Origin of the sequence: Haloarcula sp. Atlit-47R, assembly GCF_003665985.1 — an archaeon.
GTDB classification, from domain to species: domain Archaea; phylum Halobacteriota; class Halobacteria; order Halobacteriales; family Haloarculaceae; genus Haloarcula; species Haloarcula taiwanensis.
In genome coordinates this window covers 52,627-161,888 of sequence record NZ_QPLQ01000004.1, presented here as the reverse complement: position 1 = coordinate 161,888, position 109,262 = coordinate 52,627, and the positions used below count along the sequence as shown (strand labels likewise).

Here is a 109,262-nt window from a genome sequence, read left to right as displayed (position 1 = left end):
TCGTAGTCGTGCCGAATCGCGTACTGATAGCCCGTCCTGACGGCCCCACCGACACCGGTGTTGAACACATGCGTGACGACGTGTGCACCGTGCTTCCGGGCGACGGCTGCGGTGTCGTCAGACGAGCCGTCGTCGACGACGACGACCTCGTCGACGTGCTGGCTGGTCCCGTCAATCACCGACCCGATGGTGCTCGACTCGTTGTACGCGGGGATGACGGCGACTGTTCGCACTGGTGGAAACGCCGCTAGCAGCGAACTTAGAATTGTCGTTCTCTGGAATTGTCTCAGTCCTCCCTGTCGCCCTTCTTTGACCGCTCAGGGCACGGTATACAGACCTCCCAGGGTCACAGCCGACTGCAGGCCGAACGGCCGGACTGGTTCCGGCTCACACACGCGGTGCGGAATGCCCACTCTCAATCTTCGTTCCCCGAGGGGAGCCGTACTCGACATCAGTCATGATGAATAGGGCAAGAATGAAAACACACCGCGCGGTACGTACTGGCATGAGTGTCGAGCAGGAGCAGACGGAACGGACCATCAGGTGTCTGGTGGCGAAAGTCGGACTCGACGGTCACGACCGGGGCGCACACGTCATCGCGCGGGCGCTCCGAGACGCCGGCTTCGAAGTGATATACTCGGGACTCCACCGAGCACCCGACGAAGTCGTGCAGGCCGCCGTGCAGGAGGACGTGGATGTCGTCGGCATCTCCATCCTCTCGGGGGCGCACAACACGCTCGTTCCAAAGATTCTCGACGGACTGAAGGAGTACGATGCGTTCGACGACCGCCTCATTCTCGTCGGCGGCATCGTTCCGGACGACGATCAGGAAGAACTCCGCGGGCAGGGCGTCGACGAGATATTCGGTCCGGGCGCGTCGATGGAGGAGATGATCGACTACATCCACCAGAACGCGCCCGAGCGATGAGCGACCTCGTCGCTGACCTGCTTGCGGGCAAGCACAGCGCTCTCGCCAGGGTCATCACGAAGATAGAGAACCGCTCGCCGGGGTATCGGGAGATAATTTCCGACCTCCACCAGCACACCGGGACAGCCGACGTGGTCGGCGTCACCGGCAGTCCCGGCGCGGGCAAGTCCACGCTGGTCGACAAGGTCGCAGCGATCTACCGCGAGCGGGGCCAGACTGTCGGTGTCATCGCTATCGACCCGTCCTCGCCGTTTTCCGGCGGCGCAGTACTCGGCGACCGGATACGAATGGCCTCGAACGCCGGCGACATGGACATGTTCTTCCGGTCGATGTCCGCTCGCGGCTCGCTGGGCGGGCTGTCGACGGCGACGACCGACGCCGTGACTGCGCTGGACGCCTTCGGCAAGGACAAGATCATCGTCGAGACGGTCGGTGCAGGCCAAAACGAGGTCGACATCGTCCGCACGGCCGACACCGTCGCCGTGCTCGTGCCGCCGGGGAGCGGCGATGACGTGCAGATGCTCAAGGCCGGGATCCTCGAAATCGGTGACGTGTTCGTCGTCAACAAGGCTGACCTCGACGGAGCCGACCGGACTGTCCAGCAGCTCCGGGAGATGCTTCAGGGACAGAGCGGACGACCGAACTCCGGCCATCACGGCGCGACTGAACTCGCAGCCGACGACGCCGAGGCAGACGCCGAGGAGAGCGACACGGGGACGTGGGACCCCCCAATCGTGGAGACGGTGGCTAACCGGGGCGAGGGCGTCGAGGACTTCCTGAACGCGCTGGCCGACCACGGGGACTATCTGGACCGAACCGGCCGACGAGAGGGGCAGGCACGGGAGCGATTCGCCGCCGAGATCCGAACCCTGCTCCGGGAGGACGCAAACGAACTACTGGTCGATGAACTCGACCGCCGCGGCGGTATCGAACAGTACGTCGACGCTGTCATCGAGCGCCACACCGACCCGTACACCGTCGTCGACGAGGTTCTCGCGCCGCTCCGGGAGTGTCTCGACGAGCCTCGCGACGAGAACTGAGTTCGGGACTGTCGCGTCCGCGGCTACGGTTGCCCGCGACGATAGCGACAGTCATCTGACGCTCGTCCAGCATGTATAACATACTCGGGGCTCCAAGTCATCAATATGAAACTCCGCAAGGCGCTCGGTGCGGTCGTCGGAGCGGTCGGTGCGACAGCCGCTGCCAACCGCGTGCTGCAGTCGCAGGCCGGTGCGTTCGAACCGATGCTCGAGGGGGAACAGGGGACGTACCGCTGGCGCGGGTTCGATATCGCGTACACTGAGGCTGGCGACCCGTCGGACCCGGACCTCGTGCTGTTTCACGGCATCAACGCCGCTGCCAGCAGTCACGAGTTCCACACGGTGTTCGACACGCTGGCGGAGGAGTACCACGTCATCGCGCCTGACCTACCGGGTTTTGGGCACACAGACCGCCCGCCGCTGCTGTACTCGGCCTCGCTGTACACAGCCTTCGTCCGCGATTTCATCGAGGACAACACCACCGACGCGACCGTCGTCGCGTCGTCTCTGACAGGGGCATACGCCGCCAGCGCGGCACAGGAGGTTGAGGTGAAGGAACTTGTCCTCATCTGCCCGACAGACACTTCGATGGGGAACCGCACCGTCTGGCTCCGATCGCTGTTGCGCGCGCCCGTCGTCGGCGAGGCAATCTACAACCTCACCGTCTCGAAGCCCTCCATCCGCCACTTCCACGCTGACCACGGGTACTACGATATGGACAACCTCACCGACGCAGTGGTTGACTACGAGTGGCAGAGCGGCCACCAGCCCGGTGCGCGGTTCGCGCCGGCGTCGTTCGTCTCCGGCTTCCTCGACCCGGAGGACGACCTCGGCGAAGTACTGGCAAGCCTCGACGTGCCCGTGACGCTGGTCTGGGGTGAGGATGCCGACATCACACCGCTGTCGAAGGGTCGTGACCTGGCCGAACAGGCGGACGCGATGCTCGTCGTGTTCGGTGATTCGCTGCTCTTGCCCCACGTCGAACACCCCGGTGAGTTCGTCGACGTGGTCCGCGACAGAGTGACGTCGGTAACGGTCGAGAACTGAGTTAGCGCGGCCGGAACACGACGGCTCTCTCGCCGGTCGTCACGCGCTCGCCGACATCGATGCCGACCACGTCGCCGATAGCGACGTCGTCAGGGTCCACGCCGCGGACGAGTCCCGTAACCGAAACCGGGCCGAAGTCGGCGATGGCGGTGACGTAGGGCGCGTCGTCCTCGAACTGTGGCGTCGGGACGGTAATCGTCGTGTGGCTCGCGATTTCGCCGGATTCTGGCAGATCGACCGCCGAGAGTTCCTGGTCGTGACAGCGCGGGCACACCCGCCGTGGCGGCAGCCAGCCGTGGCCGTTCGAACATTCGAGGTAGTACCCGTCACCAGATTCGATGCTGTCGAGCCACGCGTCGTACTCGCCATCCTGTGCGGATTCAGTCATTCTTGTACCTCCATGACGTGGACAGTCGTAGACGCGACCGTACCGCCCGCGTTGTGTGCGACACCGACGGTGCTGTCCGGGACGGCGTCGGCCCGCGGATGCGACCCGTCGAGAAGCCAGGCAACGGTCGCCAGTTGGGCGACGCCGGTCGCGCCGACCGGGTGACCCTTGGCTTTCAGCCCGCCCGAGAGATTTATCGGGCGGTCGCCATCGCGGGTCGTCTCCCCGTTGCGCGCCGCGGCGATGCCCTCACCGCGCTCGTAGAAGCCAAGCGATTCGATTGCGAACACTTCAGCGATGGTGAAACAGTCGTGGACCTCGGCGAAATCGACATCGTCGGGACCGACGCCGGCGTCGCCGTACGCCTCTTCGGCGGCCTTGTCGGCGGCGGGCGTCTGTGCCAGATGTGGACGGTCCTGTAGCGCGAGATTGTCGCCGCCCTGCCCGGTCCCGGTGATGGCGACCGGGGCGTCCAAGTTGTGTTCCTCGGCGTAGGCCTCCGTCGTCAGGACGGCAGCCGCGGCCCCGTCAGTAATCGGACAGGAGTCGTACAGGCCGAGCGGGTCCGCAATCGTCGGGGCCTCCAGCGCGTCCTCGATCGTGATTTCCTGCTGAATCTGTGCGTGTTCGTTGACCAGGGCGTGTTCGTGGTTCTTGACGGCGACGTGAGCGAGATCCTCGTGGGAGCCGCCGTACTGGTCGAAGTACGACCGGGCCATCAGCGCGTACGCCCCGGGGAAGGTCATCCCGGCACGGACCTCGTAGAGGTCGTCGGCGGCGATGGCGAGCGCGTCTGTCGCCGCTGCCGTCCCGATGTTGGTCATCCGTTCCGCGCCGCCGACGACGACGACCTCCGCCTCGCCGTTCCGGATCGTCTTGACGGCTTCACGAACGGCTGTCCCGGCGGATGCACAGGCCGCTTCCACGCGGGTCGCCGGAACGTCCAGCCCGATGGCCTCGGCCATCAGCGGGCCCTGGTGGCCCTGGTGTTCCGCGAGTTCGCCCATGAAGTTGCCGTAATAGAGCGCTTCAGCGTCCTCCGGGTCGATTCCAGCCTGCGAGAGCGCTTCGAGTCCGGCCTCGGCGAACAGGTCTCGGCCGGTCCGTTCGGGGTGTTTCCCGAACTGTGTTACGCTAGCCCCGGCAATACGTGGGTCTGACATTATCACCCAGTGCGCGCTGACGGCTTAAATGCCTACTGCTCGGATGCTTAATTAGCGCATATTCACCTGCTTAAACGCCTGCAAACGGGATATGCGTTCTCAGCCAGAAGTACTTCTCACAACGGAATTGTAGCCCACAAGGGAACTACGTCGAATCAGTTCACAATTTCGGCGATACGCTGTGGCTCTCCTGACAGCGCTGGTTCCGGCTCGACCATCTGCAACACCTCGTGGTCGGTGACGTTCGGATACGACTTCTGGATAGCATCCTCGATGAGGGCCTTTTCGAGGCGGAACTCCGTCCCCTCGTAAACGACATCCACGCCCTGTTCGTCAAACGACAGTACAGTCATACCACGAATTACGCACGGCACGAATAAAAGGATAGTCTCTCGTGTGGCCACGTCGATTCGGAGACCGCGCAGCGAACACGTGCTCGGAACAGCTGAGCAGGACCGCTACGAGTCGCCGTCGCTCCCAACTCGGATGACCTGTAGCAGAGAGTACACCGGGACGCCGCGGATGTCGCCGACACCGCGCTTGTCAGCCAGCACGACGCAGGCCACAGGGTTGCCGCCCTGTTCATGGATTGCATCGATTGTCTCTCCCATCGTCTTGCCACTCGTGATAGTGTCGTCAACGACGTAGCAGTCGCGGTCCCGGATCTGCGCGAAGTTCCGGGAGAACGAACCGTCACTGGTCTCGCTCTCGTCGTCGTCCCACTGGTGTTTGGTCGGGGCGTACGTCCCGAGGTCTGTTTCCAGTTCCCGCGCAACAGTCGTCGCGAGCGGCGCGCCGGCCTTCTCGATGCCGATAGTAAGGTCTACGTCGTCGCCTTTCTTCGAGAGCAGGTCCGCCATCGCTGCGCCCGCGTGATACAGCCGGTTGCTGTCACGCCCGACAGCGGACCAGTCGACGTGGATGTCGTGGGGACCGCCGTCGTCGCTCGTGTCCGGTTCCGTGCCGGTGCCGCTGCGTTCGACAAGCCAACTTGCCGTCTCCCGTGAGACGTTGAGCTCGTCAGCAATCTCGCCCTTAGAGAGGCCACGCTGTGCCAAGTCGGACGCGCTGTCGACGAGGTCGTCGATGTTCTTCATATCATCATCTCCGTGTGCGAGGATTTAATAGGCAGTGTTCTTCGGCCACCGAAATATATTTACAACAGCAGTTGTAGTATTCTACTGGCTGGGTACATTCCCCCTGCAGTCCGGAACTATGTGAGGCCGCTGTTTGGTCACATCGTTCCCACCACCCCCAACCCGGCCGACGGTAACTGTCTGCCACGCAGCATGGTTGTCCACGGGACCGCACGCACCAGCGGTCAGGCGGGACCTCCCCCCGTCCGTTGTCTACTGGCTCTGCGCTCCGAGCCCGGAGTGCGTCCTGCATGCCGACTAGCCAGTAGATCCCCAGCTTTGAGTGACTGGTTTCAGGTATCGCTCAGTTCAAACGTGTAGAGTCGCTGCTCGCAGGTCGGACAGACCAGCGTCTCATCGGGGTCCTGACGCGGTCCAAGATGGCCGCCACAGCACGACACTGACGATGACTCGACTAGTTCGGAGTCACAGACCGGGCACCTGTCGAGGAACATCCGGAACGCCTCCGCGCCAGCGACTCTGAGCCGCTCGTCGTCGAGACGCTCGCCGAGGACCTCGTAAGCTGCGAGTTCGGCGACGACGACTGGACGAGGAAGGAGCTGCGCGTGGTCCGTGCCGAGTGCGAGCCACTCCGCGTCGTCGACGTACGGTTCAGCAGCGTCAACTCCCGGTAGCGACGCCTGCAGCGCCGCGGCGAGGGCGTCAAGTGAGTCGTCGGCCAGCTCGTCCATCCGCTCGTGCCACGCCGCGTCTACAGCCGTCGTGAGAAACAGTTGTTCACCCTCGGCTTCGATGACGCCGGCTGCCGAAAGCTCCCGGAAGACGGTTTCGCCGTCCATCTCGACGTCGTCGGCCAGCGACTCGTTTTCCCGTCGGGTCACGTCTTCTTGGGATGTGTCCCCCTGTGCTGGCTCCGCGTGGAACCACTTGTCCGGAACCGGTGATGCCGCCACCAGCCGCGGGGCAAATTCGGGCGTGTACGGGACCAGATACCCTCGGAAATAGACGATCGCGACGCCGACAACAGCGACCAGTAGGCTCGACCGCGGACGGTCACGCCCGCGCAGAAGCATGGCAAGCGCTCCAACGAAGCCAAGATTCAGTACCGTACACGGCCAGCACCTGTTTGCCCCGGTGTAGGACTCGTCTCTGAAGGTTTCGAGTGCGTCCATCGGAGTAGGACTGTTCTGTGGGGATTTCCGGCTCATGTTTTGACAACGATATGCAGTCCCAAAATTCTTTAACAACAGCTGTGGTATGAACTGTCATGAACGATTCCTCGGTGACATACACCACGCTCGGGTCGACAGGGCTCGACGTGTCCGAACTCTGTCTCGGAACGATGAACTTCGGAAGCGCCGAGCCCTGGATGCTAAATGACGAGGACGAGAGCCGCCGAATACTCGAACGAGCGCTGGATCTGGGTATCAACTTCTTCGATACAGCCAACGCGTATTCGAACGGCGAGAGCGAGCGGATACTCGGCGATGCTGTCGACTCCGCCCGACGCGACGAACTGGTCTTGGCCTCGAAGGTGTACTTCGACATGCACGACGGGCCGAACGGCAGCGGGCTTTCGAAGAAACACATCATCGACCAGTGTCACGCCACGCTGGACCGCCTCGGCGTCGACTATCTCGACCTCTACCAGATCCATCGGTGGGACGACGACACGCCAATCGAGGAGACATTGGACGCGCTGACGTACCTCGTCGACGAGGGGCTGGTCCGCTATATCGGCGCCAGTACGATGGCCAACTGGAAGTTCCAGAAGGCGCTGTACACCGCGGACATCGAAGGGTACGAGCGGTTCGTCTCGATGCAGCCGGAGTACAACGCCGTCGACCGCCACGAGGAGGCGAACCTCCTGCCGGTGTGTGAGATGGAGGGTGTCGGCGTCATCCCGTGGTCGCCCCTGGCCGGCGGCTTCCTCGCCGGGAAGTACGAGCGCGGCGACGACCTCGCCGAGGGACGGGCGAGCACGGACGAGTACACGGCAAACCGGTTCAGCGACGAAAACTGGGCGGTCCTCGACGAGGTGCGGGCGATTGCCGACGCGAAGGGCGCGACACCGGCACAGGTCAGCCTGGCGTGGCTCTGCCAGCAGGATGTCGTCGACGCGCCGATAATCGGCCCGCGGACGATGGACCAGCTTGAGGAGAACGTCGGAGCGCTCGACGTCGACCTGACCGACGAGGAGTGTGCCCGAATCGAGGCCCCAAAACAACCGCAGTGGCCCGTCGAGGGCAAGGACTAATCAGTGACCTCGATGGATAACCATGCACGTTAACTGCGTACTCAGTTTCCCTGTATACACATGGACGACAGCGAACTAACCGATGTCCTCGAAGATGCCGGTCTCTCTCCGTACCAGGCGGAGGCCTACGTGGCGTTGCTGGGGCTGGGGACCGCATCGGCGACGGACATCGCCGATTCCTGTGACGTTCCGGACCCGCGGATATACGACGTGCTCAGGGATCTTGAGTCGAAGGGGTATATCGAGACGTTCCAGCAGGATAGCCTGACTGCTCGGGCGCGAAATCCCGACGTAGTGCTTGAGGACCTGCGGTCACGGTCGAGCAAGTACCTCGACGCGGCCGAGACCATCGAGGAACGCTGGAACCAGCCCGAGATATCCGAGCACGAGGTCAGTATCGTCAAGCGGTTCGAAACGGTCGTCAGCCGGGCCCGGGAGCTCATCGAAGCGGCGGAAAACCAGATTCAGGTCGGCGTGAACCCCGAGCAGTTCTACGCGGTCCGGGAAGAACTCATCGCCGCCCACGACCGCGGCGTGAACATCAAACTCAGCATCTGTACGAGTCCTGACGAGGAAGTCCCGCCGCTTTCCGACATCGAAGGGACCTGTACGGAGGCCCGGAACCGCGAGATTCCGGCCCCGTTTTTCGTGCTTGTCGACCGGACCTGGACGTGTTTTGCGCCTCACCACGACTCGGTCAACGAGTACGGTGTGCTCGTCAAGGACCGAACTCACACCTACGTCTTCCACTGGTTTTTCCTGACCTGTCTGTGGGAGATCTGGGACACACTGTACACCGAGCGGACGCCGGAAACCCCGACGACGTACGTCGACCTCCGACACGCTGTCCGCGACATCGAACCGCTGTTGAATGAGGACGCGATTATCGAGGCTACCGTCGAGGGGTACGACACGGAAACGAAGGAGTCGGTCGATCTGACCGGGCGCATCACCGCCGTCGACTACACCGGCAGTAGTATCGGACGGACGGATCCGGTCCCGCTTGCACAGATGGCCGGCCGAATCAGCGCGACGCTGGCCACCGATAGCGGAACGTACGAAGTCGGCGGCTGGGGGGCCGTCATCGAGGAAATCGAAGCGACCGAGATTACAATTACGGACGTCACGTACGAGTGACACAGGCGCCGTTTTTCGGGATTAGTAAACTTTCGTTCAGTTTGCGCGTTTGAGGGCCTCCGTGTAGCAAACGGCTGTTTGACTTATCCGTGCATATATATACTGAAAGATTTATACAATGGCTACTAGTCAAAAATATATCACGTCCACTGGGCTGAGGCCGACAGTTAACAACACCTGTGGTTAATTATGGACAACCTTTAAGGTGCGTCCGGGATAGCTCAGAATAGATATGTCGGACAATGGCACAAGCGGCGAGCGGAACTCAACAGGCGTCTCCCGGCGACGGTTCGTCCGTGCCGCCGGAGCAGCAGGTGTTGTCGGTGGACTAGCAGGCTGTGCTGACTTCGTCGGTGGTGGCGACGGTGGCGGCGGTGGCGGCGGTGACGGCGGATCGACCGGTGACGGAAGCGGCGGGGAGGCGACGACCGTGCAGTGGGGCTTCGACCCGGTGGCCGTCCAGAACAACGGCCCCGCAATCAAGCAGGCTCTCCACGACAACGGCCTGCCGGACTCCATCGAGATCGAATTCGTCCCCCGTGACCAGGACACCGGTGCGGCTCGGGCGAACTACAACCGACTGCTCTCGGCCGGCGAGACGAACCCGGACATGTTCCTGATGGACAACGGCTGGACGAACATCTTCATCCAGCGGGGACAGCTCCAGAACCTCTCCGAAACGCTGCCGGAGGAACTCCTCTCGGATGTCTCGGACAACTACTTCTCGGCGTTTACCGACACGGCTCGGAACCCGAGCAACGGGAACCTGTACGGCGTCCCGGTGTTCCCGGACTTCCCGACGATGCAGTACCGCAAGGACCTCGTTGAGGAAGCCGGCTACAGCCCCGAGAGCAACAACTGGGCGACCGAGCCGATGACCTGGGAGGAGTGGTCGAACATCGCGGCGGACACCTACGACAACGCCGACGTCGACTTCGGTTTCACCACGCAGTGGGACATCTACGAGGGGACCTCCTGCTGTACGTTCAACGAGGTTATGTCCTCGTGGGGCGGCGCGTACTTCGGCGGCCGCGACAACCTCTTTGGCCCCATCGGCGACCGGCCGATCACGGTCAACAACGAAGAGGTCATCAACTCGCTCAACATGATGCGGAAGTTCGTCCACGGCGAGGACTTCGGCGGCCAGTTCGAGGGGTACGGCGGCGGCTTCACCCCGACCGAAATCCTCGGCTGGAAGGAGGAAGACGCTCGCGCGCCGTTCGTCAACGGCAACGCCGTCTTCCACCGGAACTGGCCCTACTCGCTGGCACTCGGCGGGCGTGACCCAGAGGAAACAGAGGATCCGGCGCTCGGCGAAAACCTCGGTGCGATGCCGATTCCGTACGCCGTGCCCGAAAGCGAGGCGGCACAGCCCGGCACGGGTGGCTCCACGGCTGCGCTCGGTGGCTGGCACATGACGGTCAACCCCAACAGTGAGAACACAGACGCCGTGACGCAGGTCATTCGCGCCGCGATGCAGCCGGACTTCCAGCTCACGCTACTGTCCGTTCAGGGATGGCTGCCGCCGCGGCCCGAACTGTTCAACTCCAGCGAGGCCCAGAACGTGCCCGTCGTTGGCCGGTACATGGACACCCTGCAGGTCGCCGGTAACAACACGATGCCGCGCCCGGTGACGGCTGTCTGGAGCGACCAGTCCAGCAAGATCGCACAGCAAGCGAACCGCGCAGTCGGTCAGGAAGCCTCCTCGGCCGACGCGATGGCGACGCTTGAGTCCGCGCTGGAAGAGACCGAGCAAACCTGAAGCCACAGGCAAGCGTTACAAAACCATCCCTGTGATTATTTACCATGACACATTCAAACGACGGACGGAGGTAACCAAATGAGTACAGAAACCGGCCGTGAATCCAGACGCTCGGGGGCACTCGTCAGCATGATGCGGTGGATGGAGAACCTCAGCGACACGCAGTACGCGTATCTGCTGTTGATTCCCGTGTTCGTACTCTTGGGTGTCGTCGCGCTGTACCCGCTGTTGCGGACCTTCGAGCTGTCGCTGTTCGCGCTCTCGGCGGACTTTTCGAGCACTACCTTCGTCGGCGCTGGGAACTACATCGAGCTGTTCACCGGCGAGAAAAACCGGTTCCTGCCGGGCGGAACGACGTTCCTGCCCGAAGGACTTGGCATGAGTGCGTTGTTGAACAGCGCACTGGTCGTCACAATAATCTTTGCCGTCGTGAGCGTGCTCTTCGAGACGCTCATCGGTCTCGGGCAGGCGCTCATCCTTGACCAGGACTTCTACGGCCGGCGGTGGATTCGGGCGGCGATCATCATCCCGTGGGCCGTCCCAATCGTCATTCAGGGGATGATCTTCTTCCTGATGTTCAACTCGAACGTCGGGTTCCTGACGCCACCGCTTGCTGACCTCGGCCTGCTCGCGCCGACGAACACGCTCAACGACACGCCGAGTGCGACGTTTATCATCATCGTCGCCGACATCTGGAAGACGTCGGCGTTCATGGCCCTGCTCATTCTGGCTGGGCTGCAGAGCATCGACCGGGGCCTGTACGACGTGGCGAGGGTCGCCGGGGCGACGAAGTGGCAGCAGTTCAAGCTCATCACGTTCCCGCTCATCCTGCCGACTATCGGCGTTGCCGTGCTGTTCCGGTCGGTACAGGCGATGCGGGTGTACGGCATCATCGACACGGTGTCGAGCTGTACCGTCGTGCCATCGCTGTCGTGTATGGTCGTCGCGACGTTTACCACCCGCGAGGGGACATCCGCGGCCATCGCGTTCGTGACGGCCGCCATCATCGGGACGGTCGTGATGGGACTCATCGTCTGGCAAGGGGAGGACGCGATCTAACATGGCGACGCCAACTGACACCCAAGAGCAGTCGAGCGACGGGCCGCTACAGCGGTGGACACAGAGCGCCATCAAGAACCCGGACAAGGTGTACCGGGCGCTGTTCTACGCGGCGATGGTGTTTTTCCTGGTGACGACGCTGTTCCCCTTCTACTGGCTCGTCGTGTTGGCGGTGACCCCCGAGGGGAACTTACTCGCCGGGAGCTTCCTCCCCACGGTGAACCTCTTTGGCGTCAGCGGGACGTTCCCGCTGCCGGTCCCTAAGGGGTTCAATCCGGGTGCGTTCGTCACCGTCTTCGAGCAGGTTCCCTTCCACCTGTACATGCTGAACAGCTTCGCGCTGGCGGTCACGACGACGGTCATCGTGCTGTTCGTGGCGAGCCTCGCAGGCTACGTGTTCGGCCGTCTCCGATTCCCCGGCCGCGCACTGCTGATGCTCGGTATCCTGGCGATCAGCTACTTCCCGCCGGCTGCGTTCGTCATACCGCTGTTCCAGGCGTTTGCCGGCAACGCGCCGATTACGGTACCGTTCACGTCCATCCCGCTGTTTACCCCACCGCGGCTGCTGAACACGCCGGGGTCGATGGTACTGCCGTTCAGCGCGCTGTTTATGCCGCTGTCCATCTTCATCCTGACGACGTTCTACGGCCAGATTCCGGACGGGCTGGAGGACGCCGCGCGGGTCGAAGGAACGACGCGACTGGGCGCGCTGTTCCGCGTCATCATGCCGCTGTCCGCGCCGGGCGTGGCGACTGCGGCCGTGCTGACGTTCATCGCCGTCTACAACGAGTACTTCTTCAGCTCTATCATGGCGACCTCGCCGGAGGCGGCCAAATGGTCGCCTATCGTCGGCGGGATTCTCAGCTACCAGACCCAGTACACGACCCAGTTCAACCTCATGGCGGCCGCGAGCATCGTCGGGGTTCTCCCCGTCGTCATCCTCGTGATCGTCGCACAGGAACGCATCGTCAGCGGACTGACCTCAGGCGCACTCAAGGAGTAACACAATGGCACGAGTACAACTCGAACACGTGACGAAACGCTACGACGACCAGGGTGACGTGGTCACCGCGGTCGACGACATGAACCTCGATATCGCCCACGGCGAGTTCATCTGTTTTGTCGGCCCATCCGGCTGTGGGAAGTCGACCACGATGGAGACCATCGCCGGGCTCACCATCCCAACCGAGGGTGAGATATACATCGGCGACCGTGAAGTGACGAACCTGCCACCGAAGGACCGCGGCATCGCGATGGTGTTCCAGAACATCGCGCTGTTCCCGCACATGGACGTGTACGACAACATTTCCTTCGGGCTGCGGTTACGGGATTACCCACAGGACGAGATTGACCGTCGGGTCGAGCGGGCCGCGGATATCGTCCAGCTAGAGGGGATGCTCAACCGGATGCCCGAGGAGATGTCCGGCGGACAGCGTCAGCGCGTCGCTATCGCCCGCGCCATCGTGCGCGAGCCCGACGTGTTCCTGATGGACGAGCCGCTGGCAAACCTCGACGCGAAGCTCAAGGTCCACATGCGGACGGAACTCCAGCGCCTGCACAAGGAGCTGGACACGACCATCATCTACGTGACCCACGATCAGGAGGAGGCGATGACGCTGTCCGACCGTATCGCCGTCCTCGATTCGGGGCAGCTCCAGCAGATCGACCCGCCACTGACCTGTTACAACGAGCCGGACAACCTCTTTGTCGCCGGGTTCATCGGCTCGCCGTCGATGAACTTCGTCGAGGGGACGGTCACGGAGGACGCCCTGGAGACGCCGAACTTCTCGCTTGCGTTCAACCCATCGTCCATCGAAGGTGTCGGAGTTGGTGACGACGTGACGCTGGGTATCCGCCCAGAGGACATCTATCCGGGCGACCTCAAGTCGGAGGTCCCTGACCCATCGGGAATGATTACCGCGAGGACCGACATTCTCGAACCCATGGGCGACGAGATATTCGCCTACCTGCTGCTGGGCGACGGCGAAACGTCGATGTCGCAGGAACTGGCGACGAACGACCAGCTACTGATGAGCATCGACCCCGACTCTGATCTCGAAGAAGACGATGAGATCGGGGTCGTCATCGACCGACGGAACGTCCACCTGTTCGACTCGGCCACCGGCGAGGCGATTGTCCACGACCTCATTCCGTACGAGGCCGAAAGCACTGCATCAAGTAGCGAAGTAGAATCAGACGACTGATATGAGCAGCCACCTCGCGATGCTGTACTGGAGCGGGATGCTCGTGCTGTTTTTTTTCTGGGCCTACGGTATCGTGTCGTTCGTCCTCGACCTGAAGAACAAAATCGTCCCCGGCATCATCCAGTATCGGCGCGGCCGGCGGCGAGAGAAGGCCAAGCAGAAACAGGAGGAGGAACGCGAAGAGCGTGAACAGCAGTTGTATTAATCCGCTTCCGGCCGCACTCTTCGAGAATCATGACTGAGACCGTTCGCATAGGCATCATCGGACTGGGGAACATCGCGGATATCCACTGTACGAACCTCCGTCAGCTCGACCAACCGGTCTCGATAACGGCGGGCGTCGACGTCGATGCCGATGCGCGCCGCCGGTTCGCCGAGACGTACGACGCGGCAGTGTACGAGGAGGCGTCGGCGATGTTCGGGTCCGTCGATGCCGCGCTGGTGACGACGCCGAACAGATACCACGAGCAGTACGTCGTAGCGGCGCTTGAGGCGGGCTTGGACGTGCTCGTCGAGAAACCACTTGCACACACGCTCGAAAGCGCCGAGCGGATCGCCGCGGCCGCCAAAGCGGCAGACGGGTTCTGTATGGTCGGCTTCCACAACCGCTTTGCCGACCCGGTTCAGACGCTCGTGGGCTACCGCGACGCGGGCGACATAGGCGATGTGTCTCATATCGAGGCGAACTACATCAGGCGTCGCGGCGTCCCAGGACGAGGGTCATGGTTCACGCGCAACGACGTGGCCGGCGGCGGCTCACTCATCGACATTGGAGCCCACGCTATCGACCTGTCGCTGCACGTTGCCGGTCATCCAGCCGTCGTGGAAGTGTCGGGTGACACCCGCGCCCAGTTCGGCGTCGACGAGGAGTACGCGTACGTCGAGATGTGGGGCGCGGACCACGGTGCAGCCGAGTTCAGCGTGGACGATTCCGCGAGTGCGTTCATCCGCTGTGATGACGGCACGACGATATCCCTGGAGGTGGCGTGGGCGGCGAACCGGCCGGACAGTCAGGAGTACTACGTCCGCGGAACTGACGCGGGCGCAAAACTCGACCTCGCGGACCAGTCGCTGACACTGTTTGAGACGGCCGACACCGGCCGGATGCACCATCGGACGACCGATGTCGAGACACAGCGGTCGGACCCACAGCGAACGGAGCAGGAACGGTTCGTCTCTGCGGTTCGGAACGGGTCGCCACCGTCGGTAAACACCGTCGAGCAGGCGCTGCGAGTCCAGCGCGTGATGGACGGAATCTACCGCTCCAGCGAAACTGGCGCGGCTGTCAGCGTCAGCGAGACAGAGACCTGAAGAAAGACTTAATCCCCAGTGTTCTCACTCTCTGCCTGGCATGAAAGTGATTGGTGTTACGCGGGACGACGACGGCCCACAGCTCATAGAGCGGGAGCGACCGTCGCCTGACCCGGGCGAGGCACTCGTCCGGACACTCCGCGTTGGTGTTGACGGCACAGACCACGAAGTCCTGAACGGGTCCCACGGCGGGTTCCCCGACGGGGCGGACCATATGGTTCTCGGACACGAGGCGGTCGGCGTCGTCGAAGAGCCCAATGGCACGGGGCTCGAGGCGGGGCAGGTCGTCGCGCCGACTGTCCGGCGGAAACCGAACGGCGAAACGAACGAGTATTTCCGTCGGGGGGAACCCGACATGGCTCCGGACGGCGAGTACACGGAACGTGGCATCGTCGGCGACCACGGCTTCATGGCCGAGTATTTCACCTCGCCGGCAGATTTCCTCGTCCCCGTCCCGGAAGCGGTCGCGGACTACGGCTTTCTCGTCGAGCCGCTCTCGATTACCGAGAAGGCAAACGAGCACGCCTACGCCACGCGGGAGCCATTCGATTGGCGGCCGGAGTCGGCCTGCGTGCTGGGGAACGGTTCGCTCGGACTGTTGACGCTGTGGATGCTTGAACAGGAGTACGACCGGACGTACTGTGTCGGTCGGCGCGACCGGCCCGACCCGACGGTCGACATCATCGACGAGATAGGCAGCACGTACGTCGATTCCCGTGAGACGCCGGTGGATGAACTCCCGGAGACCTACGAGGCGATGGACTACGTCTACGAGGCAACCGGGTTCGCCCCGCACGCGTTCCAGACGGTCAAGGCGCTCGACCAGAACGGGGTCGGCGTGTTGCTCGGCATCCCGGAGCCGTGGGAATTTGAAGTCGATGGCGGCTCGCTCCACAACGAGATTGTCCTGCACAACAAGTGTCTCATCGGGACTGTCAACTCACACGTCTCGCACTTCGAGGACGCCGTCGAGACCTTACAGGACCTTCCGGAATGGCTGCTCGACGATCTGGTCACGACGGTTACCGACCCGGAGCACGTCGAGGCGGCCTTCACAGACGGGGACGACCAGATAAAAGCAGTCGTCGAGTTCGATTCGCTGTAAGTCCCCGGGCCGAACCGCGCCCGAGCTTTTTTGTCCCAATATACCCGGATAGACCTCATCTCAAAGCGGATATGTCGGGTAAATGTAATCTCACAGATGTAAGATAGTGAGGTATTTACTCACATACGATTAATTTGTTCGCCCGCTCAAACCCGAGAAATCGTGGGATATAGATGATTTACCGGGATCGATACGAATGTCAAATGGTGACTTTTGCTATACAGAAGTATTAAGTGCGAATCTTCAATAAGGAATTATGAGGTATTGGTGCAACCATGACTGACGACAACTCAAATAAACGGTTGACGCGGCGTAACGCTCTTCGGATTGCTGGCGCAGCAGGTGCGGCCTCGCTGGCTGGCTGCGGTGGGAGTGACGGTGGTGATGGCAGCAGCGGCGACGGCAGCAGCGGTGACGGCGGCGACGGTACCAGTGGCGACGGCAGCAGCGGTGAGGACAGTACCGACAGCGGGCCACAGTATGGGACGCTCGAAGTCGCCCACTGGTGGGGCGAAGGCGACGGACTCGAAGCGATTCAGTCCGTTATGGACGCCTTCAAGGAGCAACACCCCGACGTTCCGTTCGACGAGAACCTCATCGCCGGTGGTGCGGGTGACAACCTGCAGGCGAACATCCGGACACGGGTGCAGAACGGCAACCATCCGAGTACGTGGCAGTCCTGGCCCGGAAACAATCTGCTCCCCTTCACCGATGCGAACCTGCTGAAGGACATCGGCGACTCCGTGTGGTCAGAGAACAGCATGGAGGACGCATATCTCCAGGGTGTCAAGGACGCGGCCCAGCCCGCAGGGAACTACGTGACGGTCCCGCTCAACATCCACCGGATCAACAACCTCTTCTACAACGTCGAGGTCGTCGAGGACGCCGGGGTCGACCCGACAGCCCTCGAAACGCCGTCTGACCTCGTCGACGCGCTGGCAACGGTCAGCGATGCTGGCTACACCGGAATGGCACACCAGACCGGTGCGCCGTGGTCCAGCTTCCAGATGTTTGCGACTGTTCTCCTCGGCGAAACGGACGCCGAGACCTACAGCGCTATCTTCGTCGACGGTGAGGTCGACGCCAACAGCGACGCTCTGGAGTCGGCAGTCGAGACCACACAGTCCTATCTCGACTACATCCCGAGCGACGCCGGTTCGATTTCCTGGACCGAGGCCAACAACCAGGTCATCAACGGCGAAGCGGCGTTCCTCCACCAGGGAGACTGGGCGGCCGGAACGTACATTACGAACGACCTCGCGTACGGCGAGGAGTGGGACCACGTGACGTTCCCGGGTACCGACGGTTACTACGCACTCAACATGGACTCGTTCCCGTATCCGGTCAACAACCCGTCGCCGGAAGCGACTACGCTGTGGTGCCGGTTCGTCGGCACGGCCGAGGCACAGGAGATCTTCAACCCGAAGAAGGGGTCGATTCCGCCGCGAACTGACGTGAACACCGACCCGTTCAACGACTTCTCCAAGGATCAGATAGCAGACTTCCAGAACAGCGATGCTCAGCCGCCGTCTGTGGCACACGGCCTGGCCGCACCGCCGGCAGTCAAGTCCTCGCTCGAATCCGCTATCTCATCACTGAACTCCGGTGCTGCGCCCGCAGATGTCGTCTCTCAGATCTCCAACGCCTACTAAACCACACCGACAGCGCACATTTTTCGCCGTGGCGACTCGAACAATCGAGTCTACAGGGTAGCGGGTCGCTGTGATGGGACAGCGAACGATAGCGGAGAGGCACGCGCCTGGTCCTGAAACTGTCTGCTGAAGAGAGTGCCGAAGTTCTTAGTACTCGACTCGCAAACGCCCCACTATGTCTAGTGACGACTTGGAAGCATCGCTCGAACAGGTAATTGCGCGGTTCAATCTCGGCGAGTACGAGATTTCAGCCTACCTGGCCGTGTTACAACACGGTGAGCTGACAGCGTCGGAGATATCGGAGAACACGGACATTCCACAGCCGCGAGTGTACGATACGGTCCGGAGCCTCAGCGACGTCGGGCTGGTCGAACTCAAGGAGTCCCGGCCGATGAAAGTTCTGGCTATCGACCCGCGGGAAGCCTTCGAGGGGATACAGGACTCACTCGATGATCTCGTCGACGACCTCTCTTCGCGCTATACGGCTCCTGCACGGGAGCCCGAAGCCGTCTCACTCGTCAAATCTCGGCCGACGATACTCCGGTACCTCGAAGATATCATCGAGACGGCCGAGTACGAACTGACGCTGTCTCTGACCCCGGCCCTGCTGGAGCGGTTCGAAGACAGACTCGCGGCCCGGAAGCAGTCCGGCATCGCTATTGAAATTCTCATTTCACCGGGTGTGGACGCGCCCGACCCAGCGCGGTTCGATTACGAGTCCATCGCGACCACGGTGAAGGCCCGCCGCGGTATCACGACACCGGTCGTCGCCGTCGCCGATGGGAACTACTCGATGTACGCGACCCGTGAGAGCGTCCGCGGTGACACGGACCGATACGGCGTCATCTTCAATCGGTCGGAACTCGGGTTCCTGGTCTCCGGGTTCCTCAACACGGTGCTGTGGACGACTGCTGAAACGATCGCCAGCGACGGAGACGGGCTGCCGTTCCCGCGCCGCTACGGGACGATCAGGCGCTGTATCTCCGATCTGGTAACGCTGGACGGGGAGTTCTACGCGACTATCGAGGGCCGGGATGTCGAGACAGGCGACCACCGGGTCGTTGAAGGCAAAGTTGACCAGGCGTCGTTCAGTTCGAACCGCGAGGTCGCGACGCTGGTCGTTGAAACGGCTGACGGGCCGGTCGAAGTCGGTGGGCAGGTCGCTGCCTTCGAAGATATCGAGGCCTACGAGATTCGGATCGGGACAGACGAACCGCCCGAGAACTGACCCATTACTATCGGCCGAGGCTGGTTTTCACGGTGACTGCCAGACTGCGGACAGTCGATACGGAGCCAAGAGACAGTAGTCCGTAGTAAATACCTGCCTGGACGAGGCGACAGCGGAGACAATGAGCACCGTGGGCGGGCAACCCACGGTGATTGCATGACCCTTCGGGCTGGCGATATATGTCAGAGGCACGACATCGCCCGGCCCGAACGTGGCAACTCCACAAGACCAACGTGCTCCATTGCGTTCAGCGGGGACGTGGTCTTACGTGGACAGCAACAGTCTCTGCGTCGTGAGCGATAAAAAAGATGGACACATTGGCTGCAATAATATCCCATGCCCGAGAGAATAGTGTCCTATTCGAAGAGAATTCCGTTACAAATGGAAACTGATATGTGCGAAAACTATGAGCTACAGAACATGGGGACAGTATGGGCGTAGAATCGCTAATTCAGTACGTCCGAACGTCGTCTGTCCGGACGGACATCATCGGCGCGCTGTGTCCCGGGGCCAAGGCCACCAACGAACTGCTGTCAGCAGTTACTGCAAGCGAATCAGCGATTTACGACGCGCTCTCGAACCTCGAAGGCCGCGGCATAGTCACCTCAACGGACGACGGCTGGCGACTCACCGGTACCGGCCGCCTCGTCGCAGATACGATTCACCGCCAGCAACGGCTTGAGGAACTCCTCGCTCTCGACCTCCAGTACTGGGAGGCTCATGACACGTCAGTGCTACCACAGCCGTTCCGGTGTCGCCTGCCTGAAGTTGGTGACTACACGGTCATCCGTGGCACGCAAACCGATATCAACCGACCGGTCCGGGAAGTCGTGTCCCGCGTCGAGAGCGTCCCTCACTGCGATGTCATCTCGCCCGTCTACCACCCCGAGTACGAGGCGGCGATGCCGGACAACGCCGAGTCGCGGCTCGTGGTCAGCTGTGCTGTAATCGACGAGATGCTCGACACGGAGTCCGTCTCGCTCGATATAACTCGGTTCGAGGAAACGACTGTTCGTGTCACGCCGGTCCCGTACGCACTCGCCGTCGCCGACAACTGGATGATTATCACGCTCCCAGAACTCGACGGGGCCTGGCCGTCGGCGAAGATTATTTCGGAGACGGACGGCGCTATTTCGTGGGCGAGGGACCTGTTTACGCACCTCTGGGAGGATGCAACCCCGATAGAAATGTATCTCGACGATCACTGATTTTGGCAAACCTAAACATTCAAGAACCGTGGGTTCTGACGGATGAGCAATGGCTATTCAGGGCTCGCGGGCTGAAAATTCAGCCGGCTACACGTTTGACGACCTCGCGGTCGTCATGGGGACGTACAACGAAGAAGAAGCAATCGGCACTGTTCTCGACGATATCGCGACAGTGACCGACGGGCGTGCCGAGGTCGTCTGCGTCGATGGCTCCAGTGACCGGACGCCGGAAATCGCCCGCGAACACGGTGCAACAGTCATCGAACAGGAACCGCAGGGATACGGTGTGGCGGTCCGCGAAGCCGTGCTGACGCCGGACCGGCCGGTCGTCGTCACGACGGACTGTGACGACACGTATCCGATGGAACGCCTCCCCGATTTCCTCGCAGAAATAAACGACGGGGCCGACGTTGTCAGCGGCGACCGGCTGTACTACGGGGCCGAGCAGATGCCGGCGATGAACAAGCTGGGGAACGAGCTGTTCGCCCTACTCGCGAGTGTACTCATGGGCAAGCGCGTCCACGACACGACTACCGGAATGCGGGCCTACCGCCGCGAGGTCCTCCAGAAGATCGTCTGGACCGAGAACACCGGGCTCTCGGCGGAACTGCTCATGCGGCCACTGATGCGCGGCTACGACGTGCGTGAACGCCCTATCGAGTACGACGAGCGGAAAGGTGAGACGAAACTCGACCCGTTCTCCGGCGGGGCCGCCATCGCAAAGTCGATCGTCCGGGTTGCGCTCGAAGAACGGTTCCGGTAACACCGCCGACGTAATCGGCGACGGGTCCCGGCTTATCGGTCGTTCGGTGGCTGCTGATAGCTACTCGTTCCGCCGGGGTAGCCCTGCGGATTCTCGATTCCGACAAGCTCGCCGCCGGTCGGCGAACTGTACAGCGCGAACAGGAGGTCGTTGACGAGGTAGTAGCGGACGCGGTGCCTCGGGTCGCCATGTGGCTCCGGGTCGGCAGCCTTAACGCCCATTCCCCGCAGCGTTTCTTCCTGCGTTTCTGTGTCCAACGCAGTGAAGACTGTGTCCTCCCATTCTCGGGTGTAAGCGTCGAGGTCCGCAACGGCGGTCGTCATTTCTGCCGCTCGCTCAGGGTCTGCCTCGACCCGGCCGGTGACGTAGCTGTTGACGAATTCCCGGACGCCCGTTACCTCGCTCGGATAGACAATAGTGGCGACGGCATGATACGTCTCGCGCTCGTGGTCGCCGAACTCCGATTCGGCCGTCTCAGTGTCTTTCTCGGCTGACTCGGCACTCTTGTCGGTTCCCGATTCGTTCCAGACGAGCGCCGCCGCGCCGCCGACGGTGACGCCCGCCGCACCGAGGGCTTTCAGCGCGTCGCGTCTGGTGAGTTCGTAGTCAGTCATCGGTACGGATCACGTAGTTTCGGCTGTTGTGGTCGCGTTCATGCTGATTCCGTCGCGGTGTGTGCCCGGAACGTAGGCTGCCTCGCCGCCGCAGCGGCGCTGATCCTTACAGACTTCGAGTCGCGGTGTCAGCGCCCGCACGCCGTTGTCCGCCTGGGAAACCGGGAGTTCCGCCCGGTACTCGAACCCCGCACCAGTACCGTAGTCGACAAACATAATGAGCGTGACTGTCCCGTCCGCCGGCGTCGGGACGCTGACCTGGTCCTCGATGCCGTCGCCGGTGAGCCGCGTCCGGTCGCGGTCCGTCGAGAGCCGCAAGTCCAGCGTATCGGTCCCGGTAACCGTCGCGTAGTCGTTCTCACCCTCGCTTGTGAGCCGGATGGAGACCAGCGCGGCCTGTTCGGGAACTGACGCCGATACATCCGTCCGGACCGTCCGGCCCTCTGCGACCGACACCGGCTGGAGCCGCGGCTCGACGGGCAGCCCCAGATACGGGACCCACTCGCCGCGGAACGCGTAGCGGTAGTAGGTCCGGTCGGGGTAGGCGTCGATGACCTCGAACTGGCGGTGTTGCATCGCGTAGACGGTGTCGCCGTCGAAGCCGGGGTCGTTACGAACCGACTGGAACGGATGATTCAGCCAGTCGCCGTACGGTGTCGGGAGCAAGACGAGACTGTTGTCGAGGTCTCGCTCCTCGAAAGGCGTGTAAGCCTGCTCTAGCTGCTGGGTCACTTCGTAGTTGTCCGAGACCGGCTCGGCCGCTGTTGTGACGGCTGCGCCGCCGCCAAGCGCCGCGCCACACAGCGCCACAGTGACCAAGACTGGACGGACCCGATCCGCGCTGACCCGCTCGGTTACCAGCAGCCGTGTCCATCGGGCAACGGTAACGACCCCGACGGCACCGAACGCCGTCAGCGGGACGAGCATATCGACGTGATAAAACGGCCCGAGGAAAGCGACTAAGCCGTCTGTCGGGTCCGAAAGGTCGCCGAGCATGTTCACGGTGCCCCAGAAGTAGCCGTTGCCGAGCGGGACCGTCAGGAGGACCCCGGCCAGCGCCGCCTGCCGGCCGTCTATTCCGCGACGCACGACGGCCCCGAGCCCGATAGCTGCTGCCGCCGTCCCCAGCGGCCCGGCGACGACCCACTGGGTGAGAAGCTTCCAGAGGAGTTCGGCGTTGGCGTCCAGCGACATCGCCGGCGTGAACTCCCGAGAGTAGCCCAGAATCTCCCGGTGGCCAAAGCCCGGCCCGTCCTGCGGGGCGAACACTTCGTACGGGAACAGCAGGGCTGAGCCGGTGACGACGTGGTTGTATGCAAGCGTCGCGGCGACACCGGTAAGCCCGCCGACGGCCGTTACTGACAGGCGCGTGAACCACGCCGGGTCGAGCGTCCGGAGCGTCCACAGCGCGTGGATAATAAACGGCGTTGCAAACAGCACTGCGGTGTACGGCCGCGCGAAGAAGGCGACGCCGATAGCGAGGCCGGCACCTGCCGCCGTCTTCCGGCTCCCGGTCCGGTCGGCGTGGAGATACGCCGCGGCGAAGCCGAGGTTCCACAGCGTCGTCGGCACGTAGGAGAGAAACACCGAGGCCTCGATGAGAAACAGCGGCGACCCGACCATGAGGACGGTCGCCACCACGCCCGTCCGGGCGTCGAACGCTTCGCGGACGGTATGGTAGGTTAGCGCAAGGACGCCGGTCCCAATCAGGCCGAGCGCAACGCGGTAGCCGCCGAGCAGTTTCCCGACGGCAAACATCGCCGCCGGAACCGGGGCGTACTTCGGATACAACCGCTCACCGTCGGCCACAAAGAACCACGGTCGGAACGACTCCTCGACCGGCGGGTACATGAACAGTTGCCCCTCGAGCAGCATGGCGGCCTGCTGGAGGTAGACGCCTTCGTCATGGTTGGTTGTATGATGGGGAAAGACGACGTGGGCGAGCGTGAAGACGGCGAGCCCGCCGAGCAACGCTATCAGCCCCGCCTGTACCCCCGGCCGGCGCAGTCGCGTCATTCCGTCGGATACCAGGCCAGGTCGTGGTCGGCGACCAGATCAACTTCGACCGGCTGGCCCGGTTCGAATGTCTCGACGTGGTTGTGCATGCAGTGGACGACGTCGCCACTGTGGAGTTCGACCCGGTAGACGAACGACGGACCGTTGTACTGGCGGTGAACGACGTAGCCGTCGGCCTGGGACTCGTTTGTTGGCATCGCCTGCAGGTCGTCCGGCCGGACCAGCACGTCCACCATCGCGCCGTTGTACGCCTCGACCGGCCCGTTCAGCAACTCGATGTCGAACGAACCCAGTCCAGTCTCGATGACATCGCTGGTCACCCGGGCCGAGAGGAAACTCGCCTGCCCGAGGAAGCTCGCAACGAAGCGGCTCTCGGGGTTTTCAAACACTTCAGCGGGGTCACCGACCTGAGCGATGGTCCCGTCGTTCATGATGGCGACGCGGTCGCTTATCGAGAGGGCTTCCTCCTGGTCGTGGGTCACTGAGATGGCGGTGACGCCGGCCCGCTTCAGGATTTTGCGAACCTCCTCGCGCATCTCGACGCGCAGGCGCACGTCGAGGTTCGAGAACGGTTCGTCGAGCAGAAGGACATCCGGTTCCGGGGCCAGCGAGCGCGCGAGCGCAACGCGCTGTTGCTGGCCGCCGGAAAGCTGGCTCGGCATCTTGTCGTGATGGGACGAGAGGTCGACCAGTTCGAGCAGTTCGTCGACCCGCTCGGCGACGGCCTGCTCGTCCATCTCGGTCAGCCCGAAAGCGATGTTCTCGGCGACGGTGAGATGCGGGAACAGCGCGTAGTCCTGAAAGACGATCCCGATGTTGCGCTCCTCTGGCTTCCGGAACGAGGAGCCATCGGCGATGACTTCATCGGCGATCGATATCTGCCCGTCAGAGGGGCGTTCCAGCCCGGCAATCATCCGGAGTGTCGTCGTCTTCCCGCAGCCGGATGGCCCCAGCAGTGTCAGCAGTTCGCCGTCTTTCACATCGAGTGATAGGTTCTCGACGGCGACTTCGTGACCGTAGTCCTTGGAGACGTCGTCCAGTTCCAGGACCGTCCGGTCCGGGTTCGCTACCGCCGCGTCCACGTCGTCGAAGTCCGATGTTTGCTGTGTGCGTGTTTGTCGAGACATTAGCTTGTGTCCTCCCGTCGAAGAATGACCAGCATCGAGAGTCCGGAGAGGCCGACGAGCACGAGAGCCGGGACCGCCGCCTGTCCGTAGTAGCCGGCACCCTGGACGAGCCAGATGTACGTGACGAAGGTTTCGAAGCCCGTCGGGCGTAACATCAGCGTTGCCGGCAATTCCTTCATGGTCGTCAGGAACACTAGCGCGGCCCCGGCGGCGATTCCCGGGGCAACGAGTGGTAAGACGACTTTCCGAAACGCCGAGAGTGGGTGGTAGCCCAGGGACCGCGCCGCTTCGATGTAGCTCGGATCGACCTGCAGAATCGAGGATTCGGTCGTCCCGACGGCCTGCGGGAGGAACCGAATCACGTAGGCAAACACCAGCAGGATGACACTCTGGTACAGGAACGGGACGTACCGGAGCCCGAGATACACGAGCGCCAGGCCGAGCACGACCCCGGGGACGGCGTAGCCGACGTACGTGGCCCGCTCGGGGAGTGACGAGAAGCCCGAACTACCGCGCGCGGAGAGATACGCTATCGGGAGCGCTGCCACGACACAGATGGCCGCCGCGGCTGCGGCGAGGCCGACCGAGTTCCAGGCGTAGGCCGCATCGAAGGTGAAACCGCCACCGCTGTAGCCCGTGCCGGAACGGAGGAGCCACTGGAGCAAGATGCCGACCGGAAGCACCAGACACAGCGACGCGATAGCGCCGCAAAACAGCAGTGCCGGGGCTTTCCAGTAGCCGAGCCTGATGAGACCGGGCCGGCGCGAGCCGCTGCTGACGTAGGCTCCGTCTCGCCCCGCGCTGAGGCGGGACTCGACGGCGAGGATACCAAGCGCCATCACAAGCAATAGCATCGAGAGCACGGAGGCGTAGTCCAGCCGGCGAGCACCGAACTCGTTGTATATCATCCGCGTGAACACGTCGTACTGCATAATCGCTGGTGTTCCGAAGTCCGAAAGCGTGTACAGCGCCACCAGCAGGGCACCGGCCGCGATGCCCGGCGCGATCTGTGGCAACGTGACACGGCGGAACGCCTCCCAACGCGTGTGATTCAGTGTCCGGGCGGCCTCGACCACAGTCCCGTCGAACGACAGCAGCGACGCGCGCGTGGTCAGGAACACGTACGGGTACGTAAACAGTGTCAGCACAAGTATCGCGCCGTGCAGGCCGTATATCGTCGGTATCTGCTCGATGCCGAGCGGCGAGAGCAGGTCCGCGAGGACGCCGCGAGGGCCAAACGCCGAAACGAACGCGAAGGCCCCGATATAGCTCGGGACGACCAGCGGCAGCGCGGACGTAATCGTCCAGAACCGCTTGAACGGCAGGTCCGTCTGGGCGGTGAGAATCGCCAGCGGGACGCCGATGAGAATCGACGCGACGGTGACACCAGTCACAAGCGCTAGCGTGTTCAGCGTCACCGAGACAGTCGTGTCGCTCGTGAGTAGTTCCACCGCACGCCCGAACTCGATTTCACCCGCCCGGAGAAACACCCATACCAGCGGTGCAAGTAACAGCAGCGAGATTGCCAGCGAGACCACTGCGAGCAGCGTGTGCGGAGACGAGTCTCGCTCCGACGTGGTCGCTTGCTCCCGAAGCCGCTCGTAGCGGTCTTTTGTGCCCATATTAGAGGACGCCAGCGTCTCGAAGTAAGTCAACGGTTCCGGCCACGTCAGCCAGTTCGCTCAGGTTGATATCCGGCGGGTTCAGGTCGTCGATACGCGGCAGGTCACCGACCGGTGCGACGCCCGGAATCATCGGATACGCGAACGTCCGGGTGGCGAAGAACTCCTGTGCCTCCGCCGAGAGGACGTGCCGGACGAAGTTCGCTGCCAGGTCTGCGTTGTCGGTTCCGTCGATGATTTCGAGGCCCGAGACGTTGACGAGTGCCCCGGCATCACCTTCGGTGAACGCGAGGCCGATGGGCGAGCTTTCGCGGGCAGACTGAACTCGAAGTGTGTAGTAGTGGTTAGCGAAGCCGGCGGTCAGTTCCCCGTCGGCGCAGGCGTTTGAGACGCGGAACTCGTCGGCGTAGGTACTAATGCCGTGGTCCTGCATCGCCTGGAGCCACGACATCGTCTCGTCGTCGCCGCGGATGAGTCGCATCGCGGTGACGAACGACTGGAACGCGCCGTAGCTCGGGGCCCAGCCCATGCTGTTTTCGAGCGCAGCGGTCTCCGGGAACTCCTGAACCGTCGACGGGATGTCGGATTCGGAGATCTGGTTCGTGTTGTACGGAATCGCTCGGGCGCGGCCGGCGATGCCCACCCAGCGGCCCTCGCTGTCCTGGTACGCGTCCGGAACCGTCGACAGCGCCTCTTCGGGGAGGCTCGCGGTCGCGCCAGCGTTTGCCACGGCACCGAGTGAGCCAGCGTCGATCGACATGAACACGTCTGCTGGACTTGCGCCCGCCTCGTTCTCCTCGATGATGGTGTTTGCGAGGTCACTGGATGCTTCGAGCCGGTGGTTAGCAGAGAAATCAGGATACAGCTGTTCGAACAGTTCGATGAGGTCGAGGTAGAGGCCGCCCTCGCCACCACCGAGGTACAGCGTCAGTTCGCCGCTGAGGTCCGGCAGCTCCTCGATTGAGGTCCCGCCGGGAGCGTCCCGCTGTGCCACCAGCGGGCCGGAGCCACGGAAGTCCGAGAGGGAAAGCTGACCGGTCCCAGCACCGGTCCCACCGTCGCTTCCACCATCGCCGCCGTCGCCCCCACTCAGAATACCGGAACAGCCGGCAATCGCCGCTGTCGCGGTGGTGCCACTGAGGGCGAGGAAGCGTCGTCGTGACTGCGTTGCGTTACGTCCCGTCATATCGTTAGAATCACTCATTATTTGATTTAGGGTTGCCTAAACAACTTATGCCTTTCTAGTCGTCGGCGGTTGCGGGGACCTGTTCCGCCGCGGCGTCGTCTAGTTCGTCGAGGCATGCCAGCCAGTCGAGCATGAATTCGCCGCAGTAGTTAAGGAAGGCACCGTTTTCCCAGTCGCTGAAATCGCCGTCGGCCATCGCCACGGCGATGTCCTCGAACACTTCGGCGTAGGAGTCCGCGTCCGCGCCGGCGTCGTCGACGATCTCCCAGACGTGTTCGTTGAGTTCGAGCCCGTGGACCTCGTTGGTGAGGTCCGAGAACGTAGAGCGGGGCGCTTTGTTGTGTTCACACAGCGGGTCGCCGTTGTAGATCTGCTTACCGAGCACGTCACAGGCCCGCTTGAGGAAGACGCCGGACCAGATGTCGTCAAAGCGGCCCACGTCCCACTCGTTGTCGTCCATCGGGAGCTGGTAGAACGCCGGGATGACCTCGCGACGGAACGCAAGGTTCATCGAGCAGACGGTGAGGTACTGTCCCTCTGCGGCGACGAAGTCATCGTCGAAGTCTGCCCCGGTCGTACGGGTCTGGGCCTGACCCTGCAGGTCGCCGTCCATCAGAATGCGAACAGCGTCGAGGTCGGGCACGTTCGTCCAGAGGCCCTGCGAGGCGACCACGTCATCGACGCGGCTCTGCTCAGTCGACACCGTCTCGTCCATTGCGGCGTAGGGGTAGCCACGCGGGTAGAGGCCGTGTTCGTCCTCGTTCTGGTAGAGGACGTTGACCCACTGTTCGTCGGAACTGACCGTCTCAATCTCGCCCTCGTAGGCGAGATTCTCCATGTGCGTCCCGAAGAAGTCCGCGTCATCGTGTGGTAGCGTGTCGTCGTCGATGAACACACCGTACTCGTAGTCGTTGGCCCACATGTACAGGAGGCCAAACGAGGTCTGTGCGTGGCTTGCTTCGGGGATAAGATGCGAGTATCCGCTCGCGCCGTGGGCCTCAAACCACGCCTCGCGGGCGGTTCCGTCGTAGACGGCTCCGTCAACGCCCTCTTCGTCGAGCATCTGTTCCATCGCGTCGGTGTCACAGAAGTCCTCGGTGATGAGTACGACGAACAGTCGGTCCAGATCGAACCCGTGGTCCCGGGCGTTCTGGAAGTACGACCGCATGCACTCGTGGTTTCGAATCGTCGGCACCATTACGCAGATGTCGGCTGTCATGTGCTGGCCGTATCTCTTTAGGCCATCCTAAAAGATTTGGCGTTCTTCTTTGCTACCCTCGTGAGTCTGTCTTCTAGCCGTCACTTCTCGTGTACTAGCAGCATCATTATATTCTAAATTCGACGTTTAATGTTGTATAAGGCGAACTGTTATTTGGCTGTGCTTTGCCAGATTAGGTGATGAGCGTACGAAGCAACAGGGCTCCCATCAACCACGAATGAACCTGGACAATCAAACCTGTGTCGTCACTGGGTCCTCACGTGGTATCGGCCGCGGAATCGCCAAAGATCTCGGTGCTCACGGGGCTAACGTCGTCGTTAATTATCGGTCCTCGGACGCGGAAGCCCGCGCCGTCGTCGAGGACATCCGGGAAGGGGGCGGCACCGCTATCGCGGCCCAGGCCGACGTGGCGAAACTCGATGAGGTCCGGGCAATGCGTGAGAAGGTGGCCGACGAGTTCGGGTCCGCAGACGTGCTCGTCAACAACGCTGGAATCACTATCGACAAAAAGTTCGAAAACATGAGCCGCGACGACTGGGAGACGGTGATCGATGTCAACCTTGGCGGCGTGTTCAACGGGACGAAAGCCTTCTACGACGACATTCGCGACGCCGAGCACGGCCGACTGATAAATATCTCTAGCGTCGTCGGTCAGCAAGGGAACATCGGGCAGGCTAACTACGCGACGACGAAATCGGGGCTGTTTGGCTTTACACGGACGCTCGCACTTGAGTTAGCACACACGGGGTCAACCGCGAACTGCGTTGCGCCGGGCTTCGTCAAGACCGATATGCTGGAGGAGGTGCCCGAACGCGTTCAGGAAAAGATTCTGCGGGAGATTCCGCTCGACCGGTTCGCGCGCGTTGAAGACATCGCCGGCATCGTGCGGTTCGTTGCCAGCGAGGAATCGAGCTACATGACAGGACAGGTACTTGGTGTCAACGGCGGGATGGAGTGGTAGGATGAGTCAACAGGAAGAACCAGAAGACGAGACTGGGGCACCTGACGACGCGGTCGAAGAGTTGCGACAGAAACGGGCCGAAGCTGAACTCGGAGGCGGTGAAGCTCGTATCGAATCCCAGCACGAGAAGGGCAAGATGACCGCCCGCGAGCGCATCAACTTTCTCGTCGACGATGGGACGTTCAACGAGGTCGACCCGTTCGTCGAGCACCGGTCGACGAACTTCGGTATGGAAGAGAAACGGTTCGCCGGTGATGCGGTTGTTACCGGTTACGGTGAAGTCGACGGTCGGAAGGTGTTCCTGTTCGCACACGATTTCACCGTACTGGGTGGGTCCGTTGGCGAAGTCGTCGCCGACAAAATCTGTAAAGTGATGGACCGGGCCATCGAGAACGGTGTCCCGGTCATCGGACTCAACGACTCCGGCGGCGCGCGCATTCAGGAAGGCGTCGACTCACTGGTGGGCTTTGCCAAGATATTCGAGCGCAACACCAAGGCGAGTGGTCTCATCCCCCAGATATCCGCGATCATGGGGCCATGTGCCGGCGGAGCCACCTACAGCCCGGCGCTGACTGACTTCACCTTCATGGTGCAAGACACCAGCCACATGTTCATCACCGGGCCGGACGTCATCGAGACGGTGACCGGCGAACAGGTGTCGAAAGAGGAACTCGGCGGTGCGGGCTCTCACTCCACCAAATCCGGTGTCGCTCACTTCTCGTACCCATCGGAGGAGGAAGCGCTGGAAAACATCCGCCGACTCCTGTCGTACCTCCCGGCGAACAACATGGAGGACCCGCCGCGAGTCAAGCCGTGGGACGACCCTGAGCGAGAGATTCCCGGCGTGACCGATATCGTCCCCTCGGCCCCACGCAAGCCTTACGACATGACGAAGGTCATCGACGCCATCGTTGACGAAGACTCCTTCTTCGAGGTCCACGGCAACTGGGCACGCAACGTCGTGGTGGGGTTCTCGCGGATGGACGGCCAGTCGGTCGGCGTCGTCGCCAATCAGCCACGCGTGAGCGCGGGGACGCTTGACATTGACGCGGCAGAGAAAGCGGCTCGGTTCGTCCGCTTCTGTGACTCGTTCAACATCCCCATCCTCACGCTCGTCGACGTGCCCGGGTTCATGCCCGGCACGGACCAGGAGCACAACGGCATCATCCGGCGGGGCGCGAAACTCATCTACGCCTACGCCGAGGCAACGGTCCCGCTGCTGTCGGTCGTCGTACGGAAGGCCTACGGCGGCGCGTACATCGTCATGTCTTCGAAGTTCCTGGGCAGCGACGTGAACTACGCCTGGCCCGGCTCGGAGATGGCCGTGCTCGGGCCGCGGGGTGCCGTCAACATCCTCTACCGAAACGAGATCGCGGAGGCCGACGACCCGGACGCCAAGCGGCAGGAACTGATGGACGAGTTCCGCGACGAGTTCGCCAATCCGTACGGGCCGGCGAAGCGGGGCTATCTCGACGACGTCATCGAACCGAAGGAGACGCGCAAGCGCCTCATTCAGGACCTCGACCTCCTGCAGCGCAAGCGCGAGGATACACCGCCGAAAGACCACGGCAACATCCCACTGTAACATGACGACTCGCAACACCCCACAGTCGGACGCGGAGTCGGTACTGACAACCGGCAGCGAGGGGCCGGAGGACCTGTCGCTGTCGATACCGGCGGACGCATCACAGGCCGAGGCGGCGGCTATCACCGCCGCGATTAGCGCCCACGTGACTGACCGCCAACGGGCTGCTGTGGCAACAGCACAGCGGCAGACGGTTGAATACGCCGATGAGTGGACGCTGGCAGGACGGCTGGCGAGTGTGGGCAAACGCCGCCCTCCGAACAATGTCAAACGCGGCGAAGAGTGGAAGGCGGCGGCGCGAGCGCGATACTAGGATTCGGTAAACTCCTGCAGCACTTCGAGGTCGCGGGTGGTCCGCATAAACTCCGACAGCGACCGCTCGGCCCCACAGTCGTCACAGGCGAACTGCGTCTCCGGGGCAGAGAGATCAGTTACTTGCGCTTCCCAGGCAACCGAACACGCCGGACATTGTAGTTGGAGCCAAGCCTCCTGCATATTCCGTGTGTGGTTAGCACACACGGATATACTTTGTGTGGATTCTCACTGCCGGGGGCAGTAGTGTCGTTTGGCGATTCGGGGTGTTTTTGGCCTGCCTAAATATAGGAAGATTTAAACCAATTAGGCAAGCCTAAAAATATATGGACCGACGAGAGTACATCGTTGCGGCCGGTGCCGGGCTGGCAGGTGCCGTCGCCGGCTGTTCAGGGCAGTCGGAGACCGGGAGCGATAGTGAGGGGACGACTGACAATCCAACGGGGTCCGGTACGTCGGCCGCGGAGTCGACTGCGGCCGCAGAACCGACGGATTCGGGCTACTCCGTCTCGATGGAGCCAGTCGGCGAGGTTTCCTTCGAGTCAGTGCCGGAGGGCTGGGTCGCAAACAACGGAAGCTGGGCCGACATGGGAATCGCGCTCGGCCTCGATGCACCGGAGGGCGTCTGGCTCCCCTCACGGTACCACACCCAGTATTACGACGAGATACCGGGCGTCAGCGTCGACGGGAGCTCGCTCAGGAAGCTGTGGGGCGACAGCGGTGTCGGCAAGGAGCAGTTCTACGAAATAGACGCTGATATCCACGTCATGGACCCGAACTTCCTGCAGAGCCGCGGGTCCTGGGAGCGGTCGGACATCGAGGAAATCGAGTCCCAGATCGCGCCATTCTTCGGGAACAGTATCTTCTCGACGGGCTACACGTGGCACGATTACACCTACTACACGCTGTACGAAGCCTTCGAGAAACTCTCCCGGGCGTTCCAGCGAACGGACCGGTTCGAGGCGTTCCAGTCCCTCCACGAGGAGTTCCGGACGGGTCTGGGTGACATCGTTCCGGACTCAAACTCCGACCGGCCGGAAGTGGCCATCATGTGGGCCGGGGGCAACGAGCCGACGAGCTTCTCGCCGTACCTCATCGAGGACGGGACCAGTTTCAAACAGTGGCGGGACCTGCGCGTTCGCGACGCGTTCGCAAAAACTGATGTCAGGGACTTCCACGCAGACCGGAGCACGGTCGACTTCGAGACGCTACTTGACATCGACCCCGAGTACATGCTCCTGCGCGGACACGAGACCAAGACACGCGCGGAGTTCGAGGACACAGTCGTCAGCTACCTCGAATCGGATGAGACTGGAAGCGAACTGACGGCAGTACAGAACGGGAACGTGTTCCGCGGTGGGCCGCTGTACCAGGGGCCGATAACGAATCTGGTCGTCACCGAGCGGGCAGCATCGCAGGTGTACGACGTGGACCGGGAGCTATTCGACCGCCAGCGCGTCGCCGACATCGTCGCCGGAGACCTGTAAGGACTCATGGTCGGACGAACGCTCGCAGACATCCGTGATAGGCTCTCGGAACTCAGTGTGGCTGTCGGGCCGTACCGCGTCGTCAGCGCCAGAACGGGCACGCCGCCGTTCCCAGTGTCAGGAATGCAGTTCCCGGACCGCGAGACGGCCGCCGAAGCGGCCAGCGTCGCGACCGCATACCGAAGCGCCCTCCGTCGCTACGACCCCCGCGTCACCGTCCACGGCCTCATCGTCTGTGAAGCGCCGTGGGGGACCGATGCCGTCAGGACTGGCCCGTCGTCGCTCCCGGAGTACTGCCATACGGTCGCCGGGTCGCTGTTCGAGGTGCTGTCGGGCCGTCATCGCTCCGTCGAGCAGGCAGTCATCGACAGCTACCTCGAAGCGGCCGAGGAGACGGAGAACCGCGAGCACCTCTGTCTGGCGATGCTCGAAAGCATGGCCACGGCGATCGCCGACAATCTCGACCCGGAAGTACAGGCGGACACCCTCCGCGAAGCCGCCGGACAGTTACCGCGCAAGCCGAGCGGGCCCGAACCGGTTCGGGACGCCGTCGCCGACCTCGAAGCAGCGGGACTTGTCGACGAGGCAGCAATCGAACCCGCAGCCGTCGGTCCCGGCCGCTGTGCCAGATATATCACATTACAGAACTATCGCCCGACACTGTCGGACCTTCGCTGTCCGGTGTTGCCGATTGCCGTCGAGCTACTGCGCCGGACGAGTATCACGCCACAGATGGCACAAGCGGAGCGAACTGCGGATGGCTGGCGGCTGCTCGTCTCACTGGCCGGCGACCAACCCGCCGAGGGGCTATCGGTCGTTACGACGACTGCCTGAACATTACACTCGCTCTATAGGTCAGACCGTAATACATACACGAGACCCCTGTGACGGCACAGGTATGGGAGTCGCAGTAATCGGCGCGTCAATGACGAAGTTCGGGCAACGCGACGCCTGGATCCGTGAGTTACTCTCGCAGGCGGGCGAGGAGTGTCTCACGGACGCCGGCGTCGCGCCCGACGACGTAGAGCACCTGTACGTCTCGAACATGTCGAGCGGCGAGTTCGAGGGCCAGACGGGCATCATGAACCTGCTGGCCCACGATCTGGGGGTGCTTCCAGCTTACAGCGAGCGAGTAGACCAGACCTCGTCTTCTGGCGGGGCCGGTATCTACGAGGCCTGGCAGTCAGTCGCCAGCGGGGCCAGCGAGATGACGCTGCTGGTCGGCGCGGAGAAGATGACCCACAAGACCACGGGCCAGGCGACCGACATCATCGCCTCAATTACCCACCCCGACGAGTACAAACACGGCGTCACGCTCCCCTCCTTTGCCGGGATGACTGCTCGGCACTACCTGGAGCGGTTCGACGCCCCGCGGGAGTCGCTCGCCCGGGTCGCGGTCAAGAACCACAGAAACGGTGTGGACAACCCCAAGGCGCAGTTCCAGAAGGAAATCACGATGGAGAAAGCGCTTGAGTCGCCGATCATCGCTGACCCACTGCGGCTGTATGACTTCTGTCCGATCACGGACGGCAGCGCCGCGCTCATGTTCACGACAGAGGAACGGGCCAAAGAGATTACCGACGAGTACGCTGTCGTCTCCGGCATCGGCGGGGCGACTGATACTCACGTCGTTCACGAGCGCGACGACCCGACTGTCATGGGCGGGGTCGTCGAATCGAGCGAGCAGGCCTACGAGATGGCCGGCCTCGGCCCCGACGACCTCGACGTGGCCGAGCTTCACGACATGTTCACGATTCTGGAGTTCCTCCAGCTAGAGGGCATCGGCGTCGCAGACCAGGGCACGGCCTGGGAGCTGGCAATGGATGGCGCGACCGCCAAGGACGGCGACCTGCCCATCAACACCTCCGGGGGCCTCAAGTCCAAGGGCCACCCGCTGGGGGCCAGCGGCGTCGCGCAGGGCGTCGAAATATACGAACAGCTCGTCGGCGAGGCCGGGCCGCGGCAGGTCGAGGCCGACACCGCCCTGGCGTGTAACGTCGGCGGCTTCGGCAACTGTGTCATCACCACCATCATGGAGGCCGCAGAATGACGCTGGAAGCAGGCATGTGCTCGAACGGCCACGTCTCGTACCCCACCCATCCGCTGTGTCCGGAGTGTGGCGAACCCCAGGAAGAGACCTTCGACCTCTCGGACCGGACCGGCGAGGTCGTCACCTGGACCCACTCGACGGCGACGCCGCCGGGCGTCCGCGAGCCCAACACGCTCGCTATCGTCGAGTTCGACATCACGGACGTCGACGGCGCGAGCGACGAGTTCGTCCGCGCGCTCGGACAGGTGACCACGGACGAAGTCGAGACCGGCGACACGGTCGAACCCGTCTACGTCGAGGAACTCCGCGACCCCGACGCAGGCATCAAGGTGCCAGAGAGCCAGGACTGGGACGGCTACCGCTGGGACCCCGTCTGATTAGTTCTCCTCGCCCTGTCTGGTGATACGCCCCTCCGTCGTCGGCGAAATCGTTCCCGCTTCTTCGATAGTGTTGATGACGAGGTCAGAGAGGAGCGCCCCCTCGTTCGAGGAGACGAGGACGGTGGTGTCACTGAGCATGCTGTAGCCGTCGCCGCCGCCGGAGACGAAGTCGTTGGTCGCCAGCGTGTACGTCGCCGCCGGGTCGACCGGCTCGCCGCCCGCCGTGGCTTCGATGATACGGTCGCCACTCTCCGCGGTGGGGTCGTAGGTGTAGGTGATACCACTGACCTGCGGGAACCGGCCGGCTCCTTCTTCGATGCGGCTGACACCGTTTTCCAGCGCCGCGAGCAGCGTCTCGCCCGTGATTTCCAGTTCGACCACGTTGTTCGGGAACGGGAGTATGTCGACGACCACGCGCCGCGTGATGTCCGCGGGGTTGTCCTCGCTCGCGTCCTCGAAGTACAGCGTGTCCGTCCGGATGCCGCCGCCGTTCATCAGCGCGGTGTCGGCCTCGACATCGGCCCGGATGGTGTCGGCGACGAAGTTCCCCATGTTCGACTCCCGCGCCCGGACGACCGACTGGCGGGTGTCCAGCGGCTGGGTAGTCTGCCCGATGACTACGTCCAGTTGCCGCTCCAGTTGCGTCTCGTAGTGGTCCTGGACGAGGCTGACGAAGGGGTCCGTGCCGGCCGAGGACGCCCCGACGTCGTGCAGCGCGAACTCGTGGTCCGTGACGCCGTCGTCGCCGATACCCAGCGCCAACTCGCCGAGGTACTCGTACTCGTCGCCGACGAAGGAGAGGACGGTGTCGTTGACCACCGCCGGTTCTTCCAGCACCGTCGCGGCGTGGTCCCCGATGATGGCGTCGACGCCGTCGACCTCCTCGGCGACGGTCCGTGCGGTTTCGCTCGCGAGATGGGAGAGCACGATGGTCGCGTCGGCACCGTCGGACTGTATCTGCTCTGTCACTTCCTGCAGTGCGGCGGCCGGGTCCAGGACCTCCGTGTTCTCCCCGATAGAGGTGATTTCGGGGGCTTCCGGCGTAATCAGGCCGGTGATACCCAGCGTAACGCCGCCGACATCTGTGAGGACGTACTGCTGTGCGCCCTGGTCGGCAGCGAAGACGGCCCCGTCCTCGCGGACGTTCGCGCTGACCCAGGTGAAGAGGCTGTCCCCCACCCGCTCGCGGAGGACCTCGGGCCCCATGTCGAAGTCGTGGTTGCCGTAGGTGTCGAAGTCCAGGCCGCCGGCGTTGAACGTCGAGACGACGTGTCGCCCGTCGAACACCGCCGACAGGACCGACGACGCCAGGTCGTCGCCGTTGCCCACCCGGAGCGTGGCGTCCGTGTCCTCGGCGATGTCGTTCATCAGCCCGAAGTACCGGGAGACGTTGAGGCCGTCCGCGCCGGCGTTGGCGAACCGGCCGTGGACGTGGGTGTCGTGCAGGAACGTGACGGTGGTCCCGTCGGTCTGTAACGCGGCGCTTGCGGTCGTCGAGCCGACTGCGAGGCTGCCCAAGACGGCCGCGCCCGTCCCGAGTACGTCACGACGTGTCGCCTGATATGTCATATAGATATGTTATATTAAGAACAGGACTTCATACTTTGCGTCGCGGCAAGAGTACTGATGGGTCACAGACGCGGCAAGGCGGGGCGTGTCAGACGGTCGAGACAGTCGTCGAACCGGTGTCCGGGAGGGTCCCCGTCTCGTCGAGTTCCGCGATGCACTCCTCGACAGATTCCGCCCGGCCCGCGTCAGCGAAGGGAGCCACCTGTACGAGATCGCCGCCCTCGTAGACTGCGAGGCAGACGGCCGGCATGACGAGTTCCCGGCGTTTCTCGCCCGTCGTCGAACTGTAACAGAGGCGGGTGTCGAAAAACGGTGCGAGACAGACCCCGGCCTCGCGGGCCCACTCCGCGAACTCGTTGTAGAGGGGTCGCTCGGGTCCGTCACCAGAGCCCTGCAACGGGACGCGTTTCGCCCACTTGACCGTCTCAACCTCAGTGAGTACGCCACGGCACACCAGCTCCCGGAGTTCGCCTTCGATAGCGTTACAGCGTTTCCGTGACGGCGCTGGGAGGTCAGACCGGACGAACAGAGTCGCCCGTCGACCACCCGGAGCGGTAGAGCTGGACATGGGTATTCATATCTATACTTGTACTATAATAAATCATTATGTTTTATGAAGTATGATTTCGCGCCGTACTGAAATCCGTTATTCCTCATCGCTTCCATCGCCGTTTTCGGTACCGTCATCGCCCCTGTCCGGACCATCGATTTCGTCCTTTATCGACCGTAGCTCGGCATCTACGTCTACTGGCACGTCAGTAGCCTGCTCGGAGTGCATCTCGTCACTCACCCCCGGCTCATTTGCTAACCGATCTCGGATCTGATTACGCAATTGTTGGGCTTCCTGAATGAGCTCGCGGGCCTCTTCGTCTTCCGGCGTTCCTTCCACAGCCTGCTGGAGGTCTGTCAGTGCACCGTCGAGACGGGAGAGCGTGGCCCGACTCAGTTCACTCGCACGCTGTCGAACTTCGTCGGAGGCGGAGCCGGTCGATGTCGGCCGGCCTTCGGCCATCCGGAGGGCGCGCCGGAGGAGTTTCAGCGCCTCGATATTGGTCTTCAGGACCAGAATGACTGCAGGGATAGTCACGTCGCTAGTGAACCGGAGGAGTTCACCCGGCGTCGGTGGCCTCGGCAGGCCGCTGTCGGTCGTGGGCTCGACCTCCGTCTCAAGCTCCTGTAGCGTCGTGACGAGGTCCGTAATCAGAGCGGTAAGGTCGTCGTCCGAACTCATACCTCTCCCTTGTCGCCTCGGGTACTAAAGGCCGCGCCGTAGCAGTGGCCAGCGTCTGGGAGCCTCCGTCGCGGTGCCGGCGGCTAGTGTCCACGGGTGATTAGGCCAACCAAAATCCTTTTAGCTTTAGGGGTGCCTAACTCTGGTAATGCCATCACAGACGGACGATGTCGAGGCCTCCGAGGATCGCCCGGACGTTGCAGCACTGGACAGCGGTGCTGACAGAACCGTGTTCACCGAAGACGGAAACCGAGACGGCTGGATTTCGACCGACGTAACTGTCGACCTTCGACGATAGTCCGTTCGTCCCCGCTCGCGTTTCTCATTCCTTCGCGTTTCGGACTGCTCCCTGCCGGAGCGACTCACCTCACCTCACGCTGTACTCCCCGTGGTAAATGGGGAACTACCCGGGAGGAGAAACTGAGAGAGAAAGGCTTGTGCCGAGTTAGTCCATGACGAGCGTGTCGTCTTCGAGGTAGTGCTCGATGTGGTGGGCGTCTTCTTCCGTCTGCACGATGATTTCACGGAGGATCTGCGCCGTGGCGTGGTCGCCGAGGTTCTCCGCGAGATCGATGTGGTCACGGAGCGACTCGATGACGTCGCCGTACATCTCGAGGTCGTTTTCGAGCGACGTCCGGATGTCGTACACGTCCTGCCCTTCCGGTTCTACCGATGCGTGCTCTTCCTGTGCCTTGCCACCGGCGATGGGCGTGCCACCGAGAGCCTGCGCTCGCTCTGCAAGCTCGTCGGCCGCCTCTTCGGCGTGCTCGGCGGCGTCGCCGAGGAACAGGTGGAGGTCGCGGAACTCAGCACCCTCAACGTTCCAGTGGTGCTTCTTGACCTGATGATACAGCGTGTACGTGTCTGCCAGGTCCTGATTCAGCGCGTTGATTACCTGCTCGGACTTCTCCTTGTCGAGGCGGAGTTCGTTCTCTTCGACTTCCCCGAACTCGCGTCGGACGTGCTCTTGTGTTGGCATGGTCATTTTATCGTATAAGTGGAAGCCACTTAAAGATTGTTTTGTGAAAATATGTTTTCGGGAACCCAAAAATTATATTCTCAGATGGAATGGCTGGTTGCTTGAAGTGAAATATTATCCATCAATCACAACTGTCGCTTTCGCCCGGCTTTGACACCTGATATAAGAGGGAAGACGCCTACTGGGGCGACGGCCTGGAAACAACCAGCGCGACAGCGTTCTCACCGATAGCGCCGCTCTCGACCGCTGTTTCACGGAGGACCTGCTCCTGATGGACTGCGACGACAGCGGCGAGCAGGTAATCGTCGAGGCCGAGATGCGTGCCATACTCCTCCCAGACGGTTTCTCTGACCGCCACGAAGAACGTCTCTGGAGTGCGGTGTAGTACTGCGTCGTCGAATCGCTTTCGCCATTCGTAAACGAGGTCCTCGACACCCGGATTCTCGCGCATCGTTCGCTGGTGGTCGGCGAGCGCGGATCGTAACTGCTTCTCGTCGACCCTGTTCGTCTCCGCAACTCCACGGACTACCGTGTCGTCAAACGGAGCCAGGAGTGTTGCGTCAGTCATCGGACGCCGCTACGGGAGTGACGAACAAAAACACCGTCACACCGAAATCGCGGTAATGAATCGTCTAGATTCCCGCTCGCTGGGAGTTCCCCACACATATATTCGGGCCCCACTGTAACCACCGAGTAGAGGCATGGGACGATTATCGACGTTGTTTGCGCCGGAACGTGTCGCAGTGGTCGGGGCGACCGATTCGGAGGGGTCCGTCGGTCACGCGGTCACCACGAACCTGCTTGATTCGTTTACAGGGGAGGTCGTGGCCGTGAACCCGAACAAAGAGGCAGTACATGGATTGCCGTGTTACGACAACCTCGCCGGCCTGGATGACCCTGGGTCGGTCGATGTTGCCGTCGTCGTCGTGCCGCCGACGGTGGCGGTCGATGTCATCGAGAACGCCGGGGAAGCGGGTATCGAAAACGTCGTCGTTATTACTGCTGGCTTCGGTGAAACCGGCAGTGACGGGGCCGAACGCGAGCGACGGCTCCGCGAGGCGGCCCGCGAATACGACCTGAATCTGGTCGGCCCGAACAGCCTCGGCGTGATGTCGACACCCGTCGGGCTCAACGCCACCTTCGGCAATGTGATGGCCAGCGACGGCGACATCTCTTTTATGAGCCAGTCGGGCGCGTTCATCACCGCCGTGCTGGACTGGGCCGCCGAGCGCGACGTTGGCTTCAAAGACATCGTCTCGCTCGGGAACAAGGCGGTACTCGACGAGAGCGACTTCGTCGCCGAGTGGGGCGACGACCCCGATACCGACGTTATCCTGGGCTATCTTGAGGACATCAACGACGGGTCGTCGTTCGTACAGACGGCTCGTGAGGTGACACAGGACACGCCGATTGTCCTCGTCAAGTCCGGCCGGACGGACGCGGGTGCGAGCGCGGCGGCCTCCCATACCGGCGCGATGGCCGGATCGGAGCGGGCCTACGAGGCGGGCCTCGACAAAGCCGGGACGCTCCGCGTCGAATCCGTACAGGAACTGTTCGACTACGCCCAGATTCTCGCGGGCCAGCCGCTCCCGGACGGAGACGAAATCGCTATCGTGACGAACGCCGGCGGTCCCGGCGTGATGACGACCGACGCGGTCGGCGACTCGGACCTGCAACTCGCGCAGTTCGGTGACGAGACGTTCTCCCGGCTCCGCGAGGAGATGCCCGACGAGGCCAACATCTACAACCCAGTCGACATCATCGGCGATGCGCCTGCGGAACGCTTCGAGACAGCACTGGAAACGGTGCTGGCGGACGACAATGTCTCGATGGCCGTCGTCGTTGCCTGCCCGACGGCAGTGCTTTCCTTCGAGGAACTCGCGGAACGCGTCGTCGAGCAGCAGGAGCGGTTCGAGAAGCCCGTTGCGGCGACACTGATGGGCGGGAAGTCGGTCGATGCCGGTGCGAACGTCCTGAGCGAGGCGGGCGTGCCGAACTACTTCGACCCGGCCCGCGCCGTCGGGAGTCTGGACGCGCTCAGACGCTATCGTGAGATCAGGGCGACCGAGTACGAGGAGCCGACGACCTTCGACGTGGACCGCGAGCGGGCCCGCGAGATACTCGAATCCGGTGCCCGGCGCGGGTCGAATCGGCTCGGTGTGGAAGCGATGGAACTGCTTGACGCGTACGGGATTCCGACACCGCAGGGCGATGTCGTCTCCTCACCCGTCGAAGCAGAGGCTATCGCGGAGGAGATCGGCGACGACGTGGTGATGAAAATCGTCAGCCCGGACATCCTGCACAAGTCGGACATCGGCGGCGTCGAGGTCGGTGTCCCCGTCGAAGACGTCCGAGATACCTACGAGGACCTCGTCGTCAGGGCGCGCAACTATCAGGAGGACGCGACGATTCTCGGCGTTCAGGTACAGGAGATGGTCGACCTCGACAACGGCGTCGAGACGATCCTCGGAATGAACCGCGACCCGCAGTTCGGGCCACTGCTGTTGTTCGGCCTCGGCGGTATTTTCGTCGAGGTGCTCGAAGACAACACTGTCAGTGTCGCCCCTGTCAGCGAGACCGAGGCAAGAGGGATGCTCGACGACATCGACTCCGCACCGCTGTTGCGCGGTGCGAGGGGCCGCGACCCCGTCGACGAAGCGACGCTCGTCGAAACCATCCAGCGGCTCTCGCAACTCGTCACTGACTTCCCCGCTATCGTCGAACTGGACATCAACCCCCTCGTCGCGACGCCCGACGGGGTGCAGGCGGTCGACCTGCGGCTCACCCTCGACCAGGAGAAACTATGACCGACACGAACACGCTACTCGTCACGTCACTGGAGGAAGGTATCGGCAAGACGGCTATCACGCTCGCGCTAGCGACGCGCGCCCACGACGCGGGCTACGACGTCGGCTACATGAAGCCCAAGGGAACGCGCCTGCGGAGCGCGGTCGGCAAGACGCGGGACGAGGACCCGATGCTCGCCCGCGAACTGCTCGATCTGGAGACCGACCTCCACGACATGGAACCCATCGTCTACTCGCCGACGTTCATTCAGGAAGCCATCCGCGGGCGTGAGGACCCGGATGACCTCCGCAAGCGACTGCAGGAGGGTATCGAGGCGTGCTCGGACGGGACCGACCTGCTCCTTGTCGAAGGGAGCAGCGATCTGGCGACTGGCAGTATCGTCGATCTTACTGACATCGATATCGCGGAGCTGCTCGACGCCCGCGTGCTGTTAGTCACCGGCTACGACACGCCCAGTGACACAGACGAAATTCTGTCTGCGGCCCGGGCAATCGGCGACCGGCTGGACGGCGTCCTGTTCAACGGCGTCACCGACGCGACGGTCGATGAACTCGCAGACGACGTGGTTCCGTTCCTCGAAGGCGAGGGGATTCCAGTCCACGGCATTCTGCCGCGTGACCGCTCGCTCGCCGGCGTCACCGTTGCCGACCTCGCCCGGAATCTCGGCGCGGACATCCTCACTGGCGATGCCAACACCGACGTACACGTCGAGCGGTTCAGCGTCGGCGCAATGAGCGGGAGCAGCGCGCTCGAACGCTTCCGGCGGACGCGCGATGCCGTCGTCGTCACCGGCGGTGACCGCTCAGAGGTCCAGACCGCGGCCCTCGAAGCGTCCGGTATCAAGGCGCTCCTTCTCACAGGTGGGTTCCAGCCCCCCAGTGCGGTTATCGGACAGGCGGCCGAGAAAAACGTCCCAGTGCTGTCAGTCCAGTCGGATACGCGGACGACGATAGACAGGGTTGAGGAGGTACTTCGAACCGGGCAGACGCGCAACGAGGCAACGGTCGACCGTATGCAGACGCTACTTGACGACGGTGTCGACATCGAAACGCTGCTGTCAGTCGATCTGTAGGACCGTCGTTTCGGCTGGGGGTTAGTTCGTTCCTAACGGAACACGGTCCCGCGCTACGGGGTAATCTCCAGATGAAACGTGCCTTACTATTTTAGTGATCGGTAGTCAAGCATCAGATGGAGCCTCACCGGCTCCGTAGTGTCACACGACGGGGGTCTGCCCCCGTTCCATCCCCTTGGGCAACGCACCGACAGCTACTGCTTGAGAGCCGGCTGTAACACTGACTGCGGGAGATGCGTTCTGAGGACGTCAACCACGCAGTCCGCCGGTTCGATGTCAAGCGGTGGAACGGACCAGACGGCACATCCAGTCATCCGCTCGATTACCTCCGGATTCGTGCGTTCTGCGGTCGTCGCACCTTCGTATTCGTTGAGCACGACACCGACGACTGGCACGCCTCTCCGGCGGAGCGCCTGGACTGTTAGCGCCGTGTGATTGAGCGTGCCAAGCCCCGAACGGGCGACGACCAGCGCAGGAAGCCCGACATCCCCGACGAGGTCGATGACCTCTCGACCGTCCGCCAGCGGGACACGCAGGCCGCCGATACCTTCGACGACGGCTGTCTCGCTCCCTGCTACGATGTCGGCGACCCCGTCGCGAATCGCCTCGTAGGAAAGCGTGACATCCTCGGCTGATTCTCTCGCGGCCACTTCCGGTGCCAGTGGCGGCGACAACCGTTCCAGACAGACTGCGGCGTCCGCGGTCCCGCAGACGGACTCGACGAACGCCGCGTCGTCGTCCGGCGGATGTCCGGTCTGGCAGGGCTTGATAGCGACCGCCTCCGTACCCGCGTCCCGTAGCCAGCCCGTCAGCCCGGCGGTCATAACCGTCTTGCCGACGCCGGTGTCGGTGCCGACGACAAACACGCCGTCCGCAGCGATGTGGCCAGTCCCGCGGTCAGAGCCCGAATCCCCACTTGTGTCGCTCATAGCACATCCACCGCTTTGCCCGCGGTTCGGAAAGCGTCGAGACACCGCGCAATGTCGTCGTCGGTATGTGTCGCCATCGGCGCGACCCGGATACGAGCGGTCCCCTCTGGTACCGTCGGCGGCCGAATCGCAGGGGCAACGATACCGTGGTCGCGCAGGCGGTCGGCCAGCTCCAGCGCGTCCCTACGGTCGCCGACGACGACCGGAAGAATATGCGTCTCGCCAAGCACCTCGTAGCCCATGGTCTCCAGCCCGTCCCTGAGTGTCGCCACGGTGTCCCAGAGTGCCGTCGTACGGTCAGTCTCGCGAGCGATTCGCAGCGCCTCTTGAGCCGCCGCGGCGTTCGGTGGCGATAGGCCGGTCGAGAAGACAAACGACCGCGCGGCGTTCAGCAGGTATTCAATAAGCACTTTGTCGCCGGCGATATAGCCACCCTGGCTCGCCAATGCCTTCGAGAGCGTGCCCAACTGCACATCGACGCGGTCACTCAGCCCCTCGCGCTGGACGACACCGCCACCGCTGTCACTGAACAACCCCGTCGCGTGTGCCTCATCGACCATCACCCACGCGCCGTACTCGTCGGCGGCGTCGCAGATAGCCGACAGGGGCGCGATATCTCCGTCCATCGAGAACACAGAATCGGTGACCACGAGCCACTGTTCGTCCCCGTCGACATCGGCCGCTCGCGTGTCCAGTTTCGCCCGGAGGTCGTCCGGGTCGCAGTGGTTGTAAACGACCGTCTCGCTCGCCCCGACGCGACAGCCGTCGATAATCGAGGCGTGGTTCAGTTCGTCCGAAAAGACGACATCCGGGGCCAGCGCGTCGATAGTTCCGATGTTGGCCGCGTAGCCCGACGAGAACACCAGGGCTCGCTCGGTCCGTTTCGAGGCCGCGAGGTCGCGCTCCAGCCGGCGGTGGACCCGCGTGTCACCAGTGACCAGCCGTGAGGCCCCTGCGCCGGTCCCGACAGTCCGTGCGCCAAGTTCGGCCGCTCGCTGGACCCGGCTGTCGTCGGCCAGCCCGAGGTAGTTGTTCGAGGCGAAGACGGCGGCCTCGTCCCCGAATTCCGGTGGTTCTCCCTTCGGGTCGTCGGCAAAGCGGGTCCGCGCCGAGACGGACTCGGCGACTTCCAGATGCCGGCGGAGGTTCTGTGCCTCGCGCTGTTCGAGTCGGTCGTTCAAATCGAAGCCGTGAGTCATGAAAAACAGAATCAAGCGGTTTCAGAAGCCGGGCATCAGGTCGGCAGGGCCGAACACACCGTAGTGCCCGGCGCGGTTGTTGCGGACGCCGGCTTTCAGATAACCCAGTGCCGGCCCGTTGACGTTGGCCTCCATGCTCGTCACATCATCCAATTCGAAGGTATTCGTTCCCGTTTCTCCGTCGAATGTTGTGCCCGTCACGCTGACCGTCGTCGTGGTCGGTTTCTCGTCCGAGCGCACGTCGAGGACGCCGCCAACGTGGACGTCCTCGGCGTCACAGATGCCCGCACGCTCCAGTAGCACGTCGTCGGCGTGCTCCATGTCGTGGAACTCAAGCACGCCGTCGTGTTCGTCGATGAGTTCCTCGATTTCTGCTTCGCTCATCTCCCGGGCTGTCTCGATGTCGTAGCCGTCGAGATGGGCGATGTCCTCCCGGACCGTCCCCCGGTTGTCCTCGTAGCCGGACTTGAGGCCGACGCCCCACCAGATCTCGACTTCCTCGACCTCGACGAAGGACTGGGCGGCGAGCGCCGCCGCGCCGGTCAGGAAGCCGGGGGTCGCGCCCGCCCCGCAGACGAACGTGATGCCCGACTCCTTCAGTTTCGCCTCGCGGTCGTCGAGCATCCCGATGACGCGGGAGCGCTTGAGCACATCTATCATGACTCCCTCGTAGTCGGCCTCAGCGAAGCGCTCGGCCACGCGCGGGATGAAATCGTGTTCGAGGTTCGGCAGTGCCAGCAGAACGGCGTCGACAGCGTCGCTCTCGTGGATAACGTCGTCGATGGGCGTTTCTGTGGGTTTCCCCTGTTCGCTTGCGATAATGCCGGCCTCCTCGCCGTGCTGTTTGACGCCGTCGGATTTGGCGGCGGCCGCGCCGCCGTCGGTCGCAACGTCGTCGTCGAATCCGCCGTCTTGTGGCCCACTCGCGATATTGCCTTCCGTCGCCGCCAGCAGTTCGTCCACGTCGAGACCGTCGTGGTCGATCGCCACGCCGTTGCGGTCACAGGCCGCGACGGCGGTGAGGCCGTCCTTGTGCTGTGAGACTTCGAGCGTCCGCCGTCCGATACCACCGGTTCCAAGCACTGCAAAGCGTATGTCGTCCATTGTCAGTCGTCGGATTTGAGCTCTGATTTGGTCTGTGCTGTTCCTGCCGCCGTCTCGGTGTCTGTCTCGTCGGTCGCGCGTTCTTTGACCGCCTCGGGGTCGAACTCGTTTGCTTCGGTGTTCGGTTCGAGCCCGGCCTCCGCCATGATTTCGAGGTCGTCGGCGGCCGTCTGGCCCTCAGTAGTGAGGTAGTCACCAGTGAGAATGCCGTCCGCGCCGGCCTCCAGTGCGGCCACCTGTCCGTCCGTATCGAGATTTACCTCGCGCCCGCCGGTCAGGCGCACGCGGGATTCGGGATGGAGCAGGCGATACACTGCGATGGTCTTGACGACCTCCTCGGTCGTGATGTCGGGCAGCCCCTGTTCGGCCATGGGGGTTCCAGCGACCGGGTTCAGGATGTTCACCGGAAGCGAGGAGATCCCGATATCTTGCAGGGCCATCGCCGCGTCGACTCGGTCCGTCGGGGACTCGCCCATCCCAAGAATTACGCCGGCACATAGGTCCATGCCGGCGTCCTTGGCGACCCGGAGCGTCTCGACCCGCTTCTCGAAGGTGTGGGTCTGGACGACCTCCGGGAAGTATCGGGGCGAGGTCTCGATGTTGTGATTGTAGTGGTTCAGCCCCTCGTCGGCCAGAATCGCCGCTTCCTCCTCCGTGAGGATGCCGAGGCTGGCGTCGACCTCCACGTCCGTCTCGTCACGGACGAGGCGGATGGCTTCGAGGACCTCCTCCCACTCCTCCGGGCGGTTCTCCTTCGAGACGCCCTTCTCGGCGACGACGATTCCGAACCGCTGTGCGCCGTCGCGCTCTGCCCGCTGTGCGGCCTCCAGTATCTTCTCGGGGCCGAGGAAGCCGTAGTTGTCGATGCCGGTGTCGAAGTGGACCGACTGGGCGCAGAAGCCACAGTCTTCCGCGCAGTTGCCGGCTTTGGCGTTTACGATTGAACACGCATCAACCGTGTCGTCGCCCAGTTGCGTGCGGACGTAGTCGGCCCCGGCCGCCAAGTCGTCGACCGGCTGTGCGATGAGTGCTAGCCCGTCCCGGCGGTCGAGGTGTTCGCCGTCAAGCACGCGGGCGACGGCGTCGTCTACCGTTTGGTTGCCCGTCTCGTAAACCACACTCTCGGTGTCGGTTGACGGTCTGATAAAGATTCGGGTGAGTCCGGCGATGGATGTGTCAGCCGCGGGGGTACGGTTTTACCAGCCCCGGTGCTACAGACCCGCATGGCTGGTTCGACGGAGACGGGAACCGAACACGTCGCCGAAGACGGCCACGAACACCGGAGTCGATGGCCGCTCGTCGCTGCAATCGGTGCCGCGTCGCTGTATCTGAGCGTTGGTCTGGTGTTCGTCGGGCTGGACCTGGTTCCGACCGTAGTCCCGCTCGCGCTAGGCGTACTCGGCGCGGGCGGTCTCGTCGCGGGGCTCGCTGGCTGGGCCAACGAGGCGTTCATCGCCGACTACCTGCAGCGGCCCGGAGACTCCAGCGCAGACCTGTACGCCACGACGATGATCCTGTTCCTCGTCTCCGACGTGGCGACGTTCGCCGCTGGCTTCGTCTACTACGCCGTCATCCGGGCCGGGTCGTGGCCGCCGGCCCACCTCCCGCCGCTGCTCGGCTCGCTCGTGGTCGTCAACACGGCGCTACTTCTCGCTAGCAGTGTGACGCTCCACTACGGGCATGAGGCACTCGAAGACGGAAACCGGAAGCGGTTCCTCGGCCTGCTCGGGGTGACGCTCGCGCTCGGCGTCGTCTTCCTCGGCGGACAGGTGTACGAGTACTACGAGTTCGTTGCCGTGGAGGGCTTCGGCATCGGCTCGGGGGCGTTCGGGAGCGCGTTCTACGGCCTGACCGGCCTCCACGGCCTGCACGTCGCGCTCGGCGTCCTGCTGCTCGGTATCGCGTTCGGTCGCGCGCTCCGGGGCCACTACACGCCCGAGCGGGACACGGCTATCCGGACCACGTCGCTCTACTGGCACTTCGTCGACCTCGTGTGGGTGGTCCTCGTTGTCGTCCTCTACGTCGGCGCTGCGCTCTGAATGAACGCCGAGTGTATGGTCGCTACTTCGACCGGCCGGCCCGCTGTTCTAGCCGCACCAGTCGCCGGTACAGGGGCGGGGCCAAGATGCCGAGAAAGCCCAGCGCAATGGCGAACACGCCGAGCGGAAACTGGAGCGGCGCGGCCGCGAAACAGGTGTTCTCGGCGACGAGAGTAACGTAGTACCGCTCGCCCTCGTAGGTAACGATAGACCCGCGACGGAAAGCATCGGCGTTGGGTACGCTACCGACGACTTGTTCCTCACCGACCGGGTCGTCTACAGCCGTCAGAAACGCCGTCTGCTCTGCCGAAGAGAGGTCTTCGAAGGTTACCTGTGGGAGCCGCGGCCCCTCGTCCCCACCGAACCGCTCGGCGGTCTCCTCCGGCCCTTCCACGCCGATAGTCGGGTTTCCGCAGTTCTCCAGCTCCGGTTCGATAATTGCGTAGCCGCCGGGCACGGCTCCGGCGATACCGACTGCGATGAGCAGGACGCCGACGAAGGGCGCGAGATACTGGAACACGAACGAGTCAGCGCCGTCGCTCATCTGTCAGCCGCCCCCATCGGTCCGGGTCTGTAGCACCTCGTCCGATTTGAGATACTGGAAGGTCACGGTCAGCCCGATGCCGTACGCCCAGTGGGAGACGACGACGAAGGTGAGGTAGCCGACGAACGCGAGCCCGCTCTGGCCGGTGTAGAAGGCGATGGCGAACCCGCTGGAGATGAGCGTCGCAAACACCAGCCCGGTTTCGAACAGCAGGCGACCGGGGAGGTAGTCGGAGAACGCAAGGAACAGGAGCGGCCAGGTGACGGTCCCGCCGATGAGGAACAGGACTGCGCCGATGGCCGGGCTCGCGGGCAGTCCGACCAGTTCGGCGATTTCACCGAACGAGACGGGGTCGAGGACGCCGATGAGTATCGCTGTAATAAGTCCGCCACTCATCAGGACTGTCCCGACGAAGCCGCCGGCTGCGGCCATCCAGGCGTTCCGAGAGACCGTCTGGGCGACGGTGCCGACGCCGCCGGCCAGCCCAGTCGGTTCGGCTTCAGGGGCGTAGGAGCGCCGCGTCGTCTCCGGCTCCGTCGGCTCCATGTCGTACTTGTCCATCAGCCGCTGTTCGAACCACTGCCACTCGCGGGTGAACTGGTTCGTCGCCTTCAGCCCCCACGGGTCCGTCGTCGTCACGGGCGTCCCCCGCCAGTAGGAGACAAGCATGTTGTACAGCCACAGCAGGGCGCTCAGGCCGATGACGTAGCCGCCCACCGTCGCAATCTGCTGGGCGAACTGGTACTCCGGCGGGTAGATGGCCTGCCGCCGCGGGAGCCCCAGCCCGCCGATGACCAGCAACGTCATGAACGTCACGAACGAGCCAAAGACGATGAGCAGCGACTGGAACCGCGCCAGCCGCGTGTCGTACCACCGGCCGGTGATGAGCGGGTACCAGTAGTAGCTCGCGGCGATCATCAGGAACGGAATGATACCGACGACGATGAGATGGAAGTGCCCGACGACGTAGTAGGTCCCGTGATAGAGGATGTCGACGGGGATGACGGCGAGGAACACGCCGGTGACGCCGCCGACGATGAACGTCCCGATGCCGCCGGCACACAGAATAAATGGCGCAGTCAGCCGGATGTCCCCTTCCCACATCGTCGTGATCCAGTTGAACACCTTGATGGCGCTCGGGACGGCGATGGCGATGGAGACGGCCATAAAGGAGAGTTTGACCCGCGGGTCAGCACTTGTCGTGAACATGTGATGGGCCCAGACGCCAAAGGAGAGGACGCCGAGCCCCAGCGTCGAGTAGACGATGAACTGGTAGCCGAACAGTTTGCGGCCGACGAACTTCGGCAGGATGAGGCTCATCAGCCCCGTCGCCGGGAGAAAGAGGATGTACACTTCGGGGTGGCCCCAGAACCAGAACAGGTGTTGCCAGAGGATGGCACCGCCGCCTTCGGTGGCGAAGAAGGCCGTCCCGAGGTTCCGGTCGAGCAGGAGCATCACGAGAGCGCTCCCGAGCAGCGGGAAGGCGAACAGCGCAATCCCGCTTGTGACAAGCATATTCCACGAGAAGATGTCGAGATTTGCCCAGCTGACGCCCTCACCGCGCTCGTAGACGATTGTGGTGATGAAGTTGATGGCTCCGACCGTGGTGGCGATGCCGGAGAGATGCAAGCCGAGCAACAGCAGGTCAATCTGTGGGTTCGGTTGCTGGACCGACAGCGGGGCGTACAGCGTCCAGCCGACGCTCACCTCCCGCATCGTGAGGAAAAACCGGATGGCCTCCGCCGGGAGCACCAGGTTCAGCACCTGGCCCAGCACCTGAATCAGGAGGCCCATCCGGACGAGCAGCAGCGCCGGGGGCAAGAGCCAGAACCCGACGGCGTTGACCCGCGGAAATGCCATATCGTCGGCCCCGATGAGCAGCGGCAGGACGTAGTTCCCGATGCCAAAGAACACGGGCAGGACGAAGAATATCAGCATCGTCAGCCCGTGCGTTGTAAACAGCGCGTTGTACGTTTCCGGCGTCCAGATGTCCGCCGGCGGCGTCAGCAGTTCTGTCCGGAGCATCATCGCGTCGACACCGCCCCATAGACCGGCGGCAGTGCCGAACGCGATGTAGAGCAGACCGATATCCCGGTGGTCCGTTGTCGTCAGCCAGCGGTACACTTCAGACTGGAGTCGACCGATTTCGAATTCAATCTCCTCTCGGGTCGTGTAGCCGCCGTCGCTCTCCGGTCGTGCTTTCTGCCGCTCCCGGAGCCACAGAAGAAGCACCGCCAGCGCCAGCACGGCCAGGGCGGTCCCCTCGACGATAGCCCTGTTCAGCATCTGTCTGTGGCTCGGCACGCCGGGACGAGTGCTCGGTCAGTCATGCTATACGTTACCACTTTCTGACAGGCCCACGGTCATAAAACTACGCAGGGGGCTTGGGTCCGTAGCAGTCACGGCCTCTATGTCCGTGGCTTGGGCAAGTTATTTGACATGCGAATTGGTACAGTGTGACAATGCGTCTCCGACGGCGCGTGATACAGGCAAGTCTTGTCGTGGTCGGACTCTCGCTACTTGCTGCGCCGGCCACAGCGCAGTCGGTCAACAGGGCGGCTATCGACGACCTCAACGAACAGCTCCTGTACGTCGCTCTGCCGCTGACATTGTTCGTCGAACTCACGCTCGTGTACGTGATCTACCGGTTCCGGAACAACGACGACCCGCAACCGACGGTCGACGACCCGGCGCTAGAGGTGACCTGGACGGCCGCGACGGGCGCGATACTCGTCTTCGTCGGCGTCTCGGCGTTCGTGGTGATGGCGAACCCCTACATCACGCCCGCGGCGGCCCAGGCCGCCGACGGGGACGACGCCTTCGCGGACGACACCGAGATAGACGTGCTCGCCTACCAGTGGGGCTGGGAGTTCGCCTACGCAGAGGCGAACGTCACGACTGAAGAACGGCTGGTCCTTCCCGCGGACAGGAACGTCACGTTCAGGCTGCAAACGACGGACGTGATTCACGCGATCTATATCCCGCAACTGGGCGTCAAACAGGATATCTTCCCCGGCCGGACGATGACAGCCAGAACGCGCGCCACCGACCCCGGCGAGTACCGGCTGTACTGCGCCGAGATGTGCGGGGCCGGCCACAGCAAGATGGACGCCACTGTTGTCGTCAAGAACCAATCGGCCTACGACGCCTGGCTGGAGAACCGGACGGCCACGGCGGGCTGAGCCTTCTCAGTACAGGTCGTCGAGTTCGTCTTCGGTGTGGCTGTGTGACTCGCCCGGGAACTCGCCAGACTCGACGGCGTCGATATACTCGTCGACAGCGTTGGCCACCTCACCGCGAACGTCACCGAACTGCTCGGCGAAGGGGGGACTCCGCTCAGAGAGGCCAACCACGTCGGTGAACACGAGCACCTGGCCGTCGCAGTCGCCGCCGGCTCCGATGCCGATGGTCGGGATGTCGACGGTCTCAGTAACCTGAGCGGCGAGGTTGGCCGGGATGTGTTCGAGCACCAGCGCGAACGCGCCGGCGGCCTCGTGTTCTCGCGCGAGGTCGAGGATTTCCTCGGCCTCCTCCCGGCCGGTCGCCTGTCTGGTGTAGCCGGTCTGGTTCACGCTCTGGGGCGTGAGCCCGAGGTGGGCCATCGTCGGGATGCCCAGCTCCGTCAGTCGCTCAGTCAGCTCGACCGTATGTGGCCCTGATTCGAGCTTGACCGCGTTCGCACCCTCCTCTTTCAACATTCGTCCGCAGTTCTGGATGCTCTCGCTCTCGTCTGCGCCGAAGGAGAGAAACGGCATATCGGCGACGACCAAGGCGTCGTCTGCGCCGCGTGCGACCGCGCCGACCCGGGACGCCATCTCGTCGAGGGTGACCGGGAGCGTGTCGTCGTGACCGAGAACGGCGTTCCCCATACTGTCGCCGACGAGAATGATGTCCACACCGGTGTCATCTACGATGCTCGCGGTCACGGCATCGTACGCTGTCAGCATCGTGATCGGCTCCTCACCAGCCATCGCCTGCAGATCCCGGACAGTTGGCATATCCGAGCGGGGGCGCGCCTCCGCCTTACCTGTTCGGGTTGCGCGACTCGGTCAGGAAATCGCAAGGCGCTTGCCCCACCTAGCTGTACCATCGGACGTGCCAACAGTCGAGAAGACGGACCCGGACGGCGTAGATTTCGGGTGGGTAATGCAGGTCACGTTCGTGACGACGATTCTCGTCGGCTCGCCGCTCGTCGTCCTCGCGTCAACCGCGGTCACGCTTCAGACATGGACCGCGCGGGCGCTGTTCGCGGTCCGCGTCGGCGCGCTCATCTGGTTCCTGACGGCCGTCTGTGTCTACCTCTACGCGCGGTACCGGGCCTGATCGAACTCGCTCGCCCACTCGAAGGCCATCCCGGCCCGCTGGGCGGCCGTCGCGTCGCTCTCTGAATCGCCGACAAATACGGCTGCACCGGGATCGACCCCGATTTCGTCGGCGATCGCCAGCAGTCCCTCCGGATCCGGTTTCGATGACGCGACGGTGTCACGGCCGACGACCGGGCCAACGTAACTGTCGAGGTCATGAACGTCCAGCGCCAGCTGGCACGCCTCCTCTGCGTTGAGCGAGCACACGCCGACAGGGACGCTGTGTGGGAGCCCCTCGGCGAGCGCCAGTCGCTCCGACTCGTGCGCACCGGTCCGCTCGTGGTCGGTGATCGTCGCTTCGACGGCGTCACGGTGGCCAGTCTCCGAGGACAGCGTCAGCATCTCCCAGAGGTCGCGGGCCCCAGGGTCGACGTTTCGGTCGCGCAGGACCGTCGCAACGTCGCTGGTCACCGTCCCCCAGTCGACAGCCAGCCTGACGAGCGTCCCGTCAAGGTCGTAGATGACGGCGTCGTGTGTCACATACAGTGGTACGGCCGACGCCCGCAAAACCGCTTCGCACTCTTGGACTCACTCCAGCAAGTCCTGTGCGATGATGTTTTGCTGGATTTCGCTGGTCCCCTCGTAGATAGTCGTCACCTTCGCGTCGCGGTAGAAGCGCTCGACGGGGTAGTCGGTCGTGTACCCGTAGCCGCCGTGGATCTGGATCGCCTCGTTCGCCACATCGACCGCTGTCTCACTTGCGAAGTACTTCGCCATGCTCGCTGCCGCTCTCGGCTGCTCGCCGCGTTCTAGTTGCTGTGCGGCGTTCCACGTCAGTAATCGCGCGGCCTGCACATTCGTCGCCATGTCCGCGAGTTTGTGCTGAATCGCCTGGAACTCGCTGATCGGCTGGTCGAACTGTTCGCGTTCCGTGGCGTAGTCGAGGGCCTCGTCGAGCGCGGATTGTGCGAGGCCGACCGCCTGAGCGGCGATAGCGACCCGGCCGGTCGTCAGAATCGACAGCGCTGCGGCCAGCCCTTTGCCTTCCTCAGTCAGTTGGTAGCGCTCGGGCACGCGGACGCCGTCGAACTGGAGGGGGGTCGTGTCGCTCGCACGGAGGCCGAGCTTGTCCTCTTTTTCGCCGGCGGTGAGCCCGTCGGTGTCTTTCGGCACCAGAAACTGCGTTATCGAGTCGGGGTCGTCGGGGTCGGTCTTCGCGAAGACGATGACGACGCCAGACCGTTTGCCGTTGGTTATCCACTGCTTCTCGCCGTTGATGACGTACTCGTCACCGTCCCGTCGAGCGGTCGTTGACATCTCCCGCGGATTCGACCCCGCCTGTGGTTCTGAGAGCGCGAACGCGCCGACCGGGCGGCCGTCGACCATCTCCGGGAGCCAGTCGTCTTGCACTGCCTTGGAGCCGAACTGTGCGATACATGAGGTCGCGAGGCAGTGGACAGACAGCGCCGTCGCGACCGCAAGCGACCCATACGCGAGTTCCTCGTTGACCAGCGCGTACGTCGGCTTGTCGGCGTCGAAGCCGCCGTATTCGGCTGGCGTCGTCAGTCCAGTGATGTCGATATCTGCGAGCCCGTCCCAGCACTCTTCGGGAAAGGACTGCTCACGGTCGGCATCGGCGGCTTTCGGGCGGATATCCTCGACGGCGAACTCTCGAACGGTGTCACGGATGGCTCGCTGCTCAGCGGAGAGATCCATACCAACAGTTACGCCGGAGTCGGCAAAATATCAGGGGGTCAGCTGGACTCGACGAGGTCGATGTCGAGGTACTGTTCGAGCGCCTTGATCGTCGACCCGCCGACGTTCGCCTGCGTCGCGCGCCCTTGCTCGACAGCGAGGATGTCCGCTTCGTCCAGATCGAGCTCCTCGGCCAGTTCACTCGTCTGCAGTCCCTCGTCTTGGCGCGCCTCTGTCACGCGCTCGCCGTACTTGCTGACCAGATACGGGAGCTGGTCGTCGTCGTAATCAGCGCCGTCCTCCCAGTGAGACGTGTCGGCTTGCTGTGCGTCCTGTAGCTTCGCCGCGTTCTGTGCGGCTTTGCGTTTCCGGTTCTGCTCGTCGCGCGAGCTGTCACTACCCGTCGTTCGCTCGTTTTCCCCGTGGTCACGTGCACAGCTGTCACACACTTGGAGGGTCGCACCAGCGACGTTCGCGGTCTGGAGGTCGCCGCCGTCGCTACCGCAGAGCTCACAGCTCCCGCCGGCGCTGTCGCCACCACTGCCGGTCGAGTATTTGGCCATGCCCCCCGTAGCGGTTTCGTGATATTTCAAACGTCCGGTTCGACCGAGTGTCACACCCTCCCGGGGCGGCTCTAAACGAAAGCGCTTTTATTTACCCACCGGGAACAGTTGAATGCACTAAGCAAGAGCGCGCGTGGGTAGCCAAGCCAGGCCAACGGCGCAGCGTTGAGGGCGCTGTCCCGTAGGGGTCCGCCGGTTCGAATCCGGTCCCACGCACTCTCAGAGTGCAGGTGCATTCCCTTGGGACTGCACCCACGCAAACTTACTTCGGACACAACGCTTCCAGAGCGTTCGCCGTCCAGTCCGTTCTCAAGAAATCGAGAGACGTGTCCCGAGCGAGCGCACGCCTCGCTCACCGCATCTCGTCGAGCGCGACAGCGTGCTCGATGTCGACCGAAATCCAGTGAGTCGGGAGCTCACCGTCCTGATCGCTGAAGACGGTGAGCTCCGTCGGGTTGTCCGCATCGTCGACCGCATAGTCGAAGCGAGTTGCTCCCGCGGGGCGAGCAGACGGGTCACGGAGTGGGTCATACACCGACATCGTCAGTCCCTCGTTTGGAACGAGGCGGACATTCCTCATAAGCGGCAGTTGCGATTCCTGCGGTGTGGGAATCAGGTCTGACACCGAGGGCGGAGTCTGTAGTCGGAGTGTCCAGGCCGGATTCGAACCAGAGCAAGAAATGCTCGCTCACAACGGTTCGCTGCGCGTTCTTTGCAGGGTTCGAATCCTCATTCCGCATTCACGCCACTCACGAGTTGTTCAAGCCGAGAAGTGCGCGGGACCGGATTCGAACCGGCGGACCCCTACGGGATAGCGTCCTAAGCGCTACGCCTTTGGCCTGGCTCGGCAACCCGCGCGCACCAGTCGATATCCGCGTTGGCATCAAGAACCCTTCGCTTGCCGGCGACGAAGGTTTAGGTGGGAGGGGGAGCAATGGAGTGATATGTACCGCGCCAGTGACCGCATCGAGCACGATACGTGGTTGTCCGACATCGAAACAGCGTCGGACAGGCTCGACCTCGGGACGGCGGCGCGGTCCCACGCGGTCGACCTGTTTCTCTCGACAGTCCCGGAGGAAGACCGATCGAAACAGGCGACGATGGCGGCCAGCGTGTACGTCGGTGCCTTGGTTGCCGGTGAGGAGCGCTCCCAGTCAGCCGTCGCAGAGGCGACGGGCGTCTCCCGGTTGACGATTCAGCAACGCTGGAAGGACCTGCTGGAGACAGCCGGACTCGAAGCGCCGGGCTGGTAGCTACGGAATGTTTTGTCGGCCAGTGCGGTTCGGGGTGAGGTTCCCGTGTTCGTCGATTTCGCCCTTGACGATCCGGGTCGACGAAATGATGTCGCCGTCTTCGGCGCGGACGTGCGGGACGACTTCGATTTCGAGCGGGTCGTGGCCCCGTTCCTCGCGGATTTCGTTGATTCGGCGGCCGCCAGTCTCTGTCTCGGGCGAGACGACGAGCGTGTCGAACTGCGGCTCCGTGGCGATGCCGGTCGGCTCGGTGAGTTCCCGGACCTCCCACTCGCGCCCTTTCTCAGCGGCGAGCGTCGCGAGTTCGTCGGCGAGTGCGGATTGCCGTTCGCTGAACGGGCGAACGTGGCGCTGGTCGTGGCGCGTCTTCGGCGCGAGGTCGTCGCTGGTGAGGCCGACTGTCACGTCCCCGAGTTCGAATGCGCGTTCGAACAGCGCGCGGTGTCCGTCGTGAATCGGGTCGAACGTTCCCCCCAGCGCGACATTCATATCCCGGGCAACGGCACGGGTAGGTTTAGTAATATCGACTTGCGAAACAGCTCGCTTGAGCGGGGTTTGACTACACGTCGGCGTCGTCGTTCTCGTCCTCAGATCCGCCCTCGTCGCTGCCAGTATCTTCGCTCGCGTCGGCGTCGTCGTTCGCATCCTCGACAGAGATCGTTACCGGCTCGTCGTCAGGTTCTAGTGTCGTTTCGCCACCGATGTGATCGTCGAGGTTGAACACCGTGTTCAGTTCCGACTGGATGTCACCGACGATGGTGTTGACGAGGTCGCTCGGCGAGATGGCGCTGTACTCGTAGGGGTTGTTGCCCGCGCCGTCGCTCTCACGCTTTTGACGCGTTACAACCTCTTCCTCGGTGAGCGCGGCCAGGGCCTCGCGGACAGTGCTCGGATACAGGCCGGTCCCCTCGGCTATCTCCTCGCTGGTGCTTTCGGGCTGCTGTCGCAAGTGAACGTAGATCCGCGCCCGCGTCTCCGTGTCGAGGACCCACGCCAGCAGGTCGACAATCCCTTCGTCGAACTGCTCGACCGCGCGGTCTGCCTCCTGCTCGATTCGGTCACGGACATCGTCTGTGTCCTCGAGGTCGTCGTGGTCGGTGTCGTCTGCAGACATACGTTGTCTCTGTGAGGACAAAAGCTACAGCTGAATAAAAACCTTGGCTATAGCTCTCTGCCGTGCCAATCAGCCGGTTCCGGTCCCAGGTCAGGCCAGTCGCAGTGAGTCCGCGAGCGCCATGACACCCTCCTCCGAGCGAAGCCGGCGCTGTCGCTCTGCGCCGCTTTCGCGGTCATACAGCTCCCACAAACCATCGATATCAAGTCGGTCACTCTCGATTTCGACCAGTTCTTCGACAGAGCGTGTGGTCGAAAGATCGCGCGACAGCAGGTCCGCGGACTGGCCGTGACGGATCGCGCGCCACTTGTTCTCGTCGAGGAACTCTCGGCGGAGTTGTCGGCCGGATTCGCCGTCCTCGTAGCGCTCAGCGAGGTCGACGACGAGTTCGTGGACGTACTCGACGAAGGCAAGCACGCGGTCCGGATCGGCCTGCCCGTCCGGCGCACGCACTTCGACGGTGCCGTGGCCGGAGTGGGGTCGCACGTCGAACCAAAGTTCGCCCCGGTCGTCGATACTGCCCGTTTCGAGCATCCGCCGCTCGTACGCCTCGAAGGCGTCGTAATCGTCGAACGCCGTCGGCATCCCAGTGTTGGGCAGGGCCTCAAAGATCTTTCCGCGAGCGGACTGCAACCCGGTGTCGAAGCCGTTCCAGTACGGGGAGTTGGCCGACAGCGCGAGCATCAGCGGGAGATGCCAGCGGAGTTCGTTCGCCACCCACACGGCCTTATCGGCGTCGTCGACACCGACGTGGACGTGCAGGCCCGCGGTCGTGTTGCGGTGCTGTGGATACTGGATGCGGTCCAGCTGTGACTTGTAGCGTGGCTTCTCGGCGTGTTCGAGTTCGCGCCACTTCGCCAGCGGATGCAGGCCCGCGGCGGCGACCCCGAACCCGTTCGCGTCGGCGTGGCCGACCAGCGCATCCCGGACCGACCGGAGGTGGTCACCGGCGTCCGCCGGATCGTCGATACGCGGTGTTTGTGTCTCGATAACGCACTTGAACAGTTCGTGATCGAGCCGGCCGTCGAGAACCGCTGGCGGCTCCGTTTCGTAGACGAGCTCGTCCGTGCCAGACGTCGGGCGACCGAACTCGTCGACGACGTAGAACTCTTCCTCGATGCCGAGCGTCCCCATCCGGGTAAAATGCTCGGCAGAACCCGTCGCGTCCATTACTCAGCACATCGGAATCGACCCGCTAAAGCCTTCCGTCCCTGCCCGCACAGCCCGCATAACTGGTCCGCGCGTGAAGTAAGTCGCGTGAGCAGAAGGGACCGAATCAGTCCTCGCGGGGCCGGGCAACGATACCGAGGTGATCCTCGTGATACGGGTCCAGACGCGCCGTCTCAAGCAGTTCGTACTCGGCGCTGAGTTCCTCGCGGACGCTGTCGAACACAGTGTCGGGGTCGGCGGTCACGTCCTCGCTCCGGGCCTTGATCGCCGCGAGGAGCCGGCCGTTGTCGCCGAGGAACCGCTTGTTGAGCGCCGCCACCCGGGCCTGCCCTCTTGTCGCCACGTCCTGCACGACGACATCGACCGGTTCGACGACGTGGGCGTAGCTCCCGGGCTTGCGGGCGTCCTTGAGCAGCGGGAAGAGGTTCGGACGGCTCTCCGCGGCGTCGAGCAGTTCCCGAACCGGCCGAGGGGCGAACTCGACGGCGTAAGTCGGGCCACAGAAGTCGGCGACGTGGCTCACCGTTGTCCCGGCCGCCGCACCGAGATACAGCACCGTCTCGCCGCCGTCGAGGCCGGTGTCCATTCCCTGTTCGAGCATCGCGCCGAGCTTCGAGCGGTGGGGGTCCCACCGCCGCCAGTCGCCGTCGGTCCGCTCGCCGTACACCGGCTGTCCCTGTGTGGCGAGGCTCGCCTCGCCGCCGAAGTCGTGGCGTTCGACGCCGTTTGGCAGCGTCATTCGTCGTCTCCCTCCTCGGCTCGTGCCTGAATCCGTTCGATTCGGTCGTCGAGTTCCGCCTGCAGGTCCGGCCGGCGGTCGCCGCTGTAGTGGTCGATACGGGCGGCAATCGAGAGCTTCCCGGCGAGTGCTCGCGCGGCCGACCCGCGGTCCTCCCGGCGAGTTCCGCGCACGTACTCGTGGGTGAAGATGACGCCGTGTTTCGGCGACGGTGCGTTCCCCTTGAGGTGGGCAAAGAGCGCGTCTTCCGCCCCGAGAACCTGCACCGTCCCGCTCGGTTTCTTCGCCAGCGCTTCGAGGCCGCCGGCCAGTGAAATGAGCCGGGCCGCCAGCACTGGTCCGGCCAGCATCGAGAGGTTCGGCGCAACGGCGGGCGCGGTCCGCTCGATGTACGCCCGAAGCGAGTCCGCCTCGTCGGCCAGCCCGGCCGTCTGCTCGGCGAGCGCTCGAAGTGCCGTGTCGCCCTCGTCCTCGTCCTCCCGGTCGGCCAGTGAGCGGGCGTACTCGACGCCGCTTCCGCTGTCGCCGTATCGGCTTCCGCCCCATTCAGCGACCCGTTCGGAGAGTTCATTCGCCGTGCGTTCGCAGTCGGCCATCGCCCGCACCGCGTGGACAAGCTGCTGGTCGTCAGCGCCCTCCTGTTCGGCGACCGCCGCGCTGGTGGCCGCCATCGTCACCTCGTGCAGCCGGTCGTAGTAGGCCGCTTCATCGTCTGCGAACCCCGCCGCGACGGCCTGTTGTGGCCAGTCTTCCGGCGTGTCGGCTCGCCCGGCCGCTATCTGTTCGACAGCGGCCGCGTCGTCGTCCGGGTCCAGCCCGGCGAACCACCCGTTGCTCATAGCCGTGTGTGCACGCCGGATGCGAAAAAGTGACCCGGTTAGCGTCTGCGAACCGTGCTCAGTCCCGTTCCGCCCTCAGCGCATTCCTGGCGGCGGCCCGCGGTCCCGCGGGTCGTCGTCGCCGTCCTCTTCTTCGAGGTCGATACCGGCCTCCTTGCGTCGGCGAATCACCGCCTGTAGCTGTCGGTAGTAGTACAGCGTTCCCACGACGCCGATGACGATGGCGATGGCCGACAGGCCGCCGAACAGCCACAGGTCACGGTCGAGGTAGTACCGGACGATAATCTGGTCGGCGGTCACCTCGTCCCAGCGGATGACCTGCTGGCCGTCGACGGTCTCGGACTCGTAGCCACCCGGGCTAATCCGTGAGAGGAACGGTATCCCAGCCCCAGTGTTGGGCGGGAGTACGACCGTGTACGATCCGTCTTCGACGAGGGTCGGGGAGGCGAAGCGCTTGCCGGTCCGCCCAACTGAGTACCCCACTTTTCCGGAGACGTTCCCGGAGAGATTGACAGTCGTTCGCTGGCGGGTTTCCGAGGCGCTCAGCGAGGAGTTGGCGGCGCTAACGACAGTTCCGTTCTCGTACCGGAACCGAAGCGCACTGATGGGGACGCTCCGCTCGCGCCCGAGGCCGTCGACGGTGTACACGTCGAACGTCGTCTCGTTTTCGACGGCGTAGACGGCGGTGTATTTCGACTCCTCGATGACGATGGTCCCGTCTGCCGAGGTGTTCCAGTCGTAGCTCGCGTTCTCGTTCAGCCGCTCCGGGTCGACCTCTTCGGAGCCGAAGAAGCCGGTACAGCCCGAGAGGGCGACCAGTGCGAGAACGGCGACCAGCAGGAGGTGGCGGCGTTTCATGGCTCGAAAGTCAGGGCACGATTGCCAGCAGCTCCGACGGCATGTACTGCCCGATGTCGGCGAGCAGTCCCGGCGGGTCGGTGTCCGGGTTACAGACGATGCTCTGTTCCAGCAGGCCGATGCGTTCGACGGTGACGATGTCCTGTGCGTGGCCGGCGCGGTTGACCGTGGCGCGCGCCTCCGAGCGGGTGACGCTGTTGGCGTTGATGCGGCCGTTGCCGCGGGTCCACTCGTAGAGGCGATCCTGTTCGACTTCGGCGAGACGCGGCGGGTCGCCGGCGACGAACCGGAGCGGCAGGTGCTGGACCAGTCCGAACCGCTTTCGGATCTGGGTCGGCGTCCCCTGGCCGAGACCGAGCTGCTCAGCCGGAATCCGGACCGTCTGGCCGAAGCCGACATCGAGAACGAAGCCGTCCTCGTCCCACGAGTCGAGCGTTCCGACGTACGTCTCCCCGTCCTCGTGGTCGGCGACCAGCTCGCCGAACTCCTCGCGGAGGAGGTTTCGCGCAACGGTTTCGTCGGGGCCGTCGACAGTCACCGACGGGAACTCGTCGTCCCGGAGGCCGATGTCGTATTCCACGTCGAGGTCGCCGAGTTCGTTGCCGACCATCGAGCGCAGTCCGTCGAGCGTACGGTCCCGGGCGTCGCCGGCGACGTACACTTTTGTACCGAGAACGACCATCAGGCTTCCACGTCCACGTCGGCGTTCAGCTCGTCTCTGAGCTCCTCGATGCGGTTCTCCATCGCGGTGACGAGACGGGTGTTCTCCATCGTTTCGACCTGATTGCCACACTCGGGACACTCGAAGCCGAACTCCATCGCCTCGCCGAATTCGAAGCGGATGCCACAGTGCTCACAGAGGTAGAACTCGTTTTCCCGCTCGTACTCGCGGCGCTCTTCGAGGCCGTCGAGCAGGCGGTGCATCTCCTCTTGCAGTTGCTCGGGAATCTTCTCGTACTGGAACGTCCAGAGGTACGTGAGCCATCCGGAGTCCTCGTCTCGGAGCCGACGATAGGTCGCGAGGTCGTTCTCGTAGAGAATAAACAGCGCTCTGCGCACGTCGTTCAGTTCGAGCCCGAGCTCTTCGGCCAGTTCCTCGTCGGTCACTTCGCCGTCCGGCGGCGCGGCGGCGACCGGCATCCCTTTCGGTCCGACCAGCTCGTGGAGGTACTTCTGTATGACGGGGTCCTCCAAGAGTTCCTCAAAAGCCATTACCCGCACATCCGGGAGTCACGTGGTTAAAACCATCGGGTCGTCCTCTCTTGAACGCCGACACGGGACGGGACCGTGCTGCTGGCACGGAGCGCTCTCGAGCCCGATGTTCAGCAACAGCGGCGGTGAGCAGTGTTTTCCGCTACCGTTTGAAACGGTATCCAACAGCGCCGCCCCGCTATTCGATTCGCTCGACCGGAGTCCGGCAGGAGGAGCACGTCTCTTTGTCGATAGCGACGAAGACGGAGTCACAGGACGGACACTCGTAGAGATTCGATTCGGGTTCGCCGGTCGCATCTGCACCGTCGTCGCCGGCAGAGCTAGCCTGAATGCGTTTATTACTCACCGTGCCTGCCTGTAGTCCGTTATCCGACTGCTCCTTCCCACCCGAGAGTACATCTGATACGGATTTTTTGATTTTATCTAACATCGCGTGTTGCTGCCGAATAGTAGTCAGTTGGATTACTTTAACAGCTATGGTTTTCAAACCACGGACAGTTTCGGGTAGCCTGCTTCATCGGTGACCGGTCATAGGTCCTCAAGCGGCCGCGGCGACGCCTGCTTGTACTCGATGACATCGAACCCGTCGTACGACTCTCGGGACAGTTCTGTCCACTCTGAACCCATATCCGGGAAATACCGGTCGCCCTCGTTGCGTTCGTGGATGCGGCTGAGGAAAACCCGGCTGGCGAACGGGAGAAACAGGTCGTACACCGCCTCGCCGCCGATGACGTACGTGATAGGCGGCGAGTCACCTGCGCCAGCGCTGTCGCCGGCGAACGCTTCGGTCGTACCGGCGCGGGCGGCTGCTTCGACGGCTATCTGGGGCGTCGTGGCGTACTCGACTGTCTCCGCATTGGCACTCCGGCTGTCGTCGCTCGTCAGGACGACGGTGTAGCAGTCCGGGATGGGCTTCATCGAATCGAACGTCCGCCGGCCGAGGATGATAGGGTGGCCGGCGATACGGGCCTTGTACTGGCGCACGTCCTCGGGATAGTGCCAGGGGACGCCGCCATCCAGACCGATAACGTTGTTCTCGTCGGCGGCGACCACAAGGACCAGTTCTGTGTCGGGTATTGTCGTCATTTGTATCCCAGTGCCTCCAGTCGCTCGTCGAGGTCCCCGGCAAACTGCGTGTCGGACGCATCCTCGAACTCGGTGTAGCCGTCGAGCGGCGTTGCAATATCCACGTCCGCGTACCGGTCGCTGTCGAAGTGGTTCCGGACGATGGCGGCATCGATATCGGTATCCTCGGCTGTGCCGCCACAGCCTTTGATGATGGATTCGTGGGCACTGTCGCCCCACGCCGCCCGTTTTCGCACTTCGTCGCCGGGCCGGTCGTGATAGACCAGCCTGGCGTGTTTTGCGAACGGGGTGGCGTCCCCACAGACCCGTTCGGCCTCCTCGCGCATCGCCGGACCGATAGGGGACTGGGACGCGACGACGGTCCCGTTCGGCGAGGCGAACGCCGGGCCGTCGGCGTTGCCGTCGCCGAGCGCCATCGCGCGGACGGCGTCGGGGAATCGGCTGAGCGTCGCCAGGTCGGTGACGCGGTGTCCCTCACGCTGGCCGGGGGCACGGACGATGAGCGGGACGTGGTACATTGTGTCGTGGGTTCCGATGCGATGGCTGACCGCCGGCGGCTCCGCAGGAATCGCCGTCGGCTCGCCGAACCCCTCGCCGTGGTCGCCGGCGAAGACGACCAGCGTGTCGTCGAGGACACCCTGCTCCTCTAGTCCACGGATCAGACTCTCGAAGATGGCGTCTGCCTGCCGGACTGCGCCGTCGTATATCTGTTCGAGAATGCCGGCAAAGCCAAGCGAGAGGGTCCCCGAGAGGAACTCCCAGTGCCACTTGAATCCCATCGACTCCTGCATGTCGCGGGAGCGCTCGTCGCTCCACTCGTCGTACTCGGCGAGCGGTTCGTACGGGCGGTGGGTGTCCATCAGATTGATACAGGCGGCCCAGTCGCCCTCCCGCTCAGAGATCCACTCTAGCGTCCGATCGGCGTACCAGAAGCCGTTGGGCCAGTCGCCCAGCGAGCCGTTGGTCTCGTACGCCGAATCGTACTCTTCGGGCGAGCCGACAGCCGTCTGGAACACCTCGTCGAGGCCCGACTCGTGGTCGGTCAGGAACGGATTATCGGAGAACAATCCCGTGTCATAGCCCGCATCGGCCAGTTCCTCGAAGATCGTGTGGCCGGCGTCGAGTCTAGCGGTGTGGTCGACGCCGTGTTCGTGGGTTTCGTGGCCCGTGAACAGACTGACGTGGCTGGGGACGGTCCAGTTGCTCGGGCTGCGAGCCTGCGTGTACACCGTTGCTTCCTCGGCGAAGGCGTCGAGGAAGGGCGTCGTCTCACGGCGATAGCCCAGCACGGAGGTGCTCCGAGCGCGGAGACTGTCAGCGACGACGAGCAACACGTTGTGACGCGACATCTGAGCCACAGTTAGCGTCGAGCGATAAAAGGCCCGCGGCACAACTGCGTGGGTATCACTCTTCGTCCGGGTCGACGACCCGCTTGCCGGTTTCCTGCGGGACGACCACCCTGTCGGGGTTCTCCCAGTCGCGGTCCAGCTCCCGGCCTTCGAACAGGCGGTCGAGGAAGACAGCTAGCGAGGCGACCTCGGAGTGTGGCTGATTGGTGACGCCGACGTTCCAGTCGGCGTGTTCGTACACCTCGAAGGGGACTTTCTCCGCGCCGACGACGACCAGCAGCGGCTCCTCGGCGTGGGCCGCGCGAACGTCGCCTTCCACGTCCTGGACCGGCTCGCCGTACATCGTCAGATGGACGACGCGCCCCTCGAAGTCGCGGATGAGTCGCTTTGGCTCCTCCGTCGAAGCCACGTCGAAGGGGCCGCCGAACCGGTCGGTGATGTCAATGACGGTGTCGGCCTGGTTGCGGGCAGCGTTGGCCAGCACGACCTTGTCTGCCCCGAGCGCGCGTGCGGTGAGTCCGACGTGGGTCGTCATCCGCTCGTCCCGACCGGGGCGGTGGCCCAGCCGAAGTACCGTCACTTGCGGGGAGTCCTTCATCCGTCGCTCCGTGCCGCTTCGATAGCGTCCCGGACCGGTTCGTAAGCAATCTCGCTCCACTCGACCTGCTCGTCGTTGACGAACACGGCTGGTGTTCCCTGGACGCCGCGGTCGATACCGGCCTCGCGGTCACCGGAGACCGTCGGGCGGTACAGCTCCCCCGTCGCAGCCGCTCGAACGGTCTCGCCGTCGACGTCCAGTCCCTCCGTCAGGTCGGCGTAGGTGTCCGGCCCCAGCTGGTTCTGGTTTGCGAACAGACGCTTGGAGTAGGTGAAGAAGGCCTCGTCGCCGACGTTGTCCTGTACGGCACGCGCGGCGCTTGCGGCCTGCCACGATACTTCCTCGTCGACCGGTATCGGGAAGTCATGGAACTCGTACCGGACGGCTCCAGCAGTGAGGTAGTCGTCTTGAACTTTAGGGAAGACGGACTCCGAGTAGGTCGCGCAGTGCGGACAGGCGTAATCCTCGTACACAGCGACCGTAACGTCAGCTTCGGGGTCGCCTGCAACCGGCGTCGAGAGCGGTTGGCCCGGCGCGGGGGTCGGCGTCTCCGTTCCGGCCGACTCGGAACCGCCACCGACACACCCGGCCAGCGCGCCGAGAGCGACAGTCGTCGCCGAGAGGAAGCCGCGGCGAGTGAATCGAGTCATAGCCGACTCTCACAGGGGAAGCTATAAAACGACGTTGTCATCCGGTACGGGGCTACCGACTCCACTGGAATCGGCCGCGACCGCAACGTTTTACCTCGCATACGTAACATCGCAACTATGGACGTATCAGAGAAGCGAATAGTCGTCACCGGCGGGGCAGGCTTTATCGGGTCGCATCTGGTGGAGCGCCTCGTTCCGGACAACGACGTAGTGGTCGTCGACAACGAAGCGAACGGACAATCCGAGTGGGTCCACGGGGACGCAACCTATCTAGACGGTGACCTTACCGACCCCGATGTCGTCGCTGAGGCTATCACGAGCGACGTCGACCTCGTTGTCCACCTCGCGGCGTCGAAACTGGTGGATACGGACACCCCCCGCCGGCAGTTCGAGGACAACAGCGACATCACGTACAACATCCTCGAACGAATGCAGGACGCTGGCGTCGGGAATCTGGTGTTTACGTCGTCCTCCACGGTATACGGCGAGGCGCCGCGACCGACACCGGAAGATTACGCGCCGCTTGAGCCGATCAGCGTCTACGGCGCGGCGAAACTCGCCGAGGAGTCACTCGTCTCGACGTACGCCCACAGCCACGACATCCAGTCGTGGGTGTTCCGGTTCGCCAATATCGTCGGGCCACGCCTGCGGGGGGCGGTCATTCCCGACTTCATCGAGAAACTCTCCGAGGACCCGTCGACGCTGACGATTCTCGGTGACGGCCGCCAGGAGAAATCTTACATGCACATCTCTGAGTGTCTCGACGCGATGCTGTTTGCCGTCGAACACGCTGACAGGGACCACAACGTGTTCAATCTCGGCACGCGGACGACTACCTCGGTCGACCGCATCGCCAGCATCGTCGCCGACGAGATGGATATCGACCCCGAGTACGAGTACACCGGCGGCGACCGCGGCTGGACCGGCGACGTGCCGCGGATGCGCCTCTCCATCGATAAGCTCTCCGCGCTCGGCTGGGAACCCGAACAGTCGAGCGACGACGCGGTGCGGCAGTCGACCCGCGAACTGCTCGAAGAACTCTGAGCGCGGCTCAGGCCGGATACGTACCGTTCAGTTGTGCCTTTTCGACGACGTGGCCGCTAGCCGCGTCGTATACGTCATCTTTGTCTGCCGCCGGAGAGAGGTCGAGCGTCGTATCTAGCGCGTACAGGAGGAACCGATAGGTATGTTCCCGGTCGGGCGGACTCGGACCGCCCCAGCCAACCTCGCCGAAGTCGTTCTGTCCCTCTGTTGCCTCGGCAGGCTCCCATCCTTCCGGAATCCGGCCGATATCTGGCGGGATGTTCCAGACGAGCCAGTGGTCCCACACCTTCCCGGCCGGCTCCTCCGCGTCCGGGTCGTCGACAATGAGGAGGAGCGACGAGGCGTTCGACGGGACAGTCTCGACCTCCAGCGGGGGATTCGTGTTCGCTGCCGAGTAGCCGTGTTCCTCGGGAATGCGCTCGCCGTCGTCGAACGCCGGACTTCGGAGCTGTAGATTTGCCATGTCTGAAGATATGACAGACAACCACAAAAACATCGTCCCGGCAGCCATTTGCGGCTCCGCGCCGAACCGCCGGACGTGCAGGTCGTGGGCTATCGCGCGCGGGTCGACGAACACGCCGCGCTCCTGTTGGCCGAGGACGGGAGCGTGATTACTGAGCGGCTGGACCCGGACACCGAACTCTCATACACACTCGGCGAGCGACACTGCGCCGGCGCGGTCGACGGCGACCGACATTTTCACTGTGACAACGACCCCGCGCCATACTGCCCGGAACACACCGACATCTGGCCGTGTGCTCGCTGTACCGGGGACTGCAACAAACCGCTCGACACTTGCGACGAGGAACACGCGGTGTATCTGGCGGCGTTCGCGCCCGATGTTATCAAGGTCGGCGTCACCCGCTCCTGGCGGCTGGAAACCCGGCTCCGCGAGCAGGGAGCAGACAAGGCCGCCCACCTCCAGACCGTCGCCGACGGCCGTATCGCCCGACAGGTCGAAGCCGACATCGCCGCCGAACTGGGGGACCGGGTCAGAGTGCCCACCAAAATATCGGGCTTCGACCAGTCCGTCGACACCGACTGGTGGGCGTCGCTGTGTGAGCGCTACGACCCGCTGGCGACCTACGACTTCGAGTACGGTCTGACTCTGTCGGACCGACCGATGGACGAAATCCTGGCGACGGGGACCGTCCGAGGGACGAAAGGACGAGTCGCCGTGCTTGCGAACAACGGCAGCGTCTACGCCGTGGACCTCCGCCAGCTCGTTGGCTACGAACTCTCAGACGGCGGGACCGACCGGGACCTTCAGTCGAGCCTCGGCGCGTTCGGGTAACGGTGGAGACTGACGTCGCTGTGTTCCGAATCTGACAGTGCAGAAGACATTTAAAGGCGGCTGTTGGCCATTCGTCTGTGCGACGTGAAACCCTCCTGACCGGTGGCATGGTCGTGGTCGTCCTGGCCATGCTCATCGGTGCAACAGCGGTCCCCGGCGCGCTCTCCGAACCCGAGGACAACGTTCGCGAGAGCTACCTCGACCTCCGCGAGACGACCATCGAACCGGCGTCGGTCGACGGCCAGACTGTGACGCTCTCTCTAGACGCCCGACTCTCACATCGCGGCGGGCCGGCCGAGAACGTCACTGTCGAGACGCGGGCCATAGATGCGGACACCGGCCTCGTTGCGACGACCACGCGGCAGTCAGTCGGCACAATCGAAGGGGAACGAGAAGTATCGGTGCGGTCAAACATTACAGTCGAGCGGGCGGGCGGCTATCGGATCGACACAATCGTCTACGAGGACGGTAACCGCGTCGAGACCGGTCAGCGGTCGGTCCAGAACGTCGACGCACTCACTCCGGCGTACGCTCGCAGTACCGTGACCTTCCAGCGGTTCGAGAACGCCGGCGTCCCGCTGGACTCCATCACCTATCGGATTGACAGCGTCTCGAACAACCAGACGACGCTGAACGTCTCGGTGTACGTCACGAACGCCGGCAACAATCCGTCTGATGACCTCTCGCTGCGCCTCCGGGCGCGGCAGGCTGACTCGAACGTCATCGCAGACGAGTCGACCGTGCGGGTCGGTCAGATTCGGCCCGGCCGAACGGAGATCATCAGAACGCAACTGACGGTGCCTGACGACTACAACTACTGGCTTGACGGGATGCTGCTCTCGGACGGCGTCATCGTCGGGACGGAAAGTTCTCCGGCGAACCTCCATCCGACGGAGCGGCTGCAGGAGAACGAAACCAGACAACAGATCGGCTTCCAGTCCAGCGATTTCGAGCAGGACCGCCCCGAAGACCGGGAGATGGAAGAGCCACAGCAGACTGCGGCCGGAGAAGGTCCCGGCTTCACGGCGGTGCTCGGACTGATTGCAGTCCTCGCAAGCGGCCTCCTCATCGCACGGAGACAGACCAATGAGTGACACCTCCACCACCGACGCAGTGGCACAGGACACCGGCGACGCTGTTGACGAACCGGACGACGACACCGGACCGGCAATAGCAATCTACGCACAGTGGGCAGTATTCGCTATCCTCACGCTCGTGGCGCTCATCGCGACGCTCCAGTTCTACTTCTCCGCGTCGTCGGCGATTGATACGTTCGTCACCGACAGGTATCGACCGCTGTTCAGGGCGGGGTTCAACCTCGTCGTCATCCTCGCCTGTGGGCTGGGGCTCTCGGTGCTAGTCCGACGGCTCGCCTGAGACGGGCTGTCGCTGGCTATATCAGGCACTCTCGACCGTCTTTTCAGCAGCCCAAGGTTTCGGAACCCCGTCAGAGAAACGTCGAACGGTATGCGCACGACCCGACGACCTCCTGGCCGGACGCCAGCGTGACTCGGTTCATCTCCAACTTCGCGAACCAGTCACCTGAATACGGTGAGATTCTCCGGACCAGCGTCCTTCGCTAACCGCCTGTACCGCAGCCTGCCTTCGGACGGCAACCCTTTTCAGCGGCCCAACCAAAGCCGGGCGTATGGCAGACGATGAACCTGAGAACGCTGACGAATCGGCGGATGCGACCGAGGACGGCGGCGAGGAGAAGTCCTTCCGCGAGCGGGTCGAAGAGATCCGACAGCAGCGCGCCGAGGAGCGCGAAGAAGGCGAGGGCGACGGCGAAGAGATGAGCCGCGAAGAGCGCATGGAAGAGATGATGGGCGGTGGCGGCGGCCCCGGCGGCATGGGCGGCGGCAACCCGTTCGCGCAGATGATGGGCGGCATGATGGGCGGCGGCCCCGGCGGCCCCGGTCCGGGCGGTCCCGGCGGCATGGGCGGCGGCCCGCCAGGGCAGCACGAGGAATCGGGCGGCAGCGACAACGAGGAGCTCACGCGCGAGATGCGAAAGCTCCGGGACGAAGTCCACGACATGCGACGGTCGCTTGACCGTATCGCCGACGCGCTCGAAGACTAACGGAACGCAGTTTGCGACGGTTTTGCGAACGGTATCGAGCAGTTGCGGGGCGGCGAGGCCCTTCGAACGGGTGCCAACGACACCCCAGACGGACGCTTCCCCAGTCGCTACGAATCACAAAACGAGACGCCGGTAATCTCGAAGCGTGCGCCACCATCGGCACTGTCTCGAACGCTGAGCTCCCAGCCGTGTGCCGAGGCGACCTGCCGGGCGATACTGAGCCCGAACCCAGTTCCCTCCGAGCTCGTCGAGTAGCCGGCTTCGAACACTGTCTCTCGCTCGTCTTCGGAGATACCGGGGCCGTCGTCGGCGACGTAGAACCCGTCGTCCAATGCCCCGACCCGCACGGTCACATCCGTTCCGGCGTGTTCGACCGCATTCCGAACGAGATTTTCGAACAACTGCTTCAGACGGCTCTCGTTTGCCAGCACGGTCCGGTCGATATCGGTGATGAGTGTCGCATCGGCCGTTTCGACAGTCTTCCAGCAGTTTTCGGCGAGCGATGCGAGCGCGACCGGTTCGCGGTCGGTGACGGTATCACCGTCCTGTGCCAGCGTGAGCAGATCAGTTAGCAGCGTGTCCATCCGCTCGTGTGCTCGCTCGACAGCGGCCAGATGCTCACTCTCACACTGCTCGCGTGCGAGTTGCAGTCGGCCTTGGGCGACGTTCAGCGGATTCCGTAGGTCGTGTGAGACGACGCTGGTGAACGATTCGAGCCGGTCGTTGTGCTGTTCGAGAGCCCGTTCGCGGTCACGTAACTGTTCGGTCCCTTCGACCTGCTTGAGCGCGCTGGTGACGTGTCCGGCGAGAATCTCCCCGAGGACGACGTCCCGCTGGTCGAACGCCGCGGCCGTCTCCGAGCCGGCCAGCAGGATGCCATGCTCGCCAAGCGGAAGATACAGTTCGCTTTTGATCGGCGTGTCCGGGTTGTAGATGTCCGGGTCAGCATGGACGTCGTCGACGGCGAGAGCATCGCCGGACTCGTAGACGCGCCATGCAATGCTATCCCCGGGCGTAAAGGTCGGCAACTCGTCTATCAGCTCATATATCGCGTCGGATGCGGCGACCGGTTCGAGAGTCCGTGCGTCCTCGTCGTAGAGGTGAATCGTGTTCGCTTCGAGCCCCAGGACAGTGCGCGCCGTTTCGACGCCGATCTCGGCCACCGTTTCGCGGGTGTCAGCCCGGAGTAGGTCTTGGACCGACTCACTGAGTGCTCTGAGGCGGTGTTCGTGTTCTTTCCGCTCGGTGATATCCTGTTGGAACCCGACGTAATTGACGACCGCTCCGTCATCGTCACGCACGGGTGCGATAGTCACCTGATTCCAGAACAGGGTCCCGTCTTTCCGGTAGTTCCGGAGTTCGACCGACACAGACTCGTCCGCTTCAATGGCCGCACGCATTGCGTCGACCGGCTCGGACTCTGTCGCCTCGCCCTGCAGGAACCGGCAGTTTCGGCCGAGTACCTCCGACTCTGTGTAGCCGGTCAGTTCCAGAAACCGGCGGTTGGTGTAGATTATCGGAGTCCCTTCTTGTTCGAGACCGGTGATCACGATACCGATGGGTGCCTCGTCCATCGCACGTTTGATTCGGGACAGCTCCTGCTCGTCGCCCTGTCTTTCAGAGAGGTCCCGGACTGTACAGACCAGCTCGCCGTGGTCGGTCATCGCGAGCACGTGGTCCTCGGTGAATGTGCTCCCGTCAGCACGGAGTCCCATCGTCGTCCCGGTCCAGTAGCCGTTTTCTTCGACAGTCGGAAGGATGTCCTCGTAGATGCGCGGGATGTCCTCATCCCGGTACAGCAGTTCCCAGTGCTCCCCCCGCATCTCCTCGGGCTCGTAGCCGTAGAGGTCCGCGTACGCTTCGTTGACAAAGATGAACCGCCCGTCCTCGTCAAGGATGCTGATCCCCTCCTTTGCGCTCTCGATGGCGTCAAGCTGGCGGTTGCGCTCTCGCCTGACTCGCTGGGACTCCACAGCGTTCGTGATTCTGTTTGCCAGCACCGTGTACTGGTCCATGCCGCTCTCTTTCTGCAAATAATCGGTGACACCAGCCGAGATAGCGTCGCTTGCGATTTCCTCCGACCCTTTGCCAGTGTAGAGAATGAACGGAAGCGACCTGTACTCCTCGCGAACGGCTTCGAGGAACTGGATGCCGTTCCGCTCGGGCATATCGTAGTCAGAGACGACACAGTCGATGTCGGTGTCGGCCAGAGTTTCCAGCCCCGCCGTGGCACTCGTCGCAGTCTGGACGTCTATCCGGTCGTCCTCGCGTTCGAGAAACGTTGCCGTCATGTCGGCAAACCCCGGCTCATCGTCGACGTGAAGAATACGGATAGGGTCAGCAATATGCGTCATAGGTTTGGGTAGTTGTCACACAGTATAGGTCGCTGACTTAAAAGACCGTCTCTGGAATCGGACGCTGACACATCCACACTATTACCGGTCGACGTGTGTTGTCATTGGCTCGTGTCAGAATCCCTCTTCTACATGTCTGTGAGGGTGGCGCGCGTCGCTACCCCTGGCCGACCATCTCGTCCTCGTCTTCCCACTCCTGCTCGCGGAGTTCGTACTTCTGGACCTTCCCGGTCGCCGTCGTGGGCAGTTCCTCGACGAACTCCACCCGGCGAACGACTTTGTAGGTCGCCAGTTGTTCGCGGGTGAACGTCCGGAGGTCCTCGGCTGTCACACCGGGGTTGTCGGGGTCACCGGAGTTCGGGACCACGAAGGCCTTCGGCGTCTCGCCCCACTCGTCGCTCGGCGCAGGGATGACCGCGACGTCGCTGACGGCGTCGTGTTCGTAAAGCGTGTCCTCCAGTTCGATGCTGGAGATGTTCTCGCCGCCGGAGATGATGATGTCCTTCTTGCGGTCGCGGATGGCGATCATGCCGTCTTCGTCGACCGTCGCCAGGTCGCCCATGTGGTAGTAGCCCTCGACGCGGTCCGAGAAGGCCTCCTCGGTCTGTTCGGGCTTGTTCCAGTAGCGGTCCATCACCTGATTGCCGCGGACGACGACTTCCCCCAGCGTCTCATCGTCGTGGGGCACGTCGTTGCCGTCCTCGTCGACGACCCGGACGTCTGTCCCGAGATAGCCGATGCCCTGCCGCTTCTTGACGCTGAAGCGGGCGTCGCTGCCGTCGTCGAAGAAGCGGCGAGCGTCGGAGGTCGTGACAAGCGGGCCGGTCTCGGTCGCGCCGTAGACGTGTTTCAGATACCAGCCGAAGTCGTCCTCGACGGTCCGGATGACTGCTTCCGGCGGCGCGCTGCCGGCCGTCGCGATGCGCACGTCGTTGGCACCGGTCGTCTCGATCTCCCCGTCGTGGTCCTCGTAGCGGTCCGCAAGGATGTTCAGCACCGTCGGCGCGCCACAGAGATAGGAGATGTCCTCGGTCCTGACGGCGTCGAAGATGCCCTCGGCGTCGACGCCGCGGGTACAGACGTGTCTCGCGCCCATGCCGGTAACCGAGAAGATGTGGCCCCAGCCGTTGACGTGGAACATCGGGAGCGTCCAGAGGTACACGTCGTCGTCCGAGATCTCCTGGTGGAGCGCGACGATGTAAGCGTGGAGCGTTTCGGTACGATGGGTCCGGCAGACGCCCTTCGGGTCGCCGGTCGTCCCCGAGGTGTAGTTGATGGTGATGAGGTCGTCCTCGTCCATCTCGGGGCGGTCGTAGTCGGTCCCCGCCTCCTCGATGATGTCGTCGAAGGACTCCCAGTCACCGTCGACGGCGTCGGTGTCGTTGGTGACGAAAATTTCGGTGGGCACCTCGTCGCGGATCGGCTCGATTTTATCCGCGTATTCGTAGTCCGCGTAGACGGCGTCGACCTCCGCATCCGAGAGAATATATTCGAAATCGTCCGGCACGAGCCGGTAGTTCAGTGGTGTGTGGACTGCGCCCAGTTGCATGGTCCCGTAGGCCGCTTCGAGCTGGTAGTGCGTGTTCGGGTCCAGCACGGCCACCCGGTCCCCCTTCTCGATGCCGCGGGCAGCCATCGCCGCAGAGAACCCGTCGGCTCGCTCGCCGAATTCGTCGTATGTGAAGCGCTCGCCGGTCGTGGCGACGATGGCCTCTTTATCCCCGTAGTATTCCCGCGCCCGGTCGAGAAAATCCGTGGTAAGCAGTGGCTTATGCATCTCAGGCTATCGTATGGTTAATCATGATAAAGTGGTTGTGATACTCCCCTGATCTTGCTGTCTCAGAACGGGTCATATTTTGGGTGTCCGCCGAACCACAGTCGCTTTGGGGATAGCGTCCCCAGTTTTCGCCAATGAGTACAGCGACGGCGGACGTTTCGAAGCGGCAGGCGTGGGTGATGGCCGCGCGGCCACAAACACTGCCTGCCGGGGCCGCGCCGGTCATCGTCGGGATGGGCTTGGCAGTCCACGCCGGCGTCTTCGCTCTATTGCCGGCAGTCGCAGCGCTGGTGGGTGCGCTGCTCATCCAGATTGGAACGAACTTCGCGAACGACTACTACGACGCGGTGAAGGGGGCCGACACCGACGAACGCGAGGGGTTCACCCGAGTGACCGCTGGCGGCCTCATCGACGCCGACGAAGTCAAACGAGCGATGATCGCGACCTACGGGCTCGCCGTCGTCATCGGTATTTATCTCGTTGCCGTCGGCGGCCTTCCCATCGTCGTCGTCGGCCTCTCGGGTATCGCCGCCGGGATTCTCTACACCGGCGGTCCGTTCCCTTACGGCTACCGCGGTCTGGGCGACCTGTTCGTGTTCGTTTACTTTGGCGTCATCGCGGTCACCGGCACATATTACGTGCAGGCTGTTGCGAGCGCAAGCGGCGTCGGCACGTTCCCGATGACACTCCCGCCGGGGTCAGTCACTGCCGCCGCTATCACGGCGAGCCTCCCGGCGGCCGGCCTGTCGACCGCGATTCTCGTCGTCAACAACATCCGCGACCGCGAGACGGACCGCGCCGCGGGCAAGAAGACCTTGGCCGTCTACATGGGCTACAGATGGAGCCGCGTCGAATTTCTCCTGCTGGTCGGGATGGCCTACGCCGTCCCGGTCGTGTTCGCCCTTGACGGCCAGTACGGGCTGCCGGCACTGGCTCCGCTGTTGACCCTGCCACTGGCGGCGACGATTTCGAAAACAGTCCTCACGCAGACCGGCGGCGACGCGCTGAACCCGACGCTTGAACGGGTCGGCCAGACGCTGTTCGCCCACTCCGTTCTGTTCGCGCTGGGACTCGCCATCCCACAGTTACTATGAAGGTCGACTCGTTCTCGCTCCCGCTGTCGAGTCCGCTTGCCACCGCCCGCGAGACTATCAGCCAGCGTTCAGGGTTCGTCGTCCGCTACGACCACCGCGGCGAAACGGGTGTCGGCGAAGCCACGCCGCTTCCGGGCTGGACTGAGTCCGCCGACGACTGTCAGCGCGCGCTCGACGACGCGACCACAGTCGCGGCCGACGGCGGGCACACAGACATTCTCCTCTCGCTTGACGCCGCATCGGTTCCCGCCGCCCGCCACGGCTTCGCGACCGCGCTGCTGGACGCCGACGCCAGGGCCGATGGCGTGCCGCTATACCGGTGGTTCGACTCCGACAGGCACTGTAATCGCGTCCCGGTAAACGCGACAGTCGGCGACGGGTCCCCGACCGAAACCGCCGACGCCGTCGAGCGGGCGGTCGAGGCTGGCTACGACTGCTGTAAGGTCAAGGTCGGGAAGCGAACCGTTGACGAAGATGTCGCGCGCGTTCGGACCGTCCGTGAGCGCGTGGGCGACGACGTGACCCTGCGGGCCGACGCCAACGGCGCGTGGTCCCGCGAGAAGGCCGCAGACGCCATCGACCGGCTCGCCCCGCTGGACGTGGCCTACGTCGAACAGCCGCTCCCGGCCGACGACCTCACCGGCCACGCCAAGCTTCGGGGCAATGGCGTCGGCGTCGCACTTGATGAGTCGCTCGTCGACCGTCGGGTCGACAGCGTGCTCGACGCCGACGCAGCCGACGTGTTGATACTGAAACCGATGGTGCTGGGCGGCCCGGGCAACGCCCACACGCTGGCGATGCGCGCCCGCGAGCAGGGCGTCGAGCCGGTCGTCACGACGACTATCGACGCGGTCGTCGCCCGCCTCGCGGCGCTACACGTCGCCGCCGCGATTCCTGACGTTTCGGCCTGCGGTCTGGCGACCGGCGACAGACTGGCCGTCGACCTCGCGCCGGACCCGACGACGGTGACCGACGGCGCGATGTCGGTCCCCCAGTCGACCGGCCTCGGCATCAATCCAGCAGAGGTGGAAACCGATGCGTGACCCAATCGACTGGCCGACGAAAGACCTCGTGACCCACCGGGCGAGCGCCACGCCAAACCGGACGGCGATGGTTGCGGCGGACGCAGGCAACGAGGCGACATACCGCGAACTCGACGCCGCCGTCGACGCGGTGGCCGCCGACCTCGACCGGCGACTCGACGCAGACCCAACCGTCGCGACACTCCTGCCGACCCGACCCGAAACCGGGACGCTCCTGTTCGCAACGATGCGACTGGGCGCGACGCTCGCGCCGCTGAACGTCGAACTCGACGCGGCGACGCTCCGGGCACAGTGTGCGACCGTCGAGGCGGACCTGCTGGTCTGTGAGCCGTCGACGCGCGACCTCGCCGCGGAAGCGGCGACGTGCCCGGTCGTCTCGGTGGCAGACCTCCCGGTCCAGCCGGACGGAGCGAGTGCCGACCGGGAGTCCGACGTGACGCCGGCGGCCCTCTCCCGGACGGACACCCAGCTCGTCGTCTTCACCTCGGGGACCACGAGCGAACCCAAGGGCGTCCGGCTGACGGTCGGCAACCTCGTCGCCAGCGCCGTCGCGTCCTCCTACCGGCTGGGCGTCCTGCCGACGGACCGCTGGCTGGTCTGCCTGCCGACCTACCACATGGGCGGGCTGGCCCCGTTCGTCCGGAGCGCGCTGTACGGCACGGCGGTCGTCGTCCAGCGGTCGTTCGACGCCGACGCGACCCAGCGGGTCATCGCGGAGCACGGGGCGACGGGCGTCTCGCTGGTGCCGACGATGCTCTCGCGATTGCTCGATGCGGGCTGGGAACCGCCGTCCGCGCTCCGGTTCGTCCTGCTCGGCGGCGGGCCGGCGAGCGAGGCGCTCGTCGACCGCTGTCGGGAGCGGGGCGTCCCGGTCTGTCCCACCTACGGGATGACCGAGACGGCGTCCCAGATAGCGACGGCCCGGCCGGAGACGGCCTTCGACTATGCCGGCACCGTCGGCCAGCCGCTCGCGTTCACCGACGTGACGGTCGTTTCGGACGGGGAGCCCTGCGATCCCGGTGAACGCGGCGAGATAGTCGTCGACGGTCCCACAGTGACGCCGGGCTATCTAAGCGGCGACGGCGCGGCGTTCGGCGAGTTCGGCTTCCGGACAGGCGACCTGGGCTACCGCGACGGCGACGGCCGCCTCTGGGTCGAGGGCCGCGTCGACGACCGTATCGTCACCGGCGGCGAGAACGTCGACGCGGGCACGGTCGCCGCGGCGGTTCGGGACCACCGCGCCGTCGAGGACGCGGCCGTGGTGGGTCTGCCGGACGAGGAGTGGGGCCAGCGGGTCGCCGCGCTGGTCGTCGGGGACGTGACGCCCGCGGCCGTCCGCGAGCACTGCGCCGGGCGGCTCGCGGCCTACGAGGTCCCGAAGACGGTCCGGGTCGTCGACGGGCTCCCGCGGACGCCCTCGGGCACCGTCGACCGCGAGGCCGTCCGGTCGCGGCTCAGGACTGCCAGCGAATCGGACGAATCGGCATAGCGGACTGGGGGCCACAGCCAAGCGGTTTTCTACGTCGATAGCGTATAGAAGCCCGTGTGTACAATCGTCCTCGCGTGGCAGGTCTTCGACGGCACGCCCGTCGCGGTCGCAGCGAACCGCGACGAGCGACTCGACAGGCCGTCACAGCCGCCGCGACAGCGCCACTGGGGGAGTCGCGTCGTCGCGCCCGCCGACGAAGAAGCTGACGGCACGTGGATAGGTTACAACGAGCACGGCCTGCTAGCGGCGGTGACGAACCGCTGGATCGACACCGATCTTGCCGGCCACCGCTCACGCGGCCTGCTCGTCCGGGACGCGCTGAGCCACGAAACGGCCGAATCAGCCGCCCGCGCTGTCGAACAGGCGACCAGAGAGGCCGAATACTCGGGATTCAATCTTCTGCTGGCAGACGAGAACGCCGCCGTGCTGCTGGAATGGGACGGGCAGCTCGCGGTCCGGAACTTCCAGCCCGGGGTTCACGTCGTCGTCAACGTCGGCGCGGACGGCGACTACCGGATTCCATCGCGTCGGCCCGACGCCGGCGAGGAGCAGGCGAACAACGCGGCGCGGCTACACGAGGCCATGCGACCGGAACCGGGCGAGTCCGCCGGCGAATGGATTGACCGGGCAGGCGAAACCATCAGCGACCACGAGTACGGCGTCTGCGTCCACGGCGACGGATTCGGGACGCGGTCGTCGTCGCTCATCACACTGGGTGCCGACCACGAGTATCAGCACGCGGCCGGGCCGCCATGTCGGACGCCGTACCGCCCGGTCGAAGGTCAGATTTAAGCGGCCGACTCACGGTATGAGTAATACATGAGTTCAGCAGCGTCGGAGGCGGACCTTTCTGATGGTGAGCGGGCCGGGCTTGAACTGATTCGGGAGTCCGGTGGCATCCACCAGAGCGACTTCTGGAAGGAACTCGACGTCTCCTCGCGAAAGGGGAGTCGCATCGTCGAGTCCCTGTTCGAGAAGGACCTCATTCAGCGTGAGGAGACGGTGTACGATGGCCACAACACGTACTACCTGACGCCTGCGGCCCGCGATCTGGATTTCTCGCTCCTGATGGCCGGTGACCAGCTCTCGCCGTTTATCGGCGATGAAGAAGTCGACCCCCACGACGATACTTTCTCGCAGTGGGTCATGACGCTGGCCTACGAGGACTGAGCGCGCAGTTCCTTCCGTTCCGTCGGCTCAGTAGTGCCAGGGCACGTCGTCGAAGTCCGGGTCCCGGCCCTCGTTGAAGGCGTCACGACCCTCCTGTGCTTCGTCGGTCATATAGGCCAGCCGGGTCGCCTCGCCGGCGAACACCTGCTGGCCGACCATCCCGTCCGAGTCGAGGTTGAAGGCGTACTTCAGCATCCGCATCGCCGTCGGCGACTTCTCGTTCATCCGCTCGGCCCACTCGATAGCGGTGTCTTCGAGGTCTTCGTGTGGCACGACTTCGTTGACCATCCCCATCTCGGCGGCTTCCTCGCCGCTGTAGGTCTTGCCGAGGAAGAACACCTCGCGGGCCTTCTTCTGGCCCACCTGTCGGGCGAGGTACGCCGAGCCGAAGCCACCGTCGAAACTGCCCACGTCGGGGTCCGTCTGGAGGAACTTCGCGTGCTCCTCGCTGGCGAGCGTGAGGTCACAGACGACGTGCAGGGAGTGGCCACCGCCGACGGCCCACCCCGGGACGACGGCGACCACGGGCTTTGGAATGTGACGGATCTGGCGCTGGACTTCGAGGATGTGGAGGCGGCCGACGTTCTCGGGGGCGTCCGGGTCGCCGACGTCTCGCGGGTCGCCGGACTCCCCGCTCGACCGCTCCGAGTCGCTCCGCGACTCGCTATCTTCGTCCGCCTGATACTCGTACCCGCTCTCGCCCCGGATGGACTGGTCCCCGCCGGAACAGAAGGCCCAGCCCCCGTCCTTCTCAGAGGGGCCGTTCCCGGTCAGGAGGACACAGCCAACGTCGGTCTGGCGCTTGGCGTGGTCCAGCGCCGTCGCGAGTTCGTCGACCGTCTCCGGGCGGAAGGCGTTGCGCTTCTCGGGCCGGTCGAAGGCGATGCGGACTGCGCCCGTCTCCGTCGAGCGGTGGTAGGTGATATCGGTGAAGTCGAACCGGTCGACGGCGGTCCAGCGGGCCGGGTCGAATAGCTCAGAGACCATACCGTGGCTCGGGACGGCCCTCGCAAAAAGATTCCTCGTATCCACGCGGGAGCAAACGCTTTGGTTCCGCGGGCGTGAACGGGCTAGCGATGCCCTCCAACCCGAACAGCAAGGCGGTGATAGGGATACTCGCAGGCCTCTCCGTGGCTATCGTCCTGTACAGCCTGCTTATCGTCCAGCAGATTCTCCTCGGCCTGCTAGTGGCCGTTGTCCCCTGGGTTCTGTATCTAATCGTGCGGTTCGTGTTCACGCTCGAACGCATCGCGGCGGCGCTCGAACGCCTCGCGAGGGACCGCGAGTCGTCCGGCCGTGGCGCGGAGACTGACGGAGGCGTCGAGGAGGAGTGACCGACCAGAGCCGCGGACGGGTGGTTCGGCCGCCATGAGCGAGACGTTCTACGAGATACTGGGCGTCCCGACTGACGCGTCGACGGCGGCCATCGAAACGGCCTATCGGGAACGACTGAAAGAGACACACCCCGACGTGAGCGACGCTGCTGACGCCGGCGAGGCGACACAGCGGCTCATCGAAGCCCGGGACGTGCTCACCGACGAGGACGAGCGGGCGCGATACGACCGGCTGGGTCACGACGCCTACGTTGCGGGCGAGAGCAATATAGCAGACGCCCACAGCAGTGACGTGGCCGAAGCGGCACGGCGGGCGGGCTATGGCGGATCTCCGTCAGGTAGCGACCGGACCGAGGCAAGCGCTGGTCAGGGCACGTCCCGGACAAGCGCCCGGGAGCGAGAACAACGAGAACGGGCTGCAAGGGAGCGCGTCGCCGAAGACAGAGCCGACCGCTCGACGACCGACACCGATGCGTCGTCGAGCGACGAACAGTCGACCGATCCGACCAGCGGAACGGCGGCCGCGTCGAACGCAGGTTCCACCCGTCGCTCCGGGGCCGCTGCGACTAGCGATTTCAGCGACAATGCCGGCGGCGAGGCCACATGGAGTTCGTCGGCCACGTACTCCGTTCGCCAGACCGACACGCCGTCCCGCGGGTCGCTTCTGGAGATGCCGACCGGCCGGGGGCTGACGCTGTTTGCCATCACGTTCGCCCTCTATCCGGTGATGCTGTTCAGCGCACTGTTGCCGGCGTTCCCCCTGTGGGTCAACCTGACAATCGGGGCCTGTACCCTCTTCATGGTCGGCTACCTCCAGTCCGAGCCCACGATTGCGATTATGGTATTTGGGAGCTGGAGCCTGACGACGGCGGTGTTGCTGGTGGTCTTGAACATCAGCGCGCTCTCGCTCATTGGGGCGCTCGCGCTGTCGGGGACGTGGCTCCCGTTCGGACTCTCGCTGTTGACAGCGTCGGTGTTGCGGCTCTGAAAAATCAGTCGCCGGCGAGGGCCTCGGCGACCTGTTCGGCAAGCCGGTCTCTGACTGCGTGGCTGTCGCCGGCATCGAACTGGACCTCGATGACCTGTGTCCCATCGCTCCGGACTGACTCGCCGAACCGCTCGCGGAACGCCCGGCGGTCGGCCACCCGCTCGAACTCAAGCGAATAGAGCGCCTCTGTCGGCTCGAAATCGAGACCGTGTGGCGTCCGAAACTGGTCTTCAAAGGTGGGGTGGTCCTCGATTGGGAGCATGTGGAAGATGCCGCCGCCGTCGTTGTTGACGAGGACGACCGTCGCGTCCACGCCACAGCGCCCGAGCGCGAGCAGGCCGTTCATGTCGTGGTAGTATGCCAGGTCGCCGGTGACGAGCACGAGCGGGTCCGCCGTCGCGCTGCCGGCCCCGAGCGCCGTCGACGTGATGCCGTCGATGCCGCTGGCCCCGCGGTTGCCCAGCACGGTCAGGTCGGCGTCGCGGGGCCGCCCGAAGCGGTCCACGTCCCGCACCGGCATGCTGTTGGAGACGAACAGCGTGGCTGGGTCCGGGGCCAGCGCGGCCACGTCCGCGAGAACGCCGCCCTCCCAGTAGGTTTCGGCGACGGTTTCGTCGACGGCCGCCCAGTGGACCCGTTCCGCCCCGGCGAACCGCTCGCGCCACGACTCCGAACCGCCACCCAGCGGCTCCGCCGCGAGCGCGTCAGCGGTAGCGTCGGAGTCGGCGACGAGCAGGTCTGTCGCCGTGAATTCGGCCTCCGGCCAGCCGCCGCTCGGGTCGACGACGAACTGCCGGCAGTCGGCGTCACGGAGGTAATGTCGCAGCGGCTTCGAGGTCGGTGACGCGCCAAAGCGGACGACCACGTCGGGGTCGCCCCACTCCTCGACGCCGTCGCTGCCGAGATAGCCGTCGTAGCCGCCACAGACCGGCACGTCGAGGCGGTCGACGTGGGGGCCGAACCGCAGGTCCGACAGCGGGTCCGCCAGAACGGGGAAGCCTGTCGCCGACGCCAGCCGCTCCAGCGAGTCGGCACCGAGCCCCTGGTCGGCCGGCCCGGCGACGATGAGGCCCCGTTCGGCGGTCCGGAGCGCCGCTCGAACGCGGCGCACCGTCTCCTCGTCCGGTTCGGCGACGCCCTCGCTGGTCGAGACGAACGGGCCGTCGCGGCCGGCTTCGGCCGCGTCGTCGCCGCCCGCCCAGTCGTCCGGGACGCCGGCCGGATCGTCCGCGGGCGTCGGCGTCGGTTCCAGCGGCTTCCGGAACCGACAGTTCAGGTGGACCGGGCCCGGGTCAGCGCCGGTGCTTTCGGTGAGCGCACGGGCCGCCGTGGTCCGGAGCATCCGCACCTTCCGGGGCTCGGCCTCGGGTTCGGGCATGTCCCGATACCACCGGACGGCATCGCCGTAGAGTTTCTCCTGGTCGACGGTCTGGTTCGCGCCGCTGTCGATGAGCTCCGGCGGTCGGTCCGCCGTCAACAGGAGCAGCGGGACGCCTGACTGGTTCGCCTCGATGACTGCCGGGTGGTAGTTCGCGGCCGCAGTTCCCGAGGTACAGACCAGCGGCGTCGGCTCGCCGGTCCGGCGGGCCCGGCCCAGCGCGAAGAAGGCCGCCGAGCGCTCGTCGAGGTGGGAGAACACCTCGACCTCGGGGTGTTCGGCGAAGGCCACCGTCAGCGGCGTCGAGCGGCTGCCGGGCGAGAGACACGCTGCGTCGACGCCGCCGGCGACGAGTTCGGAAACGAGTGTCTCCGCCCACAGCGTGTTGACGTTCGGCGCGGTCATTCCAGTTCGTCCAGAATCGGCCGGTACTTGAGCTGGACCTCGTCCCACTCGCGGTCGGGGTCGCTGTCGGCGACGATGCCCGCGCCCGCAAAGAGGGTCGTCTTCTGCTCCGTGGCGACGGCCGAGCGGATGCCGACGGCGAAAGTCCCGTTGCCGGCGGCGTCGACCCAGCCGATAGGGGCGGCGTACCAGCCGCGGTCGAACGCCTCAGTCTCGCGTATCGTCCGCAGCGCGGCGTCCGGCGGCAGGCCGCCGACGGCCGGCGTCGGGTGGAGCGCCTCGACAAGTGAGAGGACGTGCTCGTCGTCGTCGAGTTCGGCCGTTATCGACGTGCGCAGGTGCTGGACCGTGGCGAGCCGGCGGACCGTTCGGTCGCCGATGCGGACCGTCGAGGCGAACGGCTCCAGCTGGTCGCGTATCGCGTCGGCGACGAGCTTCTGCTCGTGGCGGTCCTTCTCGCTATCGAGGAGTTCGGCGGCGAGCCACTCGTCCTCGGCGGGCGTGTCGCCCCGGCCCGTCGAGCCGGCGAGCGCCTCTGTCCTGACGGTGCGCCCGCGGACCGAGACCAGCCGCTCCGGCGTGGCCCCGAAGAAGGTGCCGCCGGCCTCGGGCGACAGCATGAACCGGTAGCAGTCCGGGTAGGTCCGGGACAGCCGCGCCATCACGTCGGGGACCGACAGGTCGGTCTCCAGCGCGACCCTGAGACTCTGTGCGAGGACGACCTTCTGGAGGTCGCCGCAGTCGACGCTTGCGATGGCGGCCGACACCTGCTCGCGCCAGCCGTCTTGTGTTGGCGTGCGCTTCCGGTGTGAAATTCCCGGTGGGGTGCCCGGCTCGCGTTCGGTGTCTGTGGCTAGCCTGTCGCGCCACTCACCCAGTAGCGTCTCAGCTTCGGTCGCGGCCTCGGGACCTGTCGCAATCGCCGTGAGCCAGGCGTCGTCGTCTCTCCTTGTCACCTGTATCTCGGGGAGAAAAAACGCCGCGCTTGGGAACCCATCCCAGGGAGAGTCCTCCCCTTCGTGTGTTCCGTTGTGGAAAGCGAACCCGCCGAACGCTCGCGGTCGAGCGATGCTCGGGAGGCTGTCGGGAACGGAGCAGTCATCGAACAGCGCTTCGAGCGCTGTCCGAACGTCGTCGAACCGCGACTGCCCGTCGGCAGTCACAGTCGCCGCGCTCCCGCGGGCTGCGATTGATTCTGTACCGGCCGCCCAGAAGAACCGGGGGCGAGCGTCTGTCTCCAGTACCGCTCGCACCGGTGCATCGTCGAGGCGACACCCGCGTGCGACGACCGTTGTCTCACCAACCGTCGTCCCGTCACCACGCAGTGGTTCCATCAGCCATGTCTTAGGATTGCGCACCTTTGAGCCTAACTATACGCTCGATTCCGCGCACAACCGGACCGCCGCCCGGAGCCGCCGAGTTCTCGCCGTTCTGACCTGCCACGCGACGTGACAGTAACCGGATTCCGATTCGCGGAAATTAATATCTGAGTTTACGAACTTCCTCTCTCAGTTCTACAATTGTAATTCTGCAATCTCCGAACATACCCCCGTCAGGTTTAAATAGGGCATAGTCGAAGCCCCCTATGTTGCGATGCCTAAGGTAGAGATCAATATCCCGGAACACCTGGAGATGCAGATCGCGCAGCTCGTCGAAAAAGGCGAGTTCCTCAACCGCGAGGAAGCCATCGAGGACCTCCTATCGACCGGGCTCAAGGCGTACAAAACCTCCGGACCACAGGACGAAGACGAGGAACCAGGGTTCGAAGAAGACGGCATGATGGGCCACGACGACGAGTACGTCTTCTGAAAATACAGGCGTGAGCGTCTGGTATCCCTTCTCAAGCAATTCTTATGCACATGCCACCGCATACTGTAGCTATGCACAAAGACGAGCTTCTCGAGCTACACGAGCAGATGGTGACGATTATGGAGTACTTCCGCGACGACATGGACTCGGTTGACCCCGACCTGTTCGACGCCTACCAGGAACTCGACGTGCGTCCCTCCGACGTGCACAAATCGAAGAGCGAACACAAACACGCCGTGTTCGTGCTCGGAAACTCGCTGGCGACGGCGATGAGCGAAGACGAATTTTCTGACGCGGGCCGTGTCAGCAAGCGGATGAAGGAACTGGCCGAGGACGCCGAGCGGAAACTGTAAGCAGGCTGGCCCTGCGTCGGATTCTCTCGTCTTTATTTCGATCCGTCTCTCCCGTTGGCTACGACCGTTCACCGTTGAGTTCTGTGAACACCTCCGGGTCTGTTTTGAACTTCAGGACATTGTGAACGACCGAGTTCCGGACGTTCTGGATCACGTCGCCGTGTTCCTTATAGAAGTCGTGTATCCAGCGGGATTCGGCCGTTCGGCTCGGGAACATCATCACTGACTTCCACTGATATTCACCGTCGGAGAGGAAGTAAAAGAGCGTGTGCCGGTCGTCCCGGATGGACACCATCGCGTCGTGCCAGGAGTCGGCGAAATGCTCGGGATTGAACTTGAACTCGAACAGTGCGAAATTGAACAGTTCCTCGTTCGGGACGATGGTCTCCCGGAAAACGTCCGCGTCACGCATCTCTCGGATCGATTCGCTGACCGTTACGTGAGACACGTCGATGTCGTACTCGGACTCCAGCAGGTCCGCAAGCTCGCGGGACGACCGCTGGGGGTCCGCCGAGAGCTCTCGCAGAATGTACATATCCCGCTCGCTGAACTCCCAGTCCGGGGGGTTGTCGGTCATGTCAGAACTCCCGTCCCGGCGGAGGGACAGACGCGCTCAGTCACGGTACGTGTGCTCGGTCGAATCTGCGTTGGAAAGCTCGTAGACATTATCTGTCTGCTGACTACCGATTGCTGACTCAGTGGTTGCGTCGGTCACAGTAATCAACTTACTGGCCCTCGAACTCCGGGTCGCGTTTCTCGACGAACGCGGTCGTCCCTTCCTCGTGATCGGCAGTCGTGAACGCGACACCCTGCGCGGTGGCTTCGTTTTCGAGTGCCTGTTCCAGCGAACTGTCCAGGCTTCGGTTGACCAGCCGCTTGGCGTGCCCGAGTGCGACCGTCGGTCCAGCGGCGATATCCGCGACAAGCGCCGAAAACTCCGACTCGAACGTCTCTGCGTCGAACACCCGGGTAAACAGCCCGAGTTCCTCGGCCGCCGCAGCATCCAGTAGTTCGCCGGTAAACAGGAGGTCTTTGGCCTTGTTCGGGCCGACGATACGTGGAAGGAAATAGGAGACGCCGGAGTCACACGCCAGTCCGACCTGCCGGAAGCCAAAGCCGATCTGGCCGGCAGTGCTTGCGATCTGTATATCACAGGCCAGCGCGAGTCCTGCGCCGGCACCGAAGGCGGGGCCGTCGATTTTTGCGACGACTGGGAGCGGACAGCTATGGACGGTCCGAATCGCTTCGTGGAGCGACGAAACCACCAGTTCGACCTGCGTGGCCGGCGGTCGGTCGTGTTTCACGCCCTGTAACATCGCATTGATATCTCCGCCAGCGCAAAACGCCGGTCCCGCACCCTCCAGTACGACACACCGGGCGTCGCTGTCCATCACTGCTTCGAACTGCGCGGTGAGTGCGTCGGCCAACTCTGCCGACAGGGCGTTCCGCGACTCCGGCTGGTTCAGCGTTACTGTGGCGATTCCGTCGTCAACAGACAGCGTCACGGTCGCGTCTTCCATACGTTGGCCCTCGACCGGCGGCAAGATAACAGTGGTGTCCGTCAGCGCCTGCCAGACCAACATCGTTGGGCAGTACCTTTTGGCCGGGCTGGTCCGTGTATTACGTATGCGTCTCCACTGGCATCGCCGTGACCTCCGGCCGACGGACAATGCTGGCCTCGCCGCGGCGACACCGTCCGACCGGGTTGTCCCGGTGTTCGTCTTCGACAGGGCCGTGCTCGACCACGCTGGCCCACCACGGGTCGTGTTCATGCTGGACGCGCTCGACAGTTTGCGCGAGTGGTACCGCGACCGCGGCAGTGACCTGATTGTAGCTGAGGGCGACCCCACCTCCGTTTTGCCAGAGCTGGCAGCCGAGTACGGCGCCGAAAAAGTCACCTGGGGCAAGGATTACTCCGGGCTCGCACGGGAACGTGACGCGGCCGTCCGGCAAGCCCTCGACGATGCGGACGTGGCCCGCGAGGCCGTCCAGAACGCCGTGTTGCACGAACCCGGTGAGATTACGACGAACGACGGCGACCCCTACAGCGTCTTCACCTACTTTGGCCGGAAATGGCACGACCGCGAGAAGGCGGCTCCCTATGAGCCGCCGTCAGCCGACGAACTGGCCGACGTCGACGGCGATACGCTCCCGACACTGGCCGACCTCGGCTTCGAGGAACCGGAAGCGGACGTGCCAGCGGCGGGAACCGATGAAGCGCGCGCCCTGCTCAATGACTTCCTCAACGAGAACGTCTACGAGTACGAGGAGCGCCGGGACTTCCCGGCTGACGAGTGCACGTCCCGGCTCTCGGCTCATCTGAAGTTCGGTACCATCGGTATTCGCGAGGTGTACGACCGCACGCAGGACGCCAAGGAGGGGACCGGCGGCGACCGTCGCGAGTCCGTCCGTGAGTTCCAGTCCCAGCTGGCCTGGCGAGAGTTTTACACGCAAGTACTGTTTGCCCATCCCCACGTCGTCAGTTCGAACTACAAGTCCTACGAGAATCCAATAGAGTGGGAAAACGACGAAGAGCTGTTGCAGGCCTGGAAAGACGGCGAGACGGGCTATCCCATCGTCGACGCCGGAATGCGACAGCTCCGGGAGGAAGCCTACATGCACAACCGCGTCCGGATGATCGTCGCCTCCTTCCTCACCAAGGACCTACTCATCGACTGGCGGCACGGCTACGAGTGGTTCCGGGAGAAACTGGTCGACCACGACACGGCCAACGACAACGGCGGCTGGCAGTGGGCAGCCTCAACGGGGACCGACGCACAGCCCTACTTCCGCATCTTCAATCCGATGACACAGGGTGAAGACTACGACCCGAGCGCCGAGTACATCAAGGAGTACGTCCCGGAGTTACGGGACGCTGCGCCAGAAGTTATCCACGACTGGAACGAGTGCTCGCTCACACAACGGCGCAACGCTGCGCCGGAGTACCCGGACCCAGTTGTCGACCACAGTGAGCGACGCGAGCAAGCCCTCGCGATGTTCGAGCAGGCCAGAGGAGACGACTAGGGCGGCTTCGTTCTGCTTTGCTGAACTCTCCCGGGCGCTTACACGCGAAACGAAGGCGCTCGATAGCGTCTCTGCCACGGGCCGTCACCGCTCTGTCTCGCTGTCCTTGTCTAGTGCTACCAAATGGCTCCTAAACGTTTAACAGGCAGCCGCGCGACAGATATTGATGGAGGCGTTTTCATATGTCCGAACACTCAAATCCCGAACTGCCACCGCTCCCGTACGACTACGACGCACTGGAGCCACACATCTCCGAGCAGGTGCTCACCTGGCACCACGACACCCACCACCAGGGGTACGTAAACGGCCTCGAATCGGCCGAGGAGACGCTCGCCGAGAACCGCGAGTCCGGTGACTTCGGCTCGAGCGCTGCTGCGATGGGCAACGTCACCCACAACGGCTGTGGGCACTATCTCCACACGCTGTTCTGGGAGAACATGGACCCCAACGGCGGCGGTGAGCCGGAGGGTGCCCTCCGTGACCGCATCGAGGAGGACTTCGGCTCTTACGAAGGCTGGAAAGGCGAGTTCGAAGCCGCCGCATCTGCCGCCGGCGGCTGGGCGCTGCTCGTGTACGACCCCGTTGCCAAGCAACTGCGCAACGTGCCGGTCGACAAGCACGACCAGGGCGCACTCTGGGGCTCCCATCCCATCCTCGCGCTCGACGTCTGGGAGCACTCCTATTACTACGACTACGGTCCCGCCCGCGGTGACTTCATCGACGCCTTCTTCGAGGTCGTCGACTGGGACAAGGCTGCTGAAGAGTACGAGAAGTCGGTCAGTCACTTCGAGTAAGGGACGACCATCGACGTTTTTTGCAGCGGTGCTGGTCCTCTGAGCGCTATCTGAACCGATAGCGAGTAGTTCAACGTTAATATCTAACGACGGCAACAAAAAATATCGATGCGCTCGTAGCAGACTACGGAACAGCAGGGTTACGGGAGGATATAGTTTTATAAGATGTGCATCACTGGTAAGTGGTATGTCTCGCGATACCAATCGGCGAGCATTCCTGAAGCGAACCGGGGCGATAAGCACTGTCGGTCTGCTCGGCGGATTAGCAGGCTGTTCGACTGAACAGACCGGCGGAGATGGCGGAGACGGCGGGGACGGGGGTGATGGCGGAATGACCGGAACCGGGACCGAGTCCGGTGGCGACAGCGGTCCGGAGTCTCCGGACGTGCTGATGGTCGTCGGCTACCCCCAGAGTGGTGTCCAACTGTTCAAGGACTTCTATGCCGACTATGGCGACGACGCCGCCGATATCCTCGTCACCGACGGACTGCAGGACGGGGAGCTGCCGAGCAACGTCGGCAACGATATGTCGAACGCCCGTGGCACGGCCCCGTCGGCGGCCGGTCCCGGCGTCGATACGTTCACCGACCTGTTCACCTCCGAATTCGATTACGACGAGGCCGGCGTGTTCACCTCACAGGCCTACGACGCGACGGCAGTTCAGATTCTCGCGAACGTGCTGGCCGGCGAAAACGACGGACAAGCCGTCCGGAATCACATGCGCGTCGTCGCCAACCCCGGGGGTGACACGTACGGTCCCTCCGAACTGCCAGCGGCCGTCGAAGCGGCCGCCGCGGGCGAGAACATCCAGTACGAGGGGGCGTCGAGTGCAGTCAATTTCGACGAAAACGGGGACATGGCCTCCGCGCAGTATCAGGTCTTTGGCTTCCAGGACGGCGGTGGCATCGAATCGCTCAGCACCGTCGACTTCAACGCTGGCGACGACATCCCGCAGCCGGAACCAAACGGCTCCGGGAGCGACTCCGGACGGACGATCCGGTTCGGTGTGCTGATGCCCGAGACCGGCGATCTCGGGCCGCTCGGAAGGCCAATCCGCGACGGCGCGATACTTCCGGCCCTGCAACTCGAAGGCGAGGTCGACTTCGAGTTCGACTATCAGGTCGGTGACACCCAGACGCAGGCGCAGGCGGGCATCGACGCGGCCAACTCACTGGTCAGTGCGGGCTATCCGTCTATCACCGGTGCGGCCAGCTCCGAAACGTCGATACAGGTCGCCAGGAACGTGCTCATCGACAGCGGCGTCGTCGGCTGTTCGCCGGCGTCCACGTCGCCGACGATTACCGACCTCGAAGACAACGACTACATGTTCCGTACCCCACCCAGCGACGCCCTGCAGGGGCAGGTCCTGGCGCAAGTCGGCGTGGACGAACTCGGTGCCGAGACTGCATCGACGCTGTACGTGAACAACAGCTACGGGCAGGCGTTGCAGGAGGCGTTTGCCGGCGCGTTCGAAGCGGAGGGCGGAACCATCGTCAATCAGGTCGGCTTCGAGCAACAACAGTCGTCCTACACGTCTGAGATCAACAGTGCGATGAACCAGTAACGGGGCCGCAGCGCCGACCGTTTTTATTTATCCGCCAAGGAAGTCCTGTCGAACCTGCTCGTCGTTGAGGAGAACCGTTCCGTCGTCTTCGTAGCGGTTCTGCCCCTGTACGAGCACGTAACCCCGATCACACCGCCGAAGTGCCTCTTTTGCGTTTTGCTCGACCATCAGAATAGCCGTGCCGTCGTCATTGATGCGGTCGATGCGGTCGAACATATCGTCAACGAGGTCGGGAGCGAGCCCGGCGGACGGCTCGTCGAGCAACAGCAGGTCGGGGTCGAGCATCAGCGCCCGGCCCATGGCGAGCATCTGCTGTTGGCCGCCCGACAGCGTCCCGGCCGACTGGTCGGACCGCTCCCGGAGAATCGGGAACCGCTCGTACACGTCCTCGATCCGGCCTTCCGGCACCTCGTCGAGGATGTACGCGCCCATCTCGAGGTTCTCGCGGACACTCAGTGAGCCGAACACGTTGCCGGTCTGGGGGACGTAGCTGATTCCCTCGTAAATGATTTCGTCGGGATTTCGCTGACTGATATCGGTCCCGTCGAAGATGACATCCCCGCCCATGTACGTCGTCAGGCCGAAGACGGACTTCATCACCGTCGACTTGCCGGCCCCGTTCGGGCCGACGATGACGACGTACTCGCCGTCCGCAACGTCCATGTGGACGTCACTCAGGACCTGCAGGTCGCCGTAGCCCGCATCGAGGTCCCGGATGGCGAGAAGTCGCTCGGCTGGGTTAGGGAGCGTGACAGTCTCGGACTCCGTTGCACGCTGGCTCATACGTCACCTCCCAGATACGCCTCGAGTACCCGCTCGTCCGACTTGATGGTCTCGGCGTCCCCTTCGGCGAGGACGCTCCCCTGGTGCATGACGATGATGTGTTCGCAGTTGTTCATAATGACATCCATGTCGTGTTCGACCAGCAGGAAGGTCAGGCCCTGCTCTCGGCGGAGTTCGTGGATCCGCTCCAGCAACTTCTCTTCGAGCGTCGGATTGACGCCGGCGAGCGGTTCGTCCAGCAGGATCATCTCGGGGTCGGTCATCAGGACCCGCGCCATCTCAAGCAGTTTTCGCTGGCCGCCCGACAGATTGCCGGCGTTCTCGTGTGCGAGGTGATCGATCTCGAAGAACTCCAGCGTCTCCCACGCGCGGTCGCGAACGGCGGTCTCGTCCGCGATCACGTCGCCGCGAAGCCCCGGCGTCACCGACCGGATGACCGATTCACCGACCTGCCCGCCCGGCGCGAGCATTACGTTCTCTATGACGGTCATGTCGGACAGTTCGCGGGCGATCTGGAACGTCCGGACTAGCCCGCGGTTTGCGAGCGTGTACGGCGCGAGCCCGGTGATATTCTGGCCGTCAAAGGTAACCCGACCGCCAGTCGGCTCGTGGATGCCCGTGATGCAGTTGAACGTCGTCGACTTGCCGGCCCCGTTCGGCCCGATGAGGCCAGTGAGCGACCCCTCTGCGACGGAGAACGTCGCCCCGTCGACCGCGACGACGCCACCGAACTCCTTGCGGAGGCCGTCGACTTCCAGCAGTGGCGACTCGATCGCGTCGCTCGTGACGGCGGTCTCCTGTCGCGGTGCAGCATCAGGTTCACTCATCTGCCTCACCTCCTGACCCTGACTGCGATCTATCGAGGCGCACGCTCGTTGCGGGTTCGTTCCGGTGGCCAAGCAGCCCCTCTGGCTGGTTCTGAATGATGTATATCAGCACGACGCCGATGAGAACGAACCGGAGCGTACTGACGTTGCTAATGGTGTATGCGAGGAGAGGAAGTGGATCCAGCGACCCGAGCCCGGCGACTGCGTCGATGATGTTGCCGGGTGCGCGAGTGCCGCCAAGAGTGACGTTCTCGCCCAGTCGGGCGGGCAGGTAGAACAGCAGCCCGGAGAACGTCGCTGCGCCGATGATACTCCCGGTGTTGGAGCCGGAGCCGCCGATGATGAGCGCCGCGAACACGTAGAACGTAATCGTCGGTCTGAACTGCTGCGGGCTGACGTAGCCCGCCTGTCCGCGGAACAGGACGCCGGCCAGCCCCATCAGCGCACAGCCGATCATGAACGTCTTGATTTTGAACAGCCGGGTGTCCTTGCCCAGTGACTGGGTCACGGTCTCGTCCTCGCGGATCGCTTTCAGCACGCGGCCGAACGGCGAATTGGTGATTCGAGCGAGCACCCAGTAGCTCGCGGCCACGACCAGCAAGAGGAGTATTCCGTACGTGAGGTTCGCCAGGTTCGGCCCGGAGACGCCGACACCCTCCGCAGCGGTAACGAGTGGCTGCCCGACGCCGTTGATAAGCGTCGACGCCACCTCGTTCGCGGACTTGAACGAGATACCAGTCGCGCCGCCGGTTCCGAACGGCACCCCGAACAGCGAGACCTCGGCGAGGCCGTTCCAGTTGACGATAAGCCGGATGATCTCGGAGAACGCAACCGTCACGATGGCGAGGTAGTCTGCTTTCAGTCGAAGCGCCGGTAGCGCTGCGAGGCCGCCGACGATAGCGGCCATCACCATGCCGCCGATGAGGCCGAACCACAGCGGGAGGCCGAAGCCCGGGACCGCCCCGGCAGCCGGGTCAGTTGGCGCGGTGAGCACCGCCGTCGTGTACGCGCCGACGGCCATGAACCCCGCGATGCCGATATTGAACAGGCCGGTGTATCCCCACTGGAGATTCAGCGCCAGCGCGAGGATGGCATAGCCACCGATAAGGACGGTCACGCTGCCGACGAAGCCGGCGGCGAGGTTCGTCCAGTTCGCACCGCCGACAGCGATTGCCAGCACGAGCATGACGGCCCAGATACTGGCGATGAAGCCGAGAACTAGCCCTACGTCTGGGAGTGCGTCCAGACGGTCTCGAACAGTATCAACAGTACTCATGCTGTCGACACCCCCCCGAAGATGCCGGACGGGCGCAACAGCAAGACGACGATGAGCACCAGAAACGCGGAAGCCCGGGTCAGCCCAGATGGCAACCAGATCAGGGCCAGACTGTCAACCAACCCGATGAGGACGCCGCCGGCCATCGCCCCGTATATCGAGCCGATACCGCCGACGATAACGGCGGCAAAGATGAGCAACAGCAGTATCCAACCGAAATTGAACGCGATGGTGCCGCTTTCCAGAACAAGGAGGTAGCCGCCGATGCCCGCCAGGCCGCCACCGAGAATCCAGGTGAGCCGGATCACGCGTTCAGTCGGAATCCCGGTCACGCGTGCGAGATCCTCGTTGTCAGCCATCGCCCGCATTGCTTTGCCCAGTTTCGTCCGCTGTAGCAGAAGGTGGACGCCGAGCATCAGCAGGACCGACACTACCAGCAGAGTGATTTCGTTGTCGGTCACCGAGACCATCGAGAAAGCGGTCACCCGAAGCCCGCCGCTTGCGACCCCACTGGTCTGCGTGCCGAAGACGAACGCGATGAGATAGCGCAGCGCGAGCGCGACGCCGATTGACGCAATCAACAACGAGATGTTGTCCGTGTCGCGCATGGGGCGATAGGTGAGGCGGTCGATAAGTAACACGATACCGATGGACCCGACGCCGGCGATGACGAGACCCAGAAGCACCGGACCGAACGTCGAAACGGTGCTCAACTGCCGTCCCGAGTTAAGCATAAACAGCTCTGAAATCGGGGCTCCGGTCCCGAGGCCAGCGGTGATATACGCGGCGACCCATCCCAGGAACGCCCCGACAGTCACCGTGTCCCCATGTGCGAAGTTAGCGAAGTCGAGGATGCTGTATGTCATCGACAGGCCGATTCCGGCGAGTCCAACCGCTAGTCCGACGAGCAGCCCGTCCACCACCATCGAGAGCAACGAGCCCACAGTGAGGGAGCCACCCAGCAACTTGGTTCCGAGGAAGAACACGGTTGTCCCAGCGAGCTTTGCAACTAAATCCAGCAAGAGGAAGCCACTTACAGCGGCTACCACTGCTGCGCCCGGCCGATCGCCCACCACTACGCGGCCGTCTCTTGCGAACTCAGCAATTCCCATAGGTTACCGTTCGTTGGACCCTCCTCTCTAAATAACCCACCGGAAATTTATGCGAAATACCGGTGTAGAAGCCAAGACACCGGTGTCAAAACAGGAATCGCCCCCTCCCATGGTCACGTGTTAGACGAGAGACAACCGATACCACGGGACGGAGTGCCGATTGAATCTACTTCGAACCCGGTGAGGGCTGTGAGATCGAGCGCCCGCACGGCGCGCGACACCGGTTTCGGTCACCAGCACCTTCGTTGTACTCGTATCGAGAAATCACCGGACACCGGCCCGATACTGACTGAGAACAGTGCTATTCACAGCGCTTTTATGCGGTCCATCGATGATATACGACAGATGGTACGCCTGGTCGTCGCCAGTCTCGTGCTGGTTCTCTTGCTGGGAAGCGGTGCCGCGCCGCTGGCGGTGGCACAGCCGACCGACGAGAGCGTCGGCGTCCAGACGCCAGACAGGTTCGACCGGACGACGTTCCAGGTCACGCTGTATCAGAACGGGTCCGCGGAGTGGGCTATCCTCCACAGGACCCCGCTCACGAACGAGTCCGAGCAACAGCAGTTCGAGGAGTTCGCCGCGGAGTTCGAGCAGTCAGAGCAGCCATTATACCAGAACTTCGTCAGGCAGTCGACGCTGCTGACGCAGTACGGGACGAACGTGACCGGCCGGAACATGAGTGCGACCGACTACGACCGGTCGGCAACGGTCGACCCGCTCCAGAACACTGGGACGGTGAAGATGTCGTTCCGCTGGCATAATTTCGCGGTCGTCGAGGGCGATGCAGTGGTTGTCAGCGACGTATTCGACGGCGGGTTCTACATCGGGTCGAGTCAGTCGTTCGTCTTTGAGCGCGGCCCCGAACTGACGTTCGTCGATGTCCAGCCGGACCCGGACTCACAGAGCGCCCCTGACTCGCTCGAAAACAGCGCGAGTGTCACGTGGAACGGCGAGCAGTCGTTCAACGACCGCCGGCCCTACGTGGAACTGGAACCGCGCGAGACCGGGCAGAATACCGAGACGGAGCGCGGTACCACGGCGGCTGCCGACGCCCCTGACGGGTCCAGTGGCGGGCCATCGTGGATGCTCCCGGCTGTCGTCATCTTTATCGCCCTCGTCGCCGGCGGTGCGGCCGCGTGGCGGTCCGGCGCGCTGGGACAGGTGCTGGGAACCGACGACGACGAACCGCCCGCTTCGACACCGTCAGCCGCTGCGGCCACGGAGCAGCCGTCGTCGGCTCCGCCGGGCGATGCAACAGCGGACACCGATACGCCCGACGAACCGGCGGTCCCTGACGAGGAGTTACTCACCGACAGCGACCGCGTCCGCAAGCTGCTGGAGGAGAACGGCGGCCGAATGAAGCAGGTGGATATCGTCGACAGCACCGACTGGTCGAAGTCGAAAGTGAGCATGCTCCTCTCTGACATGGAAGACGACGGCGATATCTCGAAGCTCAGGGTCGGCCGCGAGAACATAATCAGCCTCGCCGGTCAGGAACCCGACGCCGCTGGATCACCGTTTGACGATGAGTGATACGTCCGGCTGTGCGTCCGTGTGACATTTCGCTACCGCAGAGAGCTGGTAATAGTTACAGCGACCAGTATGATAAACCAGCACAGGGCGGGGCTGAAACGCAATGATTATACGTATCTCCTCGCTACGAAGTTGTGTACGCTCCGTTGGTGTAGTCCGGCCAATCATATCACCCTCTCACGGTGATGACTAGGGTTCAAATCCCTGACGGAGCATTTCTCTCCGATTCACTGAAACCGCTAAGTGCTGTGACCGACAGTATTTGTGTCCCCCAGTCCAAGCAGGCGGTATGCGCGTCGCGGTAGTCACGGTCGGAGACGAACTGCTCAGTGGCGAGACGGTCAACACGAACGCCGCGTGGCTGGGAAAACAGCTCGCGGAGCGGGGCGTCACTGTCGGACGGACGACGGTCGTCCCCGACGAGGTCGCGGACATCGCCCGCGTGGTCAACGAGTACCACGCGGAGTTCGATGCCGTCATCGTCACCGGCGGCCTCGGACCGACGCACGACGACAAAACCATCGAGGCCGTCGCCGCGGCGTTCGGCCGGGAGGTCGTCGAGAGCGAGGACGCCATCGCGTGGCTGGAGGAACACGGCGGGTATACGCGCGACGACCTGACCGATGGGACCGGCGAGGTGCCGGAGGGGTCCCGTGTCTTGTCCAATCACGAGGGCGTCGCACCCGGCTGTGTCGTCGAGAGCTGTTACGTCTTGCCGGGCGTGCCGGCCGAGATGAAGCGGATGTTCGAGGAGGTCGCCGACGAGTTCACCGGCGAGCAGCGGTACGTGCGCACCGTCGACGCCGATGAGCCCGAGAGCGCGCTGCTCGACCGACTCGCGGAGGTACAGGAGCAGTTCCCGGTCAAGGTCGGTAGCTATCCGGGCGACCACGTGACCGTCCGGTTCGAGGGGACAGAGGAGAAGCTAGTCGAGGAGGCAGCGGCGTGGTTCAGCGAGCGCGTCGACTCACCAACGGCGGAGTGACTACCGGTAGAGATGGTTCAGCCAGAGAAACGTAAGCAGCAGGCCACCGAGCGTGATGACTGCGCCGGACGCGTTGATGATTCCTGTCTGGACGCCACTCTGGAGTACGACTGACATAGCTGTGCGTTCTGCGTGGGGTGGCTTGAAAGGCACGCTCCCGGGCCGCTTTTGCCGCAGGGTCGCGTAGTGACGGCGAATGCGACGAATCGGTGTCGTGGTCAACCCCATCGCTGGCATGGGCGGCCGCGTCGGCCTCAAGGGCACTGACGGGAAAGTCGACGAGGCGCGCCGCCGTGGTGCGGAGCAACGCGCACCGGACCGGGCACGGATCGCGCTGGAATCGCTCGCCCAGGTTGGGGCGGATGTGGAACTGCTCACGTACGGTGACCCGATGGGTGCGGATATCGCTCGCGAGGTAGGATTCGACCCGACTGTTGTCGGCGCTCCGGCAACCGCCGACGAGACGACGAGCGAGGACACGCGGGCGGCGGTCCGGGCCTTCGTCGAGGCTGACGCGGACGTGATTCTGTTCGTCGGCGGCGATGGCACGGCCGTGGACGTGGCGATGACCCTCGACGAACTGGGCGCGACGATCCCGATTCTCGGGGTGCCGGCGGGCGTCAAGGTGTACTCCTCCGTGTTCGGCGTGTCGCCGCGGGCGGCCGGCCGCATCGTCGCCCGCTTCTCTGAGACGGAGCGTGCGGAGGTCAACGACATCGACGAGGACGCCTTCAGGGGCGGGGAGGTCGTCACGGAACTGCGGGCGGTCGCCACGGTCCCCGTCGCCGACCAGCGCCAGTCGGCCAAGCAGCTGGGCGGCGGGAGCGTCGGGTCCCTCGCAGAGAGCGTCGCCGACGCCGTCGAACCAGGCGTCACGTACATTCTTGGTCCGGGGAGCACTGTCGGCGCTATCAAAGGTGAAATCGGATTCGACGGGACGACCCTTGGTGTCGATGTGTGGCGCGACGGAGAGGTACTCGTCCGCGACGCTGCCGAATCGGACATTCTCGATGCTCTCGGCGACCGGAATATCATCGTTGTCTCGCCCATCGGCGGGCAGGGGTTCGTGTTCGGCCGGGGGAACCAACAGTTGTCGCCGGCGGTCATCAGGCAGTGTGACCTCGAAGTGGTCGCTTCGCGGCGGAAGCTGGACGGCATCGGCACGCTCCGTGTCGACACTGGCGACTCGGAATTAGACGAGGAACTGCGCGGCTGGCTGCGGGTCCGCGTCGGGCGTCACGAGCGGAGACTTGTCGAAGTCGTCTGACGCTTCCACAGTCGAGGGCGGCAGGCCATGATATATCGCCCGCGGTATTTTATCATGTATAGTCAAGATTAAGGTATCTCACGCCCCACAAAGGACATATGGAAACACGGAAAGTCCAGCGACTGGGGCCGTCGACGCTCGCGATGACGCTGCCTGCGGAGTGGGCCAGTGCGCACGACGTCGAAAAAGGTGACGAGGTGTCGCTACGGATGGGCGGCAAAGGCACGCTGACAGTCATGCCCGAGTCCGTCCAGACCGAGGAGTCGGAGGCTATCATCCACGCGGAGAATCTCGATGCAGCGTCTGTCGAGCGGGCTATCGTCGCCCAGTACGTGCTCGGCCGGCGCGTCATCCACGTCGAAGCCCCAGAGGGCGAGACGCTGGAATCCTCTCACATCAACGCCGTTTACAACGCCGAAACCCAGCTGATGGGGCTTGGTGTCATCGAGGAGACGCCCGACCGAATCGCCATCCGCTGTTCCGTCGACCCGGAGGACTTCACGCTCAACAACCTCCTCGAACGGCTGGAGTCCACCGGCTCGACGATGCGAAACGAGGCAGTAAAATCTCTCGCACACGGCAACCCCGATCTCGCGCAGCGAGCGCTCAACCGCGAGCGACAGGCCAACAAGATATTCGTCCTCCTGCTTCGCCTCATCTTCACGGCCTACCAGAACCCGAATCTCGCGCGGGCCATCGGCCTCAACGACGGCTTCCCGCTCATCGGCTACCGCTCGATTGCGAAGAACCTCGAACTGACCGCCGACAACGCCGAGGACATCGCCGAAATCGCCCTCGAGACCGAGGACCACTCGCTCAACGTCGACAGTTCGACGATGCGGCGCATCCGCGAGTTCACCGACCAGGTCAACGACATCACCGAGCTGGCGGTGCAGGCAGCCGTCGACCGCAACTACGACACCGCGATTCAGGTCCGGGAGCTGTACAAGGACATCGGCGACAAGGAACACGAGATTCTGGACGACCTGCCGGAGATGGACAACGAGGCGCTGCTGGAAGTGCGTGAAGTGCTCGTCAGCCTCCAGCAGACCGCCGAGTTCGCAGTCCGGAGCGCCGAAATCGCGACGAACCTCGCGCTCAACGAGGAGTCCGAGCACACGACCATCGAGTAAGCGACGCCGAACCGGTCCGGTTTTTTCCTTCCGCTGGCCGTGCCGTGTCTGTCTCGACGACGGAGCGCCCTCTCCGACGGTCACGTCGTTCATCCGGATGGTGTAGCCGACCTTCGTAATCGTGTAGGGGTACGGCTTGGGGTTGTAGGTGTCGAACGCGAGGTGCAGCGGCGTCTCGGACTGTGTGAGGTTCGCCCGGTCCCACGCGCCGCGGGTCTCGTTGACGTAGAGCACCGGGTCCGAGACGAGCGGCTGGTTCGCTTCGACAGGTCGGTATATGTCCTGTGGCCCCAGCCCGAATGAACTAAGTGGGCAACACCGAAAGCGTCGTACATGAGTTCCAAGGCGTCCAAAAGCGACATGGGGATGGGCCTGGCCCTGGTGTTCGGGCTCGTCTCGGTCGGTGCGGCCCTGTTCACAGCAACTAACAGCTACAACTACGCAGTGTTGCACGCACAGGAGCTTGAGACGGGGAACCTGCTCGTGACGTCCGGCGGCGCGTTCGGGCTCGCGATGCTCGCCGCGGCCGTGGCTATCGTGGCGATCCACGCCTACGACGCCTGATACCGGTATCAGCTGCGAGACTGTGAAGGGAACCGTTAAAAACGCCGAGACCGTATCTCCTATATGGCCGATTACAGCGAGGAAGACCGACGCATTCTCGAATATCTCCGGGACAGCGTCTCGCGTGGGGAGAGCTACTTCCGCGCGAAGAACATCGCTGAGCAGCTCGGCCTCTCGTCGAAGCAAGTGGGTGCGCGACTCCCACGCTTAGCTGAGGAGGCCGACGAGGTCGAGATCGAGAAATGGGGGCGCGCACGGTCGACGACGTGGCGCGTCACGCCGACTGGATAGCCGCTGCCGGGTTTTCCGCACTGTTACAATCGGTGGATTCATCGGCCAGTAGTCCTCAGTATCTTCCATGACTGTCCGGGTCGAACGAACGATGACTGTGCCGGCCACACCGGAACGTGTCTGGGAATTCATCACTGACCCGGATAAACGGGCTCGGCCGATTAGTGTGGTCACTGACTGGGAAATCATCGACGACACACACGCGAACTGGTCGATCGAACTCCCGATTCCGGTGGTCAACCAGACGATGACGGTGAAAACCGAGGACGTCGAACAGCGTCGCCCGGAGTACGCTCGCTTTATCGGTCGCTCGAAGGTGATGACCGTTCAGGGCGAACACGAACTCGAAGAGACAGCCGACGGCGGCACGAAGCTGACGAACCGGTTCATCGTCGACGGCAAGCTCCCGGGCGTCGAGCGCTTCTTCAAGCGGAACCTCGACGGCGAGATGCAGAACCTCGAACAGGCGCTGCGGGACGACCTCGAAGTCGAAGCATGAGGCTCACACTTGCCCAGATAGACGTCTCGTCGGACTCGGTCGCCGAGAACGTCAGCCGCGCGACGACCGCCATCAAGGACGCGGCCGCGGACGGCGCGGACCTCGTCGTGCTTCCGGAACTGTTCAACGTCGGCTACTTCGCGTTCGACCGATACGCACGCGAAGCAGAGGGGCTGGACGGCGAGACGCTCAGTCGAATCCGCAGCACCGGCGCGGACCACGACGTGGCTGTGGTGGCCGGGAGCGTCGTCGAGGACCTGGCGACGAGCGCTGAGGCCGGGTTCGACGTGCCCGCCGATGCCGGACTGGCGAACACCGCCGTATTCTTCGACCGCGACGGGGAGCGACGGGCAGTGTATCGCAAACAGCATCTGTTTGGCTACGACTCCGCGGAATCCCAGCTACTGGAGCCGGGTGAGACGGTTCCGACTGTCGACTTCGAGGGGTTCACTGTCGGAGTCACCACCTGCTACGACCTCCGGTTCCCAGCGCTGTACCGCCACCTCGTCGACGAGGGCGTGACGCTGACGCTCGTGCCCAGTGCGTGGCCGTATCCGCGCGTCGAGCACTGGAAACTGTTCGGTCGCGCCCGCGCAGTCGAGAATCAGCTGTACGTCGCCGCAGCGAACGGCGTCGGGAAATTCGAGGACGCGGAACTGCTGGGTCGGTCGACGGTGTACGACCCGTGGGGAACGACGCTCGCCAGCGCCGACGACCACCCCGCGCTGGTGACTGCCACTCTCGACCCGACCCGTGTCGAACAGGTCCGCGAGGAGTTTCCGGCGCTTGCAGACCGCCGGACGGACTGGCCATAACCGCAGTCGCTGTTTGACAAAAAGCGGTTTTTGAGCGTTCGCTGTCATTATACCGTCGTCAGGACGATTCCATCCCGTATGGCTTCGCGAGTTAGGGTCCTCGCTGTCGTCGCCCTCCTCCTCCTTGCCGGCTGTGCCGGTCTGGGTGGGAGCAGCGACGCGGGCGGGCCACAGGGCGGCGGTGACGGCGCACAGATGTCCGGCGGTGACAGCAGCTCAAGTCAGCCCGTCGAAGCGGACTCCGGGGCGAACGCCGCGGATAGCGGGAATATTCAGGCCGGCGACGCGGCGGCCGACCGGGCCATCATCCGCAACGGCCGGATGGTGGTCGAAGTGGAGAACTACTCGACGACGGCCGACGCAATCGCCGCCCGCGCTCGCGCGTCCGGCGGGTACGTGAGCGACTCCAACCGTGAACTCCACCGCGATGACGGCGAAACGTGGTACACCGGATACATCGTCGTCAGAGTGCCAAGCGAGGAGTACGAGTCGACCCAGTCGATGGTGGCCGAGCAGGGGACGGTCCGCTCCGAAGAGACGACGACGAAAGACGTGACCGACAAACTGGTCGACCTCGAAGCGCGGCTGACCAATCTCCGGGAGCGCCGCGACAGACTGCGGGCCTTCTACGACCGGGCAAATAGCACGGAAGAACTGCTCCGCATCGAGGACGAACTGTCGTCAGTGCAGAGTGACATCGAACGTCTCGAAGCACAGAAACGCTCACTCGAACAGCGGGTCGCCTATTCGACGCTGCGTGTCGAAATCCACGAGCCAGCGCCGGAACCGTCGGCCCAGCAGGTGCCGTACCACGAGCGGTCGCTGGTCACTGCGTTCCTCTCGTCGGTGACCGACGTATACGTGTTCACCCGAGGCCTGCTGGTGACTGCTGCGAGTCTCGCGCCCTGGCTCGTCGCCCTCGCCGTTCCAGTCGTCGGCGGCCGGCGGCTCCTTCGCGGTCGGTCGCTCCCGCTACTGGGCCGACGTGGCGCGTCGGAATCAGCTACAGAGGACGGCGACGGTGGAGGCGGAGGCAACGCCCCACAGCAGGAGCCCACTGACCAACCGGATTCGGAGTCGCCTGACGATAAGGCGTAGCCGGAACCCGACAACCGGGCCTTTTTTGCGTGTCCACTCGCTACGAGTAGCTGCCGGCAAGGCGCTTTTCACGTCGATGCCGGCGCTAACGCCCGTCTCGCTGCTCGGCCACTCGGCGTCGCTCGTCCGCCAAGGCTGTCCGGACAGCCTTTTTACTCCTCTCCCGGAGTCGACCCTTTCGCCTCTCCTCGCCTTTCGGCCGAACGCGTCAAGAGAAACCACTGACCAGCAGTTGCTGCAAAACGGCTTGACCCGACCGCGTCGCTCGTGGCTACCGCGCGCGTTCCCGTTCCAGCGCTTCGCTGAAGTGTGCACGCGTAATCGTCACTTCGTCGGCGTTCTCGGTGGCTTCCTCGGGCCCGTAGGCGGACGCCACCTCCCGGATGGCCAACATCGACGCTTCACGGACGACGGCCTCCAGTTCTGCGCCAGAGAAACCATCAGTCTCCTCGGCGAGGTCCGCGATATCGATGTCAGAAGCGAGCGGTTTCCCGGCGGTGTGGACAGCGAGAATCTCCTCGCGAGCGTCACGGTCGGGGTTGGGGACCTCGACGTGCTGTTCGAGGCGACCCGGCCGCAGCAGCGCGTCGTCGATCATGTCCCGGCGGTTGGTCGCGGCCAACACGACCAGATTGGGGTTTTCGGTGATGCCGTCCAGTTCGGCAAGCAGTTGCGAGACGACGCGCTCGGTGACTTCGTTGCCCTGGCCGCGGTGGCTGGCGATGGCGTCGATTTCATCGAGGAAGATGATGCTCGGCGCGGTCTGGCGGGCGCGCTCGAACAGTTCTCGGACGGCTTCCTCGCTCTCACCGACGTACCGGTCCATGATTTCCGGCCCGGCGACGTGGATGAAGTTCACGTCGCTCTCGCCGGCGACGGCCCGCGCCAGCAGGGTCTTCCCCGTCCCGGGCGGGCCGTACAGCAGGATACCGCTCGGTGGGTCCGTGTTCGTCGCGGTGAACAGTTCTCCGTACGACAGCGGCCACTCGATAGCCTCCGTCAGCGTCTGTTTGACCTCGGACAGCCCGCCCACGTCGTCGAACGTCGCCGTCGGCGACTCGGCGACGTACTCCCGCATCGCGCTGGGGTCGACGGTGGCGAGCGCACTTTCGAAGTCGTCTTGGTGGACGTCACCGTCATCGCGGTCCGCCCGGAGTGCGGCCATCGCGGCTTCAGTGGTCAGCGATGCGAGGTCCGCCCCGACAAAGCCGTGGGTCTGTGCGGCGATGCGGTCCAGATCTGCGTCCTCGTGGAGCGGCATGTCCCGCGTGTGAACATCCATAATCTCGCGACGGCCGCTCTCACCGGGGACGCCGATCTCGATTTCGCGGTCGAAGCGGCCGCCGCGGCGCAGCGCCGGGTCGATGGCGTCGACGCGGTTCGTCGCCCCGATGACGACGACCCGGCCGCGGTCTTCGAGGCCGTCCATCAGTGTGAGCAGCTGGGCGACGACGCGGTTCTCCATGTCGGCGTCCTCGTCGCGGGAGCCCGCGATGGAATCGATTTCGTCGACAAAGAGGATAGCCGGCGCGTTCGCCTCGGCCTTCTCGAAGGCCTCCCGGAGTCGCTCCTCGCTTTCGCCCTTGTACTTGGAGACGATTTCGGGGCCGGAGATGGTGTCGAAGTAGGCGTCGACTTCGTTGGCGACGGCACGGGCGATGAGGGTTTTCCCCGTCCCGGGCGGGCCGTGCAGGAGGACGCCGCTCGGGGGGTCGATGCCCAGGCGGCGGAACTCCTCGGGCTCGGAGAGGGGCATCTCGATCATCTCCCGGATGCGGTCCAGTTCCTCGTCGAGGCCGCCGATGTCCTCGTAGCTCACCCCGGACTCCGTCTCGGCGGTCGGTGTGTTCGCCGTGGCTGCCTCGTCGGATGACGACTGGTCGGTATCGCTGCCGCCGTCGAGGCCGGGCAGCACAGTCACTGCCGTCGTGCCGGTGACCCGAACCGGCCCCGACGGCGACGTTTTGCGGACGAGAAAGGTCCCCAGCCCCTCGATGTGGGTCCGCTCGTCGGCCTGGATTATCTGATCGACGAGGCGCTTCCTGACCAGACTCTCGTAGTCCTCGCTGCCCGGCATCGGTTCGACCGGCTGGACGGCGATCTCAGTGGCCTCGGAGACTGACCCGCTGGTCACGGTGACCGTGTCACCGATGTTGACGCCGGCGTTCGCTCTGGTATCTGAGTCAATGCGGACGAAGGACCCGTCGTCATCCGCCGGCCAGACCTTCACGACAGTCCTATCGTCGCCTTCAACGATGACGGGCGACCCGCTCAGCACGCCCAGCTCAGTCCGTGCGGACTCCGGCAGTCGTGCGATACCGCGCCCGGCGTCGCGCTTGTTCGCACCCTCGACTGTGAGTTCGACACCGGCGTCAGTGGCCCCGCTCATGCCGCCTTCTTGCAATCCGACTCCCTTGAGGGTTCCCGTTGTGTTGCGGGAAAATAATATACGGGCGGCCGTCGGAATCTCTGGTATGGTTGTCCAAACCGAGCGAGACGAGGTCACGTGGTACAAGTGCGAGACCTGTGGCCTGATGTTCGACGACCAGAGCGACGCGCGTCAACACGAGGAGAACTGTGACGACGAAGACCCGTCCTACATCCAGTAACGGTCCTCGCCCTCGCAGTCACGCACCCGCACCACAGGTATTACGCTTCGACGATTTCGAAGCTCCGCTCGCCGAGTTCGTCCTCCTCGAAGACGAATACCCGGCCGTTCGTCACGTCGTAGTCCACTTCCACTTCTGTCCGCATCTGATTGTCCCGGACCGTGACCCCCGGAAACAGTTCGTCTTCCTCGCCGTCGTCAAGGATGACCCGTCCGACGCCCGTCTCTTCGAGAATGTCGTCATGCGTCCGGAGGTCGTTGACGTACACGAGGATACCCGACGTCTCCGTCTCGTCGGTAATCAGGACGTGTGTGTCTTTTCCCGGGGCAGTCTGGATGCTCCCTTCGACCGCCGTTGGGACGCCGTGATAGAACGCCTGGCGGCCGTCGAGGTACTCCACGACGACGCCGTCCTCGGTTAACTCGACCGAGACGGTGTCCGGTGCGATGTCCGACCGGTTGCTCATACTGCCAGTTCCGGCGGCGCGCTCAAAAGTGACGCGTTGTTAGTTTCGACCCGCGGTCGCCCGTCGGCCCGCGTTGGCGACGGGTGCGAAAGGGACTAGTGACTCGCCTGTCTCCGTCTCAGCATGACGAAGACCCTCGTCGTCGGCCTCGACGGCGCGAGCTGGGAACTGCTCGACCCGTGGATTGAGGCCGGCGAGCTCCCGAATCTGGCCGCGTTACGGGACACCGGTACCTGGGCGGGGACACGGAGCTGTCTGCCGCCAGTGACGTTCCCGAACTGGAAGTGCTACTCCTCGGGGAAAGACCCCGGTGGCTTTGGCGTGTTCTGGTTCGAGAACGTCGACCTCGCCGCAGGCGAGATCACCGTAATGAACGGCGGCGACTACGATACCGCCGAGCTGTGGGACTACCTCAACGACGAGGGGCAGTCGGCCGGCGTCGTCAACATGCCGACGATGTACCCGCCGCGGGACATCGACGACCTCGTCGTCGCCGGCGGCCCTGACGCCGTCGAGGGCGAATACCGGTCAATCAGCTCCGGCTACACCTCGCCGCCGGAACTGGCCGAGGAACTTGAATCCCGGTTCGACTACAGCGTCCACCCGGACCCGCTGCTGTCCTCGAACGACGAGCGCGGCGCGGAGGTCGACGCCATTCTCGACCTGCTGGAGAAGCGATTCGAGGTAGCGACGACGCTCTTGGACGAGCGAGACCTCGATTTCGTCCACGTGACGCTGTTTTACCTCAATGTCCTGCATCACTTCTTCTGGGACGACGAACCGAGCCTGCGCGCGTGGGAGCTGGTCGACAAGTGGGTCGGCCGACTCGACGACCGGGAGGAGCTGAACCTCGTCCTGATGTCTGATCACGGCTGCGACGCGACCCAGACGGAGTTCTACATCAACGAGTGGCTGGCCGAAAACGGCTATCAGGTCCGGGACACCAGCGTCGACGCCGTCCTCACCCGGATCGGACTCGACCGGGAGAACCTGCTTGCGGTCGCAAAGCGTGCTGGACTGGTCGACACGCTCGCTCGCGTCGTCCCCGAGTCCATCCAGCAGCTTGTTCCACAGCGCGACGGCGTCAAGCGGGACCGGAAGCTCGAAGCTATCGACCTAGAACAGACGAAAGTTGTCGCCAGTGGGCAGGGGCCTGTGTACATCAACCCCCGGTTCGACGTGGAATCGGTCCGCGAGTCGCTGATGGCCGACCTGCGCGAGGTCGAGGACGAACACGGCCCGCTGTTTACCGACGTGTACCGGGGCGAGGACGTGTACAGCGGCCCCTATGTCGACGCCGGGCCGGAGGTCGTCGTCGACCAGCGTCCGGGCGTCCACGTCAACGACGGCATCGGCGGCGGGACTGTCCAGAGCGGCCCTGACCGCTGGGCGGCCGAGAACACGCCCTACGGCATCTTCGCCGCCAGTGGGCCGGATTTCGAGCCACAGGGCGAACTCGACCGTATCAGCATCCTCGACATCGCCCCGACGCTGCTAGCTGCCCACGGCTGTGCGGTGCCGACGGACATGCGCGGCGAGGTGCTCCCGGTGTTTGCCGAGGACCCCGCCGTCGGCGAGCGCGACCCGCTCAGCATCGCGGACGCGCTCGGGAGCGACGACGGCGACGCCGTCGAAGACCGCCTGAAACAACTGGGATACATGGAGTAGCTGCGGCCGTGCCAGCGACTGGCGTCGAATGAGTGAACCCAATGGGATAAGTAGCCGCTCCCGATACACACCGGTATGGTTAGCATCGATCTGAACAACAGCCAGCGAACGATGCTTACGACGCTGGTAAACAGGTATCAACAGACCGGTGAGGCGGTCACCGGTGAGACAATCGCCGAGGAGATCGACCGGAACCCCGGAACAGTACGAAACCAGATGCAGAGCCTGACCTCGCTGGGGCTTGTCGAAGGTATTCCCGGCCCGACAGGCGGATACAAGCCGACCTCCGAGGCCTTCGACGCAATCGACCGCCAGCAGATCGACGAGGCCGAGAGCGTCGTCGTCGCTCACGACTACGAACGGGTCGACGTCACTGTCGAGGAAATCAACTTTACGAACGTCCACGACCCGGAGAAGTGCCGCGCCCGGTTCCACCTCCAGAGTTCGGTACAGGACTTCAGCGAAGGCCAGGCAGTCATTCTCGGCCCGACGCCGATCTCAAAGCTCGTCGTCGCCGGGACGGTTGT

At 63.8% G+C, this 109,262-nt stretch carries 115 protein-coding genes and 3 tRNA genes (2 of these 118 only partly in view); 61 read left to right on the top strand and 57 right to left on the bottom strand.

Translation table 11 applies throughout. The features are described 5' to 3' along the window. On the bottom strand, positions 1-233 hold the 5' portion of the coding sequence (locus DVK00_RS15620) for a glycosyltransferase family 2 protein (RefSeq protein ID WP_101350103.1). 442 nt of this gene lie to the left of the window's left edge; only the first 233 of its 675 coding nucleotides appear in the window; the start codon lies at positions 231-233; its stop codon lies beyond the left edge, outside the window. Between the two features lie 272 nt (positions 234-505). Here DVK00_RS15620 and DVK00_RS15615 point away from each other — a divergent pair, with 272 nt between their 5' ends. From DVK00_RS15615 to DVK00_RS15605, 3 genes are all read left to right on the top strand, one after another. Next, entirely contained in the window at positions 506-928 is a 423-nt protein-coding gene (locus DVK00_RS15615; RefSeq protein ID WP_064288077.1) for a cobalamin B12-binding domain-containing protein, read from the top strand. Further along, a complete protein-coding gene (gene meaB, locus DVK00_RS15610; RefSeq protein ID WP_121577975.1) occupies positions 925-1,968 on the top strand; it encodes a methylmalonyl Co-A mutase-associated GTPase MeaB in 1,044 nt (347 codons plus the stop codon). The genes DVK00_RS15615 and meaB overlap by 4 nt, the downstream gene beginning before the upstream one ends. A gap of 105 nt (positions 1,969-2,073) precedes the next feature. Beyond that, complete coding sequence (locus DVK00_RS15605; RefSeq protein ID WP_101350101.1) at positions 2,074-3,015, top strand: alpha/beta fold hydrolase; 942 nt, start codon at positions 2,074-2,076, stop codon at positions 3,013-3,015. Position 3,016: 1 nt separating this feature from the next. On the opposite strand, the gene DVK00_RS15600 is transcribed toward DVK00_RS15605, so the two are convergent. From DVK00_RS15600 to DVK00_RS15580, 5 genes are all read right to left on the bottom strand, one after another. Then, the gene (locus tag DVK00_RS15600) at positions 3,017-3,403 is read right to left on the bottom strand and encodes a Zn-ribbon domain-containing OB-fold protein (RefSeq protein WP_050007222.1); all 387 of its coding nucleotides are present in this window, start codon (positions 3,401-3,403) and stop codon (positions 3,017-3,019) included. Further along, complete coding sequence (locus tag DVK00_RS15595; protein WP_101350100.1) at positions 3,400-4,566, bottom strand: thiolase domain-containing protein; 1,167 nt, start codon at positions 4,564-4,566, stop codon at positions 3,400-3,402. Before DVK00_RS15595 ends, DVK00_RS15600 begins: the two co-directional genes overlap by 4 nt. Before the next feature lie 155 nt (positions 4,567-4,721). Next, on the bottom strand, positions 4,722-4,919 hold the full coding sequence (locus DVK00_RS15590) for a DUF5800 family protein (RefSeq protein ID WP_004518030.1): 198 nt from the start codon (positions 4,917-4,919) through the stop codon (positions 4,722-4,724). Positions 4,920-5,024: 105 nt separating this feature from the next. Continuing rightward, on the bottom strand, positions 5,025-5,663 hold the full coding sequence (gene gfcR / locus DVK00_RS15585) for a transcriptional regulator GfcR (protein WP_101350099.1): 639 nt from the start codon (positions 5,661-5,663) through the stop codon (positions 5,025-5,027). 332 nt (positions 5,664-5,995) lie between these two features. Continuing rightward, entirely contained in the window at positions 5,996-6,871 is an 876-nt protein-coding gene (locus tag DVK00_RS15580; RefSeq protein WP_121577974.1) for a hypothetical protein, read from the bottom strand. Between the two features lie 59 nt (positions 6,872-6,930). Here DVK00_RS15580 and DVK00_RS15575 point away from each other — a divergent pair, with 59 nt between their 5' ends. The 13 genes from DVK00_RS15575 to DVK00_RS15515 all read left to right on the top strand — a co-directional run bounded on the left by DVK00_RS15575 (position 6,931) and on the right by DVK00_RS15515 (position 21,349). Next, a complete protein-coding gene (locus DVK00_RS15575) occupies positions 6,931-7,920 on the top strand; it encodes an aldo/keto reductase (protein WP_101350097.1) in 990 nt (329 codons plus the stop codon). A 60-nt stretch (positions 7,921-7,980) separates the two neighbouring features. Continuing rightward, a complete protein-coding gene (locus DVK00_RS15570; RefSeq protein ID WP_121577973.1) occupies positions 7,981-9,057 on the top strand; it encodes a TrmB family transcriptional regulator in 1,077 nt (358 codons plus the stop codon). Positions 9,058-9,289: 232 nt separating this feature from the next. Next, positions 9,290-10,819 (top strand): extracellular solute-binding protein, encoded by a 1,530-nt coding sequence (locus DVK00_RS15565; protein ID WP_101350095.1) that lies wholly within the window; start codon positions 9,290-9,292, stop codon positions 10,817-10,819. 78 nt (positions 10,820-10,897) lie between these two features. Continuing rightward, positions 10,898-11,878 carry a carbohydrate ABC transporter permease gene (locus tag DVK00_RS15560; RefSeq protein WP_121577972.1) on the top strand — a complete coding sequence of 327 codons (981 nt, stop codon included), beginning with the start codon at positions 10,898-10,900 and terminating at the stop codon, positions 11,876-11,878. Between the two features lies 1 nt (position 11,879). Further along, positions 11,880-12,881, top strand: coding sequence for a carbohydrate ABC transporter permease (locus tag DVK00_RS15555; RefSeq protein WP_101350093.1), 1,002 nt, complete (start codon positions 11,880-11,882; stop codon positions 12,879-12,881). Between the two features lie 4 nt (positions 12,882-12,885). Further along, a complete protein-coding gene (locus DVK00_RS15550) occupies positions 12,886-14,082 on the top strand; it encodes an ABC transporter ATP-binding protein (protein WP_101350092.1) in 1,197 nt (398 codons plus the stop codon). A 1-nt stretch (position 14,083) separates the two neighbouring features. After that, entirely contained in the window at positions 14,084-14,287 is a 204-nt protein-coding gene (locus tag DVK00_RS15545) for a hypothetical protein (protein WP_101350091.1), read from the top strand. Positions 14,288-14,316: 29 nt separating this feature from the next. Further along, a complete protein-coding gene (locus DVK00_RS15540; RefSeq protein WP_101350090.1) occupies positions 14,317-15,393 on the top strand; it encodes a Gfo/Idh/MocA family protein in 1,077 nt (358 codons plus the stop codon). Positions 15,394-15,433: 40 nt separating this feature from the next. Continuing rightward, positions 15,434-16,498 (top strand): glucose 1-dehydrogenase, encoded by a 1,065-nt coding sequence (locus DVK00_RS15535; protein WP_121577971.1) that lies wholly within the window; start codon positions 15,434-15,436, stop codon positions 16,496-16,498. Positions 16,499-16,773: 275 nt separating this feature from the next. Next, positions 16,774-18,150, top strand: a complete 1,377-nt coding sequence (locus DVK00_RS15530; RefSeq protein ID WP_101350088.1) for an ABC transporter substrate-binding protein — start codon at positions 16,774-16,776, stop codon at positions 18,148-18,150. 175 nt (positions 18,151-18,325) lie between these two features. Then, complete coding sequence (gene trmB / locus DVK00_RS15525; RefSeq protein WP_053968214.1) at positions 18,326-19,378, top strand: HTH-type sugar sensing transcriptional regulator TrmB; 1,053 nt, start codon at positions 18,326-18,328, stop codon at positions 19,376-19,378. 431 nt (positions 19,379-19,809) lie between these two features. After that, positions 19,810-20,586, top strand: a complete 777-nt coding sequence (locus DVK00_RS15520; RefSeq protein ID WP_101350087.1) for a winged helix-turn-helix domain-containing protein — start codon at positions 19,810-19,812, stop codon at positions 20,584-20,586. 49 nt (positions 20,587-20,635) lie between these two features. Beyond that, the gene (locus DVK00_RS15515; RefSeq protein ID WP_101350086.1) at positions 20,636-21,349 is read left to right on the top strand and encodes a dolichyl-phosphate hexose transferase; all 714 of its coding nucleotides are present in this window, start codon (positions 20,636-20,638) and stop codon (positions 21,347-21,349) included. Between the two features lie 32 nt (positions 21,350-21,381). On the opposite strand, the gene DVK00_RS15510 is transcribed toward DVK00_RS15515, so the two are convergent. The 6 genes from DVK00_RS15510 to DVK00_RS15485 are packed head-to-tail and all read right to left on the bottom strand — an operon-like array spanning position 21,382 to position 29,133. Then, positions 21,382-21,963: a gluconate 2-dehydrogenase subunit 3 family protein gene (locus DVK00_RS15510; RefSeq protein WP_121537526.1), complete on the bottom strand. Its 582-nt coding sequence runs from the start codon at positions 21,961-21,963 to the stop codon at positions 21,382-21,384. A gap of 9 nt (positions 21,964-21,972) precedes the next feature. Further along, positions 21,973-23,979 carry a glycosyltransferase family 39 protein gene (locus tag DVK00_RS15505; protein ID WP_121577970.1) on the bottom strand — a complete coding sequence of 669 codons (2,007 nt, stop codon included), beginning with the start codon at positions 23,977-23,979 and terminating at the stop codon, positions 21,973-21,975. Then, a complete protein-coding gene (locus DVK00_RS15500; protein WP_101350083.1) occupies positions 23,976-25,106 on the bottom strand; it encodes an ABC transporter ATP-binding protein in 1,131 nt (376 codons plus the stop codon). Before DVK00_RS15500 ends, DVK00_RS15505 begins: the two co-directional genes overlap by 4 nt. Then, positions 25,106-26,728 (bottom strand): iron ABC transporter permease, encoded by a 1,623-nt coding sequence (locus DVK00_RS15495; RefSeq protein WP_101350082.1) that lies wholly within the window; start codon positions 26,726-26,728, stop codon positions 25,106-25,108. The genes DVK00_RS15500 and DVK00_RS15495 overlap by 1 nt, the downstream gene beginning before the upstream one ends. 1 nt (position 26,729) lies before the next feature. Next, positions 26,730-27,914 (bottom strand): extracellular solute-binding protein, encoded by a 1,185-nt coding sequence (locus DVK00_RS15490; protein ID WP_101350081.1) that lies wholly within the window; start codon positions 27,912-27,914, stop codon positions 26,730-26,732. A gap of 55 nt (positions 27,915-27,969) precedes the next feature. Continuing rightward, the gene (locus tag DVK00_RS15485) at positions 27,970-29,133 is read right to left on the bottom strand and encodes an alpha-1 4-glucan-protein synthase (protein WP_101350080.1); all 1,164 of its coding nucleotides are present in this window, start codon (positions 29,131-29,133) and stop codon (positions 27,970-27,972) included. A gap of 217 nt (positions 29,134-29,350) precedes the next feature. Between DVK00_RS15485 and DVK00_RS15480 the strand changes: the two genes are divergently transcribed. From DVK00_RS15480 to DVK00_RS15470, 3 genes are read left to right on the top strand one after another with little or no spacing between them, the layout of a single operon-like run. Beyond that, positions 29,351-30,094 carry a beta-ketoacyl-ACP reductase gene (locus DVK00_RS15480; protein WP_101350079.1) on the top strand — a complete coding sequence of 248 codons (744 nt, stop codon included), beginning with the start codon at positions 29,351-29,353 and terminating at the stop codon, positions 30,092-30,094. 1 nt (position 30,095) lies between these two features. Further along, entirely contained in the window at positions 30,096-31,679 is a 1,584-nt protein-coding gene (locus tag DVK00_RS15475; protein ID WP_101350078.1) for an acyl-CoA carboxylase subunit beta, read from the top strand. A 1-nt stretch (position 31,680) separates the two neighbouring features. Continuing rightward, positions 31,681-31,992, top strand: coding sequence for a hypothetical protein (locus tag DVK00_RS15470; protein WP_101350077.1), 312 nt, complete (start codon positions 31,681-31,683; stop codon positions 31,990-31,992). On the opposite strand, the gene DVK00_RS15465 is transcribed toward DVK00_RS15470, so the two are convergent. Continuing rightward, on the bottom strand, positions 31,989-32,174 hold the full coding sequence (locus DVK00_RS15465; RefSeq protein WP_101350076.1) for a hypothetical protein: 186 nt from the start codon (positions 32,172-32,174) through the stop codon (positions 31,989-31,991). The genes DVK00_RS15470 and DVK00_RS15465 overlap by 4 nt on opposite strands. 143 nt (positions 32,175-32,317) lie before the next feature. Here DVK00_RS15465 and DVK00_RS15460 point away from each other — a divergent pair, with 143 nt between their 5' ends. The 4 genes from DVK00_RS15460 (at position 32,318) to DVK00_RS15445 (ending at position 35,905) form a co-directional block, all read left to right on the top strand. Further along, the gene (locus DVK00_RS15460) at positions 32,318-33,478 is read left to right on the top strand and encodes an ABC transporter substrate-binding protein (RefSeq protein ID WP_101350075.1); all 1,161 of its coding nucleotides are present in this window, start codon (positions 32,318-32,320) and stop codon (positions 33,476-33,478) included. Between the two features lie 6 nt (positions 33,479-33,484). Next, positions 33,485-34,312, top strand: coding sequence for a hypothetical protein (locus DVK00_RS15455; RefSeq protein WP_121512290.1), 828 nt, complete (start codon positions 33,485-33,487; stop codon positions 34,310-34,312). 64 nt (positions 34,313-34,376) lie between these two features. Further along, positions 34,377-35,528: a 3-ketoacyl-CoA thiolase gene (locus DVK00_RS15450; RefSeq protein WP_101350073.1), complete on the top strand. Its 1,152-nt coding sequence runs from the start codon at positions 34,377-34,379 to the stop codon at positions 35,526-35,528. Beyond that, positions 35,525-35,905, top strand: coding sequence for a Zn-ribbon domain-containing OB-fold protein (locus DVK00_RS15445; protein ID WP_101350072.1), 381 nt, complete (start codon positions 35,525-35,527; stop codon positions 35,903-35,905). The genes DVK00_RS15450 and DVK00_RS15445 overlap by 4 nt, the downstream gene beginning before the upstream one ends. Here DVK00_RS15445 and DVK00_RS15440 read toward each other — a convergent pair whose 3' ends face one another. The 3 genes from DVK00_RS15440 to DVK00_RS15430 all read right to left on the bottom strand — a co-directional run bounded on the left by DVK00_RS15440 (position 35,906) and on the right by DVK00_RS15430 (position 38,708). Next, positions 35,906-37,477 (bottom strand): bifunctional UDP-sugar hydrolase/5'-nucleotidase, encoded by a 1,572-nt coding sequence (locus DVK00_RS15440; protein ID WP_121577969.1) that lies wholly within the window; start codon positions 37,475-37,477, stop codon positions 35,906-35,908. A gap of 88 nt (positions 37,478-37,565) precedes the next feature. After that, positions 37,566-38,045: an HTH domain-containing protein gene (locus DVK00_RS15435; RefSeq protein ID WP_121577968.1), complete on the bottom strand. Its 480-nt coding sequence runs from the start codon at positions 38,043-38,045 to the stop codon at positions 37,566-37,568. A 78-nt stretch (positions 38,046-38,123) separates the two neighbouring features. Further along, positions 38,124-38,708: a hypothetical protein gene (locus tag DVK00_RS15430; protein WP_101350069.1), complete on the bottom strand. Its 585-nt coding sequence runs from the start codon at positions 38,706-38,708 to the stop codon at positions 38,124-38,126. A gap of 148 nt (positions 38,709-38,856) precedes the next feature. Here DVK00_RS15430 and DVK00_RS21805 point away from each other — a divergent pair, with 148 nt between their 5' ends. Beyond that, a complete protein-coding gene (locus DVK00_RS21805; protein WP_004517997.1) occupies positions 38,857-39,006 on the top strand; it encodes a hypothetical protein in 150 nt (49 codons plus the stop codon). Between the two features lie 147 nt (positions 39,007-39,153). Here DVK00_RS21805 and dpsA read toward each other — a convergent pair whose 3' ends face one another. Together dpsA and DVK00_RS15420 are read right to left on the bottom strand one after the other, a co-directional pair. Continuing rightward, positions 39,154-39,687, bottom strand: coding sequence for a DNA starvation/stationary phase protection protein DpsA (gene dpsA / locus DVK00_RS15425; RefSeq protein WP_101351437.1), 534 nt, complete (start codon positions 39,685-39,687; stop codon positions 39,154-39,156). A gap of 178 nt (positions 39,688-39,865) precedes the next feature. Then, positions 39,866-40,255, bottom strand: a complete 390-nt coding sequence (locus tag DVK00_RS15420; protein ID WP_121537532.1) for a hypothetical protein — start codon at positions 40,253-40,255, stop codon at positions 39,866-39,868. A 133-nt stretch (positions 40,256-40,388) separates the two neighbouring features. Between DVK00_RS15420 and acs the strand changes: the two genes are divergently transcribed. Both acs and DVK00_RS15410 read left to right on the top strand, forming a co-directional pair. After that, positions 40,389-42,494: an acetate--CoA ligase alpha subunit gene (gene acs, locus DVK00_RS15415; protein WP_121577967.1), complete on the top strand. Its 2,106-nt coding sequence runs from the start codon at positions 40,389-40,391 to the stop codon at positions 42,492-42,494. After that, positions 42,491-43,567, top strand: a complete 1,077-nt coding sequence (locus DVK00_RS15410; RefSeq protein WP_101350066.1) for a phosphotransacetylase family protein — start codon at positions 42,491-42,493, stop codon at positions 43,565-43,567. The genes acs and DVK00_RS15410 overlap by 4 nt, the downstream gene beginning before the upstream one ends. Positions 43,568-43,761: 194 nt before the next feature. On the opposite strand, the gene bioD is transcribed toward DVK00_RS15410, so the two are convergent. Genes bioD through bioB form a run of 4 tightly spaced genes read right to left on the bottom strand, consistent with a single transcriptional unit; the run spans position 43,762 to position 47,917 of the window. Next, positions 43,762-44,496 carry a dethiobiotin synthase gene (gene bioD, locus DVK00_RS15405; RefSeq protein ID WP_101350065.1) on the bottom strand — a complete coding sequence of 245 codons (735 nt, stop codon included), beginning with the start codon at positions 44,494-44,496 and terminating at the stop codon, positions 43,762-43,764. Beyond that, positions 44,493-45,695 carry an aminotransferase class I/II-fold pyridoxal phosphate-dependent enzyme gene (locus DVK00_RS15400; protein ID WP_121577966.1) on the bottom strand — a complete coding sequence of 401 codons (1,203 nt, stop codon included), beginning with the start codon at positions 45,693-45,695 and terminating at the stop codon, positions 44,493-44,495. The genes bioD and DVK00_RS15400 overlap by 4 nt, the downstream gene beginning before the upstream one ends. Positions 45,696-45,716: 21 nt before the next feature. Then, a complete protein-coding gene (locus tag DVK00_RS15395; RefSeq protein WP_101350063.1) occupies positions 45,717-46,799 on the bottom strand; it encodes a transcriptional regulator in 1,083 nt (360 codons plus the stop codon). A 2-nt stretch (positions 46,800-46,801) separates the two neighbouring features. After that, complete coding sequence (bioB, locus tag DVK00_RS15390; RefSeq protein WP_121577965.1) at positions 46,802-47,917, bottom strand: biotin synthase BioB; 1,116 nt, start codon at positions 47,915-47,917, stop codon at positions 46,802-46,804. Between the two features lie 105 nt (positions 47,918-48,022). On the opposite strand from bioB, the gene DVK00_RS15385 reads away from it, so the two are divergent. Continuing rightward, positions 48,023-48,838, top strand: coding sequence for a heme-copper oxidase subunit III (locus tag DVK00_RS15385; protein WP_101350061.1), 816 nt, complete (start codon positions 48,023-48,025; stop codon positions 48,836-48,838). A gap of 22 nt (positions 48,839-48,860) precedes the next feature. On the opposite strand, the gene DVK00_RS15380 is transcribed toward DVK00_RS15385, so the two are convergent. Then, positions 48,861-49,382, bottom strand: a complete 522-nt coding sequence (locus DVK00_RS15380) for a hypothetical protein (RefSeq protein ID WP_101350060.1) — start codon at positions 49,380-49,382, stop codon at positions 48,861-48,863. 3 nt (positions 49,383-49,385) lie between these two features. Further along, positions 49,386-51,668, bottom strand: coding sequence for a DUF6789 family protein (locus tag DVK00_RS15375; RefSeq protein ID WP_121537540.1), 2,283 nt, complete (start codon positions 51,666-51,668; stop codon positions 49,386-49,388). A gap of 176 nt (positions 51,669-51,844) precedes the next feature. Here DVK00_RS15375 and coxB point away from each other — a divergent pair, with 176 nt between their 5' ends. Further along, positions 51,845-52,564, top strand: a complete 720-nt coding sequence (coxB, locus tag DVK00_RS15370) for a cytochrome c oxidase subunit II (RefSeq protein WP_121512300.1) — start codon at positions 51,845-51,847, stop codon at positions 52,562-52,564. 6 nt (positions 52,565-52,570) lie between these two features. On the opposite strand, the gene panB is transcribed toward coxB, so the two are convergent. Further along, positions 52,571-53,380 (bottom strand): 3-methyl-2-oxobutanoate hydroxymethyltransferase, encoded by an 810-nt coding sequence (gene panB / locus DVK00_RS15365; RefSeq protein WP_101350058.1) that lies wholly within the window; start codon positions 53,378-53,380, stop codon positions 52,571-52,573. 97 nt (positions 53,381-53,477) lie between these two features. On the opposite strand from panB, the gene DVK00_RS15360 reads away from it, so the two are divergent. Continuing rightward, positions 53,478-53,705: a DUF5822 domain-containing protein gene (locus tag DVK00_RS15360; RefSeq protein ID WP_004961369.1), complete on the top strand. Its 228-nt coding sequence runs from the start codon at positions 53,478-53,480 to the stop codon at positions 53,703-53,705. Here DVK00_RS15360 and DVK00_RS15355 read toward each other — a convergent pair. From DVK00_RS15355 to DVK00_RS15345, 3 genes are read right to left on the bottom strand one after another with little or no spacing between them, the layout of a single operon-like run. Then, on the bottom strand, positions 53,684-54,226 hold the full coding sequence (locus tag DVK00_RS15355) for an HAD family hydrolase (RefSeq protein ID WP_101350057.1): 543 nt from the start codon (positions 54,224-54,226) through the stop codon (positions 53,684-53,686). The genes DVK00_RS15360 and DVK00_RS15355 overlap by 22 nt on opposite strands. A gap of 48 nt (positions 54,227-54,274) precedes the next feature. Next, positions 54,275-55,402 (bottom strand): acyl-CoA dehydrogenase family protein, encoded by a 1,128-nt coding sequence (locus tag DVK00_RS15350; RefSeq protein WP_101350056.1) that lies wholly within the window; start codon positions 55,400-55,402, stop codon positions 54,275-54,277. Positions 55,403-55,440: 38 nt separating this feature from the next. After that, positions 55,441-55,944: a multiprotein-bridging factor 1 family protein gene (locus DVK00_RS15345; RefSeq protein ID WP_053968180.1), complete on the bottom strand. Its 504-nt coding sequence runs from the start codon at positions 55,942-55,944 to the stop codon at positions 55,441-55,443. Positions 55,945-56,075: 131 nt separating this feature from the next. Between DVK00_RS15345 and DVK00_RS15340 the strand changes: the two genes are divergently transcribed. Beyond that, positions 56,076-56,160, top strand: a tRNA-Leu gene (locus DVK00_RS15340). A gap of 136 nt (positions 56,161-56,296) precedes the next feature. Here the strand turns inward: DVK00_RS15340 and DVK00_RS15335 are convergent. Both DVK00_RS15335 and DVK00_RS15330 read right to left on the bottom strand, forming a co-directional pair. Beyond that, positions 56,297-56,524 carry a hypothetical protein gene (locus tag DVK00_RS15335; RefSeq protein WP_232794546.1) on the bottom strand — a complete coding sequence of 76 codons (228 nt, stop codon included), beginning with the start codon at positions 56,522-56,524 and terminating at the stop codon, positions 56,297-56,299. Between the two features lie 193 nt (positions 56,525-56,717). Next, positions 56,718-56,802 (bottom strand) — tRNA-Leu (locus DVK00_RS15330). A gap of 86 nt (positions 56,803-56,888) precedes the next feature. On the opposite strand from DVK00_RS15330, the gene DVK00_RS15325 reads away from it, so the two are divergent. Beyond that, positions 56,889-57,197 carry a cyclin gene (locus tag DVK00_RS15325; RefSeq protein ID WP_101350054.1) on the top strand — a complete coding sequence of 103 codons (309 nt, stop codon included), beginning with the start codon at positions 56,889-56,891 and terminating at the stop codon, positions 57,195-57,197. On the opposite strand, the gene DVK00_RS15320 is transcribed toward DVK00_RS15325, so the two are convergent. The 13 genes from DVK00_RS15320 to DVK00_RS15260 all read right to left on the bottom strand — a co-directional run bounded on the left by DVK00_RS15320 (position 57,198) and on the right by DVK00_RS15260 (position 66,812). After that, positions 57,198-57,686 carry a phosphopantetheine adenylyltransferase gene (locus DVK00_RS15320; protein WP_121513754.1) on the bottom strand — a complete coding sequence of 163 codons (489 nt, stop codon included), beginning with the start codon at positions 57,684-57,686 and terminating at the stop codon, positions 57,198-57,200. A gap of 70 nt (positions 57,687-57,756) precedes the next feature. After that, positions 57,757-58,311, bottom strand: a complete 555-nt coding sequence (locus tag DVK00_RS15315; RefSeq protein WP_101350052.1) for a winged helix-turn-helix domain-containing protein — start codon at positions 58,309-58,311, stop codon at positions 57,757-57,759. Between the two features lie 90 nt (positions 58,312-58,401). Then, positions 58,402-59,481 carry a glutamate--cysteine ligase gene (locus DVK00_RS15310; RefSeq protein WP_101350051.1) on the bottom strand — a complete coding sequence of 360 codons (1,080 nt, stop codon included), beginning with the start codon at positions 59,479-59,481 and terminating at the stop codon, positions 58,402-58,404. A 106-nt stretch (positions 59,482-59,587) separates the two neighbouring features. Continuing rightward, entirely contained in the window at positions 59,588-60,220 is a 633-nt protein-coding gene (locus DVK00_RS15305) for a fibrillarin-like rRNA/tRNA 2'-O-methyltransferase (RefSeq protein ID WP_101350050.1), read from the bottom strand. Continuing rightward, positions 60,217-61,059, bottom strand: coding sequence for an NOP5/NOP56 family protein (locus tag DVK00_RS15300; protein WP_121513752.1), 843 nt, complete (start codon positions 61,057-61,059; stop codon positions 60,217-60,219). Before DVK00_RS15300 ends, DVK00_RS15305 begins: the two co-directional genes overlap by 4 nt. Before the next feature lie 75 nt (positions 61,060-61,134). Next, positions 61,135-61,917, bottom strand: a complete 783-nt coding sequence (locus tag DVK00_RS15295; RefSeq protein ID WP_121577964.1) for a DUF5803 family protein — start codon at positions 61,915-61,917, stop codon at positions 61,135-61,137. A gap of 10 nt (positions 61,918-61,927) precedes the next feature. Next, entirely contained in the window at positions 61,928-62,599 is a 672-nt protein-coding gene (locus DVK00_RS15290) for a DUF2110 family protein (RefSeq protein ID WP_101350047.1), read from the bottom strand. Continuing rightward, on the bottom strand, positions 62,599-63,129 hold the full coding sequence (gene tfe / locus DVK00_RS15285) for a transcription factor E (RefSeq protein WP_004592762.1): 531 nt from the start codon (positions 63,127-63,129) through the stop codon (positions 62,599-62,601). The genes DVK00_RS15290 and tfe overlap by 1 nt, the downstream gene beginning before the upstream one ends. A 178-nt stretch (positions 63,130-63,307) precedes the next feature. Then, positions 63,308-63,475, bottom strand: a complete 168-nt coding sequence (locus tag DVK00_RS15280) for a hypothetical protein (RefSeq protein ID WP_233560818.1) — start codon at positions 63,473-63,475, stop codon at positions 63,308-63,310. A gap of 182 nt (positions 63,476-63,657) precedes the next feature. Continuing rightward, positions 63,658-64,215, bottom strand: coding sequence for a dihydrofolate reductase (locus DVK00_RS15275; RefSeq protein WP_101350045.1), 558 nt, complete (start codon positions 64,213-64,215; stop codon positions 63,658-63,660). Continuing rightward, positions 64,212-65,564 carry a sulfatase gene (locus tag DVK00_RS15270; protein WP_101350044.1) on the bottom strand — a complete coding sequence of 451 codons (1,353 nt, stop codon included), beginning with the start codon at positions 65,562-65,564 and terminating at the stop codon, positions 64,212-64,214. The genes DVK00_RS15275 and DVK00_RS15270 overlap by 4 nt, the downstream gene beginning before the upstream one ends. A 55-nt stretch (positions 65,565-65,619) precedes the next feature. After that, positions 65,620-66,162 carry a tRNA (cytidine(56)-2'-O)-methyltransferase gene (locus DVK00_RS15265; RefSeq protein WP_101350043.1) on the bottom strand — a complete coding sequence of 181 codons (543 nt, stop codon included), beginning with the start codon at positions 66,160-66,162 and terminating at the stop codon, positions 65,620-65,622. Then, entirely contained in the window at positions 66,159-66,812 is a 654-nt protein-coding gene (locus DVK00_RS15260) for a thioredoxin domain-containing protein (RefSeq protein ID WP_101350042.1), read from the bottom strand. Before DVK00_RS15260 ends, DVK00_RS15265 begins: the two co-directional genes overlap by 4 nt. A gap of 117 nt (positions 66,813-66,929) precedes the next feature. On the opposite strand from DVK00_RS15260, the gene DVK00_RS15255 reads away from it, so the two are divergent. Next, positions 66,930-67,856, top strand: a complete 927-nt coding sequence (locus DVK00_RS15255) for an NAD-dependent epimerase/dehydratase family protein (protein WP_101350041.1) — start codon at positions 66,930-66,932, stop codon at positions 67,854-67,856. A 7-nt stretch (positions 67,857-67,863) separates the two neighbouring features. Here the strand turns inward: DVK00_RS15255 and DVK00_RS15250 are convergent, their stop codons facing one another. After that, complete coding sequence (locus tag DVK00_RS15250; RefSeq protein ID WP_101350040.1) at positions 67,864-68,319, bottom strand: YbhB/YbcL family Raf kinase inhibitor-like protein; 456 nt, start codon at positions 68,317-68,319, stop codon at positions 67,864-67,866. Positions 68,320-68,367: 48 nt separating this feature from the next. Between DVK00_RS15250 and DVK00_RS15245 the strand changes: the two genes are divergently transcribed. The 4 genes from DVK00_RS15245 to DVK00_RS15230 all read left to right on the top strand — a co-directional run bounded on the left by DVK00_RS15245 (position 68,368) and on the right by DVK00_RS15230 (position 71,233). Continuing rightward, positions 68,368-69,150: a DUF2797 domain-containing protein gene (locus DVK00_RS15245; protein ID WP_121577962.1), complete on the top strand. Its 783-nt coding sequence runs from the start codon at positions 68,368-68,370 to the stop codon at positions 69,148-69,150. 77 nt (positions 69,151-69,227) lie between these two features. Beyond that, complete coding sequence (locus tag DVK00_RS15240) at positions 69,228-70,244, top strand: PGF-CTERM sorting domain-containing protein (protein WP_101350038.1); 1,017 nt, start codon at positions 69,228-69,230, stop codon at positions 70,242-70,244. Beyond that, the gene (locus tag DVK00_RS15235) at positions 70,237-70,527 is read left to right on the top strand and encodes a hypothetical protein (RefSeq protein WP_101350037.1); all 291 of its coding nucleotides are present in this window, start codon (positions 70,237-70,239) and stop codon (positions 70,525-70,527) included. The genes DVK00_RS15240 and DVK00_RS15235 overlap by 8 nt, the downstream gene beginning before the upstream one ends. Positions 70,528-70,798: 271 nt before the next feature. Further along, on the top strand, positions 70,799-71,233 hold the full coding sequence (locus DVK00_RS15230; RefSeq protein WP_101350036.1) for a hypothetical protein: 435 nt from the start codon (positions 70,799-70,801) through the stop codon (positions 71,231-71,233). Positions 71,234-71,340: 107 nt separating this feature from the next. On the opposite strand, the gene DVK00_RS15225 is transcribed toward DVK00_RS15230, so the two are convergent. Further along, positions 71,341-73,587 carry a PAS domain S-box protein gene (locus DVK00_RS15225; RefSeq protein WP_121577961.1) on the bottom strand — a complete coding sequence of 749 codons (2,247 nt, stop codon included), beginning with the start codon at positions 73,585-73,587 and terminating at the stop codon, positions 71,341-71,343. Positions 73,588-73,744: 157 nt separating this feature from the next. Next, on the bottom strand, positions 73,745-75,364 hold the full coding sequence (locus DVK00_RS15220; RefSeq protein WP_121577960.1) for a long-chain-fatty-acid--CoA ligase: 1,620 nt from the start codon (positions 75,362-75,364) through the stop codon (positions 73,745-73,747). Between the two features lie 134 nt (positions 75,365-75,498). Between DVK00_RS15220 and DVK00_RS15215 the strand changes: the two genes are divergently transcribed. Genes DVK00_RS15215 through DVK00_RS15195 form a run of 5 tightly spaced genes read left to right on the top strand, consistent with a single transcriptional unit; the run spans position 75,499 to position 80,160 of the window. Continuing rightward, positions 75,499-76,458 (top strand): 1,4-dihydroxy-2-naphthoate polyprenyltransferase, encoded by a 960-nt coding sequence (locus tag DVK00_RS15215; RefSeq protein WP_121512323.1) that lies wholly within the window; start codon positions 75,499-75,501, stop codon positions 76,456-76,458. Next, positions 76,455-77,501 (top strand): mandelate racemase/muconate lactonizing enzyme family protein, encoded by a 1,047-nt coding sequence (locus DVK00_RS15210; protein WP_121577959.1) that lies wholly within the window; start codon positions 76,455-76,457, stop codon positions 77,499-77,501. The genes DVK00_RS15215 and DVK00_RS15210 overlap by 4 nt, the downstream gene beginning before the upstream one ends. Continuing rightward, positions 77,494-78,990: a class I adenylate-forming enzyme family protein gene (locus DVK00_RS15205; RefSeq protein WP_121577958.1), complete on the top strand. Its 1,497-nt coding sequence runs from the start codon at positions 77,494-77,496 to the stop codon at positions 78,988-78,990. The genes DVK00_RS15210 and DVK00_RS15205 overlap by 8 nt, the downstream gene beginning before the upstream one ends. 54 nt (positions 78,991-79,044) lie before the next feature. Next, the gene (locus DVK00_RS15200) at positions 79,045-79,782 is read left to right on the top strand and encodes an NRDE family protein (RefSeq protein ID WP_121577957.1); all 738 of its coding nucleotides are present in this window, start codon (positions 79,045-79,047) and stop codon (positions 79,780-79,782) included. A gap of 27 nt (positions 79,783-79,809) precedes the next feature. Next, positions 79,810-80,160 carry a MarR family winged helix-turn-helix transcriptional regulator gene (locus tag DVK00_RS15195; RefSeq protein WP_101350029.1) on the top strand — a complete coding sequence of 117 codons (351 nt, stop codon included), beginning with the start codon at positions 79,810-79,812 and terminating at the stop codon, positions 80,158-80,160. A gap of 27 nt (positions 80,161-80,187) precedes the next feature. On the opposite strand, the gene DVK00_RS15190 is transcribed toward DVK00_RS15195, so the two are convergent. After that, the gene (locus DVK00_RS15190) at positions 80,188-81,147 is read right to left on the bottom strand and encodes a 1,4-dihydroxy-2-naphthoyl-CoA synthase (protein WP_101350028.1); all 960 of its coding nucleotides are present in this window, start codon (positions 81,145-81,147) and stop codon (positions 80,188-80,190) included. An 89-nt stretch (positions 81,148-81,236) separates the two neighbouring features. On the opposite strand from DVK00_RS15190, the gene DVK00_RS15185 reads away from it, so the two are divergent. Together DVK00_RS15185 and DVK00_RS15180 are read left to right on the top strand one after the other, a co-directional pair. Next, complete coding sequence (locus tag DVK00_RS15185; RefSeq protein WP_101350027.1) at positions 81,237-81,494, top strand: hypothetical protein; 258 nt, start codon at positions 81,237-81,239, stop codon at positions 81,492-81,494. A gap of 34 nt (positions 81,495-81,528) precedes the next feature. Further along, entirely contained in the window at positions 81,529-82,482 is a 954-nt protein-coding gene (locus DVK00_RS15180) for a J domain-containing protein (protein ID WP_101350026.1), read from the top strand. Between the two features lie 4 nt (positions 82,483-82,486). Here DVK00_RS15180 and menD read toward each other — a convergent pair whose 3' ends face one another. Both menD and DVK00_RS15170 read right to left on the bottom strand, forming a co-directional pair. Further along, positions 82,487-84,265: a 2-succinyl-5-enolpyruvyl-6-hydroxy-3-cyclohexene-1-carboxylic-acid synthase gene (gene menD, locus DVK00_RS15175; RefSeq protein ID WP_121537564.1), complete on the bottom strand. Its 1,779-nt coding sequence runs from the start codon at positions 84,263-84,265 to the stop codon at positions 82,487-82,489. Beyond that, complete coding sequence (locus tag DVK00_RS15170; RefSeq protein ID WP_101350024.1) at positions 84,262-85,599, bottom strand: isochorismate synthase MenF; 1,338 nt, start codon at positions 85,597-85,599, stop codon at positions 84,262-84,264. The genes menD and DVK00_RS15170 overlap by 4 nt, the downstream gene beginning before the upstream one ends. Before the next feature lie 259 nt (positions 85,600-85,858). Between DVK00_RS15170 and DVK00_RS15165 the strand changes: the two genes are divergently transcribed. Further along, the gene (locus tag DVK00_RS15165) at positions 85,859-86,074 is read left to right on the top strand and encodes a ribbon-helix-helix domain-containing protein (RefSeq protein ID WP_004517946.1); all 216 of its coding nucleotides are present in this window, start codon (positions 85,859-85,861) and stop codon (positions 86,072-86,074) included. A 71-nt stretch (positions 86,075-86,145) separates the two neighbouring features. Next, the gene (locus tag DVK00_RS15160; RefSeq protein ID WP_004517945.1) at positions 86,146-86,427 is read left to right on the top strand and encodes a UPF0058 family protein; all 282 of its coding nucleotides are present in this window, start codon (positions 86,146-86,148) and stop codon (positions 86,425-86,427) included. 58 nt (positions 86,428-86,485) lie between these two features. On the opposite strand, the gene DVK00_RS15155 is transcribed toward DVK00_RS15160, so the two are convergent. Together DVK00_RS15155 and DVK00_RS15150 are read right to left on the bottom strand one after the other, a co-directional pair. Then, complete coding sequence (locus tag DVK00_RS15155) at positions 86,486-87,004, bottom strand: Lrp/AsnC family transcriptional regulator (RefSeq protein WP_101350023.1); 519 nt, start codon at positions 87,002-87,004, stop codon at positions 86,486-86,488. 148 nt (positions 87,005-87,152) lie between these two features. Next, the gene (locus DVK00_RS15150; RefSeq protein WP_101350022.1) at positions 87,153-88,010 is read right to left on the bottom strand and encodes an enoyl-CoA hydratase/isomerase family protein; all 858 of its coding nucleotides are present in this window, start codon (positions 88,008-88,010) and stop codon (positions 87,153-87,155) included. 43 nt (positions 88,011-88,053) lie between these two features. Between DVK00_RS15150 and DVK00_RS15145 the strand changes: the two genes are divergently transcribed. The 3 genes from DVK00_RS15145 (at position 88,054) to DVK00_RS15135 (ending at position 91,809) form a co-directional block, all read left to right on the top strand. Continuing rightward, positions 88,054-89,451: a deoxyribodipyrimidine photo-lyase gene (locus DVK00_RS15145; protein ID WP_121512331.1), complete on the top strand. Its 1,398-nt coding sequence runs from the start codon at positions 88,054-88,056 to the stop codon at positions 89,449-89,451. Positions 89,452-89,633: 182 nt separating this feature from the next. Further along, positions 89,634-90,245, top strand: coding sequence for a superoxide dismutase (gene sod, locus DVK00_RS15140; protein ID WP_053968142.1), 612 nt, complete (start codon positions 89,634-89,636; stop codon positions 90,243-90,245). 187 nt (positions 90,246-90,432) lie between these two features. Further along, positions 90,433-91,809: an ABC transporter substrate-binding protein gene (locus tag DVK00_RS15135; RefSeq protein ID WP_101350020.1), complete on the top strand. Its 1,377-nt coding sequence runs from the start codon at positions 90,433-90,435 to the stop codon at positions 91,807-91,809. 27 nt (positions 91,810-91,836) lie between these two features. On the opposite strand, the gene DVK00_RS15130 is transcribed toward DVK00_RS15135, so the two are convergent. From DVK00_RS15130 to DVK00_RS15115, 4 genes are read right to left on the bottom strand one after another with little or no spacing between them, the layout of a single operon-like run. Further along, positions 91,837-92,592 (bottom strand): ABC transporter ATP-binding protein, encoded by a 756-nt coding sequence (locus tag DVK00_RS15130; protein ID WP_121512332.1) that lies wholly within the window; start codon positions 92,590-92,592, stop codon positions 91,837-91,839. Next, positions 92,589-93,419, bottom strand: a complete 831-nt coding sequence (locus DVK00_RS15125; protein WP_101350018.1) for an ABC transporter ATP-binding protein — start codon at positions 93,417-93,419, stop codon at positions 92,589-92,591. The genes DVK00_RS15130 and DVK00_RS15125 overlap by 4 nt, the downstream gene beginning before the upstream one ends. Further along, on the bottom strand, positions 93,412-94,695 hold the full coding sequence (locus DVK00_RS15120) for a branched-chain amino acid ABC transporter permease (protein WP_101350017.1): 1,284 nt from the start codon (positions 94,693-94,695) through the stop codon (positions 93,412-93,414). The genes DVK00_RS15125 and DVK00_RS15120 overlap by 8 nt, the downstream gene beginning before the upstream one ends. Next, the gene (locus tag DVK00_RS15115) at positions 94,692-95,807 is read right to left on the bottom strand and encodes a branched-chain amino acid ABC transporter permease (protein ID WP_121577956.1); all 1,116 of its coding nucleotides are present in this window, start codon (positions 95,805-95,807) and stop codon (positions 94,692-94,694) included. The genes DVK00_RS15120 and DVK00_RS15115 overlap by 4 nt, the downstream gene beginning before the upstream one ends. Before the next feature lie 318 nt (positions 95,808-96,125). Between DVK00_RS15115 and DVK00_RS15110 the strand changes: the two genes are divergently transcribed. The 10 genes from DVK00_RS15110 (at position 96,126) to DVK00_RS15060 (ending at position 103,992) form a co-directional block, all read left to right on the top strand. Further along, positions 96,126-97,340 (top strand): hypothetical protein, encoded by a 1,215-nt coding sequence (locus DVK00_RS15110; protein ID WP_101350015.1) that lies wholly within the window; start codon positions 96,126-96,128, stop codon positions 97,338-97,340. Between the two features lie 140 nt (positions 97,341-97,480). After that, positions 97,481-97,555 (top strand) — tRNA-Glu (locus DVK00_RS15105). A gap of 74 nt (positions 97,556-97,629) precedes the next feature. Next, positions 97,630-98,325: a molybdopterin-binding protein gene (locus DVK00_RS15100; protein ID WP_121577955.1), complete on the top strand. Its 696-nt coding sequence runs from the start codon at positions 97,630-97,632 to the stop codon at positions 98,323-98,325. 196 nt (positions 98,326-98,521) lie between these two features. Then, positions 98,522-99,592, top strand: a complete 1,071-nt coding sequence (locus DVK00_RS15095) for an ATP-NAD kinase family protein (protein WP_121512336.1) — start codon at positions 98,522-98,524, stop codon at positions 99,590-99,592. A 98-nt stretch (positions 99,593-99,690) separates the two neighbouring features. Beyond that, positions 99,691-100,725, top strand: coding sequence for a phosphate uptake regulator PhoU (locus tag DVK00_RS15090; RefSeq protein WP_004961528.1), 1,035 nt, complete (start codon positions 99,691-99,693; stop codon positions 100,723-100,725). Between the two features lie 366 nt (positions 100,726-101,091). Beyond that, complete coding sequence (locus DVK00_RS15080) at positions 101,092-101,289, top strand: hypothetical protein (RefSeq protein WP_101351434.1); 198 nt, start codon at positions 101,092-101,094, stop codon at positions 101,287-101,289. Positions 101,290-101,352: 63 nt separating this feature from the next. Beyond that, entirely contained in the window at positions 101,353-101,580 is a 228-nt protein-coding gene (locus DVK00_RS15075) for a hypothetical protein (RefSeq protein WP_004592831.1), read from the top strand. Between the two features lie 67 nt (positions 101,581-101,647). Further along, the gene (locus DVK00_RS15070) at positions 101,648-102,079 is read left to right on the top strand and encodes an SRPBCC family protein (protein WP_101350012.1); all 432 of its coding nucleotides are present in this window, start codon (positions 101,648-101,650) and stop codon (positions 102,077-102,079) included. Beyond that, complete coding sequence (locus DVK00_RS15065) at positions 102,076-102,894, top strand: carbon-nitrogen family hydrolase (RefSeq protein ID WP_121577954.1); 819 nt, start codon at positions 102,076-102,078, stop codon at positions 102,892-102,894. The genes DVK00_RS15070 and DVK00_RS15065 overlap by 4 nt, the downstream gene beginning before the upstream one ends. A gap of 78 nt (positions 102,895-102,972) precedes the next feature. After that, entirely contained in the window at positions 102,973-103,992 is a 1,020-nt protein-coding gene (locus DVK00_RS15060; protein ID WP_101350010.1) for a DUF4349 domain-containing protein, read from the top strand. Between the two features lie 271 nt (positions 103,993-104,263). On the opposite strand, the gene DVK00_RS15055 is transcribed toward DVK00_RS15060, so the two are convergent. Beyond that, the gene (locus tag DVK00_RS15055) at positions 104,264-106,381 is read right to left on the bottom strand and encodes a CDC48 family AAA ATPase (RefSeq protein ID WP_121577953.1); all 2,118 of its coding nucleotides are present in this window, start codon (positions 106,379-106,381) and stop codon (positions 104,264-104,266) included. A gap of 85 nt (positions 106,382-106,466) precedes the next feature. On the opposite strand from DVK00_RS15055, the gene DVK00_RS22305 reads away from it, so the two are divergent. Next, positions 106,467-106,601, top strand: coding sequence for a hypothetical protein (locus tag DVK00_RS22305; RefSeq protein WP_004517924.1), 135 nt, complete (start codon positions 106,467-106,469; stop codon positions 106,599-106,601). Positions 106,602-106,641: 40 nt separating this feature from the next. Here the strand turns inward: DVK00_RS22305 and DVK00_RS15050 are convergent, their stop codons facing one another. Then, a complete protein-coding gene (locus tag DVK00_RS15050) occupies positions 106,642-107,067 on the bottom strand; it encodes a DUF5796 family protein (protein WP_101350008.1) in 426 nt (141 codons plus the stop codon). 123 nt (positions 107,068-107,190) lie between these two features. On the opposite strand from DVK00_RS15050, the gene DVK00_RS15045 reads away from it, so the two are divergent. Continuing rightward, positions 107,191-108,735 carry an alkaline phosphatase family protein gene (locus tag DVK00_RS15045; protein ID WP_121512340.1) on the top strand — a complete coding sequence of 515 codons (1,545 nt, stop codon included), beginning with the start codon at positions 107,191-107,193 and terminating at the stop codon, positions 108,733-108,735. A gap of 75 nt (positions 108,736-108,810) precedes the next feature. Continuing rightward, positions 108,811-109,262, top strand: the 5' portion of a protein-coding gene (locus DVK00_RS15040; RefSeq protein ID WP_023843253.1) for an Rrf2 family transcriptional regulator. Its footprint extends 79 nt past the window's final position; 452 of the gene's 531 nt are visible here — the first part of the coding sequence; the start codon lies at positions 108,811-108,813; the stop codon falls past the right edge of the window.

What these genes read in the sequence shown, in the direction of transcription:
- DVK00_RS15615 (WP_064288077.1), top strand. Translation starts at nt 506, where the DNA reads ATGAGTGTCGAGCAGGAGCAGACGGAACGGACCATCAGGTGTCTGGTG.
- meaB (WP_121577975.1), top strand. Translation starts at nt 925, where the DNA reads ATGAGCGACCTCGTCGCTGACCTGCTTGCGGGCAAGCACAGCGCTCTC.
- DVK00_RS15605 (WP_101350101.1), top strand. Translation starts at nt 2,074, where the DNA reads ATGAAACTCCGCAAGGCGCTCGGTGCGGTCGTCGGAGCGGTCGGTGCG.
- DVK00_RS15600 (WP_050007222.1), bottom strand. Translation starts at nt 3,403, where the DNA reads ATGACTGAATCCGCACAGGATGGCGAGTACGACGCGTGGCTCGACAGC.
- DVK00_RS15595 (WP_101350100.1), bottom strand. Translation starts at nt 4,566, where the DNA reads ATGTCAGACCCACGTATTGCCGGGGCTAGCGTAACACAGTTCGGGAAA.
- DVK00_RS15590 (WP_004518030.1), bottom strand. Translation starts at nt 4,919, where the DNA reads ATGACTGTACTGTCGTTTGACGAACAGGGCGTGGATGTCGTTTACGAG.
- gfcR (WP_101350099.1), bottom strand. Translation starts at nt 5,663, where the DNA reads ATGAAGAACATCGACGACCTCGTCGACAGCGCGTCCGACTTGGCACAG.
- DVK00_RS15580 (WP_121577974.1), bottom strand. Translation starts at nt 6,871, where the DNA reads ATGAGCCGGAAATCCCCACAGAACAGTCCTACTCCGATGGACGCACTC.
- DVK00_RS15575 (WP_101350097.1), top strand. Translation starts at nt 6,931, where the DNA reads ATGAACGATTCCTCGGTGACATACACCACGCTCGGGTCGACAGGGCTC.
- DVK00_RS15570 (WP_121577973.1), top strand. Translation starts at nt 7,981, where the DNA reads ATGGACGACAGCGAACTAACCGATGTCCTCGAAGATGCCGGTCTCTCT.
- DVK00_RS15565 (WP_101350095.1), top strand. Translation starts at nt 9,290, where the DNA reads ATGTCGGACAATGGCACAAGCGGCGAGCGGAACTCAACAGGCGTCTCC.
- DVK00_RS15560 (WP_121577972.1), top strand. Translation starts at nt 10,898, where the DNA reads ATGAGTACAGAAACCGGCCGTGAATCCAGACGCTCGGGGGCACTCGTC.
- DVK00_RS15555 (WP_101350093.1), top strand. Translation starts at nt 11,880, where the DNA reads ATGGCGACGCCAACTGACACCCAAGAGCAGTCGAGCGACGGGCCGCTA.
- DVK00_RS15550 (WP_101350092.1), top strand. Translation starts at nt 12,886, where the DNA reads ATGGCACGAGTACAACTCGAACACGTGACGAAACGCTACGACGACCAG.
- DVK00_RS15545 (WP_101350091.1), top strand. Translation starts at nt 14,084, where the DNA reads ATGAGCAGCCACCTCGCGATGCTGTACTGGAGCGGGATGCTCGTGCTG.
- DVK00_RS15540 (WP_101350090.1), top strand. Translation starts at nt 14,317, where the DNA reads ATGACTGAGACCGTTCGCATAGGCATCATCGGACTGGGGAACATCGCG.
- DVK00_RS15535 (WP_121577971.1), top strand. Translation starts at nt 15,434, where the DNA reads ATGAAAGTGATTGGTGTTACGCGGGACGACGACGGCCCACAGCTCATA.
- DVK00_RS15530 (WP_101350088.1), top strand. Translation starts at nt 16,774, where the DNA reads ATGACTGACGACAACTCAAATAAACGGTTGACGCGGCGTAACGCTCTT.
- trmB (WP_053968214.1), top strand. Translation starts at nt 18,326, where the DNA reads ATGTCTAGTGACGACTTGGAAGCATCGCTCGAACAGGTAATTGCGCGG.
- DVK00_RS15520 (WP_101350087.1), top strand. Translation starts at nt 19,810, where the DNA reads ATGGGCGTAGAATCGCTAATTCAGTACGTCCGAACGTCGTCTGTCCGG.
- DVK00_RS15515 (WP_101350086.1), top strand. Translation starts at nt 20,636, where the DNA reads ATGGCTATTCAGGGCTCGCGGGCTGAAAATTCAGCCGGCTACACGTTT.
- DVK00_RS15510 (WP_121537526.1), bottom strand. Translation starts at nt 21,963, where the DNA reads ATGACTGACTACGAACTCACCAGACGCGACGCGCTGAAAGCCCTCGGT.
- DVK00_RS15505 (WP_121577970.1), bottom strand. Translation starts at nt 23,979, where the DNA reads ATGACGCGACTGCGCCGGCCGGGGGTACAGGCGGGGCTGATAGCGTTG.
- DVK00_RS15500 (WP_101350083.1), bottom strand. Translation starts at nt 25,106, where the DNA reads ATGTCTCGACAAACACGCACACAGCAAACATCGGACTTCGACGACGTG.
- DVK00_RS15495 (WP_101350082.1), bottom strand. Translation starts at nt 26,728, where the DNA reads ATGGGCACAAAAGACCGCTACGAGCGGCTTCGGGAGCAAGCGACCACG.
- DVK00_RS15490 (WP_101350081.1), bottom strand. Translation starts at nt 27,914, where the DNA reads ATGACGGGACGTAACGCAACGCAGTCACGACGACGCTTCCTCGCCCTC.
- DVK00_RS15485 (WP_101350080.1), bottom strand. Translation starts at nt 29,133, where the DNA reads ATGACAGCCGACATCTGCGTAATGGTGCCGACGATTCGAAACCACGAG.
- DVK00_RS15480 (WP_101350079.1), top strand. Translation starts at nt 29,351, where the DNA reads ATGAACCTGGACAATCAAACCTGTGTCGTCACTGGGTCCTCACGTGGT.
- DVK00_RS15475 (WP_101350078.1), top strand. Translation starts at nt 30,096, where the DNA reads ATGAGTCAACAGGAAGAACCAGAAGACGAGACTGGGGCACCTGACGAC.
- DVK00_RS15470 (WP_101350077.1), top strand. Translation starts at nt 31,681, where the DNA reads ATGACGACTCGCAACACCCCACAGTCGGACGCGGAGTCGGTACTGACA.
- DVK00_RS15465 (WP_101350076.1), bottom strand. Translation starts at nt 32,174, where the DNA reads ATGCAGGAGGCTTGGCTCCAACTACAATGTCCGGCGTGTTCGGTTGCC.
- DVK00_RS15460 (WP_101350075.1), top strand. Translation starts at nt 32,318, where the DNA reads ATGGACCGACGAGAGTACATCGTTGCGGCCGGTGCCGGGCTGGCAGGT.
- DVK00_RS15455 (WP_121512290.1), top strand. Translation starts at nt 33,485, where the DNA reads ATGGTCGGACGAACGCTCGCAGACATCCGTGATAGGCTCTCGGAACTC.
- DVK00_RS15450 (WP_101350073.1), top strand. Translation starts at nt 34,377, where the DNA reads ATGGGAGTCGCAGTAATCGGCGCGTCAATGACGAAGTTCGGGCAACGC.
- DVK00_RS15445 (WP_101350072.1), top strand. Translation starts at nt 35,525, where the DNA reads ATGACGCTGGAAGCAGGCATGTGCTCGAACGGCCACGTCTCGTACCCC.
- DVK00_RS15440 (WP_121577969.1), bottom strand. Translation starts at nt 37,477, where the DNA reads ATGACATATCAGGCGACACGTCGTGACGTACTCGGGACGGGCGCGGCC.
- DVK00_RS15435 (WP_121577968.1), bottom strand. Translation starts at nt 38,045, where the DNA reads ATGTCCAGCTCTACCGCTCCGGGTGGTCGACGGGCGACTCTGTTCGTC.
- DVK00_RS15430 (WP_101350069.1), bottom strand. Translation starts at nt 38,708, where the DNA reads ATGAGTTCGGACGACGACCTTACCGCTCTGATTACGGACCTCGTCACG.
- DVK00_RS21805 (WP_004517997.1), top strand. Translation starts at nt 38,857, where the DNA reads ATGCCATCACAGACGGACGATGTCGAGGCCTCCGAGGATCGCCCGGAC.
- dpsA (WP_101351437.1), bottom strand. Translation starts at nt 39,687, where the DNA reads ATGCCAACACAAGAGCACGTCCGACGCGAGTTCGGGGAAGTCGAAGAG.
- DVK00_RS15420 (WP_121537532.1), bottom strand. Translation starts at nt 40,255, where the DNA reads ATGACTGACGCAACACTCCTGGCTCCGTTTGACGACACGGTAGTCCGT.
- acs (WP_121577967.1), top strand. Translation starts at nt 40,389, where the DNA reads ATGGGACGATTATCGACGTTGTTTGCGCCGGAACGTGTCGCAGTGGTC.
- DVK00_RS15410 (WP_101350066.1), top strand. Translation starts at nt 42,491, where the DNA reads ATGACCGACACGAACACGCTACTCGTCACGTCACTGGAGGAAGGTATC.
- bioD (WP_101350065.1), bottom strand. Translation starts at nt 44,496, where the DNA reads ATGAGCGACACAAGTGGGGATTCGGGCTCTGACCGCGGGACTGGCCAC.
- DVK00_RS15400 (WP_121577966.1), bottom strand. Translation starts at nt 45,695, where the DNA reads ATGACTCACGGCTTCGATTTGAACGACCGACTCGAACAGCGCGAGGCA.
- DVK00_RS15395 (WP_101350063.1), bottom strand. Translation starts at nt 46,799, where the DNA reads ATGGACGACATACGCTTTGCAGTGCTTGGAACCGGTGGTATCGGACGG.
- DVK00_RS15385 (WP_101350061.1), top strand. Translation starts at nt 48,023, where the DNA reads ATGGCTGGTTCGACGGAGACGGGAACCGAACACGTCGCCGAAGACGGC.
- DVK00_RS15380 (WP_101350060.1), bottom strand. Translation starts at nt 49,382, where the DNA reads ATGAGCGACGGCGCTGACTCGTTCGTGTTCCAGTATCTCGCGCCCTTC.
- DVK00_RS15375 (WP_121537540.1), bottom strand. Translation starts at nt 51,668, where the DNA reads ATGCTGAACAGGGCTATCGTCGAGGGGACCGCCCTGGCCGTGCTGGCG.
- coxB (WP_121512300.1), top strand. Translation starts at nt 51,845, where the DNA reads ATGCGTCTCCGACGGCGCGTGATACAGGCAAGTCTTGTCGTGGTCGGA.
- panB (WP_101350058.1), bottom strand. Translation starts at nt 53,380, where the DNA reads ATGCCAACTGTCCGGGATCTGCAGGCGATGGCTGGTGAGGAGCCGATC.
- DVK00_RS15350 (WP_101350056.1), bottom strand. Translation starts at nt 55,402, where the DNA reads ATGGATCTCTCCGCTGAGCAGCGAGCCATCCGTGACACCGTTCGAGAG.
- DVK00_RS15345 (WP_053968180.1), bottom strand. Translation starts at nt 55,944, where the DNA reads ATGGCCAAATACTCGACCGGCAGTGGTGGCGACAGCGCCGGCGGGAGC.
- DVK00_RS15335 (WP_232794546.1), bottom strand. Translation starts at nt 56,524, where the DNA reads ATGAGGAATGTCCGCCTCGTTCCAAACGAGGGACTGACGATGTCGGTG.
- DVK00_RS15325 (WP_101350054.1), top strand. Translation starts at nt 56,889, where the DNA reads ATGTACCGCGCCAGTGACCGCATCGAGCACGATACGTGGTTGTCCGAC.
- DVK00_RS15320 (WP_121513754.1), bottom strand. Translation starts at nt 57,686, where the DNA reads ATGAATGTCGCGCTGGGGGGAACGTTCGACCCGATTCACGACGGACAC.
- DVK00_RS15315 (WP_101350052.1), bottom strand. Translation starts at nt 58,311, where the DNA reads ATGTCTGCAGACGACACCGACCACGACGACCTCGAGGACACAGACGAT.
- DVK00_RS15310 (WP_101350051.1), bottom strand. Translation starts at nt 59,481, where the DNA reads ATGGACGCGACGGGTTCTGCCGAGCATTTTACCCGGATGGGGACGCTC.
- DVK00_RS15305 (WP_101350050.1), bottom strand. Translation starts at nt 60,220, where the DNA reads ATGACGCTGCCAAACGGCGTCGAACGCCACGACTTCGGCGGCGAGGCG.
- DVK00_RS15300 (WP_121513752.1), bottom strand. Translation starts at nt 61,059, where the DNA reads ATGAGCAACGGGTGGTTCGCCGGGCTGGACCCGGACGACGACGCGGCC.
- DVK00_RS15295 (WP_121577964.1), bottom strand. Translation starts at nt 61,917, where the DNA reads ATGAAACGCCGCCACCTCCTGCTGGTCGCCGTTCTCGCACTGGTCGCC.
- DVK00_RS15290 (WP_101350047.1), bottom strand. Translation starts at nt 62,599, where the DNA reads ATGGTCGTTCTCGGTACAAAAGTGTACGTCGCCGGCGACGCCCGGGAC.
- tfe (WP_004592762.1), bottom strand. Translation starts at nt 63,129, where the DNA reads ATGGCTTTTGAGGAACTCTTGGAGGACCCCGTCATACAGAAGTACCTC.
- DVK00_RS15275 (WP_101350045.1), bottom strand. Translation starts at nt 64,215, where the DNA reads ATGACGACAATACCCGACACAGAACTGGTCCTTGTGGTCGCCGCCGAC.
- DVK00_RS15270 (WP_101350044.1), bottom strand. Translation starts at nt 65,564, where the DNA reads ATGTCGCGTCACAACGTGTTGCTCGTCGTCGCTGACAGTCTCCGCGCT.
- DVK00_RS15265 (WP_101350043.1), bottom strand. Translation starts at nt 66,162, where the DNA reads ATGAAGGACTCCCCGCAAGTGACGGTACTTCGGCTGGGCCACCGCCCC.
- DVK00_RS15260 (WP_101350042.1), bottom strand. Translation starts at nt 66,812, where the DNA reads ATGACTCGATTCACTCGCCGCGGCTTCCTCTCGGCGACGACTGTCGCT.
- DVK00_RS15255 (WP_101350041.1), top strand. Translation starts at nt 66,930, where the DNA reads ATGGACGTATCAGAGAAGCGAATAGTCGTCACCGGCGGGGCAGGCTTT.
- DVK00_RS15250 (WP_101350040.1), bottom strand. Translation starts at nt 68,319, where the DNA reads ATGGCAAATCTACAGCTCCGAAGTCCGGCGTTCGACGACGGCGAGCGC.
- DVK00_RS15235 (WP_101350037.1), top strand. Translation starts at nt 70,237, where the DNA reads ATGAGTGACACCTCCACCACCGACGCAGTGGCACAGGACACCGGCGAC.
- DVK00_RS15230 (WP_101350036.1), top strand. Translation starts at nt 70,799, where the DNA reads ATGGCAGACGATGAACCTGAGAACGCTGACGAATCGGCGGATGCGACC.
- DVK00_RS15225 (WP_121577961.1), bottom strand. Translation starts at nt 73,587, where the DNA reads ATGACGCATATTGCTGACCCTATCCGTATTCTTCACGTCGACGATGAG.
- DVK00_RS15220 (WP_121577960.1), bottom strand. Translation starts at nt 75,364, where the DNA reads ATGCATAAGCCACTGCTTACCACGGATTTTCTCGACCGGGCGCGGGAA.
- DVK00_RS15215 (WP_121512323.1), top strand. Translation starts at nt 75,499, where the DNA reads ATGAGTACAGCGACGGCGGACGTTTCGAAGCGGCAGGCGTGGGTGATG.
- DVK00_RS15210 (WP_121577959.1), top strand. Translation starts at nt 76,455, where the DNA reads ATGAAGGTCGACTCGTTCTCGCTCCCGCTGTCGAGTCCGCTTGCCACC.
- DVK00_RS15205 (WP_121577958.1), top strand. Translation starts at nt 77,494, where the DNA reads ATGCGTGACCCAATCGACTGGCCGACGAAAGACCTCGTGACCCACCGG.
- DVK00_RS15195 (WP_101350029.1), top strand. Translation starts at nt 79,810, where the DNA reads ATGAGTTCAGCAGCGTCGGAGGCGGACCTTTCTGATGGTGAGCGGGCC.
- DVK00_RS15190 (WP_101350028.1), bottom strand. Translation starts at nt 81,147, where the DNA reads ATGGTCTCTGAGCTATTCGACCCGGCCCGCTGGACCGCCGTCGACCGG.
- DVK00_RS15185 (WP_101350027.1), top strand. Translation starts at nt 81,237, where the DNA reads ATGCCCTCCAACCCGAACAGCAAGGCGGTGATAGGGATACTCGCAGGC.
- DVK00_RS15180 (WP_101350026.1), top strand. Translation starts at nt 81,529, where the DNA reads ATGAGCGAGACGTTCTACGAGATACTGGGCGTCCCGACTGACGCGTCG.
- menD (WP_121537564.1), bottom strand. Translation starts at nt 84,265, where the DNA reads ATGACCGCGCCGAACGTCAACACGCTGTGGGCGGAGACACTCGTTTCC.
- DVK00_RS15170 (WP_101350024.1), bottom strand. Translation starts at nt 85,599, where the DNA reads ATGGAACCACTGCGTGGTGACGGGACGACGGTTGGTGAGACAACGGTC.
- DVK00_RS15165 (WP_004517946.1), top strand. Translation starts at nt 85,859, where the DNA reads ATGCCTAAGGTAGAGATCAATATCCCGGAACACCTGGAGATGCAGATC.
- DVK00_RS15160 (WP_004517945.1), top strand. Translation starts at nt 86,146, where the DNA reads ATGCACAAAGACGAGCTTCTCGAGCTACACGAGCAGATGGTGACGATT.
- DVK00_RS15155 (WP_101350023.1), bottom strand. Translation starts at nt 87,004, where the DNA reads ATGACCGACAACCCCCCGGACTGGGAGTTCAGCGAGCGGGATATGTAC.
- DVK00_RS15150 (WP_101350022.1), bottom strand. Translation starts at nt 88,010, where the DNA reads ATGTTGGTCTGGCAGGCGCTGACGGACACCACTGTTATCTTGCCGCCG.
- DVK00_RS15145 (WP_121512331.1), top strand. Translation starts at nt 88,054, where the DNA reads ATGCGTCTCCACTGGCATCGCCGTGACCTCCGGCCGACGGACAATGCT.
- sod (WP_053968142.1), top strand. Translation starts at nt 89,634, where the DNA reads ATGTCCGAACACTCAAATCCCGAACTGCCACCGCTCCCGTACGACTAC.
- DVK00_RS15135 (WP_101350020.1), top strand. Translation starts at nt 90,433, where the DNA reads ATGTCTCGCGATACCAATCGGCGAGCATTCCTGAAGCGAACCGGGGCG.
- DVK00_RS15130 (WP_121512332.1), bottom strand. Translation starts at nt 92,592, where the DNA reads ATGAGCCAGCGTGCAACGGAGTCCGAGACTGTCACGCTCCCTAACCCA.
- DVK00_RS15125 (WP_101350018.1), bottom strand. Translation starts at nt 93,419, where the DNA reads ATGAGTGAACCTGATGCTGCACCGCGACAGGAGACCGCCGTCACGAGC.
- DVK00_RS15120 (WP_101350017.1), bottom strand. Translation starts at nt 94,695, where the DNA reads ATGAGTACTGTTGATACTGTTCGAGACCGTCTGGACGCACTCCCAGAC.
- DVK00_RS15115 (WP_121577956.1), bottom strand. Translation starts at nt 95,807, where the DNA reads ATGGGAATTGCTGAGTTCGCAAGAGACGGCCGCGTAGTGGTGGGCGAT.
- DVK00_RS15110 (WP_101350015.1), top strand. Translation starts at nt 96,126, where the DNA reads ATGCGGTCCATCGATGATATACGACAGATGGTACGCCTGGTCGTCGCC.
- DVK00_RS15100 (WP_121577955.1), top strand. Translation starts at nt 97,630, where the DNA reads ATGCGCGTCGCGGTAGTCACGGTCGGAGACGAACTGCTCAGTGGCGAG.
- DVK00_RS15095 (WP_121512336.1), top strand. Translation starts at nt 98,522, where the DNA reads ATGCGACGAATCGGTGTCGTGGTCAACCCCATCGCTGGCATGGGCGGC.
- DVK00_RS15090 (WP_004961528.1), top strand. Translation starts at nt 99,691, where the DNA reads ATGGAAACACGGAAAGTCCAGCGACTGGGGCCGTCGACGCTCGCGATG.
- DVK00_RS15080 (WP_101351434.1), top strand. Translation starts at nt 101,092, where the DNA reads ATGGGCCTGGCCCTGGTGTTCGGGCTCGTCTCGGTCGGTGCGGCCCTG.
- DVK00_RS15075 (WP_004592831.1), top strand. Translation starts at nt 101,353, where the DNA reads ATGGCCGATTACAGCGAGGAAGACCGACGCATTCTCGAATATCTCCGG.
- DVK00_RS15070 (WP_101350012.1), top strand. Translation starts at nt 101,648, where the DNA reads ATGACTGTCCGGGTCGAACGAACGATGACTGTGCCGGCCACACCGGAA.
- DVK00_RS15065 (WP_121577954.1), top strand. Translation starts at nt 102,076, where the DNA reads ATGAGGCTCACACTTGCCCAGATAGACGTCTCGTCGGACTCGGTCGCC.
- DVK00_RS15060 (WP_101350010.1), top strand. Translation starts at nt 102,973, where the DNA reads ATGGCTTCGCGAGTTAGGGTCCTCGCTGTCGTCGCCCTCCTCCTCCTT.
- DVK00_RS15055 (WP_121577953.1), bottom strand. Translation starts at nt 106,381, where the DNA reads ATGAGCGGGGCCACTGACGCCGGTGTCGAACTCACAGTCGAGGGTGCG.
- DVK00_RS22305 (WP_004517924.1), top strand. Translation starts at nt 106,467, where the DNA reads ATGGTTGTCCAAACCGAGCGAGACGAGGTCACGTGGTACAAGTGCGAG.
- DVK00_RS15050 (WP_101350008.1), bottom strand. Translation starts at nt 107,067, where the DNA reads ATGAGCAACCGGTCGGACATCGCACCGGACACCGTCTCGGTCGAGTTA.
- DVK00_RS15045 (WP_121512340.1), top strand. Translation starts at nt 107,191, where the DNA reads ATGACGAAGACCCTCGTCGTCGGCCTCGACGGCGCGAGCTGGGAACTG.